The following is a 113,353-nucleotide window of genomic DNA, read 5'->3' as shown; positions in this document are numbered from 1 at the left end:
CCCTCAAGCTTCCCGCCGGCACCCCCAACGGCCGCACGTTCCGGGTCCGCGGCAAGGGCGCACGCCGCAGCGACGGCACCACCGGCGACCTGCTCGCCACGGTCGAGGTCCAGGTCCCCGCGGTGCTCGACGGTCCGGCCCGGGAGGCGGTCGAGGCCTACCGTGCCGCCACCGCCGGCAAGCCGCTGCGCGCCAACCTCTTCGACGAGGCGACCTCGTGAGCGTCTTCGGAGCGCCCAACCCGGAGGCGGCCGTCTACGTGATCTCGGTCGCCGCGGAGCTCTCCGGCCTCCACCCCCAGACCCTGCGCGCCTACGAGCGGATGGGCCTGATCACCCCCGGTCGCACCGGGGGCGGCGGCCGTCGCTACTCCCACCGCGACATCGAGCGGCTGCGGATGATCGCCGACCTCACCTCCTCCGGCGTCGGCGTCGAGGGCGTCCGCCGGCTGCTCGACCTCGAGACCCAGATCGACGCGCTGCGGTCACGCAACGCCGAGCTCCTCGCCGAGCTGGACGCGACCCGCGAGGCGCTGCGCCGGGCCATGTCGTCGCCCGCCGCACCGACCCTGCCCAACCGGCTCCCCGTCCTCCGCGCCGCCGACCCCGGCTCCTCCGTCGTCGTCTGGCGTCGCGGCCGCTGACCCCGCGCCCGGAATTTCTGGGTAACGGGTGATCCGGTGCGCTTCCCACGGGTTAGAGCGCGTGGGTAGTGCACCGGATCACCCGTTACCCATCTGGATCAGCCCCAGTGTCCGGGCCGGGCCAGCTGGTCGGGGATGGTGGTGTGCGCGTCGCCGACGGTCGCGTTGAGCTGTGACTGGCTGAGGAACCAGGCGTCGGCGAGCCGGGCGCCCCGGACGTCCGCGTCGCGCAGGTCGGCGCCGAGCAGGTCGGCGCGGGCGAGGTCGGCCCCGCGCAGGTCGCAGCGGATCAGGAAGGCGCCGCGCAGGTCGGCGCGCACCAGCGACCGGTCACGCAGGTCGGCGCCCGCGAGGTCGGCCGGCATCGGGTTCGCGGGGCCGTGCAGCCGCTCGGTCGCGGCCCGCAGCGCCGGGCTCACCCGGGCGCGCACGGCGTCGAGGTCGGCCGTGAGGAGGGTGGCAGGGTCGGCGTGACCCAGGGCGACGATCTCCCGGCTCATCGCCCGCGCCGCCTCCTCGGGTGAGCGCCGCTCGACCTCCGCGAGGTGGGCCAGCATCTCGTGGAGCTGGCGGACGACGCTGAGCACCGCGCCCATCTCCGCGAGCTCCGATCCGCTGGCCTCGCGCCAGTGGCGTCCGGCGTACGTCGTGCGGGTGAGGTGCTGCCCGGCCCCGAAGCAGTCGAACGAGGCGCAGCCCGACCAGCCGCTGCTGCGCAACGAGTCGTGGATGCCGCAGCGGTCGGCGCCGTCGAGGTGGCCGCACGGTGTCCCGGCCGCCTTGTCGGCTCCGAACTCGGCGCTGCGCCGGAACGGCAGCAGCACGCAGCAGAGCCCGTCGCAGCGGGAGCAGTCTGCGGAGAGCTCCGGCAGCAGCGGCAGTGACGAGTCCCCCGATCCCATCACCCCATCGTCGCACCGTCGTTAACCTCAGCGGTGCCGAACGGTGCGATCGGTGCGGATCGGTCCCTGTGGGGCGGAGGGAGGTGGGGCGTGGACGCCATGACCGATGCGGTCGTCGGCTGGCTGGGCGAGGTCAACTGGTGGGTCTTCTGGTCGATCCCCGTCTTCACCGCGGTCGTCGGCTGGCTGATCAACTGGACCGGCCTCGTCATGCTCTTCAGCCCGGTGCGCTTCCACGGCGTGCGCGTCCCCGGCCTGCGCGAGCTCACCGGGGTCCTGCCCCGGCAGGCGCAGGAGGTCCCGGGGCTGATGCAGGGCGGGATCGGCTGGCAGGGGATCATCCCCGCGCGCGCCGCCAAGATGGGCTCGATCGCCGTCGACAAGGCGATCTCGAAGCTCGGGACGCCCGCGGAGTTCTACCAGAACCTCGAGCCCGACCGGATCGCCGAGCACATCGTCGAGCTCTTCAGCCCCGAGCTGCCCGACCTCATCGACGAGGTGATGAGGTCCGAGCACCCGTCGCTGTGGCGCGACCTGCCCCCGGCCGGTCGCCGAGCGGTCGTCGCACGGGTGCGCGAGCAGCTGCCCGGCGTCGTCCACACGATCACGACCGAGATCGGCAACCACATCGACCAGCTGCTCGACCCGAAGATCATGGTGATCGAGCACTTCCGCGAGAACCCCGCGCTCGTCGTGAGGATCTTCCGTGACTTCGGCCAGCGCGAGCTCAACCTGATGGTCTGGTTCGGCGGCATCTTCGGCTTCCTGCTCGGCATCCCGGTCGCCGTCGTCGACCACACCTTCCACCAGTGGTGGCTGCTGCCGGTCATGGGCGTCGTCGTCGGCTGGGTCACGAACGCCCTCGGGATGTGGCTGATCTTCGAGCCGCCCGAGCCGCGCCGGATCCTGGGCGTCCGGGTCCACGGGCTCTTCCCGCGCCGCCAGCGCGAGGCGGCCGAGGTCTATGCCGGCATCATCGCCGACGACGTGATCACGCTCGAGAACATCGGCGACTTCCTGCTCAACGGGCCGCGCGGCGACCGGACCCGGCAGATGCTGGCCGTCGCCCTCGGCCCGGCCATCGACCAGGCCGCCGGCGTGGTCCGGCCGGCGGTGAAGGTCGCGCTCGGCCGGGGCCGCTACGAGTCGATCCGGCGGGCGATCGCGCGCGAGGGGGTCGAGCACACGCTGACGCCGTTCCGCGACCAGGACTTCAGCCGTGAGCAGGCCGCCAAGATCCGCACCCTGGTCGCCCGTCGCACCCAGGAGCTCCCGCCGCGCGACTTCGTGGAGATGATGCGCGCCGCGATCAAGGAGGACGAGTGGATGCTCTACGCCCACGGCGCCATCATGGGCTTCGGCGGCGGGGTGCTGCACCTGTGGATCTTCGGAGTGGGGGGCGGATGAGCGAGTACGACGACCCGCGGTCCCTCGGTCAGGCGGGTGGCGAGCTGCGGCTGCCGACGCCGGGCGAGGCGGCCGCCGCCCTGCCGGGGCTGGCCCGGATCGCCGGTGCGACCTGGCTCAACGCCGCCCAGTGGAGCGTCCTGACGACCGCGCGCAACACGCGGCGGCTGCTCCGCGCGACTAGTGACCCGGCCGCAGCCGCCGAGCTGGCGCACGAGCTCGGCGTGACCGTGGCGCAGGTCGTCGACGTCGCCCGCGCGGTCGCCGGCGGCGTACCGCTGCACGAGGCGGTGGCCGCGGCGGTCGCCGTCGAGGCATCGCGGGAGACCGAGGACCACGAGGACGACCCGGACGCTTCCCTGCGCCAGCGCGGCGCGGAGCTGCTCGAGCGGTCCCGCGACGTGTGGCACGAGGAGGACGAGCACCCGGCCTACGGCCGGATCCTCGGCGACCTCGCTCCCGACGAGGCACGCGTCCTGGTGCTGCTGATGACCTCGGGGCCCCAGCCGAGCGTCGACGTCCGCACCGGCGGACCGGTCGGCAAGCTCAACAGCCAGCTGATCGCGCCCGGGTTGACGATGATCGGCGCCCGTGCCGGCTGCCGCTACGTCGACCGGGTTCCGGCCTACCTCAACAACCTCCACCGGCTCGGACTGGTGTGGTTCTCGCGTGAGCAGCTGACCGACCCGATGGAGTACCAGGTGCTCGAGGCGCAGCCCGACGTCCTCGCCGCGCTCCACTCCCAGCGGTTCACCCGCGTCGTACGACGCAGCATCCACCTCACCCCGTTCGGCGAGGACTTCTGTCGCGCTGTCCTCGTCGAGCCCGGCGACGACACCAACTACCCCGCCCACCAGGTCCCCGACGACGGGGACGACTGAGGCTGCAGGATTCCCCGGCCATCAGGGGATTCCTGCAGCGGCCGAACTAGGGGTACTCGTGGTTGAGCGGGTAGGGCCGCACGACCTTGACGGCGCCGGCGTGGGCGACCTTCTCGAGGTGGATGTTGATGGTGCGGGGTGAGACACCCTTCTCGATGAAGCCGACGGCGCCGGCCTCCATCGCGGCCTCGACCATCCGGGTCGCGCCGATCGCGGAGACCACCACGAACTTGGTCGGCCAGTGGGCCTCACGCAGCTGCGGCAGCAGCTCGAGCCCGCCGATGTCGGGCATGTGGAGGTCGACGAGCACCAGGTCGGGCTCGCCGTCCTTGACCGCCTGGATCGCCGAGGGGCCGTCCCCGCCCTCGCCGACGACCTCGTAGCCGCCGACCTCGAGCCCCATCCGCATGAAGTCCCGCGCGTCGGGGTCGTCGTCGATGATGACGACCTTGAGCTTGGGGCCCTCCGGCTCGGGGGGCGTCTCGGGCTCAGGGGCGGCGACGGGCGTCTCGTCCCTGCGCTTGCCGAAGAGCTTGCCCAGCGCCATGGCGTGCAGTCCTCCTCCATCGGCCCCCTGGGGGCAGGGCCGTCTGGTGGATAGTAGCCCTCGACGAGCCCCGACGTCCGGACATCCACGCCGTCGGAAATCGTCAGAGTTGAGTGGAACAGACTCAACTCTGTGCGCGTTGACGAGGTGGGAGCACACGAGCAGAGGAGGGGCCCGACCGTGAGCCAGTTCGGAGCCGAGAAGTTCACCACCCGCAGCCGCGAGGCGATCGAGGCCGCGCAGCTGTCCGCGACGACCGCGGGCAACACCACCACCGACCCGCTCCACCTGCTGGCCGCACTGCTGCGCCAGGAGGGGGGTACGGCGCGGACGCTGGTCACCCGCGCCGGCGCCGACGTCGACGCCCTCACCAGCCGCGCGGAGCAGGCGCGCGACGCGCTGCCGCGCGCCAGCGGGGCGACCGTGCAGCAGCCGGCGGCCTCGGCGGCGCTCACCCGGGCGCTCGCCAGCGCCCTCGACCTCGCCTCGTCGATGAAGGACGACTTCGTCGCCACCGAGCACCTGCTCATCGCCCTGGCCACGGTCGAGTCGCCGGCGCAGGGCCTCCTCGTCGACGCCGGGCTGAGCGCCGACGGGCTGCGCGAGGGCCTGACCGCGGTCCGCGGCAACCGCCGCGTCACCAGCCAGGAGGCCGAGTCGACCTACGAGGCGCTCGAGAAGTACTCCGTCGACCTGACCCGTGCCGCGGAGGAGGGCCGCCTCGATCCCGTCATCGGCCGCGACTCCGAGATCCGGCGCGTCGTCCAGGTCCTCTCGCGGCGTACGAAGAACAACCCGGTCCTCATCGGCGAGCCCGGCGTCGGCAAGACGGCCGTCGTCGAGGGGCTCGCCCAGCGCGTCGTCGCGGGCGACGTCCCCGACTCGCTCAAGGGCCGCCGGGTCCTGAGCCTCGACCTCGCCGCGATGGTCGCGGGTGCGAAGTACCGCGGCGAGTTCGAGGAGCGGCTCAAGGCCGTGCTGGAGGAGATCAAGGACGCCGGCGGGCAGGTCATCACCTTCATCGACGAGCTCCACACCGTCGTCGGTGCGGGCGCCGGCGGCGACTCCGCGATGGACGCCGGCAACATGCTCAAGCCGATGCTGGCGCGCGGCGAGCTGCACATGATCGGCGCGACCACACTCGACGAGTACCGCGAGCGGATCGAGAAGGACCCTGCCCTCGAGCGCCGCTTCCAGCAGGTCTTCGTCGGCGAGCCCAGCGTCGAGGACACCATCCAGATCCTGCGCGGCATCCAGGAGAAGTACGAGGCCCACCACGGCGTCCGGATCACCGACGCCGCGCTCGTCGCGGCCGCGACCCTCTCCGACCGCTACATCACCGGCCGCCAGCTGCCGGACAAGGCGATCGACCTGATCGACGAGGCCTCCTCGCGCCTGCGCATGGAGCACGAGTCGAGCCCCGAGGAGATCGACCAGCTCCGCCGCAGCGTCGACCGGCTCAAGATGGAGGAGTTCGCGCTCGCCAAGGAGGCCGACGACGCCTCGAAGGAGCGGCTCGAGGTGCTGCGCCGCGAGCTCGCCGACCAGGAGGAGGAGCTGCGCGGGCTCGAGCTGCGCTGGGAGCGGGAGAAGGACCAGCTCCAGGGCGAGGGCGAGCTCCGACGCCAGCTCGACGCGCTCAAGGTCGAGGCCGACAAGCTGATGCGCGAGGGCGACCTGGCCGGCGCCTCGGAGATCCAGTACGGCAAGATCCCCGAGCTCGAGAAGCAGATCGCCGAGGTCGAGAAGGCCGAGGCCGTCGACATCGAGCCGCTCGTCGGCGAGGAGGTCGGGGCCGAGCAGATCGCCGACGTCGTCGAGGCGTGGACCGGCATCCCGACCGGGAAGATGCTGCAGGGCGAGACCGCGAAGCTGCTCGAGATGGAGCAGGTGATCGGCGAGCGGCTCATCGGCCAGCGCGAGGCCGTCACCGCGGTGAGCGACGCCGTACGCCGCTCGCGAGCCGGCATCTCCGACCCCAACCGGCCGACCGGGTCGTTCCTCTTCCTCGGACCGACGGGCACCGGCAAGACCGAGCTCGCGAAGTTGCTGGCCGACTTCCTCTTCGACGACGAGCGCGCGATCGTCCGGATCGACATGAGCGAGTACTCCGAGAAGCACTCGGTCTCGCGGCTGGTCGGTGCGCCTCCCGGCTACGTCGGCTACGACGAGGGCGGCCAGCTGACCGAGGCGGTGCGGCGGCGCCCCTACTCCGTCGTCCTGCTCGACGAGGTCGAGAAGGCCCACCCGGAGGTCTTCGACATCCTGCTGCAGGTCCTCGACGACGGCCGGCTCACCGACGGCCAGGGCCGGACGGTCGACTTCCGCAACACGCTGCTGATCCTCACCAGCAACCTGGGCTCCGGCTACCTCGTCGACCCGACGCTCGACCCGGACAAGAAGCGCGAGTCGGTGATGGCGGTCGTGCGGGCGTCGTTCAAGCCCGAGTTCCTCAACCGGCTCGACGAGATCGTGCTGTTCGACGCGCTGTCGAAGGACGACCTGGCCCACATCGTCGACCTCCAGCTCGCCCTGCTCGAGAAGCGGCTCGCGGTCCGGCGGATCACGATCGAGGTCACCGACGCGGCGAAGTCGTGGCTCGCCGACACCGGCTACGACCCGGCGTACGGCGCCCGACCGTTGCGGCGGCTGATCCAGTCGGCCATCGGCGACCCGCTCGCGCGGCGGCTGATCGCGGGCGAGGTCACCGACGGCGGTCGGGTGACCGTCGACGTCGGCGCCGCGCCCGACGAGGCCGGGCTGGTGCTCCACTGACCGCGCGGACGTGGTGGCGCCTCCCGGACACCCCGGTGCCGGGAGGCGTGCCCGACCTCGCGAAGGCGCTGCTCTGGACCGAGCTCGCGCTCGTCCTGCTCGTCTCGCTCGGCCGGTCGGCGGTCTACTCGGTGGTCAACCTGGTCGGTGCGCTGACCGCTCCCGGCCCGCTGTCGTCACAGGCCGCCAACCTCAACAACACGCTCGCGCCCGACCGGCCCTGGCTCGACCTCACCTACCAGCTGCTCCGGATCGGCTTCGCGCTCGTCCCGGTCGGGCTGGCGGCCTACCTCCTGGTGCGGTCGGGCAGCCGGCTGCGCGACGTGTGGGCCCGCGAGGGTGGCTGGATGGGACTCCGCGACTGGGGTCGCGGCGCGCTGCTGGCCGCCGGCGTCGGCTCGGTCGGCGTCGTGTTCTACCTCGCGACGTTCGCCCTCGGCACCAACCTCACCGTCGTCGCCCAGTCGCTCCCGGGCGCGTGGTGGCAGGTGCCCGTGTTGGTCCTCGCCGCGGCCGAGAACGCGGTGCTCGAGGAGTTCGTCGTCCTCGGCTTCGTGCAGGTCCGGCTGCGCCAGATCGGCTTCGGCGACTCCGCGGCGATCGGGCTGGCGGCGCTGCTGCGCGGCAGCTATCACCTCTACCAGGGCCTCGGGGGCTTCGTCGGCAACCTCGCGATGGGGCTGCTGTTCGGCTGGCTGTTCCGCCGGTGGGGTCGCGTCATGCCGTTCGTGGTGGCCCACACGCTGCTCGACGTCGGTGCGTTCGTCGGCTACGCGGCCCTCGCGGGCCGGGTCGACTGGCTGCCGACGCTCTAGGGCGCGGGGCCCTACGACGTCGGGAACCGCCCGAGCCGGGCGTGGTACTCCCCGCCGAGACGGGTGGTGTCGCTGCCGACGTAGAGACCCTCGGCCTGGGCCACGAGCTCCTCGGCGCCGACGCCGCGGGTCCGGCCCGGGTTCCACGACCGGATCGCCCGGCCCGTCGCCGGGTCGACCGCGCCGATGCCCTCGGCCGAGAAGGCGCCGGGGGTGGCGCTGTCGCGCCCACCGCAGTTGTCGAGCCACCGCTGGTGGCCCCCGAGGTAGACGGCGGAGGTGGTCACGGCCACGGAGTAGAGGGTGTCGCCGCCGGTGCACTGGAGCCAGGTCTCGGTCGACCCGGGCCCACCCGAGGTCTCCCACCGCGTGGCGGAGTCGCACAGGCTGCTGGCGTTGCGGTCGGGCGAGCCGCCGGTGGTCACCACCACGAAGAAGCTGCCGGTCGGCGAGAACTCCACGTCGCGCATCTGGGTGTCGAACTTCTGGTAGCACGGGAAGGCGTCCGGGCCGCCGCTCGGGCCGTTGCGGAACCGCGAGGTCGACCACGGGGTCAGGCTGCGGGTATCGAGGTCGAGCATCGCGACCTGCTGCCGCAGCTGTCCGGCCACCTGGCGGAAGTTGCCGAGGATCACGAGACGACTGCCCCCCGCGTCGGCGTCCATCTCCACGATGCTGGGCTTGGTCACCGTGCCGTTGCTCTTCGTCCGGCCCACGGTGACCGGGACGTCAGCGGAGTCCAGCGACCCCGACGAGGCGTTGAAGAACGCCAGGTTCTGGCGCGGCGCACCGTTGGCCTTGCCGAACCGGCCGCCCGCGACCAGTGTGTTGCCGCGGACGATCACCTTGTTGACGACGCCCGTCGTCTTGGCCGCGAAGGTGCTGACCCGGGTCCCGTCGGAGCGCAGCATGGCCACGCTGCGCTGGGCCGTGCCGTTCACCGTCTTGAACCGGCCGCCGATGATCAGCGACGAGCCGTCGGGGGCGGGTGCGATGCTCTCGACGACGCCGTCCAGTGACGGCGCGAAGTCGAGCACCGCTCCGGTCTGCCGGTCGAAGGCGAAGAGGTAGCGGCGGGTGTAGCTCGTGGCCTGGTTGGAGCTGGTCACGCCGGTGAACGTGCCCCCGACGTAGACGCGGGAGCCGATCGTCGCGATCGCCTGGACGCTCCCGTTGGTCACGTGGGGCGTGGTGTTGACGGGGTTGTCGGACACGACCTGGGTGAGGGGATACCCGACCGCGGCCACCGGGGCCGCCAGCGGCGCACAGACCAGGGCAAGGCCCGTCACCAACGCCGTCATCCACGGGCGTCGTCGCATCTGGTTGCTCCTCAGGCTCGGTTGACGAGCCCCAGGTCGGCACCCGTCCACTCCGGCCATTGGCACATGGCGCCAGCGGCACGGCGATCCCTCGGGCAGGCTTTCCCCTACTTTGGGGGGCGGCGCCGGAACCAGCCGCCGCCCCACAGGGCCCACGCGACGAGCACCGGCTGGAAGAACAGCCGGACGAGGCGGGCGCGGTCGGTGTCGAGGCCGAACGCGTCGGTGCCCTCGACGTACTGCGCGACGTTGCCGGGGAAGATCGCGACGAAGAAGGCTGCCAGCAGCCCGCCGACGAGGCGGCGGTGGCGCGGCAGGGCCACGAAGGCGGCGCCGAGACCGATCTCGACCACGCCCGAGGCGACGACGGTGAGGTCCTCGTCGACCGGGAACCAGTCCGGGACCTGGGCCTGGAACTCCTGGCGCTGCGTGGTCAGGTGGAGCACCCCGGCCCCCACCATGGCGGTGCCGAGGAGGACCCGGGCGACGGTGCTGGGGAGGCTGCTCATGACCTGAGACTAGGGCCCGGATGGTGGCATAGATCTCGTGCTCGAGGGTTGGGTCGCGGGGGGTCCCGGCTGTCACGCTTCAACCATGACCACGAGCGAGCTCCGACCCCGGCCCAGCCGGGTGCCGTCGATGCCCGTGCTCGACCTCGCGATGCGTATCGGCGACCACTTCCTGGCCTCCGGCATGTCCGCCAACGACGTCGTGGTCCAGATGCTCCGCGTGACCCGGGCCTACGGGCTCACCGGCGTCCACGTCGACCTCACCTACACCTCGATCACGGTCACCCACCACCGCGGCCCGACCCGGACGCCGCTCACGGTCAGCCGCGTCGTCCAGCCGCTCGTCGTCGACTACACCAAGGTGCGCGACCTCGACCGGCTGCTCGGCCTGATCGAGGAGGGTGTCGACATCGCCGAGGCCACCGCGGAGTACGACCGGATCTCGTTCCAGAAGCCTCCCTACCCGCGCTGGCTCTCCGGGGCCGGCGCCGGCGGCATCGCCGCCGGCGTGACGCTCACCTTCTCCACCTCGTGGCTGCTGGTGCTGGTCTCGTTCCTCGCGGCGGTCGGCATGGACCGGCTGCTGATGTGGCTCTACCGCCACCGCGTCCCCCCGTTCTTCAGCCAGGCGCTGGTCGCGGGCGGGATGACCATGGTGGCCGCCGGCGTCGACCAGCTCGGCCGCCGCGGCGTACCCCTCTTCGAGGAGCTCGACCCGACCCTGATCGTCGTGGGCGGCATCGTGATGCTGCTCGCCGGCGTGATGATCGTCGGCGCCGTCCAGGACGCGATCGACCAGTTCTACGTCACCGCCTCCGCGCGCGTCATGGAGGTCGTGATGCGGACCGCCGGCATCGTCGCCGGCATCGTCGTCGCGCTGAACTTCCTCGAGAGCCAGGGCGTCGCCTTCGAGATGATGAGCAGCCCGATCTCGACCGCGCCCGTCCTCGCGCAGTACGCCGGGGCCGGGGTCATCTGCCTGTCGTTCGCGATCTACTGCTACGCGGATGTCGCCACGGCGGCGCTGACGACGGCGATCGGCCTCGTCGGCTGGTCGGTCTACCTGACCCTCGCGGCGACGGAGGCCTCCGAGGTGCTGTCGAACGCGACGGCGGCCTTCGTGGTCGGCGCGCTCGCGACGGTCGCCGTCCGGGGCACCAACGCACCCGGCTTCGGCATGGAGTCCGGTGCGCTGCTGCCGCTCGTGCCGGGCCTGATGCTGCTGCGTGGGCTGCTGACGATGATGGAGAGCGACCCCGCCAACCCCGCGATCGTCGCGGGCGGCCGGACCCTCTTCATCGCGCTGCTCGTCGCGCTCGGCATCGCGGCTGGCGCCACCCTCGGCACCTATCTCTCCCGGCCGGTCGACGACCAGCTGCGCCGCCTGCGCAAGCGGGTCAAGGTCGCCGGCCGCCCCCGCCCGCCCGTCACCTGACGCGCCGGGTTCAGGCCTCGCCGGCGAGGCCGATCAACCGGTCGAGCACGCCCTCGCCCGACACACGCAGGCCGCTGTGGAGCCACTCGTTGGTGATCCAGGGCTCGGCGCGGGGGAGCAGGTCGGCGGTGGCGAGGGAGTACTCGCGGAGCACGAAGGGGTCGTCGTGGTAGACCGCGGCCGCGACGGGGACGTCGGCGCGGCGCAACGCGGCCTCGCTGTAGAGCCGCGGCCACGGGTGCTCGGCGAGCTCGTCGGCCAGCCCGGCGTACTGCTCGAGGCCAGGGACCTGCTCGAAGTGCCAGCGGAAGAGATGCTCGCCGGTGAACAGCCCGTCGTCCTCGTCGTACGCCGCCGGGCGGACCCGCTCGGCGGCCCACCGTGTCGGGTGGCCGTCGGAGCAGGACGACTCGTGGAGGAAGGTGTAGATCGGGTTGCGCGGGGTGAAGGGCACGCCGGACGCGACGTCGTGGGCGAACGCCGGTGAGGTCGGGTCGAGCTCGAGCAGGTGGTGGATCTGCTCGGATCCGCCGTCCATGCCGAGCTTGCTGCCGATCGTGAGGATCCGCTCGGGTGACAGCGTCACGCCCCCGGGGAGCCGCACCCGGCCCGCGCGGGCGGCGTCGAGCGCGCGCCGCAGCCGGTCCCGGTCGTCGGGCCACCGGTGGTGGTGGCGCAGGCTGAGCTCGACCATCCGGTCGAACGTGGCGGCGTAGACCTCGTCGGGGGAGACGCCGACGGGCGGCAGCCCGCCGGTCATGTGCACGCTCAGCAGTGACTCGGGAGCCAGGCAGAGGTAGGACGTCGACGTGAAGCCGCCGAACGACTGGCCGAGCAGGCTCCACCGCTCGACGCCGAGGTGCTCGCGCAGCAGCTCGCAGTCGCGCACGATCGCGTCGGCGCGGAAGTGGGTGAGGTAGGCCGCCTTCGCCGCCACGTCGTCGCCCGGGATCTCGTCGTAGCCGCCCACGGGGGTCGAGCGGCCGGTGCCGCGCTGGTCGAGCAGCAGGACCCGGAAGTCGCGGAGCGCGCGGGTGATCCACGCGTGGCCGGTGTGGGCGTTGGGCCGGGGGCTCTCGGACCCCGGGCCGCCCTGGAGGAAGACCAGGAACGGTCGGTCCTCCCCGCCGGGCTCCACCACCTCGCGGGCATAGAGCGTCAGCGTCGGCCCGGACGGGTGGGCGTGGTCGACGGGGACCTCGAGCAGGTGGTCGATCTGCCTCATGCCGCTCATGCTGGCACGCCGACCGGGCACTGGGGCGCCCCTCGGTGGGCCGGGAGCTGCCCGGTCAGCGCCGACGGTGGGCCAGGAAGTGCCCGGTCAGCGTGGGGGCAGGACCTTCCCGGGGTTCATCAGCCCGTCGGGGTCGAGGGCCTGCTTGATGCTGCGCATCAGGTCGAGCTCGACGGGGTCGGTGCGCGCGGCGTTGGCGTCGCGCTTCGCGGTCCCGAGGCCGTGCTCGGCGGAGATGCTGCCGCCACGCTCGGCGACGGCGTCGTAGATCGCGTCGGCGAGGTCGCCGGCCGCCGCCCGCAGGTCGTCGTCCGAACCGCCGTCGAGCGCGGCGGCGAGGTTGTGGTGGACGTTGCCGTCGCCGACGTGGCCATAGGTCACCAGCCGTACGCCGGGCAGCACCGCCTCGAGCCGACCGGCCGTGTCGGCGAGGAGGTCAGGCAGCAGCGCGACCGGCACGCTGACGTCGTGCTTGAGGCTGGCGCCGTCGTGGTTCTGGGCCTCGGAGATCCCCTCGCGCAGCAGCCACAGCGACTCGCGCTGGGTCGGGCTCCCGGCGACGACGGCGTCCGTGACCAGGGACGCCTCGAACCCGGCCGTCAGCGCCGCCTCCAGCGCGGGCTCCAGCCCCTCGTCGTCCGTCGCGCCCGACAGCTCGACCAGCGCGTACCAGTCGTGGCGTTCGCCGAACGGGTCGCGCGCGCCCGGAACGTGGCGCAGCACGGTGTCGAGCGCCTCCCGCGACACCAGCTCGTACGCCGCCAGCGACTGCCCGGCCCGCGCCCGCACCTGGCCGAGGAGCGACACCGCCGCCTCGACCGACGGCAGGGCCAGCCAGGCTGTCGCGTGCCGTGGGGTGGCGGGGAAGAGCCGGAGGGTGGCGGCCGTGATGATGCCGAGCGTGCCCTCCGAACCGCAGAACAGCTGGGTCAGGTCGTAGCCGGTGTTGTCCTTGCGCAGCGGCCGCAGCCCGTCCCAGACGCGGCCGTCGGCCAGCACGACCTCGAGCCCGAGGACCAGCTCGCGCGCCATGCCGTAGCGGAGGACTGCCGTCCCGCCCGCGTTGGTCGCCAGGTTGCCGCCGATCGTGCAGGAGCCCTCGGAGGCGAGCGACAGCGGGAAGAGGCGGTCGACGGCTTCGGCCGCCGCCTGGACGTCGGCGAGCACCACCCCCGCGTCGACCGTGAGGGTGTCGCCGGCGGCGTCGACCTCGCGCACCCGGCGCATCCGGGCCAGCGACAGTACGACCTGCGTCCCGCTGTCGTCGGGCAGCGCGCCCCCGGACAACCCGGTGCCGCCGCCGTGGGGCACGACCGCCACGCCGGCCTCGTGGCACAGCCGCACGGCGGTCGCGACCTCCGCCGTCGCGGACGGCCGCACCACGCAGTGCGGTCGGCCGGAGCCGGCGCCGCGCCAGTCGGTGGAGTAGGCCGCGAGGTCGTCGGGCTCGGTGAGGACCGCGCCGGGTCCGAGGGCGGAGGTCAGGTCGTCGATCACGGTCACGGGGTCGATTCTGCGTGACCGGCAGGATCAGCGGCCCAGGACCTCGCGATCCCCGGGGTCGCGGGCCGGGTCGTCGGCCGCGAGCGCGTCGTACGCCCAGTCCGACCGCTTCCACTCCGGCACCGGGGTGGGGGCGCCGGCTTGCGGGACGAACCGGGACCGGCGCTTGAGCTCGTAGCGGTGGATGTAGCGCGGGCAGTTGGGGTAGACCGAGCGGACGTGGACGCGGACGACGAGCTGGGCCTCGGGCCACTCGGGGAGGAGCGGGTCGTCGAGGTCGATGCTCGCCTCGCCCTCCAGCCGGAGCCGGTGGCCCTGCTCGAGGTCGATGAAGAGCAGCCCGACGTGGGGATTCGTGGAGACGTTGCCGACGGAGAGGTACATGCCATTGCCGTCATAGTTCGGGAAGGCGATCGTCCTCGGGTCGAGGACGCGGACGAACCCGGGTTCGCCGCCCTTGTGGGAGCAGGTCGGCCGGCCGTCGGCGTCGGCGGTGGCGAGGAAGAACATGTCGCGTGCCTCGATGAACGCCTTCGACCCCTCGTCGACCTCGGCGTGGACCAGGAGCGTGTCGATGCGATCGGCCAGGGCGCGGGTGTCGAAGTGGTCCTGGAACGACCGGCTGCCGTCGTGGAAGCCGCTGGGCATGCCACCAGTGTCCTCGGACGGGTGCGACCCGTCGAGAGGCTCCGGTCGGCGCGTCAGGGCCGTCGGGGAGAATGGCGCGCGTGAGCGAGACGAGACCACGGCCGGGACACACGACGCTGGCGGGCGCGCTGGTGGTCGGCGGTGCGGTCGGGGTGGTGGTCTCGGTCGCCGAGCAGCTCTCCGGCCTCTACTCGCTCGAGACCCGCGAGCAGGTGACCCAGTTCCTCGAGACGCCGCCCGGCTCGGACTTCGGGCTGTCGGTCACCGCGGCCCTCGACGGGCTGCGGGTCGTCCTGATGGTGCTCGCGGGCCTGGCCACGGCAGCCGGCGTGCTCGGCTTCCACGCGCTCCGCGGCAGCACCGGCGCCCGGCTCGGGCTCAGCGTGCTGGCCTTCCCCATCTTCGTCCTCGGCATCGCCGTCGGCGGCGTGCTGACGGCCCTCGTCGCCGCCGGGACCGCCCTGATGTGGAGCGGCCCGTCGGCCTTCTGGTTCCGCGGCGAGCCCGTGCCCGAGCGGCCACGGCGTGAGGGCCCGGCGGGCCAGGCCGGCGCCCCGCCGCTGCCCGTACGCCGCCCCGGGGCCACGCGGCCGCAGGACCCGGCCGGGGCGACCCTCACCGCCGAGCGCCCGACCGCGCCTCCGGCCGGTCCGGCCGTGCCCGGCCCGCCGCCGGTGCGCCGCCGGCCCGACGCGCTCGTCTGGGCCTGCGTGCTGACCTGGGCTTTCTCGGGCCTGGCCGCGGTGATGATGGGCGCCAGCGCGCTGCTGATGGCGACCAGCCCCGACCTCGTGGTCGAGGAGCTCCAGCGCCAGGGCAACGAGCTCGGTGACACCGGGGCCGACGCGATCACCGAGGCCGTCTACCTCAGCGCAGCGGTCATCATCGGCTGGTCGCTGCTGGCCTCCGTCTTCGCGGTGCTCGCCTTCCGCGGCGTGCCGGCGGGACGGAGCGGCCTGCTCGCCTCCGCCCTGGTCGCGGCCTTCGTGTCGCTCCTCGGCGTCCTCGCGACGGCGGTCGTCGTCGTGCCGGCCGTGGCCGCGCTGGCGACCGTGGTGCTCCTCAACCGGGCCGAGGTGCGCGCGTGGTGCTCGGGACCGCGTGGGAAAATCGAGCCATGAGCGACCACGAGCCCGGCCAGCCCTGGGGTCAGACCTCCGGTCAGCAGCCCCCCGCCTACCCGCCGCCGCAGGCCAACCCCTATGGCCAGCCCGCCCCGCAGCAGCCGCCGGCTCCCCAGCAGCCGTCCGGCCCGGCGCAGCCGTTCGGCCAGCCCGGCCACGGCCAGCAGCCGGCCTACGGCGCCCCGGCCCCGGCCTACGGCGGCCCGGTCGGACCGCCGTCGGACAAGCGTCCCGGCACCGTCACCGCGGCAGCGGTGATCACCTTCGTGCTCAGCGCGCTCGCGGTCGTGGGTGGGGTCTTCGCGGTCTTCGGCATCCTCCTCGCGCGCGGCGAGATCGTCGCCGCGGTCGAGCGCGAGATCGCGAACGACCCGACGATGGAGCAGCAGCTCCAGGGGTTCGACCCCTCCTTCGTCGTCACCATCACCGTCGGCGTGGTCATCGGCTTCGCCGTCTGGGCGCTGCTGGCGATCGTGCTCGCCGTCCTCGCGATGCGTCGATCGAGCGCCGGGCGGATCGGGCTCGTGGTCTCCTCCGTGCTCACGGCGCTGCTCTCGCTCGTGCCGACCTTGACGACCTACGTGCCGGTCCTGTGGCTGTTCGGCTCGATCGCCGTCGTGGTGCTGCTCTTCACCGGCGGCGCGAGCCAGTGGTACTCCCGCACCGGCGCGCCCGCCGGCCGTGGCGGCATGGCGCCGCCCGTCGCCTGACCTACTTCTCGAGGATGGCCCCGCCCAGTCGGCGGAGGCCGTCCTCGATCACGTCCGGCTCCTTGCAGAAGGCCCAGCGCACCAAATGGCGCACAGCGGGTGCCTCGCTATTTTCGTGGAAGCCCTGCGCCGGGATCGCGACGACCCCCGCCCGCTCCGGCAGCGCCTCGCAGAACTCCAGGCCGTCGCGCCAGCCGAGGTGCCCGACGTCGGTGAGCGTGAAGTAGGTGCCCTCGGGCACGCGCGGGTCGAGCCCGATCCCCTCCAGCCCAGCGCACAGCAGGTCGCGCCGGGTCTGCAGGCTGGCGGCGAGCTCGGCGGGCCAGCCGTCGAGGTGGTCGAGCGCGTGGGCGACGGCGTGCTGGAAGGGTGTCCCGCTGCAGAACGACAGCCACTGCTTGGCGTCGAGGACGGCCGCGACGAGGTGGGCCGGACCGGTCGCCCAGCCGATCTTCCAGCCCGTGACCGAGTAGGACTTGCCGACGCTCGACAGCGTCAGCGTCCGCTCGGCCATCCCGGGCAGCGTCGAGATCGGGGTGTGGCGGCGGCCGTCGAAGACGAGGTGCTCGTAGACCTCGTCGGTGATCACGGTCAGGTCGTGCTCGACCGCGACGTCGGCGACGGCCGTCAGCTCGTCGTCGGTGAGCACGGTCCCGGTCGGGTTGTGGGGGGTGTTGAGCAGCACGAACCGGGTCCGCGGCGTGACCGCGGCCCGCAGCTCCTCGGGGTCGAGGCGGAAGTCCGGCGCGCGGAGCCGGACGGGGCGGCGTACGGCGCCCGCGACCTGGAGCATCGCGACGTAGCTGTCGTAGTAGGGCTCGAGCACGACGACCTCGTCGCCCGGCTCGACCAGCCCGAGCAGGGCGGCCGCGACCGCCTCGGTGCAGCCGGTCGTCACGCAGACCTCGCGGTCGGGGTCGAGCTCGATCCCGTAGTGGCGCTGCTGGTGGCGCGCGATCGCCGCGCGCAGCGGCGGGATCCCGATGCCGGGGGCGTACTGGTTCGCGCCGTCGGCCATCGCCTGCTGGGCAGCGGCGATCAGGCCCTCAGGTCCGTCGGTGTCGGGGAACCCCTGCCCCAGGTTGATCGCGCCCGTCCGGACCGCCAGCGCCGACATCGTGCTGAAGATCGTCGGCGGGATCCCCGTCAGTCTGCTCACCGGCATGCGTGCCACGGTACCCATCGCCGCTGGCCCCCACCGCGGGGGAGACCACCCGCCCGTCGTCGAGGTGGACGACGGCGTCGGCGAAGTCGGCGACCGACGGGTCGTGGGTGGCGACGACCGCGGTGGTGCCCTCCTGCTCGACGAGCTGGCGGAGCAGTTCCATCACCTGGGCGCCGGTCTCGGAGTCGAGCTGGCCCGTGGGTTCGTCGGCCAGCAGCACGCGAGGACGGTTGACCAACGCCCGGGCGATCGCGACCCGCTGCTGCTGGCCACCCGACATCTCCTCGGGCCGCTGCCGCGCGTGGGCGGTGAGCCCGACCCGGTCGAGCAGCTCGGCGACGGCCTCGTCGCGCTTCCGGGTGTCCTGCCGCCGGATCCGCATCGGGAGCCCCACGTTCTCCTCGGCCGTGAGCAGGGGCAGGAGGGCGAACTCCTGGTAGATCACGCCGACCGTGTCGCGGCGCAGGGCCACCAGCTCGGCGTCGCGCGCCGTCGTCAGCTCCAGGCCGTCCACCTCGACCGATCCCTGCTCCGGACGCAGCAGTCCTGCCACGACGTTGAGCAGGGTCGACTTCCCGGCGCCGGAGCGACCGGTCAGGGCGACCACCTGTCCGGCCCCGACGTCGAGGCCGACGCCGCGCAGGGCGTGGACGTCGGCGCCGCCGTGGCGGTAGGTCTTGTGCAGGTCGCGGACGCTGATCATGGCGGTCATCGTGGGTCCTCCGGCCAGATCTGGATGTGGTCGTCGACGAGCTCGAGCCGGACCCGGTGCTGGAGGCCGAGCGCGGCGACGAAGTCGTGGGGGAGCTGGAGCCGCCCGGCCCGGTCGAGCACGGCGTACTCCTCGGCGACGTGGTGCTCGCCCTCGCCGGCCCGGCGGCGCAGCGTCTCGCTGGAGGTGCGGCCGTCGCGGATGGCGACGGTGCGCCGCACCTCGGCGGTCACCGTCGGGTCGTGGGTCACGATCACCACCGTCGTGCCGTGGGTCTCGTTGACCTGCTGGAGGGCGGCGTAGACCTCCTGCGACTCCGCGGTGTCGAGGTCGCCCGTGGGCTCGTCGCAGAAGAGCACCTGCGGCCCGTTGGCGAGGGCGACCGCGACCGCCAGCCGCTGCTGCTGCCCGCCGGTGAGCGCGTCCGGGCGCTCGTCGGCGACGTCGGCGATGCCGAGCTGGTCGAGCAGCTCGCCGGTCCGCTGGGACCGCTCCGACCTCGACCGTCCGCCGAGCCGCTGGGGGAGCGCGACGTTCTCGGCGGCGGAGAGGTAGGGCACCAGGTTGTCGCCCGAGCGCTGCCAGACGAAACCGCAGGTGCGCAGCCGGTACTGCCGGCGCTCGGCGCGACCCATCGCGAGCAGGTCGTGGCCGGCGACCACCGCCCGCCCCGCGCTCGGGGCGTCGAGCCCGGACAGGATGTTGAGCAGCGTCGACTTGCCGCTGCCGGAGGCGCCCACGATGGCGACCAGCTCGCCCGGCTCGACGCGCAGGTCGAGCCCCTGCAGCGCGACGACCTCGACGCCCTTGCGCTTGTAGATGCGCACGAGCCCGTCGCAGTGGATCTGTGGCTGGGTGTCGGTGGGGCTCATCGGCGCTCCGTTCGTTCGAGGGGCTCGTGGGGCCGCCGGACCGCGACCAGGCCGGCCAGCACGACCAGGCCGACGCAGAGGGCGGCCGCGAGGACGACCGACAGCCCCGACGGCAGCACACGGACTGCGTCCTGGGTCGCGGTCAGCCCGGCGAGGTCGAGGCCGCGGTCGGCGACCAGGACCATCAGCCCGCCGCAGGCGAGCGAGGTCAGGCAGGCGACGGCGACGAGGGGGGCGACGCCGAGCACCGACACCCGCCGAGCCTGTCGGAGGTCGCCGCCGAGGGTGACGAGCAGGGTGCCGGTCCGTCGGCGCAGCGGGCCGCCGAGCGTCACGAGCAGCACCACCGCGAAGCCCGCCACCAGCGCGGACCCGACGGCGACGGCCAGCAGCACGGCCGTCGTCCGGGTCACGACGGGCGAGGACAGCTGGGCCTCCTCGACCTCCGACCGGACCCGCACCTGGCCGAGCGCGGACCGGTCGCGCACGATCCGCTCGACCTCCGTGACGTCGGGCGAGCCCTTGATCAGGATGTCGTCGTACGACGTGAGGTTGCGGCCGGCGGCCTCGGACAGCGCCGCCGCGTCGATCGCGACGAACGACTCGCCCGGTGCGGTGACGCCGGGGATCCGGTCGACGCGCCCGGCGACCTCGACCGGCAGCAGGGAGGTGGCGTAGCGCAGCTCGGTCGCGGGATCGGCGACCTCGAGGTCGGGGGAGACGAGGATCGGCATCGCCTCACCCGTCCGCGCCGGCAGGTCGACCCGGAACGGGCCGTCCGCGCCGACCTCGCGCATCGCGTCGGGGTCGAAGGCGACCAGCCGGACGCCCTCGACGCCGAGGTCGGTGGAGAGGGACACGCTGGGGGCGCTGAAGACCGGCGCCGTCGCCTCGACGCCGGCCAGCCCGGCCAGGGCCTCGGCGGTGTCGTCCTCGAGGCCGGGGGCCTGCGCGACGACGTCGGCGCCGACCTGCTCCCAGCCCGTGCGCTCGGCCGCGGCGCGCAGCGAGTCGCCGAGCGCGACCGAGACGCCGGCCGCGGTGAGCGCGAGGACGACGGCGGAGGTGGCGACCACGACCTGCTGGGAGAGGGCGAGCCCCTGGCTGAGCCCCACGACGGGCGCCAGGCTGCGTCCGCGGGTGGCGATCCGCCGCAGGACGCCGAGCAGGAGCTGCAGCAGCCGCAGTGCGACGACGGAGGCCGCCGCGCCGACCAGGGGTGCGGTCACGAGCGTCACCGGGTCGGAGACGTCGAGGTCGCCGCGGCGCCACACCAGCCACACCGAGGCGACGGCGAGCACCACCAGCACCAGCTGGACCGCGTCGCGTATGACGAGCTGGACGACCGACTGCTCCCGGTCGGAGCTGCCGAGCTGGGCCAGGGCCACCAGGGCCACGCAGAGGCCGGCCGTCACCAGCCCGACGACGAGGTCGCCCGCCTCACCGCCGGCCAGCACGACCACGCCGGCCGCCACCGCGATCCCGGGCAGGGTCAGCAGCAACGCCTCGCCGGCCCGCTGCCCGAGCAACCACCGCACGCCCGCGCCCCGGGCACGCACCACGCGCGTCGTCGTACGCCGCCGGCCGGCCAGCACGACGGCGGCGGCGAGCAGCACCGCGAACCCGCCGGCCGCCAGCGACGTCAGGCCGAGCAACGACATCCCCTCGCTGGTCGCGCGCTGGGAGACGACCTGCTCGGCGAGGTCGCCGAGCCCGGTCACGGCGGTCTCGTCGAGGGAGCGCGCGAGCGGCGGCCATGACTGGAGCTCGACCTCGCGCGCCTGCGCGACGAGCTGGTCGGTGTCCGTGAGGGAGGTCGAGGTCGCCGGGTCGAAGGTGTAGCGCAGGTCAGGCCGAGCCTCCCACGTCGCCCGCAGCACCGTCGTCGGGTCCGCGGCCACGGCGGTCGCCCGCACGGTCCGGGCGTCGGGGGTCGGGTCGATCGCGGGCTCGCGTGCGGTGTCGGCGTCGTCGAGGGGCGTGGGGAACGCGTCGGCCGCCTCGTAGGTCCCGACGACCCGGAGGACGGCCGGCGGCCTGACGCCGCGGCCGAAGCTGAGTCCCGAGAGTGCGACGAGGTCGCCGATCTCGACGTTCATCTCCGAGGCCGCGGTCTCCTCGAGCACCACCTCGACGACCTCGACGTCCGGCAGCGGCAGACCGTCGCCGCGGTCGACGCCGATCTTGGCCAGATAGGCCTCCTGGGCCGGTGCCGGGAGGTCGGCGACGGACACGGTGGTGACGCCGGGGTCGGGGAGCCTGCCGTCGACGACCTCGACCAGCGACTCCAGGCCGGGCAGGCCGGCGACGGTGAGGAACGAGGGTACGGCGGGTCGGGCCGGCAGGACCGTCGGCACCATCTCGGGGCTGGCGACGGACGCCCGCGGCTCGGGGTCCACGGTGGCCCGGACGGCCGGGGGGAGCGCCGCCGCGACGGCCTCCGGCCCGCCGGCGGGCAGCTCCCGGTCGCCGACCTCGACGTAGGTGACCTTCACCTGGGTGGCGGCGTACGTCGCATCGCCGAAGGTCGCGCGGGCGAGGTCGTCGGCGGTGCTGCGCAACCACAGGCTCGCCCCGGTGGCGCCGACGACGAGGCTGGCGCACAACAGCACCAGCAGCGAGGCCAGCCCACGGTCGGCGAGGCTGGGACGGGCGAGGCCGGGGGAGCGGGTCATCGGCGGCTGCCCCCCTCGAGGCGGGCGAGGACCACCATCGCCAGCAGCGGGACCAGGGCCATCGCCAGCAACGGGAGCGCGATCGAGGGCCCGGGGACGTGGAGCTCGGGGGCGGGCACGAGCAGCCGGCCGTCGGGACCGAGGGTCATCGACACCAGCGTGACGCGGGCGACGAGGATGCCGACCCCCACCCCGAGGGCCATGCCGGCGCCCGTCGTGAGGGCGTACTCCACACCGGTGACGCCGAGGAGGTCGCGACGCCGGGCGCCGACCGTGACGAGGGTGCGGTCCTGGGTGGCGCGCTCGCGACGGCGCAGGAGCACGACGGACAGCAGCAGCAGGGTGCCGACGACGAGCCCGCCGCCGCTGGTGAGGACGAGCAGTTCGGCGAGGGCCGTCCCTCCGGTGCTCGGGTCGTCGTCGAGGCGCGCGCTCACGCCGGCGGCGCTGACCACGGACTCGGCGACGTCCGGTCGCTCCCCGATCGCGGCCGTGACGTCCGCCGTGCGGTCGGGTGTCACGTCGAGCCACCACTCGTCGGGCGGGCTGCCGAGCCCGGCGACGAAGAGGGAGGGGAGCGCCGAGCCGGAGTCGAGGAGCATCCCGTCGCCGTCGGACTCGGTCGCCGTCCGCAGGTAGGGCACGACCGCGACGACCTCGAGCTCGGTGGGATAGCCGAGGACGTCGAGGGAGAACGTGCCGCCGACCTCGAGCGAGGCCGCGGACGCCACGGCCGAGGTGAGGACGACCGGCACGGTCGCGGGCAGGCTCGGTGGCGACCCGAAGGTGACGACACCGGGGTCGCCGGGCCGGCGGAGCCACAGGCCGCGCTCGGTCAGCCGCCCACCGTCGGTGCTGACCACGACGCGGACCGGGCCCCGGCGGGCCGGGGTCCCGGTGCGGACCGCGACCAGCCGGCTGTCCGGCGCGAGCAGCCCGGCCAGGTCGACCTCGACGCCGGCCCTCCTCGCCCTCGCGGTCAGCAGGGTGGGCGTCCCGTCCGGATCGGCGAAGAGGAGGCCGACCTGGTCGTCGAGCGCGAGGCCGTTGCCGCTCAGGTCGACGCTGAGCCGCGTGGCGTCGTCGGGGATGGCGACGCCCGTGTCCGGGTCGCGCAGGGGACGGTCGAGGAGGCGTGCGCGCCCGGCCGAGGACAGGGCCCCGGGCGGCAGCGCGTCGGGGTCACCGGCGCCCGGGAGCGGGGCGACCAGGACCCCGGCGGGGACGCCCTCGACGAAGGTCTCGTCGCGGCGGACGGGAGCCACGGCGGTGACGCCGGGCAGCCCCGCGAGGAAGGACTGCTCCTCGGTGGCCCCCGCGCGGAGCGCGCTGGCGGGGGGCAGGATGCGCAGGTCGCTCCCCACCTCGAAACCGGCGCGGGCCTCGCGGGCGTCCGCGCTGCTGAGGCGCTGCGTGGCGGCGAAGGCGAGCGTCCCGGACGCGAGGATCACGACCAGCGCGAGCGGCACGGTGCGTCCGGACGCGCGGGCGGCGAACCGGGTGCCGAGGGCGACCGAGACGCCCCGCGACGGTCCGAGGGCCAGCGCGCGCAGGACGAGCGGCAGCACCAGCAGGGCCACGAGGACGGCCAGCGCGAGCAGCAGCAGGGCCGGGGAGGTGACGAGGAACGGGTCGACGGTCGCGGCTCCGGTCGCGCCGGTGACCACGTCGCCGAAGCCGCGCAGCTGGAGGACGGCGAGCGCACCGAGGACCGAGACCAGCAGGACCGCGGCGACCAGGGCCGTGAGGCGGCGACGTCGCTGCTTCTCGACGCTCAGCTGCTCACCGCGGTCGCCGGTGAGGGCGCGCAGCACCACCGGCAGGACCAGCGCGACCAGGCAGACGGCGCCGGCGATCGCCGCGGCGATCCACGCGGCCGCCGTCAGCGGCGGGCGGAGATCGCCCAGACGGACCACGGCGCGCGCAACGAGCGGTGAGACCGCGACCGCCGCGCCGCACAGCGCCAGGCTCTCCACCAGGGTCGGGGAGAACAGCTGGCGCGGCCCGGCGCCCCGCGAGCGCATCAGGGCGGCCTCGTCGCGGCGGTTCTCCGCCAGCGCCGAGGCGACGAGGAACAGGCACGCGGCTCCGAGCAGCAGGAGGAGGGCAGCCGGGACCAGCAGCAGCGCCCGGAGCACGACGAGCTCGCGGGAACGCTCGGCGAGCTGGGTCGTCAGCGCGGTCGGTTCGGCCCGGATCGTCGCCGAGGCCGCGTCGGCCGCTCGCTCGACGCCGGTGCCGAGGGCCGCGGAGGCCGTACGCCGGAGGTCGTCGAGGCTGGTCGCGTCGAGCCGGTCCAGCGCCGGCACGGCCCGCCACTTCGCCGAGCTCCCGGCCCCCGACACCGCTTCGAAGTCGTCCGCGGGCAGGACCAGGGTCGGTCCGTCGAAGCTGCCGAAGGAGGTCGCGCCCGCGGGGTCGACCGACCAGCTCCCGACCACCACGGCCTCGACCTCCCGGTCGTCGGCCCGGTTGCGAAGCGACAGCGCGTCGCCGACGGCGGCGTCCGCTCCGGTCGGCACGGCGACCTCGAGCGGGTCGCCCCCGGCCTCGGGCGCTCGACCGGCGTCGTAGGCGATCGCGTCGTCGGCGCCGGTGATGGCGGTGAAGGCCCACGTGGCACCGTCGGCGCCCGCCTGGTCGTAGGTGCCGGAGTCGAGGCGCCGCACGACCTCGCCGCCGGCGACCGCGGTGACCGTGTCGAGCTCGTCGCGGACCGCCTCGTCGTGGGCGGCGGAGTCCGCGGCGTCGTACGTCGTGACGTAGGTGACGACGGCGTCGTCGGGCGGGATCTCGGCCAGCCGCGAACGCAGCGAGGCCTGCTGGACCAGCGGCAGGGTGGCGCCGATGCCGGCGACGAGGGTGCAGACGATGAGGACGTTGACCGCGACGGCCAGCAGTGGTGCCGGGTGTGCTCGCGCCCTGCTGAGGACCAGGGCGAGCATGCCCCACCCCCCTCAAGCACAGATCCGACGCCGACGACCGCTCAATCTGTCAGAACTTCGACAGAAGGTCAGCCGGTCGGCGCCGGATCGTCACGGAGTCGTGACCCGGATCAGCCCAGGGACTGGCCGCTCGAGCGCAGGTTCTCGCAGGCCTCGACGACGCGGGCGGCCATGCCGGCCTCGGCGGCCTTGCCCCACGCCCGTGGGTCGTAGGCCTTCTTGTTGCCGACCTCGCCGTCGACCTTGAGGACGCCGTCGTAGTTGTCGAACATGTGCCCGGCGACCGGCCGGGTGAAGGCGTACTGGGTGTCGGTGTCGACGTTCATCTTCACCACGCCGTAGTCGAGGGCCTCGGCGATCTCCTCGGGTGCCGAGCCGGAGCCGCCGTGGAAGACCAGGTGGAAGGGCTTCGAGCCCGGCTCGAGGCCGAACTCGGAGACGACGGCGTCCTGGGCGTCCTTGAGCACCGAGGGGCGGAGCTTGACGTTGCCGGGCTTGTAGACGCCGTGGACGTTGCCGAAGGTCAGCGCGGTCATGTAGTAGCCGCGGTCGCCGTGGCCGAGCGCCCGCGCGGTCGCGATCGCGTCGTCGGGGGTGGAGTAGAGCTTGTCGTTGATGGCGTTCTCGACGCCGTCCTCCTCGCCGCCGACGACACCCACCTCGATCTCGAGGATGATCTTCGCGGCGATGCACTTCTCGAGCAGCTCCTCCGCGATCGAGAGGTTCTCCTCCAGCGGCACGGCCGAGCCGTCCCACATGTGCGACTGGAACAGCGGCGCCTCGCCCCGCGAGACCCGCTCGGCCGAGAGGTCGAGCAGCGGCCGGACGAAGCCGTCGAGCTTGTCCTTCGGGCAGTGGTCGGTGTGGAGGGCGATGTTGACCGGGTAGTTCTTCGCCACCTCGGCGGCGTAGGCCGCGAACGCGACCGAGCCGGTGACCATGTTCTTCACGTTCGGCCCGGAGAGATAGTCGGCACCGCCCGTCGAGACCTGGATGATCCCGTCCGAACCGGCGTCGGCGAAGCCCTGGAGGGCGGCGTTCAGGGTCTGCGACGAGGACACGTTGATGGCCGGGAAGGCGAAGGCGTTCCCCTTCGCCGCGTCGAGCATCTCGGCGTACTTCTCAGGCGTAGCGATCGGCATGCCGCCACCCTAGTGGCTACTCACCGGTCGCCCGACGGCGAAGAATTCTCCGTCTGGATGCTGGACGGGTCCGCGGCGTGACCCTCGCGGCGCTGCCTCGTTGAGCAGGGTGAGCTCGGGGGAGATGCGGGGCTCAGCCCCGCCACAGGCCTGGGCCCGGACCCCCGTCGCGGTCGTGCAGATCCGCGTGGGTCCGGACCCAGGTGTGCATCGCGATCGCCGCCGCCGCACTGGCGTTGATCGACCGGGTCGAGCCGAACTGTGCGATCGACAGCGCGCCGTCGCACGCCTCGCGCGCCGCGTCGCTCAGCCCCGGCCCCTCCTGGCCGAAGAGGAGGCAGACGTCGCGGGGGAGGACGGTCGTCTCCAGCGGCTGCGAGCCCGGCAGGTTGTCGATGCCGAGGAGGGTCAGGCCCTGCTCGTGGGCGTACGCCGCCAGGTCCGTCGCCGTCGGGTGGTGACGCAGGTGCTGGTAGCGGTCGGTCACCATCGCCCCGCGGCGGTTCCAGCGCCGGTTGCCGACGATGTGGACCTCGGCCGCGAGGAACGCGTTGGCGGTGCGCACGACGGTGCCGATGTTGAAGTCGTGCTGCCAGTTCTCGATCGCGACGTGGAAGCCGTGACGGCGGGTGTCGAGGTCGGCCCGGATCGCCTCGACGGTCCAGTAGCGGTAGCGGTCGACCACGTTGCGCCGGTCGCCGTCGCGCAGCAGCGCGGCGTCGTACTGCTCCCCGGTGGGCCACTCGCCCTCCCACGGCCCCACCCCGACCTCGGGCGGGCCGTGCGGCATCGGGTCGTAGGGCGCCCGCTCGTCGTCGGGCTCGTCGTCCATCAGAAGGCGGACACGCTCTCGGGCGCCCGCTGCGGCCGGCTGAGCGCGCGCAGGAGCCCGGTCTGGCCGTGCCGGTCGACGGCCACCTCGGTGAGCAGCGACAGCACCCGGCGGGCCGCCTCCTCGGGGAACTCGGGGGTCTCCAGCCCGACGCTCGCGGCGAGGTCGTCGCCGTGGACGAGCATCTCCATCAGCCGGGTGACGGCGAAGTCCTCCACCGACAGCGACCAGCTCTGCCAGTCGAGCAGGACCGCGTCATCGTCCTCGACCGAGGCGAGCGCCGCGGCGAGGCCCACCAGCTGCTCGGTGGCGTGGCCCGAGAGCTCGGCGGGACCGCTCGACGCGCGCGCGTTGTCGGTGTCGCGGATCGAGGTGTTGACCTCGTCGTCGAGGTCGGTGTTGGCCCACGCCGCCCGCCGGTAGTGCTCGAGCAGGCTGATGGGGGTCTGGTCCGTGCGCGCGTCGGGGAACAGCCGGACCAGCAGCTCGACCTGACGGACGGTGTGGTGGGCGAGGCCCCCGACGGTCATGCCGGCGCACGCGCTCTCGTCGGTCCAGTGCTCGCGCACCTCGGGGGAGAGGGCGAGCCCGGTGACGGTGCGGGCGGTGGCGAGGACGTCGGCGGTCAGCGAGAGCGGCATGTCCAGAACCTAGCCGTGCAGGGCGAGGGCCTCGCGCCGTGCCTCGACGACCACGAGGAGCGCGACCACCGCGCCACCGACGACCGCCAGCAGGACGGGGCCGAGGACCGGGTCGTAGGGGGCGAGCAGCGCACCGGGACCGCTGAGCTCCTCCTCCGAGCCGGACTGCCAGGGCCACAGCGCCCGCAGCGACCCGGCCATCAGGCCGGCCATCGCGAGGAGCGTGCCGCGGCGGTGGTGCTCGAGCAGCCAGTGGAGCACCTGCACAAAGGACGCCAGCCCCGCGATCGCGCCCAGGGCGAAGACGGCGACGTAGCCGAGGTCGCGATCGTGCACGGCGTCGAGGGTCGTGGCGTAGAGCCCGACCGCGAGCAGGAAGAACGACCCGGAGACGCCGGGCACGACGAGGGCGCAGATGGCGACGGCCGCGGCGAGGAACACCACGACCGAGGACGGGTCCGCGGACGTGCCGCCCCCCGCGAGCCCGACCAGCACCCACGCGACCGCGGCGGGGACGAGCAGCAGCAGCCCGTCGACGGCGGCCGGGCGGTGGGCCGGCGGCAGCATCCGCAGCGGCACCACGATGCTGACGGCCACCATGCCGAGGAACAGGCCGCGGGCGTGCTCGGGGTGGTCGGAGACGAACGCGCTCATGACGCCGGCCATGGTCACGACGGCGGTGCCCATGCCGACCAGCACCGGGACCACGAGCCACCAGTCGGTGCGGCGCAGCTCGGACCCGGCGGACCGCAGCCGGTCGGGGCCGGTGACCAGGCGCCGGCCCGCCGAGACGACGTGGGAGGCCGAGCCGATCAGCTGCTCGTAGAGCCCCGTCACCAGGGCGACGGTGCCGCCCGAGACCCCCGGCACGAGCTCGGCCATGCCGATGAGGAACCCGCGGGCGAGGTCGAGGGGCAGCAGGGCGCGGCTGCGTGCGGGGTGCGCCACTGGCGTGGTCGTCTCAGCCACGGACCGCGTCCAGCTCGGCCTTGGTCAGCACCGGGTGGACCGTGAGGTCGACGTCGGCGAGCGGGTTCTCGCCGGCCGGGCTGCGGTCGATGGCGCACACCACGTCGGCCACCGTGGCGCCGTACCCCCGCAGCGCGCGGGTGGCGTCACGCACGGCACCGCCGGTCGTGATGACGTCCTCGACCAGGGTGATCCGCCTGCCGTCGACGTCGGGGCCCTCGGCGAGCTTGCAGGTGCCGTAGGTCTTGGCCTCCTTGCGGACGAACAGCGCCGGCAGCCCGGTGCGGGCGCTGAGCACCGTCGCGATCGGGATGCCGCCCATCTCGAGCCCGCCGAGCAGCTCGGTGTCCGTCGGCAGCAGCGGCTCCATCTCCGCGACGACACGGGCGAGGAGCGCGGGATCGGCCTCGAAGAGGTACTTGTCGAAGTACTCGTGGCTCACCTGTCCGCTGCGGAGGGTGAACTCGCCGGAGAGGCGGCACAGGGCGTCGATGTCGCGCGCCAGCTGGGGGTCGGCCATGGCTGCGAGGGTAGTGGCAGGCTGGTGCCCATGAGTCACGTGGACCTGATGGCCGGCCCCCCACCCACCCACCTCCCTGAGGACCCGGCCGCGGCCGAGCTCGCCCACGGCGACGCCCCCGCTGCCGTCGTACGCCGCCACCCGGCCTCGCCCGTCGCGTGGGCGGCCCTCGCCGCGCTCGCCGCCGAGCAGGGCGCCGACGAGGTCACCGTCTACGCCTTCGCCCGGGTCGGCTACCACCGCTCGCTCGACCTGCTGCGCCGCAACGGCTGGAAGGGCCACGGCCCGGTCCCGTGGAGCCACGAGCCCAACCGCGGCTTCCTCCGGTGCCTGGCCCTCCTCACCCTCGCCGCCCGCGCCATCGGCGAGACCGACGAGGCCGACCGCTGCGCCGCCTTCCTCGCCGACTCCTCCCCCGAGGCGGCCGCCGAGCTCCTCCCCTGATCTTCTGGCTAACGTCGGATCCGATGCGCTTCCCACGGGCTAGAACCCGTGGGAAGCGCGCTGGATCCGGCGTTAGCCGCCACCGCGTCGCGCTTTCCGTCCACAGCCGCACGCCGCCACAGGTTCTCCACACGGCGGTTCGCGATCCGGCATCAGGGCCTCGTCGGGGGATGAGCATGAGGCCGTGGACTCCCGGATACACGCAGTGGTCGCCGGACACGGCGGGCTTGCGACCGCTCCGATGCTGGCGGCCGCCGGCATCGAGGCTCGTGAGGTTGCGCGGCTGGTGCGCAGGCAGTCGTTGGTCGCCGTACGGCGTGGCGTCTACACGACGGGTGAGCTGTGGGAGTCCTGGGACGACTTTCTGCTGCGCCCGCTGGCGAGGGTCCGGGCTGCGGAGCACTCGCTCGTGGTCGAGCACGTCTCCAGCCACGACTCGGCAGCCCTGCTTCACCGGCTGCCCCTGCTGGATGCGCGGTCGGCGGCTGTCCACATCTCACGGCTCGACCTGAGGGGGCATCGCACCCAGCACGGCATCGAGCATCACGGCGCTTCGTACGACGCCGACCAGATCGTGTCCGTGGACGGGCTGCCAACACTCGACATCGCGAGGACGGTGTGCGACCTCGCCCGCGAGCACGGGTACCGGGAGGGTCTCGTCGCCGCCGACGGGGCGATGCAGCTCGGCGTACCGCGAGCGGCACTGCGTGATGCCGCCCGGCGCATGGCGGGCTGGCCCTACAGCCTGACGGTGAGGGCGGTCGTCAAGGACGCCGACCCCGGTGCGGAGTCGGTCGGCGAGACGCTGGCGCGCGAGCTGGTCAGGGAGTGCGGCTGGGGATCGGTCGTGGAGACGCAGTTCCCTGTGGCGGTCTCCACCGGCGTCGCGTGGGCCGACCTGCGGGTCGGCAGGCACCTGGTCGAGTTCAACGGGCGCGTGAAGTACCGGTCGACGGCCGAGGGTGGCCTTCGAGATGGAGACCTCGAGGAGCTGATGTGGCAGGAGCGGCGCAGGGAGGCCGACGAGCGATCGGCCGGATTCGGAGTCACGCCCTTGGTCTATGCCGACTTCTTCGGTGACCGTCGCGCCCACGCCAAGGCCCGCCTGATGCGCGAGGAGGCGCTGACCAGGTCACGCCACGGCACAGCGCTGACCGCAGAGATGACTGCCTTCGCCGACCGCTGGCGTGGCCGGCGCTACAAGTCCGCCGGCTGAGTTGGCGCGTCCCACTTCTGGCTAACGTCAGATCCGCGACGCTTCCCACGGGTTCTAGCGCGTGGGAAGCGCACCGGATCTGACGTTAGCCAGCAAATCACCCGCCGAGGAGGGAGCGGACCCGGTCGGCGCCGAGGGCGACGATGAGGGTCGGCAGCCGCGGACCGCGCTCGGCGTCGACGAGCAGGTGGTAGAGGAGGGTGAAGAACTCCTTCTGGTCCGCCTTCACCTCGTCGGTCGGCTTGTCGTCGAGACCGAGGCCGCGGGCGAGCTTGGGGACGCCGTAGACCACCGAGGTGACCTCGTCGAGGGCCAGGTCGGCCCCGGCGGGGATGGCCTGGAGCAACAGCGACAGCCACTCCGACTCCTGCGGCCCGAGCGCGGCGAGCGCGGTGGCGTCGGGCGTCTCCCGGACGGTCGTGCGGTCGGACTCCGGGACGTACTCCTCGGTCCACTGCATCGCCTTGGACAGTCGCGGCTCGAGGTCGTCGACGGATCCGTGCTCGTAGCCGAGGTCGGAGACGACCGAGCTGATGAGCGACGACGACCCGGCGGTCACGTCGGCGACCGACGACAACACGCGGAAGGGGACGGCGACCGGCGAGGTGGGCAGCGCCGCGGTGGCCGTGGCCGAGGCCCGCTCCCACGCGAGCACGGCGCCGTCGCGCTTGCCCGAGGCGGCCTTGCGACCCAGCGCGTCCCACTCGTCGTAGAGCCGCACGACCTCGGGGCCGAAGTCGATGTCGAAGGTCTGGCGCGGGTTGCGGCGGACGTAGAGCCACCGCAGGATCGGCGCCTCGAGGACGCGGAGCGCGTCGGACGCGGTCGGCGCGCCGCCGGCCGACGACGACATCTTCTGGGTGCCGGCGAAGCCGACGAAGCCGTAGCCGAACCAGGCCGGCCGGTCCATGCCGAAGATCCGCTCGACCAGCTCGTGGCCCACGGTGAAGGACGACCCGGGGGTCGCGTGGTCCATGCCCGCCGGCTCGAAGTCGACGTGGTAGTGCGCCCAGCGCATCGGCCAGTCGACCTTCCACACGAGCTTGCCCTCGGCCTGCGTCGTCAGGTTGGTCGTGCCCTCGAAGCCGCAGGAGGAGCAGGTGTAGGCGAGGTCGGTCGACTCCTCGTCGTACGACGCGGGCGTGGTCGTGTCGCGCCCGCACTGGCGGCAGTAGGGCTTGTAGGGAAAGCGGGCGAGGTCGTCGACGGTCGAGGCGTCCTCGGCGGACTCGTCCGCGGCCTTCGTGCGGTGGCGCGCCAGCACCGCCTCGATGTCGTCGCGGTGGGCGACCGCGCGGAGGACCTGCTCACGGTAGGCGCCGTCGCGGTAGAGCTCGGTCTGGGAGATCTCCTCCATGTCGACGCCGAGCTGGTGGAGCGCGTCGCGCAGCGGCTCCTTGAAGTGGTCGGCCCACGAGTCGTGGCAGTCCCAGGGGTCGGGGACGGCCGAGAGGGGGCGACCGATGTGGTCGGCCCACGAGGGGTCGACGCCCGCCGGGACCTTGCGGAAGCGGTCGAAGTCGTCCCAGACGTGGAGGTGACGCACCGGCAGACCGCGGCGCCGCAGCTCGTCGGCGACGAAGTGGACGGTCAGGAACTCCCGGAGGTTGCCGAGGTGCACCGGACCGGACGGCGACGCGCCGGACGAGCAGGTGATCGTCTCGCCCTCACGGGCGTGGCGGACGGCGTCGTCGGCGGCGCGGGTGACCCAGTCGGTGGGGGGACCCTGCTGACCTCCCTGCTGACTTCTTGGCATGACTGCGTGGCTCCTGTGCTGCGGGAGTGGGGACGGCGGGACCACGCTACCGGCGGCCCGCCGGTCCGCCCGAGTCGAGGCGCGGCGGTGGACGGCGGGGGGACGGGGAGAGGACGAGGGCCCGGGTCGCTACCCCCGTAGGCGACGCCAGGGCCCTCGTCCGGATCGGGGGCGTGGGCCACGGTCACATTCCCCCGCGACGTGACCGGGCGTCAGCCCACCTCTCTGCAGCACAGTGTGGCATCCGACACGCCTGCGATCTGTCCTGAAGGTGACGCTGGCACTAAACTGCCAGCCCGTGAGGCACCTGGGGACCGCGCTGGGCCTGTCGGCCGCGCAGGAGCAGCTCTACCAGCAGGTCCTGCCGGCGTCGGGCCAGCGGCTCGCGGAGGTGTCGTCGGGCCTGCTGCGCACGCCCGACCAGCTGCTCACGGAGCTCGGTCCGCTGGTGCGCGAGGGCATCGTCCGGGTGCACGACGGCACCCTCGAGGTCGCGCCGCCCTCGGAGGTCGTCGTCCTGATGCTCACCCGCTGGGCCGCCTCCCTGGCCGAGGCCGGTGACCAGCTGACCCACCTCGCCCGGGCGGTGCCCCATCTGGCGCCGGACGACGGACCGCCCGGCCGGATGACCGATGGTGAGGCCGTGCCGCTCGACGGCGAGGTCGTGGTGGGCGGTGACGTGCCGTCGACCCTCGTGGGCTGGATCGAGGAGTCGGCCGACGACCTGCTCTTCCTGCGACCCGACCAGTGGCGGATGCCCAGCGAGTCGGCGATGGCGGTGGCCGTCACCCAGGCGATCCTCGAGGGGCGCGAGGCCCGCGCCGTCTACCCCGCCCGGGCGCTGCGCGAGGCGCCGAGCGTGCTGGTCGGACGGGCCACGATCGGCGAGCAGATCCGCGTGGTGCCCGAGGTGCCGACGCGGCTCGCGGTCATCGGCAACCGGGCGATGGTGCCCGAGCCGCCGGGCCTCTCGAGCGAGCGGCGGGTCATCGTCCGTCAGCCGGCGGTGGTGGACATGTTCCGGGCCTACTTCGAGGCGCTGTGGGACCGCGCGGTCGCCGTCCCCGCCCTCGAGCGCGGAGACGCCACCCCCGACCTCGACGAGCTGCTGCTCGCCCAGCTCGCGGAGGGCGCCAAGGACGAGCAGATCGCCCGGATCCTCGGCATCAGTCTCCGGACGGTGCGTCGACGGGTCGCGGCGATGATGACCGAGCTCGGGGTCGACTCGCGCTTCCAGGCCGGGGTCGAGGCCGTACGCCGCGGCTGGCTGTGACCGGCGGCAGGGTCAGGGCAGGACCATTCAGGGCAGGACCATCGAGTACGCCGCCGGGACCACGTGCCACGACCGGCGCCGCTCGGGGCCGGTGATCTCGCCGTCGGCCGAGCAGTAGAACTCCTCGCCCGACACCGTGACCTCCTTCGCCCGCAGGTAGACCACGTCGTCGCGCTCGACGTGGCGCCGACGGGCGACGTCGATGCCGTAGGAGAGCTTGGCCCCGACGCTGACCGCGCGGGAGATCATCACGTCGACGGTGCCGTTCTCGGGATCGGCCTCGGGCGTGAGCTCGGCGCCGCCGCCGACGCTGGTGCCGTTGCCGGCCGAGACCATCAGGACGGGCTCGTCATAGTCGACGACCACGTGCCCGTCGACCTCGACCCGCAGCCGCAGCTGCGGGGGCATGAAGGCGCTTTGGAGTGCTCCGATGGGATAGCCGATCTTGCCGAGGTTGACCTTCCCGACCCCGATCGAGCCCAGACGCTTCTTCCACCGGGCACCGCGGCGGCTGGCCTGGGCGCTGGCACCGACGTGCACGTTGTTGACGACGATGCCGCCGCGCTCGTCCAGCAGCACGGCGACCGGGCGGGCCTCGCCGTGGAGGAGCAGCCGTGCGGCCTCCTCCGGGTCGAGCGGGATGTCCATGCAACGCGCGAAGTCGTTGCCGGTGCCGAGCGGGATCAGCCCGATCTCGCTGCCCTCGAGGTCGTGGCGCCGGTGCAGCGCGGCGACGACGGCGTGCATGCTCCCGTCACCACCCGCGACGACGATGCGGCGGGAGCCGGCGCGGTGGAGGACGCTGTCGAGCTCGCCCGGACCGGAGGTCGCGACGACCTCGACGGAGCACTGGCCGTCGAGCACGTCGAGCGCCCGCTGCAGGCTCTCCTGGTCGGCGGTCCCGGCGCCCTCGTTGGTGATCACGAGGCAGGAGTCCACGGGAGGAGACACTAGTCTCTGCGTGTCCAACCGAACCAAGACGGACCAGAACTGGGAAGGCAGGGCAGCGATGCCGGCCATCATCATCCTCGGCGCGCAGTGGGGCGACGAGGGCAAGGGCAAGGCGACGGACCTCCTCGCCACGACCGAGACCATCGACTACGTCGTCCGCACCAGCGGCGGCCACAACGCCGGCCACACCATCGTCGTGGGCGGTGAGAAGTACGCGACCCACCTGCTGCCCTCGGGCATCCTGACCCCCGGCGCCACCTCGGTGATCGGCAACGGCGTCGTGGTGTCGCCGGAGGCGCTCTTCCGCGAGATCGACGGGCTGGTGGCGCGCGGCGTCGAAGGTGTCGAGGCCCGGCTGGTCGTCTCGGCCAACGCCCACGTCATCGCGCCCTACCACGTCACGGTCGACAAGGTGACCGAGCGATTCCTGGGCAAGAACAAGATCGGCACCACCGGGCGCGGCATCGGCCCGGCGTACGCCGACAAGGTCAACCGGCTCGGCATCCGGATCGCCGACCTCTTCGACGAGAAGATCCTGCACGACAAGGTCGAGGGCGCCCTCGACCTCAAGAACCAGGTCCTCGCGAAGGTCTACAACCGCCGCGCGGTCGAGGTCGACGCGACGGTCGAGGAGCTGCTGTCCTACGCCGAGCGGCTGCGGCCGATGGTCGCCGACACCTCCCTGATGCTCAACCGCGCGCTCGACGACGGGAAGACCGTGCTGTTCGAGGGCGCCCAGGCCACGATGCTCGACGTCGACCACGGCACCTACCCGTTCGTGACGAGCAGCAGCCCGGTCGCCGGCGGCGTCAGCACCGGCTCCGGCGTCGGCCCGACCCGGATCGACCGGGTCATCGGCGTCATCAAGGCCTACACGACCCGCGTGGGCTCGGGCCCGTTCCCGACCGAGCTGTTCGACGCCGACGGCGAGAAGCTCTGGAAGGTCGGTGGCGAGGTCGGCGTCTCGACCGGGCGCGACCGCCGCTGCGGCTGGTACGACGCCGTCATCGCGCGCTACGCCGGCCGTGTCAACGGCCTGACCGACCTGTTCCTCACCAAGCTCGACGTGCTGTCGAGCTGGGAGCGGGTGCCGGTGTGCGTGGCCTACGACGTCGACGGCGTGCGCCACGACGAGATGCCGATGACGCAGACCGAGTTCCACCACGCGAAGCCGATCTACGAATACCTCGACGGCTGGTGGGAGGACATCTCCGGTTGCCGCTCGTTCGCCGACCTCCCCACCAACGCCCAGAAGTACGTCGAGGCGCTCGAGGAGATGTCCGGCACCCGGATCTGGGGCGTCGGCGTCGGCCCGGGCCGCGAGCAGACGCTCGTCGTCCACGACGACTGACGCGCAACCGCTCCGCCACGCCCGGAGGTGTGGCAGGATCCCCGCGCGCCGCGTGGCGCCCTCGTAGAAGGAACGCCATGGGATCTCGGACTCTCCTCGCCGCGTGCGCAGCCGTCGGCCTGCTGCTCGGTGCCCTCGCCACGACCCCCACGGCCGCCGCGGCCGAGGAGTGTGTCCTGGTGGGTCCCACCGACTTCGGCGTCCCCGGTGACGTCGCGCCCGGGAGCCGGTGCCGGACCCTGGTGCCGACCGCGTCGGGGTTGCACGTCGTCGTGGCGGAGGGCGTCTCCGGCGTCGTCGTACCGGCCACCGGTGGACGCCCGGTGTGTGACGTCTATCGGGCCTCGCTCCGCTGCGAGCTGGAGGCCGGGACGCGCTACCGCCTCGAGATCCACGACGACCGCGACACCTCGGTCTCCCTGGTGCCGTGGTCCGCGCCGGGGTGCGAGGAGAGCACGGGACGGCGCACGGACCGGAGCCGGTGGACGAGCACGCGGCCGGCGGGAGGCGCGGTCTGCCGCGAGCTGGGGTACGCCGCCGGCGACCACGTGGTGGTGCTCGAGCCCACTCCGATGGAGGGCTCGACCACCCAGGTGGTCGAGAGGAGGTCGCGGGGCTGCACCCACCACCGCGGTCTCGGGTGCACCCTCGACGCGTCCGGGGCACGGGCGCTGCGGGGCAGCGGCCCGGCGGAGGTGCCGTACGACGTCGCCTTCGCGAGTCCCCAGCGCACCGCCGGTTGTCAGGACCTGCCGCTGGGTGCCTACGGCACCGTCGACGCGGTACAGGTCGGGCTGCCCCCGGGCCAGATCGCCCAGTGCTTCCTCGTCCCCCCGTCGACCCTCGACCAGGCGGCCTTCGTCGCGGTCGAGGGCAGCGATCCCACGGCCTCGGTGAGGGTCCTGATGGGCAACGACCGGGACCGCCGGTGCTCGAACGTGGGGCGTGGGGGAGTCGTCCTGGGCTGCCTGCTCCCGCCCGGCGACGACCAGCTCGCCGCCGGCCGTCCCTCCCAGGTGATCCTCTTCTCGGACACGCCGGGCTCGACCTGGCGGGTCGGGCTGCGCGGCGACCCCGGCTCCGCGCCGGGGTGTGACGATGCCTCGACGACACGCGGTGGTCCCGCCTCCGTCGGTGAGCTCTCCTCCTTCCTCGACCTTGACTGCTGGCGGCTGGGCAGTCGGACCGAGACCGGCCTCCTCGACCTCGTTGCTCCCGACTCCGGGGTCCGTCGCCACGTCCTCGCCTCGGGGCGGGATGCGTGCGCCTACTCGCCGGGCCGTTGCGCCTCCGGGACGGCGGACGGGGTCGTCGTCACCCGCGAGACGGCGGGACCGGACGTCCGCCGCTACTCCCTGCTCTCGTGGAAGTACGCCCTCGACGAGGCCGGTGAGTGCGACACGTTCGCCGACCACGACGGACCCATCGGCCCCGTGTCGGGGACCCTCGACCTCGCTCGACCGATGCGCTGCCTGCTGCTCGAGGACTCAGGGGACAGCGCCTTCGACGTGGTGGCGGAGGGGGACGTCGACCTGGACGGCTTCGCGGTGTGCGTGCCCCGACCCGAGGGCGTCAGTCGCTGCAGCGGGCACGGCGGGAACCTGGACGAGGGGGACGTGGTCCTCGCACTCCGCGACGGCGTGACGGCCAGTGACTACCGGCTGAGCCTCCGGTGCGCGACGCTGCCCGAGGTCTCGTGCGACGTGCCCGACCTCGAGAACGTCGTCGCTCCTGCCCTCGGCGGCACGGCCAGGGTGGGGGGCACGGTCACCGCGGACGGGGGCACCTGGTCGCCGGCCCAGCCCGCCGAGCTGCGCTACCGGCTCCTGCGGGACGGCGTGGCGTGGGGTGCCTGGCAGATCGACCCCGGGGTGGCGCTCACCCCGGACATGGTCGGTCAGCGGGTGGCCTTCCAGGTCCAGGCGAGCAACGCCGGCCAGTGGACGGCCGAGCGGGTCACGAGCTCGTCCGCGCAGGTCCGTCCGGGCCAGGCAGCGCGCAACCTGGTGCGGCCCTCGATCGAAGGGCGGCCGAAGGTGGGCCGCGTGCTGCAGGCGGCGTCCGGTCGATGGTCCCCGGCTCCGGAGCGGTTCCGGTACGTCTGGCGGACGGGTCGCGCCACCGTCGGGCACGGGGCGACGCTGCGCGTCACGCCGGGCATGCGCGGACGACGCGTCACGGTCACCGTCAAGGCCATGTCGACCGGGTACGACGCCGGGCGCGCGACCAGCCGGCCGCTCGCGGTCGGCTGACCGAGCCGCCGGCTGGTCCGCCCGGGTCCGGTGTCCCCGCCGTCGGGGATCACGGTTGGGTCACGGTCACCGGGGTGTCGTCGACCAACCCGATGGTCCCGGGCGAGAGTGTGCGCGGCCGTCACGTCTGTCCTCGGGAGTTCTCGGATGATCCTGCGCCGCACCTGCGCGCTCGGCCTGCTGTCGGTGCTCGCGACCCTCGGGGTGCAGCCGCTGGCGCCGCCCGCCCAGGCGGCCGAAGAGTGCGTCGAGGTGAGCACGTCGTGGGCGGAGGCGCCCGTGCGCTTGCAGCCGACGACGGCCGACGAGACGCGCTGCCTGTCCTTCGATGCTGCACCCGGTGACCGGGTGTGGGCGCAGGTCCCTCCCGAGTACGGCACGGTCCGGACGGGCGTCGTCGTCGACAGCGCCGGCGAGGAGTCCTGCGTCGCTGGGGACGAGGAGGTCGGGTGTGTCCTCAGCGGGACGCCTCCCTACCGCTACGTGACGACCGGCACCGGGACTGACTACACCGCGGCCGTCCGCGACGTCACGGGGCTGGCCGGGTGCGCTCCCTTGGACCCCATCGCCTACGGGAGCCCGGTCGACCAGTCACCGGCCTGGTGCCGCGAGCTGAGGCCGACGGCGGCGGCGCCGTACGTGGTCGGGACCGACGCGGGGAACGAGGCTGCCGTCTACTCGACGGACGGGCAGCGCGTCGCCTGCAGCGACGTCGTGAGCGTCTGCCCGCTCGAGGAGGGGCAGCGCTACTTCGTGACGCGCGGCCCGGCCACCTGGCCGCTCCGGGCGGCGCTGCACCGGTTCTCGGGTCCCGGGTGCGGCACCCGGGTCGACGCGGCGATCTCGGGCCAGGCCGTTGGGGCCGTACGTCCGGGCGAGGTCGACTGCGTCCGGCTCTCGCACCCGACCGGGGCGGAGGTCGGGATCGCGTCCGCTGCAGGGGAGCGCGGCGCGGTCGTCCTGATCCACGACGCCGACGGGCGGCAGGTCTGTGAGACCTTCGCGGGGGCGCGCTACCTCTGCGACCTCCGTGGCCCGGCTCCGTTCCGGGCACTCGTGGTCGACGACCGCAGGTCGAGCTACCGACTGGCCTTTCCACGCTACGACGACCCGCAGGGCTGCCGGGACCTACGGACCGGGCCCTGGGGCACGACCCGCGGCAGCACGGTGCGGATACCCCGAGGGCGCGTCGCGGCGTGCTTCACGGCACCGACCCGGCAGCTGGCCGGCCTCACCTGGGTGGGCGCGCGCCGTACCTCGGGCTCGGCGGACGGCTACGTCACCGCCCGGGTCGGCACCGCGTCGGCCTGCCTGCTGTCCGTCCGCGAGCGCACCGTGACCGACACCTGCCACACGGGGACCGCCGAGTGGCAGCACGGGGTGGTCGTCCTCGAGGCCGGTGCCGGTGGCTCCCGATGGAAGCTGGTAACGCGCAACGCGTCGGTGGGTCGCGGGTGTGAGCCCGCCCGGTCGACGAGCGTCGGTGGCCGCGCGACGACCGGTGACCTGCGCTCGCCGCTGGAGGCAGACTGCGTGCGCTACCCCGCGGATGCCGGCGACGTGCTGCTCCAGCACGTCGGCGGCCAGGGCCTCCGGACGGTCGTGACCTCCCGTTCCGGCGAGGAGGTCTGCTGGTTGTGGGACGAGCCCTGCCAGGTCACGGGCGAGTCCGGCTACCGCGTGATCGTGGCCGAGGACCGTCTCCGGGCGGGGTCGGTCCCCTACAGCGTCGAGCCGTGGCGTGTGCGCACCGGGGACGACTGGGCCGACGACTGCGTCGCGGTGGCCGACGACGCGGGCCTCGCACGGTTCCGCCGCACGCTGTCCAACAGCCGGGCCTCCGACTGCGTCCAGGTCCGCGGCGACGACCTGCCCTACTCGATGCTGCTCACGATCACCGACGACTCCGACCAGCTCGGCGTGGTGCCCCACCTCGTGGACCGGCTTCCCCACCTGAACCTGGAGGGACCCTGCCCCTTCCGCGGTGACTCCCGCTACGAGTGCGACACCTGGGGCGGATCGGACGACGACGCGGCGCCGTCGATGATCGTGCTGCACCGCTCGAAGCCGCGGGGTGCGGTGACCTACCGCGCCTCCGGCACGCCGGCTGAGTGAGGTCCGGTCGGCGCTTGCCGCCGCCCGCTCAGGCGGTCGCCCGCCTGACCAGCGTGGTGGGGATGACGACCCGGTAGGGGCCGCCGCCGTCGCGGCCGTCGATCCGGTCGAGCAGCAGCCGGGTGGCGCGGTCGGCCATCTCGTTGATCGGCTGTCGGACGGTGGTGAGCGGCGGGTCGGTCGTCTCGGCGACGCCGAGGTCGTCGTAGCCGACGACGGCGAGGTCGTCGGGGACCCGGAGCCCCCGTGCTGCGGCGACCGCGAGCGCGCCGCGGGCCATCAGGTCGGAGGCGACGACGAGGCCGTCGAGGTCCGGGTGGCGGTCGAGCAGGTCCTCGGCCGCCCGGCGTCCGCCCTCCTCGGTGAAGTCGCCGTGAGCCCGTCTGTCGGTCGGGAGGCCCGCCGCCTCGAGGGCCTGGCAGAAGCCGGCGAGGCGGTCGATGGCGGCGGTCATGTCCTCGGGGCCGGCGATCGTGCCGATCCGGGTGCACCCGCGCTCGACGAGCAGCTCGGTGGCCATCCGGCCGCCCGCGACGTTGTCGACGTCGACGTAGGGCACCCGGTCGCTGCCGCTCCACGGCCGGCCGCCGAAGACACAGGGGATGCCGAGGTCCGGCAACAGCTCGGCGAGCCGGTCGGCCCGGTGGTGGGAGACCACGAGCGCGCCGTCGACGTGGCCGGCGGAGAGGTAGCGCAGCATCCGCTCCTCCTCCGCGCCCGGCCGCGCGAGCAGCAGCACCAGCTGCACCTCCCGCTCGCCGAGGACCCGGGTCGCCGCGCGCAGCGTGCCGGCGAAGAACGGGTCGGAGAACACTCGGTCGTCCGGTTCGGGCACGACCACCGCGACCGAGCCCGTACGCCGGGTCACGAGCGCGCGGGCGGCGCGGTTGGGCACGTAGCCCAGTCGCCGGACCGCCTCGTCGACCGCGCGCTGGGCGTGCTCGCTGACCTTGGTGCCCCCGTTGACCGCCCGCGAAGCCGTGGCCCGCGAGACGCCGGCGACCCGGGCAACCTCGTCGAGGGTGGGCGATCCGGCCGTGGGGCCGCGGGCGTTGTCCATCGTCCTCACGCTAGCGGCTCGGGGTCGGGCAGGTGGCCGGTGCGGCACACGCCGGCATACCAGCGTGCGCTGCTCTTGGGGGTGCGGACCTGGGTGTCGTAGTCGACGTGGACGAGCCCGAACCGCTTGGCGTAGCCCTCGGCCCACTCGAAGTTGTCGAGGAACGACCACGCGAAGTAGCCCCGCACGTCCGCCCCGCCCTCGATCGCTGCGTGGACGGCCCGCAGGTGCTGGTCGAGGTAGGCCAGGCGCTCCGGGTCGTCGACGCTGCCGTCGGCGCCCACCGTGTCGTCGTACGCCGCTCCGTTCTCGGTCACGACGAGCGGAACGCCGGGGTAGTCGTCGTGCAGCCGCATCAGCAGCCTGGTCAGGCCCTCGGGCTGGACCTCCCAGTCCATCGCCGTCCGCGGCAGCCCCCGGGTCGGCATCGAGAGCCGCGCCTCGACGAACGGGCTCGGCCGGGTGTCGGCCGGGTCGGGCCGGCCCGACACGGCGTCGCCGTGGTAGTAGTTCACGCCCAGCACGTCGATCGGCGCCGAGATGACCTCGAGGTCACCGTCGCGGACGACCTCGGTCCAGCCGAGGTGCTCGGTGTCGGCCAGCAGGTCGGAGGGGTAGGACCCGCGCAGGACCGGGTCGAGGAAGAGCCGGTTGTGCTGGGAGTCGACCCGTCGGGCGGCGTCGACGTCGGCGTCGGAGGCGGGATCGGCCGGGTCGGCCACGGTGAGGTTGAGCGTGATCCCGACGCTCTCGGCACCGCGGGCGCGCAGCTCCGTCGCCGCGGCGCCGTGGGCCAGCATGAGGTGGTGGGCCGCGCGCAGCCCGGCCGCCCCCTCCTGCCGGCCCGGCGCGTGCACGCCCGCGGTGTAGCCGAGGAACGCCGAGCACCAAGGCTCGTTGAGCGTCGTCCACACCGGCACCCGGTCGCCGAGCGCCTCGTGCACGGTGACGGCGTAGTCGACGAAGCGGTCGGCGGTGTCACGCACCGTCCAGCCGCCCGCGTCCTCGAGCACCTGGGGGAGGTCCCAGTGATAGAGCGTCAGCCAGGGCGAGATGCCGTGGCCGAGCAGCTCGTCGACGAGCCGGTCGTAGAACCCGAGCCCGGCGGCCGACGGTGCGCCGGCGTCCGGGCGGACCCGCGGCCAGGCCACGGAGAAGCGGTACCAGCCGACCCCGAGGTCGGCCATGAGGGCGACGTCCTGCGGCATCCGGCGGTAGTGGTCGCAGGCGACGGCGCCGGTGTCGCCCCCGACGACCGCGCCGGGCACGCGCGAGAAGGTGTCCCAGATGGAGGGGCTGCGGCCGTCGGCGGTCTCGCTCCCCTCGATCTGGTAGGACGCCGTCGCCGTCCCCCAGCGGAAGCCCGCCGGGAACTGCAGGCGGTGGGGCGCGGCGGTGCTGGTGCTGGTGGTGGTCATCCCTTGACGGCTCCTTGCATGATGCCGGCCACGAGCTGGCGGCCGGTGAGGACGAAGAGGACCAGCAGCGGGATCGTGGCCAGCGTGGTGCCGGCCAGCACGAGGCTGTAGTCCTTGAAGAACCCGCTCTGCAGCTGGTTCAGGGCGACCTGGATGGTCGGATTCTCGGCGGGGAGGGCGATCAGCGGCCAGAAGAAGTCGGTCCACACCTGCATGAAGGTGAACAGCCACAGGATCGCGGCGGCCGGGCGGGCCGCGGGGACGGCGACGTGCCAGAAGACGCGGATCTGGGAGCAGCCGTCGATGCGGGCCGCCTCGATCAGCTCGTCCGGCACGGCGTCGACGAGGAACTGCCGCATGAAGAAGACGCCGAAGGCCGTCACCAGCCACGGCACGATGACCGCCCACATGGTGCCGGTCCAGCCGAACTTCGACATCAAGATGAACAGCGGCACGACGCCGAGCTGGGTCGGCACGGCCATCGTCGCGACGACGAACACCATCAGCGCGGCCCGACCGCGGAAGCGCAGCTTGGCGAAGGCGTAGCCGGCGAGGGTGCAGAATAAGACCACCGAGACGGCGGTCACCGTCGACACGAGCAGGCTGTTGCCGAGCGCCTTCCAGAAGGGGATGGTGTCGAGCGCCCGCTGGGCGTTGTCGAGGAAGTGGCCCCCCGGCAGCAGCGGCGGGACGCCCTGGGCGGCGACCTCCTTGGTGTGGGAGCCGAGGAGGAAGGACCAGTAGAGGGGTCCGGCCGAGCCGAGCACGAAGGCGATGAGCAGGCCGTAGGTCAGGAAGCCGGGTCGACGGGTCACCGGTCACCCCCTCCGAGTCGTCCGAGGCGGCGGATCGCCAGGTAGTTGAGGACGGCGAAGACGCAGATGAGCAGGAACAGCATCCACGCGGTCGCAGAGGCCCGGCCGAGGTCGCGCAGCTGCCAGCCGAAGTCGTAGACCAGCATCGTGATCGTGCCGAACTGGCGGTCCGCGCCGCCGTTGTGGGCGGCAGTGTCGTCGAAGAGCCGCGGCTCGGCGAAGATCTGGAGCCCACCGATCGTCGAGGTGATGACGACGAAGATCATCGTCGGCCGGATCATGGGCAGCGTGACCGACAGGAACTGGCGCACCTTGCCGGCGCCGTCGAGCTCGGCGGACTCGTAGAGGTCGCGCGGGACGGCCTGCATCGCGGCGAGGAAGATCAGCGCGTTGTAGCCGGTCCAGCGCCAGTTGACCATCGTGGCGATCGCGACGTGGCTCGCGAACCGGTCGGTGTGCCACTGCACGGGCTCGAACCCGACCCACGTGATGATCTCGTTGAGGAGGCCGTAGCGGTCGCCGAAGAGGCTGCCGAAGATGATCGCGACCGCGACGGGGGAGACCACGAACGGCAGCAGGATGCTCATCCGCCACCACGTGCGGCCGCGCAGCTGGGTGTCGAGCAGGGCGGCCAGCACGACCGCGATGACGATCTGCGGTCCCGAGGAGAGCACGAAGATGCTCAGCGTGTTGACCGTCTGCTTGACGAAGTAGGGGTTGTCGAGGACCTCGCGGTAGTTCTCCAGCCCCACGAACTCACCCTTGCCGCCCAGCAGGCTCCAGTCGTGGAGCGAGATCCACGCGGTGTAGCCGAGCGGGAAGAGCCCGATGAGGGCGAAGAGCACGAAGAACGGGGAGATGTAGAGGTAGGGGGACCAGCGGACGTCCCAGTGCGAGAGCCGCTGCCGCCAGGTGAGGCGGTCGGGAGCGGGGGCCGGGGGGGTGGCCGACGGCGGGGACACTCCAGGAGTGGTGTCCCCGCCGCGGACGGTGGCGAGTCGGGTCATCGCTCGGGCGTCAGCCCAGCGCCTCGACGTCGGCGAGGAACTGGTCCCACGACTTCGACGCGTCCATGCTGCCGTCGTCGACGCGCAGGATCGCGGTCTGGAAGGCGGTGAGGATGTCGGAGTACTTCGGGCCCTTGTGGGGCTGGACGGTGACCGCCTCGGCGCGGTTGGCGAGGATCTCGCCGGTCGGGGCGTCGTTGAAGAAGGCGTTGGTCATCCCGGTGACCTCGGGGGAGTCGAGCGCCTCGACCTGGCTCGGGAACGTGCCCTTCGCGGCGAAGGCCTTCACCTGCTGCTCCGGCGCGGTCAGCCAGGCGGCGACCTCCTGCGCCTCCTCGACGTGCTCACCCTGGGAGGGGACGGTCAGGAACGAGCCGCCCCAGTTGCCACCGCCGCCCGGGAAGACGTCGGCGAAGTCCCAGCCCTTGACGCCGTCGGCGTTGCCCTCGACGACGCCGAGCATCCAGCCGGGGCAGGCCATGGTGGCGAAGCCGTCGTTCTGGAACGAGGCGGTCCAGTCGTCGCTCCACTGCGGGAGCCGGGTCGAGAGGCCCTTGCCGACGTTGTCAGTGATGGTGCCGTAGAGCGCCTCGAGCTCGGGGTTCTCGACGTCGACGGTGTTGTCGTCGGTCTCGAAGGGGTTCTCGACCTGGTTGAGCATCGCCTGGGCGACGCCGCCGCTGGAGTCGTACCACGCGGTGTCCGGCACCTTCGCGACGAAGTCCTCGCCGGTGGCGAAGTAGTCGTCCCACGTGCCCATCAGGCCCGCGACCTCCTCGCGGTCGGTGGGCAGACCGGCCTTCTCGAACAGGTCGGAGCGGTAGCAGATGCCCTCGGGGCCGATGTCGGTCGCGTAGCCGATCATCTGGCCGTCGGCGTTGGTGGCCTTCTCGCCGACCCAGTCGAGCCAGCGACCCTCGAGCTCGGGGTCGGTGAGGTCCTCGAACGCGCCGGACTCCGCCAGGATCGCCGGCATCGCGTCGCCCTCGATCGCCTCGATGTCCGAGAGGCCGGATCCGGCCGCGAGCTTGGTGTAGAGGTTGGCCTTGGCGTCGTCCCAGGTGCCGACCTTGACCTGCTCGACCTTGATGTCGTCGTGGGAGTCGTTCCACTCGGTGATGAGGTCCTCGTAGCCGAACTCGTTGAAGGTGGCGACGGTGACCGTCACCGGTCCGTCGCCGTCGGCCGATCCGCTGTCGCCGCCGCAGGCCGTCATCAGGCCGAGCGAGAGCACTGCCACGCCGCTGAGGGCGAGCCGTCGCTGGTGGGTGTGTCGCACTGGGTTTCTCCCTGAGGTGTGGTGAGAGCGCTTCCACTCTGAGTTGCGAAGTACGGTGACAGCCGTCACAGCATGGTGTCAAGGCATGCGTGAAAACTTGTGTAACGCGAGTGGGAGCGCTCCCACTGCGGACGCCGTCGGCAGGCGGTCTCGCGCCGACTAGGCTGGCGGCCCGTGAGGACCCTCGTCATCGGCACCGGCGGCCGTGAGCATGCCCTGGCCCGCGCCCTCTCCCTCGACCCGGGTGTGACGGAGGTGCACGCCGCGCCCGGCAACCCCGGCATCGCTGCAGTCGCGACCGTCCACGACGTCGACCCGATGTCCGGGCCGGCCGTCGCCGCCCTGGCCGCCGGCCTGGGCGTCGACCTCGTGGTGGTCGGGCCGGAGGCGCCGCTGGTCGCGGGCGTCGCCGACGCGGTGCGCGAGCGCGGCATCGCCTGCTTCGGGCCCAGCCGTGAGGCGGCCGAGCTTGAGGGGTCGAAGGCCTTCGCCAAGGACGTGATGGCTGCGGCGGGTGTCCCGACCGCGGCCGCCCGCGTCTGCACGACCGCGGCGGAGAAGGAGGCTGCCCTCGACGAGCTCGGGGCGCCCTACGTCGTGAAGGACGACGGGCTGGCCGCGGGCAAGGGCGTGGTGGTGACCGAGGGCCGGCAGGCCGCGCTCGACCACGCCCTCGCGTGCGACCGGGTCGTGGTCGAGGAGTTCCTCGACGGGCCGGAGGTCTCGCTCTTCGCGATCACGGACGGGACGACGGTCTACCCGCTCCAGCCCGCCCAGGACTTCAAGCGGATCGGTGACGGCGACGCCGGCCCGAACACCGGGGGCATGGGCGCCTACACGCCGCTGTCCTGGGCGCCCGACGACCTCGTCGACGAGGTGCTGCGCGACGTGCTCCAGCCGACGGTCGACGAGCTGGCGCGACGGGGGACCCCGTTCGCGGGCCTGCTCTACGCCGGGCTCGCGCTGACCAGCCGCGGCACCCGGGTCGTCGAGTTCAACGCCCGGTTCGGTGACCCCGAGACCCAGCCCCTGCTGGCCCTGCTCGACTCTCCGCTCTCGCCGCTCCTGCACGCCGCGGCCACCGGCGGGCTCGCCGACGTCGAGCCGCCGCGCTGGAAGGACGGCGCCGCCGTTGCCGTCGTGATGGCGAGCGCCGGCTACCCCGAGTCGTCGTCGACGGGTGACGTCATCACGGGGGTCGGCAGCGCCGACGCGCTGCCGGACGTCCACGTCATCCACGCCGGGACGGCGCTCGCCGGCGACGACCTGGTGACCGCCGGCGGCCGGGTGCTCGCGGTCGTCGCGACCGGGTCGTCGGTCGCCGACGCCCGGGGGGCGGCGTACGGCGGGGTCGAGGCGATCGCCTTCGACGGCGCCCAGCACCGCACCGACATCGCGGCCGGCCGCTGAGCCCGTGGGAGGATGAGGCACGTGACCGTGCCGAACGTCCTCGCCACCCGCTACGCCGCTGACGACCTCGTCGCGATCTGGTCGCCCGAGCACAAGATCGTGCTCGAGCGGCAGCTGTGGATCGCGGTGCTCAAGGCCCAGCGCGACCTCGGCGTCGACGTCCCCGACGGGGTCGTCGAGGCCTACGAGGACGTGGTCGACAAGGTCGACCTCGAGTCCATCGCCGCGCGCGAGCGGGTCACCCGCCACGACGTGAAGGCCCGCATCGAGGAGTTCTCCGCGCTGGCGGGCCACGAGCACATCCACAAGGGGATGACCTCGCGCGACCTGACCGAGAACGTCGAGCAGCTCCAGGTCCGTCAGTCGCTGGCGCTGCTCCGCGACCGGGCCGTCGCGACCCTGGCCCGGCTGGCGCGCCTCGCGGCCGAGCACGAGACCACCGTCATGGCCGGCCGCTCCCACAACGTCGCCGCGCAGGCGACCACGCTCGGCAAGCGGTTCGCGACCGTCGCCGACGAGCTGCTGGTCTCCGTCGAGCGCGTCGAGGACCTGCTCGCGCGCTACCCGCTGCGCGGCATCAAGGGGCCGATGGGCACCGCCCAGGACATGCTCGACCTGCTCGACGGCGACGCCTCCCGCCTCGCCGACCTCGAGCAGCGGGTCGCCGCCCACCTCGGCTTCGAGCGGGTCATGACCAGCGTCGGCCAGGTCTATCCCCGCAGCCTCGACTTCGACGTGCTCTCGGCTGTCGTCCAGCTCGTGGCCGCCCCGTCCAACCTCGCCACGACGATCCGGCTGATGGCCGGCAACGAGCTGGTCACCGAGGGCTTCGTCGAGGGCCAGGTCGGGTCGAGCGCGATGCCCCACAAGATGAACACCCGTTCCTGCGAGCGGGTCAACGGCCTCGCGGTCGTCACCCGCGGCTACCTCTCGATGGTCGGCGAGCTCGCGGGCGACCAGTGGAACGAGGGCGACGTCTCCTGCTCCGTCGTACGCCGCGTGGCGCTGCCCGACGCCTTCTTCGCCGCCGACGGGCTGTTCCAGACGTTCCTCACCGTCCTCGACGAGTTCGGCGCCTTCCCCGCGGTGATCCAGCGCGAGCTCGACCGCTACCTGCCCTTCCTCGCGACGACGAAGGTGCTGATGGCCGCCGTCCGTCGCGGCGTCGGTCGCGAGACCGGCCACGAGGCGATCAAGCAGGCCGCCGTCGGCACCGCCCTCGCGATGCGCCAGGGCCAGGCCGAGAACGACGTCTTCGCCAAGCTCGCCGCCGACGACCGGCTCGGGCTCTCGCGCGCGGACATCGAGGCCCTCGTCGCCGAGCCGATCGCGTTCACCGGTGCCGCGGTCGCCCAGACGCAGGCCGTGGTGCGGGCCGTCGAGGAGCTGTGCGTCCGGCATCCCGCGGCCGCGGCGTACGCGCCCGGCGCGATCCTGTGAGCGGCGGGGCGCCGGGCGAGCTCCGGCTGCACGTGCAGGGCACCATGCTGTTCTCCTTCGTCACCCCGACGGTGATGCTGAACCACGAGTTCCTGCCCGTGAAGTACGGCGAGAACGTCTTCCCGGTGCTTCCCGGCAGCCATCAGCTGCACATCCACACCGACTGGATCTGGACGTACGGCAAGGTCCGCCGTCCGGTCGAGATCCGCACGGGCGAGAGCGTCGAGCTGTGGTACGCCGCGCCGGCGCTCACGTTCCTCCCGGGGCGCCTCGGGGTGGGGAAGCAGCGTCACGCGGGTCTGGTCGGTCTCGTGGTGTTCCTGGTGCTCGTGGTGGCGTTGATGGTGTGGCTCATGACTCTTTGAGGCCGCGGCAGGAATGGCCGCACGGGGGTGTGGGGTTGGGGACGGGGAACCCCCACCAGAGAAGGAGACCCGCATGAGCAAGATCCTCTTCGTCGTGACCGGAGCCCGCGCCTGGACATTGAAGGACGGCAGCGAGCACCCCACGGGCTACTGGGCCGAGGAGCTCGTCGCGCCCTACCAGGTCTTCACCGAGGCTGGTCACCAGGTCGTCGTGGCCACGCCGGGCGGCGTGGAGCCGGTCGTCGACCAGGGCAGCCTCGCTGCCGAGGCCAACGGCGGTCAGGAGAACGCCGACGCGCTGCGCGAGGCGATCGACGGCATCGAGCAGCTTCGCTCGCCCGAGTCCCTGGAGCTGGTCGACCTCGCGGCCTACGACGCCGTGTTCTACCCCGGCGGCCACGGCCCGATGGAGGACCTGTCCGGCGACGCCCACTCCGCCCGGGTCCTCGTGCAGGCGCTGGAGTCCGGGAAGCCGCTGGGGGTCGTGTGCCACGCCCCGGCCGCGCTGCTCGCCACCGAGGTGGACGGCAGCTCGCCGTTCGCCGGCTACCGCCTGACCGGCTTCACCAACGCGGAGGAGGGCCAGGCCGGCCTCGCCGACGTGGCGCCCTGGCTGCTCCAGGACCGCCTCGTCGCGCTCGGCGCCGACTTCCAGGAGGGCGAGCCCTGGGCCGAGCACGTGGTGGTCGACCGGACCCTCTACACCGGTCAGAACCCCGCGTCGTCGGGCCCGCTGGCCCGCCGGATGCTCGACGACATCGCCTGAGTCGCGGACCCGGTCCCGCCCGCTGCCGCGTCCCTACGCGGCGGCGGGTGCGGGCTCAGGGCGGCGGGCCGACCGGATCGCCATGGCCATCGCGAGCGAGAGCACGACCAGCGCGGTGAGCAGCGCCACCCGGGCGGCGACCGGGGGGTCGAAGGGCCTCAGCGCGAACTGATAGCTCGTCATCAGCAGCGCCGCGCCGAGCGCTGACCCGATCCGCTGGCCGGTCTGCAGCGCACCACCGGCCGCGCCCCCCATCGCGGGCGGGACGTCGGCGAGGGTCAGCGTGAAGTTGGGGGAGATGACGCCGCCGCCGCCGACGCCGGCGAGCAGCATGGCCGGTGCGAGCGTCCACCAGAGGCTCTCGGTGGGCTGGGCGACCAGCCAGGCCGACAGGACGGTGCCGGCCATCATGACCCCCAGCGCGAGCAGGGTGATCGAGCGGCCGATCCGACTGACCAGCCGGCCGGCGACGAGGGAGGAGCCGGCGGCGCCCACCGCGAACGGGGTCAGCAGCAGCGCGGTCTGCAGGGCGCTCAGGTCGCGCCCCTCCTGCAGGTGGACCGACAGCACCAGGAAGACCCCGGTGAAGCCGGTGAAGTAGAGCGTGCCGACGGCGAGCCCGTCGGCGTATCCGGGGATCCGGCGCAGCAGGCCGACGTCGAGCAGCGGCGGCCTCCCGCGGTCCGCCGTACGCCGCTCCCAGTGGACGAACCCCCACGCGAGCAGGGGTACGGCGGGCAGCAGCGCCAGCGGCCAGGTCGCGCCGGACTCGACGCTGACGAGGGGGTAGAGCACCGCGAGCACGGTGAGCCCGAGGAGCAGCGCGCCCGTGACGTCGATCCGGGTGTCGGCCTCCGGGTCGGTGGTGTCGGCCGGGATCAGCCTGCGGATCAGCAGCAGCGCGACCAGCCCGATCGGGACGTTGACGAGGAAGAGCCACCGCCAGCCCTGGTCCGGCCCCAGCAGCGCGATGATGCCGCCGCCGATGAGCGGGCCGGTCGCCGAGGCGACCGAGACGGTGAAGCCGAAGAGCCCGAACGCCCGCCCGCGCTCCGGCCCGCGGAAGAACTGCTGGATCAGCCCCGAGTTCTGGGGCGTCAGGAAGCCGGCGCTCGCGCCCTGGACCAGCCGAGCGACCACGATCCAGGTCGCGTTCGTCGCCAGGCCGACGGCCGCGCTGGAGACGACGAACCCGACCAGGCCCCAGGTCATCAGCGCCCGCCGACCGTGGGCGTCGCCCAGTCGGCCGCCGGCGACGAGGGTCAGGCCGAAGGCGAGGGCATAGCCGGACACGACCCACTGCACGGCGCCGGCGCTGGTGTCGAGTCCTGCGCGGATCGAGGGGATCGCGACGTTGACGATCGTGACGTCGAGGAGGGACATGAAGCCGACCAGCAGGCTGACCGACAGGATCCTCCACCGGCGTGGGTCGGGCTGCTCGCTCATCAACCGCCACCTTCTCACTAGGCTCCACACGTGGCAGGCGTGGACGTGCTCGTGGAGACCCGTGTCGAGCGACCGGTCGCGGTCGTGGCGGCGTACGCCGGCGACCCGGGCCACGCGCCGGAGTGGTACGCCAACATCCGCGAGGTGACCTGGCGGACCGCACCCCCGGTCGCGGTCGGCAGCCGGATGGACTTCGTCGCCCACTTCCTCGGCCGCCGGCTCGCCTACACCTACGAGGTCGTCGAGCTGGTCCCCGGAGAGCGGCTGGTGATGCGCACCGCCGACGGGCCGTTCCCGATGGAGACGACCTACACCTGGGAGCCGGAGGGCGACGGCGCGACCCGGATGACCCTGCACAACCGTGGTCGGCCGAGTGGCTTCGCCGGGGTGGCCGCACCGGTGATGGAGAGCGCGATGCGGCGCGCCACGACCAAGGACCTGGCGCGGCTCAAGGCGCTGCTCGAGTCGCACTAGGGTGGGCGTCGTGACCCTCGAGCACCTCCACTCCGGCAAGGTGCGCGACCTCTACGCGATGCCCGACGGTCCGGACGGCCCTCGGCTCCTGGTGGTCGCCAGCGACCGGATCAGCGCCTTCGACTTCGTCCTCGACTCCGAGATCCCCGACAAGGGCGAGATCCTCACCCGGATGTCGCTGTGGTGGTTCGACCAGCTCGCCGACCTGGTGCCCCACCACGTGCTCTCGACCGACGTCCCCGCCGAGTACGCCGGCCGCGCGGTCGTCTGCGAGCGGCTCGACATGTTCCCCGTCGAGTGCGTCGCGCGCGGCTACCTGACCGGCTCCGGCCTGCTCGACTACCGCGCCACCGGCGAGGTCTGCGGCATCGCGCTCCCCGAGGGCCTCGAGGACGGGAGCCGGCTGCCCGAGCCGATCTTCACCCCCGCGACGAAGGCCGACCTGGGCGACCACGACGAGAACGTGTCCTACGACGCCGTCGTGGCGACGGTGGGGGCCGACGTGGCGGCCGAGCTGAGGCGGCTGACGCTCGCCGTCTACGGCCGCGCCGAGGAGATGGCCCGCGAGCGCGGGATCATCCTGGCCGACACCAAGCTCGAGCTCGGCCGTCGCGCCGACGGCACGATCGTGCTGGCCGACGAGGTGCTGACGCCCGACTCCTCCCGCTTCTGGCCCGCCGATGACTGGCAGCCGGGCCGGGCGCAGCCGTCCTACGACAAGCAGATCGTCCGCAACTGGCTGCTGTCCCCCGAGTCGGGGTGGGACAAGGCGTCCGGCGACGCCCCGCCGCCGCTGCCCGAGGAGGTCGTGGCGCGGACCCGCCAGCGCTACGTCGAGGCCTACGAGCTGCTGACCGGGGAGCGGTTCTGACCACGGTCGAGTTCTCCGGCCGCGTCGACCTGCTCCACCCGCCGGAGGCCGTCTTCCGCTACCTCGCCGACCCGCGCAACCGGCCGGAGTGGCAGTCGTCGCTGATGTCGGTGACGCTCGAGGACCGCGACGCCGAGCCGCACGTCGGCCAGGCGTGGCGCGACAACACCATGGCCGGCGTCCGGCCGCGGATGCGCACCACCGAGCTCACGCCGTTCCGGCTCTGGACCGAGGAGGGGACCTGGGGCGGCATCACCGCGACCCTGCGCCTCCGCTTCACCGCCATCACCTCGGGCACCCGGATCGACGCGACCGGTTCGCTCACCGGCAGCGGCGCCTGGTCGGTGCCCGTCCGGGTCGCCGGCCGACTGGCCGGCCCCGCGATCCGGCACGACCTCGCCAGGGCGGGGGACGTCCTGGCGCGTACCCACCGGTAGCTCATGTCGTGAGGACCCTGTTGCGTCCACCACACCTCCCCTAGGGTCAGGTCATGGCGACCCTCAACCTCGCGTCCCTGCTCGAAGACTCCGCCGCGGCGTACGGCGACCGCGAGGCCGTGGTCCTCGTCCGGCCCGACGGCCAGACGACCCGCCTCACCTACGCCCAGGTCAACGGCGCCGCCAACCAGGTCGCCAACCTCCTCGTCAGCCGCGGCATCCAGCCCGGCGACAAGGTGGCGCTGAGCTGCCCGAACCTGCCCTACTTCCCGATCGTCTACTACGGGATCCTCAAGGCCGGCGCGACAGTGGTCCCGCTCAACGTGCTGCTCAAGGGGCGTGAGGTCGCCTACCACCTCGCCGACAGCGACGCGAAGGCCTACTTCTGCTTCCAGGGGACACCGGAGCTGCCGATCGGGCAGGCCGGCCACGACGGCTTCGAGCAGAGCGCGGGCTGCGAGCACTTCTTCATGATCACCGCCGACCCCGCCGCGCCCTCGCCGATCGACGGCACCGAGACCCTCGGCCAGGGGATGTCCGGGCAGGCACCGACGTTCGACACGGTCGCCACCGACGCCGACGACACCGCGGTCATCCTCTACACCTCGGGCACGACCGGCCAGCCCAAGGGCGCCGAGCTGATGCACCGCAACATGCACTCCAACGCGCTGACCGGGGAGGCGCTCTTCGGCGCCGACGCGAGCCGGCCCGACACCTACCTCTGCGTGCTGCCGCTGTTCCACTCCTTCGGCCAGACCGTGATCATGAACGGCGGCTTCGCCTACGGCGGCACCGTCGTGATGCTGCCGCGGTTCGAGGCCGAGCCGGCGCTGCGCACCATGGCCGCCGAGGGAGTGACCTTCTTCGCCGGTGTCCCGACGATGTACTGGGGGCTGCTCGGCGCGCTCGACGACTCCGGGGTCGACGTCAAGGCACTGGCTGCGAACCTCCGCGTGGCGGCCGCCGGCGGCTCGGCGCTGCCGGTCGAGGTCCACAAGGACTTCGAGCGCCGATTCGGTGTCACGATCCTCGAGGGCTACGGGCTGTCGGAGACGTCACCGGTGGCCTCCTTCTCGCCGTTCGGCGGCGAGGTCCGGGTCGGCTCGATCGGCGTCCCCATCCCCGACGTGGCGATGAAGCTGATCAACCCCGACTGGAGCGAGGTCGACGACGACCCGGACGCCGTCGGCGAGATCGCGATCAAGGGCCCCAACATCATGAAGGGCTACCACGGCCGCCCGGAGGCGACGGACGAGGCGATCCGCGACGGCTGGTTCCGCTCCGGCGACCTCGGCAAGCGCGACGCCGACGGCTGGTACTACATCGTCGACCGCTCCAAGGACATGATCATCCGCGGTGGCTACAACGTCTATCCGCGCGAGCTCGAGGAGGTGCTCATGGAGCACCCGGCCGTCTCGCTCGCCGCGGTGATCGGGGTCCCCCACGAGAGCCACGGTGAGGAGATCAAGGCCGTGGTCATCAAGAACAAGGACCACGACGACGTGACCGAGGACGACCTGGTCGCCTGGGGCAAGGAGCAGTTCGCCTCCTACAAGTATCCCCGCATCGTGGAGTTCCGCGACGAGCTGCCGATGACGGCGACCGGCAAGATCCTCAAGCGCGAGCTCTCGTGAACGGACGCGCCCTCGGCCTGGTGGTCGCGGTCGTCCTGGTGCTCGTCGGCGGTCTGTGGACCCTTCAGGGCCTTGGCTACGTCGGCGGCAGCGCGATGACCGGCTCGCAGACCTGGGCGATCATCGGACCCCTCGTCGCCGGCCTCGGCGTCGCCCTCGCCATCACCGTCCTCGGCCGCAAGCCCTCCTGACCGGGTGACGAGGGCCGGACCGGCCGGACCCCCTACCGAAGTCGCTGTCGGAGGGGTCACACCCGTGCCTACGATCCGCGCATGATGCACCGGACGATCTCGGGGTCCCTGCTCACCCTCGCCCTGGCCGGCGGGCTCCTCGCACCGGCGGGTGCTCCGGCGACGGCGGCGGCGCCGCCCGGGGTCGACGTCCCGGTCATCGCCTGGGCCCCGTGCGAGGAGGCTCCGGACTTCGACTGCGCCACCGTCCCCGTGCCGCTGGACTACGACGAGCCCGAGGGGGCCACCGTCGACCTCGACGTCCTGCGCGCGCCGGCGACCGGCGATCCCGAGGACCGGATCGGCAGCCTCTTCGTCAACCCCGGCGGCCCCGGTGGCACGGCCCGCGACTTCGCCGCGTTCTTCGGCGAGCTCGTCCCCGCGTCGGTGTCCGAGCGCTACGACATCGTCGGCATCGACCCGCGCGGCACGGGCCCGAGCGCCCCGATGGTCTGCAGGACCGACGCCCAGCGTCCCGGCTACCCGCGGACCTGGTTCCCGACCAACGGCAAGCAGGCCCGGAAGCAGATCCGCTTCGACAACTGGTTCCGCGGCGCGTGCGATCCCGCGACCGGTGACCCCTCCCCGATCGTCGCCCAGATGTCCACCGCCGACACGGCGCGCGACATGGACCTGGTCCGCGAGGCGGTCGGCGACTCCGAGCTCCACTACTACGGCATCTCCTACGGCACCCAGCTCGGGACGACGTACGCCGCGATGTTCCCCGAGACCGTCGGCCGGATGATCCTCGACGGGGTGCTCGACCCCGAGGAGTGGACCACCGGTCACGGCGACGCCGCGACCCGCCCCTTCTCCGAGCGGCTCGGCAGCGGCTACGGCGCGTGGCAGTCGCTGACGGCGGCGTTCGCCGAGTGCGACCGTGTCGGCAAGCGCCGCTGCGTGCTCGCCGGTCACGCGAGCGAGGCGTGGAACGACGTGATCCGCACGCTGCGCAGGGGCCCGGCCAAGCGCGTCCGCTACGACATGGTCGTCGGCTCCGCGCTCTCCTACCTCTACTCGCCCGACGGCGTGCCGTGGCTGATGAAGGAGATCAAGCGTCTCCACCGCGCGCTGTTCGGCCGCAGCTCGCTGCGCGTCGACGCGTGGCGGCCCGGGGCGGTCCAGCGTCGCGTGAGCGACCGGTTGCCCCTCCCCGGTCCGTACGCCGCCGGCGGCTGGGCCCGCACCGGCAACGCGTTCGCCGGGGTGGCGTGCTCCGACTCCGACAACCCGGAGGCCCCGAGCGCCTGGATCGCCGCGGGCAACCGCGCCGACAAGGCCTCACCGTGGTTCGGCAAGCTCTGGACCTGGGCCTCCAGCCCGTGCGCCCGCTGGCCCGAGGCGCTCCAGGAGGACCGCTTCGCCGGGCCCTTCGACGTCGCTCCGGCCAACCCGGTCCTGGTCGTCGGCAACACCTACGACCCGGCCACGCCGCTCCACGGCGCCCGGGCGGTCAACCGGCTGCTCGACGGCTCGCGGCTGCTCGTCCTCGACGGCTGGGGCCACGGCGCGCTGGCGGGCAGCCCGTGCATCGACGACGCCTACGCGGCCTACCTCGTCGACGGCGCCCTGCCCCGCCCCGGGACGGTCTGCCGGCCCCGCCGCGCCCTCTACCCGCGCTGACCGGTCAGGCGAAGGGGTCGGGGAGGGCACCGGGGAGCCCGGCGAGGAGCTCGCGGGCGCGGCCGGCGACCTTGTGCTCGACGAGCACCTCGTAGCGGGTGGCGACCACCTGGGTGACGGAGGCGAAGTCGCGGCGGCCCCGCGTCGCGGCGTACCCCACCCACGCCCAGGCGGCGCCGAAGAAGGCGCCGGTGACGGCCGCGAACAGGACGACCCCGACCACGCTGCCCTCGGCGAAGAGCGCGAAGACCAGTCCGATGAAGAGGCCGAACCACAGTCCTGACAGGCCGCCGCCGGCCAGGACGCGGCCCGTCGTGAGCCGGCCGGTGATGCGCTCGATCCGCTTGAGGTCGGTGCCGACGATCATGCAGTGCTCGACCGGGAACTCCTCGTCGGCGAGGAAGTCGACGGTGCGCTGGGCGGCCGCGTAGTCGTCGTAGACCGCGAGCGACTGCGGGTACTCCAACCGCAGCGGACGGTCGCCGGGGACCGGGGACTGGGTGCTCATGCCTCGAGTCTGCCCCTTCGCCCTAGGATGGGGGCCGTCCCCGAGAGCCCGTCCCCAGGAGCAGCACCGTGGCCCGTGTCGTCGTCGACGTCATGCCCAAGCCGGAGATCCTCGACCCCCAGGGCAAGGCGGTGCTCGGAGCACTGCCCCGCCTCGGCTTCGAGGGGGTGACCGACGTCCGCCAGGGCAAGCGCTTCGAGCTCGAGGTCGAGGGCGAGGTCACCGACGAGATGCTCGCGTCGGTCGAGAAGATGGCCGAGACGCTGCTCTCGAACCCCGTCATCGAGAACTTCGCGGTCTACGTCGAGACCGAGGCCGCCAGCGAGGTCGCGGAGTGAAGGTCGGGGTCGTCACCTTCCCGGGCTCGCTCGACGACCACGACGCGCGCCGCGCGGTCACGATCGGCGGCCACGAGGCGGTCGCGCTCTGGCACGGCGACCACGACCTGCGCGACGTCGACGCGGTCGTCCTGCCCGGCGGGTTCTCCTACGGTGACTACCTGCGCTGCGGCGCCATCAGCCGCTTCGCGCCGGTCATGACCGAGGTCGTCGAGGCGGCCCACCGGGGCATGCCGGTCCTCGGCATCTGCAACGGCTTCCAGATCCTCTGCGAGTCCCACCTGCTGCCCGGCGCCCTGATCCGCAACGACCACCGGAAGTTCGTCTGCCGCGACCAGCGGCTGCGCATCGAGAACGCCTCGACCGCCTGGACCAACGCCTACGAGCCCGGCGACGAGATCACCGTCGTCCTCAAGAACGGCGAGGGCGGCTTCGTCGCCGACGAGCCGACGCTCGACCGGCTCGAGGGCGAGGGGCGGGTCGTCGCGCGCTACCTCGACGACAACCCCAACGGCTCGCTGCGCGACATCGCCGGCATCACCAACGAGCGCGGCAACGTCGTCGGCCTGATGCCCCACCCCGAGCACTCCGTGGAGGAGCTGACCGGGTCGGGCACCGACGGGCTGGGGTTCTTCACCTCGCTCGCCGCGGCCCTGCTGGGCTGACCGCCCATGAGCCCCCAGCTGTTCCGCCGCGTCGCCGTCGCTGAGGCCTTCACCTGGGCCGGGCTGCTGGCCGGGATGTTCCTGAAGTACGTCACCGGGACCACCGAGCTCGGCGTCCAGGTCTTCGGGATGCTCCACGGGGTGGTCTTCATCGGCTACCTGCTGACCACCCTCGTGGTCGCGGTCGACCAGCAGTGGTCGGCCCGCCGCGCCCTGCTCGGCCTCGCCTGCGCCGTCCCGCCTTTCCTCACCCTCTGGTTCGAGCGGTACGCCGCGAGCCGCGACCTCCTCGCCGACCGGTGGCGGCTGCGGACGGCTGACCCGGCGACCGCGACCGAACGGCTGGTCGCCTGGCTCGTGCGCCACCCGGCACGCGGCGCCGTCGCCGGGCTCGCCGGTGTGGCCGTCCTGACCGGCGCCGCGCTGCTGGTCGGCCCGCCGGTCTGACTCAGGCGCCGACCGGCGCGCCGATCCGGACCAGGTGCCGCTCGGCGGCCCGGGCCGCGGGGTGGGCGACGGCCGCCGCCGTGACGCCGATCGCGGCGATGACGACCCAGCCGGCCACCCCCCACTCGAGGGCCAGGAAGGTGAACAGGGCCGGGAAGATGATCGGCTCCAGCTGGTAGCCGAGGCCCCAGACGCCCTGGTAGTCGCCGAGGCGCCGGTGGTCGCTGAGCTCCGACGTCAGGCCCCAGTCGGCGGCGGACTGCCACAGCTCGGCGCCGGTGATGGTGACGTGGCCGGCCCAGATCAGGACGATCGAGACCCAGCCCACCGTGTCGTGGGTGACGGCGATGACGGCGCAGGAGACGAGGAACGCCCAGCCCGACCACCGCACCGCGCGTAGCGACCCGGTCACCGAGTCGGCCACCCGCGACGCCCGGACCTGGAGCAGCACCGCGAGCACGGTGTTGGTGCCGAACAGCCACGCCAGCAGCACCGGCGGGGCGTCCGTGCGCTCGACCAGCCACAGCGGCACCACGACGTTGAGCAGCACCTGGTTGGACGACAGCACCCCGTTGCAGGCGGCCAGGACGACGAAGCCGGTGTTGCGCCAGGCGGCGGGGGAGGCAGTGACCCCGTCGGCGACCGTCTCGACCGGCACCGACCGGGTCAGCCTCGGCAGCGTCGTCGCGATCATGATCGCGTTGAGGACCAGGAGCCCGCCGGTCAGCAGGGGGATCAGTCGGACCGCATCGGTCCCCAGGCCGAGGGCGACGCCGCTCGCGCCGGCGCCGAGCGTGTAGCCGACGTTGCGGGCCGCTCTCATGTAGGCGAGCGCCCGGACCCGGACCTCGCGGGGGAAGACCGCGATCCGGTAGACGTTGCGGGCGTTGCGCGCCGCGGTCTCGACGACGGCGAGGACCGACAGCATCGTGACGAAGCCGGCCATGCCGCCGATGACGGGCCACGCGAAGTAGAGGCCGGCCTCGAGCGCCGAGGCGAGCACCCACAGCGGCTTGGCGCCGACCCGGTCGGCCAGCCGTCCGAGCGGCAGCTGGAGCACGAGCGCCACGCCCGCGGCGATCGAGAGCCCGAGCCCGACCTCGGCCCCGCTGAGCCCGACGACCCGGGTGAAGAAGAACGCGGTGCCGGTGAGGAACGAGCCGGTGGCGAAGGCCGAGAGCACGCACTGGAGCGCGAGGTCGCGCTCGAGCTTCGTCGGCGGGACCACGGCCCGCCACCACCTCAGGAACATCCGGACCCCCCGCTCGTACTATCTCGACGTCAAGATACTACGACTCGGCCTGCACCCACCCGTCACCGCTTGCCGCGGCGCAACGCCTTCCAGGTCGTCCCGGTCACGATGCCGTTGGCGGTCTGGTCGCGGCGGCCCTGGTAGGCCTTGACCGCCTTCACGGTCGCCTGGTTGAAGACCCCGGTGACCTTGAGGTCGAGCGTCGCGCTGGCCGCCTTCAGGGCCCGCTGCACGCGGCGTACCTCCTCTCCGGCGGAGCCGAGCTTGAGGACCGGGTGGGGTCCGACCGCGTGGAGGCTCATCCAGTGCACCCGCCCCCATGTGCGGGTGGCGCTGAAGCCGTGGGAGGTCTGCCAGGCGTTGGCGGCCTCGATGGTGCGCTCGTTGTAGGTGCCGTGGAGCTTGCCGTCGTAGAGCCCGGCCTCCGTGAGCAGGCACTGGAGCGCCATGACCTGGTTGGTGGCGGTCGTGTCCTCGCCGAGCACTTGGTAGGTGTCGAGGTTGACCTTGGTCCCGCCGCAGTGCTGGACCCGGGGGGCCCACGAGCCCTTGCCGAGGTCGAGCCAGTTGCTGTCGATGTTGATGCTCACGCCGCCCCACGTCTCGGTGTGGCCGCCGCGGTACTGCTTCATCCGGCCGCCGGGGCGCCAGCCGTCCTCGCGGATGTAGGTGGTGGAGGTGTTGGCGTTGCCGTCCCACCGCGCGATCCAGATCCGGCTCGGGAGGTTGAAGGCGTCGGGCCGGTCGACGCGCGCGTCGTCGAGCATCTTGATGCCGGAGCTGGCACTGGAGTAGACGCCGGTGACGTAGCCGAGCGCCTCGATCTTCGTGTTGTAGGCCGACAGGAAGTGCATCGCCGACTCGCGGCAGCGGGTGTTGGTGACGTCGAAGCCCTCGAGGTCGTACCACAACGTGCTCTTCGGGGCGATCCCGAGCGCCTGCGCGGCCTCGACCGTCTTGACCGCCTCACGGCGTGCCTGGCGGCGCGCCTTGGGGTAGGTCCCGCCGCTGCCCGGGCGGGTGCGGATCGTCGGGTCGTTGCCGTAGCGCGGGAAGCTCGGGTGGCAGGCGGCCTGGGGGCCGAGCGTGATGGGGAGCAGCTTCCAGCCCTTGCGGAGCTGGGTGGCGACCCACTTCTTCGTGAGGTTCGGCTGGTCGCGGCAGCCGCGGCTGTCGCCGGAGATGTAGATCCCGACGGCCAGGAACGGTGAGTGCTTCAGCCAGGCGTTCATCGAGCGCTGGGTGGGCGCGAGGCACTGGTCGAAGCCGTGGCCGGTGAAGTTGCCGGGGGTGGCGACGTTGCCGGCACCCGCGGGGGACGGGGTGGCGAGGGGGGCGCTCGCGACGACGGCAGCGGTCAGCAGGCCGGTCAGCCAGCGGCGGACGGGGGTACGCATGGTGGGCTCCAGGGGAAGGGGGCGTGCCGCACCATAACCCCACCAGTCACACCCGTATCAGGTGTTCGAGGGAACTACAGACCTGTAGTTCCCCCGACCCTGATCCTGAGGCAGCCAGGTCGGCCACCGGTGCGGGCTCCGGGTCGCGCTCGACGACGGCCGCGGGCGCCGTACGCCGCAGCAGGCCGGCGACCGTGACGACCAGCGCCGTGCCGGCGAAGGCGGCCGAGGTGAGGAACGCCGCCCGGGCGCCGGGCACGAAGCTCTCCGGGACCGCGCCGGCTGCGTAGACCGACGCGACGACCGCGACGCCGATCGCGGCGCCGAGCTGCTGGGTGGTCTGCAGCAGGCCGGAGGCGGCTCCGGCGTGCTCGGGCTCCACGCCGGCCAGCACGGTCGCGGTGACCGGCATGAAGACCAGCGCCCCGCCCGTGCCGGCGAGCAGCATCGGCAGCAGCACGCCCCCGACGTACGTCGAGGTCTCGCCGACCCCGCTGAGCAGCACGAAGGAGAGGGTGAGCAGGGCGGTGCCGACCGCGATCAGCCGGGGTGCGCCGACCCGGCCCAGCAGCTGCGGCGTCACGCGGGACATCCCGAAGATCGCCAGGCTGAAGGGCAGGAACGCGAAGCCGGTCGCGAGTGGCCCGAGCCCGAGGACCCGCTGGTCGTACTGGACGGTGAGGAAGAACATCGAGAGCTGCCCGCCGACCACCAGCGCCATGACCACGAGGGCGAGCACGCGCTGCCGGTCGCGGAGCAGGGCCGGGCGCACCATCGGGTGCGGGTGACGCCGCTCGGTGCGGACCAGCAGGGCCAGCGAGAGCAGGCCGAGGACGACGCCGCCGACCGTGCGGGCGGAGAGCCAGCCGTGCTCGGGCGCCTGCACGAGCGCCCACACCAGCGAGGTCGCGCCGAGGGTGGCGGTGACGGCGCCGACCACGTCGAAGCGGCCATCGCGACGCGGGGTCTCGTCGACGAAGCGGGGCACGAGCATCAGCACGGCGAGGCCGATCGGGACGTTGATGAAGAGGGTCCAGCGCCACGAGCCGACGTCGGTCAGCAGCCCGCCGAGGACGAGCCCGATCGAGGCGCCGCCGGAGGAGACGGCGCCGAAGAGGGCGAGCGCGCGGTTGCGGGCAGCGGTGTCCGGCGCGTTGGTCGTGAGCAGGGCCAGGACGCTGGGCGCGGCCATCGCGGCGCCGACGCCCTGGAGCGTGCGGGCGGCGACCAGCTGGCCGGGCGTCTGGGCCAGCCCGCCGAGCAGCGAGGAGACCGTGAAGAGGGCGAGGCCGCCCTGGAAGAGCAGCCGCCGGCCGCGGACGTCGCCGAGGCGACCCCCGAGCAGCAGCAGTCCGCCGAAGGCGAGCGTGTAGGCGTTGAGGACCCAGGAGAGGGCGGCCGGACCGAAGCCGAGGTCGGCGTCGATGCGGGGGAGGGCGACGTTCACGACGGTCGCGTCGAGCACCAGCATCAGCTGGGCCACGAGCACGATCGCGATCCCCGTCGCCGCGCGGGTAGCGTCCGGCGGCAGCTCGGTGGGGAGCTCGCTCGGGGCGCCGGTGGGGCGGGAGAGGAGTGTCACGGGAGAGTCCTGTTCTGGCCGGAGCGGCCGGTGTACTCTTAGCGGAGAAGTTCTCCGCTTCCCTGAACAGTAGCGGAGACTATCTCCACTTAGTAAGGGGTGAGTGATGCGCGCCGATGCGCAGCGCAACCGCGACCGGATCGTCGAGGTCGCGCGCGAGGTGTTCCGCGACCACGGCTACGACGCCTCCCTCGACCTCGTCGCCAAGACCGCCGGGGTCGGCGCCGGGACGCTCTACCGCCACTTCCCGACGCGCGAGAACCTGCTCGACGCGATCATGCAGAGCTGGGTCGACCGGGTGCAGGAGACGACCGAGAAGGTGCTCGCCTTCGAGGGCGAGCCGCGCGACCTGCTCGTCCGCTGGCTCGAGGCCTACGCCGAGCTGATCAGCCTCCACAAGGGCGGGCCTGCCAAGCTCACCGCCGCGATGGGCAACCCGCAGAGCCCGATCGCCCACAAGTGCGGCGTGCTCGCCGGCGCCACCCAGCAGGTCGTCGACCGGCTGCGTGCCGAGGACGCGCTGCGCGAAGACGTCGACGCCGTCCGGGTCTGCCAGCTCGTGGGCGGCGTCGCCACCGTCGCCGACAACGCCGACCAGCCGGTCGCGCAGGTGCGGCCACTGCTCGAGGTCGTCGCCGACGGACTGCTGCGCTGACCCGCGACGTACGCCGGTAGATTGACCGCGTGCTCGACACCGTCGCCACCGCCGCCGAGGACCCCCACCACGACCAGCCCTGGTCCGAGCTCGGGCTGAAGCCCGACGAATACCAGCGGATCCGCGAGATCCTGGGCCGTCGCCCCACCAGCAGCGAGCTGGCGATGTACTCGGTCATGTGGAGCGAGCACTGCTCCTACAAGTCGAGCAAGGTCCACCTCAAGCAGTTCGGCGAGATCCCCCAGGAGACGCCGGTCGGCAAGATGCTCGCCGGCATCGGCGAGAACGCCGGCGTGCTCGACATCGGCCAGGGCTACGCCGTCACCTTCAAGGTCGAGTCGCACAACCACCCGTCCTACGTCGAGCCCTACCAGGGGGCCGCGACCGGCGTCGGCGGCATCGTCCGCGACATCCTCGCGATGGGCGCCCGCCCGGTCGCCGTGATGGACCCGCTCCGATTCGGACCGCTCGACGCGGCCGACACCCAGCGAGTCCTGCCGGGGATCGTCGCGGGCGTCGGCGGCTACGGCAACTGCCTCGGCCTGCCCAACATCGGCGGCGAGGCGGTCTTCGACCCGACCTACCTCGGCAACCCGCTCGTCAACGCGCTGTGCGTCGGCGTGCTGCGCCACGAGGACCTCCACCTCGCCAAGGCGTCGGGCACCGGCAACCGCGTGGTGCTCTACGGCGCGCGGACCGGAGGCGACGGCATCGGCGGGGTCTCCGTCCTCGCGTCCGAGACCTTCGACGAGGGCGGTCCCGCCAAGCGGCCCAGCGTCCAGGTCGGCGACCCCTTCATGGAGAAGCTGCTCATCGAGTGCACCCTCGAGCTCTTCGCCGCCGGCGTGGTCGCGGGCATCCAGGACCTCGGCGGTGCCGGTCTCTCCTGTGCCACGTCCGAGCTCGCCAGCGCCGGCGACGGCGGCATGCACGTCGAGCTCGACCTGGTCCCGCTGCGCGACTCCACGCTCGCGCCTGAGGAGATCCTCATGAGCGAGAGCCAGGAGCGGATGATGGCGGTCGTCGAGCCGGGCGACCTCGAGGCCTTCCTGGAGATCTGCGCGAAGTGGGACGTCGAGGCGGTCGACATCGGCGAGGTGACCGACACCGGGCGGCTGGTCATCGACTGGCACGGCGAGCGCGTCGTCGACGTACCCCCGCGGTCCGTCGCCCACGACGGCCCGACCTACCACCGGCCCTTCGCCCGCCCCGACGAGCAGGACGCGCTCCAGGCCGACCGGGCCGAGCGGCTGCCGCGGCCGGCGACCGGGGAGGAGCTGCGCGAGACGCTGCTGCGCCTCGCCGGCAGCCCCAACCTCTGCGACAAGTCGTGGATCACCGACCAGTACGACCGCTACGTCCGCGGCAACACCGTGCTCTCCCAGCCCAGCGACTCCGGCATGGTCCGCGTCGACGAGCAGACCAACCTCGGGGTCTCGGTGTCGACCGACTGCAACGGCCGCTTCGCGCGCCTCGACCCCTACGCCGGCGCCCAGCTCGCCCTCGCCGAGAGCTATCGCAACGTGGCGACCGGTGGCGCCCGACCGCTCGCGGTCAGCGACTGCCTCAACTTCGGCTCGCCCGAGGATCCTGCGGTCATGTGGCAGTTCGCCGAGGCCTGCCGCGGCCTCAAGGACGCCTGCCTCGAGCTCGGCATCCCGGTGACCGGCGGCAACGTCAGCCTCTACAACCAGACCGGGGAGACCGCGATCCTGCCGACCCCCGTCGTCGCCGTCCTCGGCGTCGTCGACGACGTCACCAAGCGCACCCCGACCGGCTTCCGGGCGGAGGGCGAGGAGGTGTGGCTGCTCGGCGAGACCCGCGAGGAGCTCTCGGGCTCGGAGTGGGCCCACGTCGTCCACGGCCACCTCGGCGGGATGCCGCCCCAGGTCGACCTCGCCGCCGAGCAGCGGCTTGCGGCGTTCTTCGCCGAGGGTGTCGGGCTGCTGACCAGCGCCCACGACCTCTCCGACGGCGGCCTCGGCCACGCGCTCGTGGAGTCGGTGCTCCGCGACGGCGTCGGGGCGACGGTGTCCCTCGACGGCGACGCCTTCGTCGCGCTGTTCTCCGAGTCCGCGGCCCGCGCCGTCGTGACCGTGTCGCCCGAGGACGCGGAGCGGCTCGCGTCCCTGGCGCAGTCCCACGGCGTGCCCCTCACCCGGATCGGCGCGACCGGCGGCGACGCGCTGGTGGTCGAGGGCCAGTTCGAGGTCGGTCTCGAGGAGCTGCGGCAGGTGTGGACCGTCACGCTGCCGGCCGTGCTGGGCTGACTGGTCTAACACCCCGTGGCCGCCGGGTGCGGCCGCTGCTTGACTCCCCGCAGGGCTTGGCGCCCGGCCGGGCCAGGGGAGGTTCCATGGACACCACTGCACGCCGCCGCGCCTTCGCGGTCGGCGTCATCACCACCGCGCTCGTCGGCCCGACGCTCGTCGTCACCTCGCCGGCCCACGCTGACCCGATCAGCGAGACCCGTGCCATCCGCAAGGCCGTCACCCTGACCGGCGTCCGTGAGCACCAGCAGGCGTTCCAGCAGATCGCGAACGCCAACGGGGGCACCCGTGCCTCGGGGACGCCGGGCTACGACGCCTCGGCCGACTACGTCGAGGACAAGCTCACCGCCGCCGGCTACACCGTGACCCGGCAGCCCTTCGACTTCGCCTACTACCAGCTCCTCGCCACGCCGGAGTTCCAGCAGATCAGCCCGAGCGCGGTGACCTACGCCGAGGGCATCGACTTCGCGGACATGGCGTACTCGGGCTCCGGCAACGTGACGGCCGCCGTGCAGGGCGTCGACCTGTTGCTCCCCCCGGGCCCCACGGCCAACACCAGCACCAGTGGCTGCGAGGCCGGCGACTTCGCCGGCTTCATCCCCGGCAACATCGCCTTGATGCAGCGGGGCAGCTGCGCGTTCGGGCTGAAGGCGGCCAACGCGGAGGCTGCGGGCGCGGTGGGGGTGATCATCTTCAACGAGGGCCAGCCCGGCCGCACTGACACGCTCTTCGGCACTCTGGGGGCCCCGGCCGGCATCCCCGCGATCGGCACGTCGTTCGCCCTCGGGCAGGAGCTGGCGAACACGCCCGGCCTGACCGTCCGGATCGAGGTCGAGGCGATCTCGGAGATCCGCTCCACGGTGAACCTCTCTGCGCAGACCAGCGGTGACGCCAACAACGTCGTGGTCGTCGGGGCGCACCTCGACAGCGTGGCCGGTGGCCCGGGCATCAACGACAACGGGTCGGGATCGGCGGCGATCCTGGAGATCGCGGAGCAGTTCAAGCGGCTCAACATCAGTCCGCGCAACCAGGTCCGGTTCATGTGGTTCGGTGCCGAGGAGAACAACCTGATCGGGTCCTCCTTCTACGTCAGCAGCCTGTCCGAGGCGGAGCTCGGCCGGATCCGCGCCAACCTCAACTTCGACATGATCGGCTCGCCCAACTTCGTCCGTTTCGTCTACGACGGCGACAACTCGGCGTTCCCGGTGAGTGGCGGTGCGACCGACGGGCCCCAGGGCTCGGGCGAGATCGAGCGGATCTTCCGCGACTACTTCGTCTCCCAGAACCTGCCGTCGTCGGAGACGCCGTTCAACGGGCGCAGCGACTACGGGCCCTTCATCGCCCAGGGGATCCCCGCGGGTGGGCTGTTCACGGGTGCCGAGGGCGTCAAGACCGCGGCCGAGGCGGCGGTCTACGGCGGTACGGCGGGTGTGGCCTACGACCCGTGCTACCACCAGGCCTGCGACACCTTCGCCAACAACAGCAACACCGCGCTCGATCAGATGTCCGACGCCGCGGCCCAGGCGACGTTGCTGCTCGCCAAGCGCAACCTCACCCGGAAGCCGCTCGTCGACCCGGCGCAGCCGGTCAGTGCCACGGCCGGCGCCAGCGTCGGTGGCGGCGGGCTCCACCCCGACCACGGCGAGGAGGTCGCCCGCTGAGGACCTAGGTTGGGGCGGTGACGTCCCCGCTGCGACCTCTTTCCCGTCGAGGCCTTCTCGGGGCCTCGGCGGCGACGCTGCTCGCGGCCTGCTCCGAGGAGGCTCCGGTGTCGACCAGCCCCGGCGACCGCACGATCCGCTACGGCGACCACCCCGACCAGTTCGGCGAGCTGAGCCTTCCCGAGGACGATGCCCGTGGCCTGGTCGTGGTCGTCCACGGCGGTTTCTGGAAGCCGCAGTACGGCATCGAGTACGCCCGCCCGCTGGTGCCGAGCCTGGTCGAGGACGGCTGGGCGACCTGGGCCGTCGAGTACCGCCGTTCCGGGGCTCGCGCCACCCTCCCCGACGTGAGGGCCGCGGTCGACCATGTCGCCGAGCTCCCGGTCGACGTCGACACGATCGTCGGGCTCGGCCACTCCGCAGGCGGTCATCTCGTGACCTGGGCCGCGGCCGGGGGCGGGCTGACCCACGTCGTCTCCCAGGCCGGGGTGCTCGACCTCGTCGCGGCGTACGACGCGGGGCTGGGTGGCGGCGCCGTCGAGTCGTTCCTCGGTCATCCGCCGGGGCCGGCGGACCGGGAGACCGACCCGGTCCGGATGGTCCCCCTCGACGTGCCGGTGTGGTGCGTGCACGGCACCGACGACGACGTCGTCCCGATCGCCCAGTCCCGCTCCTACGTCGCCGCGGCCACCGACGCCGGGGCGACCGCCGAGCTGGTCGAGGTCGACGGCGACCACTTCGCGGTCATCGACCCGGCGACCGACGCCTGGACGACCCAGCTCGAGCTGCTGCGCTCGTTCTGAGGGCTCGTCCGAGCGGTAGTCCGGTGGATTTGTGTCGGTCCGAGGCCGAATCGCGACACATATCAACCGGACTACCGAGTCACGCCGCCCGCGCGACCAGCTCGCCGGTCTCGTCGAGCACCGGCCAGTCCCGCGGGCGCGGCACCGTCCGGACCTCGCGGGTCAGGGTCGGGATCAGCGCGCTGAGCGCCGCCGCGACCAGGAGCGCCAGCGTCGCGGCCTGCCCGCCCCACGCCTCGAGCAGCCAGCCGCCGAGCAACGGAGCGAGCGGGATCGTGGTGAAGCCGAGGAACTGCTGGGCGCTGGCGAGCCGCCCCTGCAGGGCGTCGGGCGTGATCGCGACCCGGTAGGACTGGCCACCGGCGTTGCCGGCGGGGTTGAGCAGCAGCCCGACGAAGAGCATCGCCCCGACGACCCAGGCCGAGGGCCAGAACGCCAGCGGGACCAGCAGCGGCACCCACACCCACGCGACGCTGATGGTGAGGTGGCCGGTCCGCATCCGGTCGATGATCCACGGGGCGGCGAGGGCGCCCAGGACGCCACCGGCGCCGGCCAGGGCCTCGACGAGTCCGATCGTCGTCGACGGGACGCCCTCCTGCACCAGTCGCAGCACCGCGACGTAGAAGACCGCGTTGACCACGAGGTTGACGCTCGCCGAGAAGGCCGCGGTCGCCCGGAAGTAGGGCCGCGCGAGGAGGTAGCGGAGGCCCTCCGCGAGCTCGGCCACCGGCCGTTGGCGGGTACGCCGGGTCGGGGCGAGGTCGGTCCGGACCCGGGCGACGGTGACCAGGGAGACGACATAGCTGACGGCGTCGACGAGGAACGGGAGCGGCCGTGCGACGGCGTAGAGGATGCCGCCGAGCGGTCCGCCGAGGAGCGATGCGACGTGGTGACGGGCCTGGTTCTGGCTGATCGCGGTCGGCAGCTCCTCGCGGGTCACGACCTGGCGGACCGCCGACATCTCCGTCGGCATGTAGAAGCCCGCGGCGACGCCGGTGCCGAACGCGACGACCACCAGGTGCGCCAGCGTGAGGGCCCCGAGGAAGCCGGCGACGGCCGCGGAGCCGGCGAGCGCGGCGCCGAGTGCGCTCGACGCGAGCAGCAGCCGGCGCTTGTCGACGGCGTCGGCCACGACCCCGGCCGGGAGCAGCGCCAGCGCGATGCCGAGCGTGTGGGCGCCGACCGGCAGCGCCGCCATCAGTGCCGAGCCGGTCAGTGCGTAGCCGACGAGCGGGAGCACGAAGAGGGACGCGCCCGTGCCGAGCTGGCTGACGGCCTCGCCGACCCAGAGGCGGGTGAAGTCGCGGTTGCGGGCGAGGGAGCGGTAGCCGGTCATAAGCGCAAGAGTAAGTGCGCAACAGTCATTGCGCAAGTAGTCTTGCGCAATGACGCGTGCGGATAGGGTGGCGACATGAAGCGGCACGTCCACGACCCCACCGTCCTGCGCGCCATCGCCCACCCGGTGCGGAACCGGATCCTCGGCGAGCTGTCCGCCCAGGGCCCGCTGCGCGCCGCCGACCTCTCCGCCGAGCTCGGAGTCCCGGCCAACCAGGCCTCCTTCCACCTGCGTCAGCTCGCGAAGTACGGCCTGGTCGAGGAGGCCGTCGGTGAGGGGAGGGACCGCCGTGACCGGGTCTGGCGGCTCGCCGACGAGACCGGTCTCGACCTCGACATCACCGAGATGGAGAAGCAGCCGGGCGGGGCCGCCGCGGCGGCCGTCTTCCGGTCCCAGGCGGCCGGCTGGGCGCACGAGCTGGTCGACACGGCCTACTCCGAGTCGCGTCGCGACGGCGTCCACCGATCGATCACCGACCAGACGTTGCGGCTGACGCCGGAGGAGGCGCGCGCGCTCACCGAGGAGCTCAGCGACGTGCTCAACGCGTGGGTTCGACGGACGCGGGGCCGCGACCCGGAGCGGCTCACCTACTCCTACCTCGCGATGCTCCAGCCGCTGCCCGATCAGCGCGCGAAGACCGACGACGCCTAGGCTCGGGGACATGCCAGCCCGGTTGCGCGTCGCCGACCCCGCCGCGGTCGCCGCTGCTCTCGAGAGCCGCGAGCCGGCCGACCTCCGGCTCCTCGTCAAGCACTTCCTCGCGGTCCTCGCCGAGCGCGCGCCCGGCCGCTCGGTCGAGGTCCGGGTGCCGCCGTACGCCGCGGTGCAGGCCGTCCCCGGGGTCCGCCACACCCGCGGCACGCCGCCGGCCGTGGTCGAGACCGACGCCGAGACCTGGATCGCCCTCGCCACCGGCGCGCTGTCGTGGGCCGAGGCGGTCGACGGCGGCCGCATCCAGGCCTCCGGCGAGCGGGCCGAGCTCGCGCCCTACCTGCCGCTGAGCTGAGGCCGCGGCCCAGCCGGATGGTGCGCACCCGGCACGCGGACGTCTAGCGTGGTGCCTCCCGCCGTCGAAGGGACCGTCATGGCCGACTCGATCCTCAGCATCGTTCCCCCGGTGGTCGCGATCATCCTCGTGGTCGCGACCCGGAAGGTGGTGCTGAGCCTGGGGCTCGGCGTCCTGAGCGCCGCCTTCCTCGTCAGCGACTACCGGCCGTGGGACACCGTCGTGCTGGTCTGGGAGTCCTTCGCGGGTCTCTTCTGGGCCGACGGGGCGGTCAACACCGGCAAGGTCTACATCCTGGTCTTCACCCTGGCGCTCGGCGTCATCACCGCGGTGGTGCTGATGAGCGGCGGCAGTGCCGCGTTCTCCGAGTGGGCGTCGCGCCGGGTGTCGACCCGCCGCGGGGCCCAGGGTGTCGCCGGCGGTCTCGGCATCGCGATCTTCATCGACGACTACTTCAACGCACTGGCGGTCGGCCAGGTCGCCCGACCGCTCACCGACCGGCTCCACGTGGCGCGCGCCAAGCTCGCCTACCTCATCGACTCCACGTCGGCCCCGGTCGCGGTCCTGGCGCCCTTCTCGAGCTGGGGCGCCTACATCATCGGCCTGATGGCGCCGATCGTCGCGGAGTCGACGCTCCAGCGCAGCGACGTCGAGGTCTTCGTGCTCTCGGCCGGCCACAACTACTACGCGCTCGCGGCCCTCATCACGGTCGGTCTCGTGATCGCGCTCCAGCTCGACGTCGGCCCGATGCGTCGCGAGGAGCGCCGTGCCATCGCCGAGGGAGAGACCTTCGACAGCGGGGAGGACGTCCCCGGTGAGCTCGCCGAGGACCTGCCGGTCCACGAGCCCGGCCACAAGCGGGCGCTCGTGGTGCCCTTCGTGCTGCTCGTCGTCGGCGTCGTGGGCGGCATGGTGTGGACCGGCGGCACCGCCGCCGGGTCCTGGTCGGTGCTCGACGTGATGTCCAACGCCGACGTCACCGAGGCGCTGATCTACGGCGCCGCGCTCGGGCTGGCGTCCTCGCTCTACTACTACTTCCGCTACACCGGTCCCAACGACGAGTTCCACGGCGGCGTGCTGCGCCAGGGGCTGGTCAGCGGCCTCCGCTCGATGCTGCCGGCCGTGTGGATCCTGCTGCTCGCCTGGATGCTGGGGGCGCTGATCGAGTCGCTCGGCACGGGGGAGTACCTCGCGGGCATCATCGACGACTCGGGCATCGCGGCCGCCTGGCTGGTGCCGGCGATGTTCGTGATCGCCGGGGCGATGGCGTTCTCGACCGGAACCTCCTGGGGCAGCTTCGGCATCCTGCTGCCGATCGCCGGCACGCTCATCACCTCGGTCGGTGAGGCGGAGCTGCTGGTGCCGGCCTTCGGTGCGGTCCTGGCCGGTGCGGTCTTCGGCGACCACTGCTCGCCGATCTCCGACACGACGATCCTCTCCTCGACCGGGGCGGGCTGCAACGTGATCACGCACGTCACCACCCAGCTGCCCTACGCGCTCGTCGGCGCGGTCGCCGCGGGCCTCGGCTACGTCGTCCTGGCCGCCACCGGCAGCGGGCTCGCGGGCTTCGGCGTCATGGTGGTCGTGCTCCTCGCCGTGGCGGCCGTCGCCGCGGTGGTCGGTCGACGGCTCCAGGACGAGATCACCGACCCGGCACCGCTTGCGGCGAGCGCCTCGTGACGGTCGTCGCGTCCGTCCCGACCGAGGACCTGCTCGCCGCAGTGGGGGAGGTCGAGGGGGTCGAGCTGGTGCTGTGGGAGCCGGGAGGCGACCCCGACCCGCGGATCGAGGTCTGCGTCCCGGACTACCGCGACTCCGGGCACTTCCGCCGGCTGGCCGAGCTGCCGGAGCTGCGCCTCGTCCAGACCCAGCTCGCCGGCTTCGACGGCCAGGTCGAGCTGCTGCCCGCCGGGGTGACCCTCTGCAACGCGGCCGGGGTCCACGACGCCGCGACGGCCGAGCACGCCGTCGGCCTCGCCCTCGCGGTGCTCCGAGAGATCCCGGCCGCCGTGCGCGGCCACGGCTCGTGGCAGCAGCTGCGGACGGACATGCGCTCGCTCGCGGACTCCCGGGTGATGGTGCTCGGCTACGGCTCCATCGGCCGCGCCCTCGTCCGCCGGTTGCTCGCCCACGAGGCCGAGGTCACCGCCGTGGCCTCCCGGCCGCGCGAGGACGACCTCGTCGGCCACGTCCACGGCGTCGACGAGCTCGAGCGGCTGCTGCCCGACCAGCACGTGGTCGTCGTCCTCCTGCCGCTCTCCGACCGGACCCGCGGGTTCCTCGGGGCCGAGCGGCTCGCGCTGCTCCCCGACGGTGCGGTCGTCGTCAACGTCGCCCGCGGGGGCGTGCTCGACTCCGACGCGGTCGTCACCGAGGCCGGCCGGCTCCGCTTCGCGCTCGACGTCACCGACCCCGAGCCGCTCCCCGACGGTCACCCCCTCTGGTCGGCTCCCGACGTCCTCGTCACGCCCCACGTCGCCGGCGGCACCACCGCGATGCTGCCCCGGATGGCGGCCCTCGTGCGCGACCAGCTCGCGGCGTACGCCGCGGGGCGGCCGCCCCGCAACGTCGTGCACGTTGGGTGACGGTTTCCCCGGATGTCCGGGGAAGTGGTCACTTCCCGAGGGATCCAGTCACCCGATATGACTGGTTCGCCGGATATCCGGGGAAACCGACCACCCCACCCCCCACTAGGGTCGCCCGCATGACCGATCTCCGCGCCCGTGTGTCCGACGTCCTCCCCGGCATCCGCCGCGACCTCGAGGACCTCGTCAGGATCGAGTCGGTCAGTGCCGACCCGGCCCGGGCTGCGGAGGTGCAGCGCAGCGCCGAGGCGGTCAAGGCGCTCCTCGACGCCGAGGGCTGCGAGACCCGGATCGTCAGCCACGAGGGTGGCGCGCCGGCGGTCATCGCCCACAAGGCCGGCCCCGAGGGTGCGCCGACCGTGCTGCTCTACGCCCACCACGACGTCCAGCCCGAGAACGACCACGCCGACTGGGACTCCCCGCCCTTCGAGCCCACTGCTCGAGAGGATGGGCGGGGAGACCTCAGGCTGTTCGCGCGCGGCGCGGCCGACGACAAGGCCGGCATCGCCGCCCACCTCGCGGCGCTCCGGATCTTCGGCGACGACCTGCCGGTCAGCGTCACCCTCTTCATCGAGGGCGAGGAGGAGGTCGGGTCCGAGACCCTGCCCGACCTGCTGAAGGCCCACCAGGCCGAGCTCGCCGCCGACGTCATCGTCATCGCCGACTCCGGCAACTGGGACATCGGCGAGCCCGCGCTCACCACCAGCCTGCGCGGCCTGGTCCGCGCCGACGTCGAGGTCAGGACCCTGACCCACGCGGTCCACTCGGGCATGTGGGGCGGCCTCGTCCCCGACTCCCTGATGGCGCTGAGCCGCCTGATCACCTCGCTGCACGACGACGAGGGCAACGTCGCGGTCGCCGGCCTCCACGCCGGCCCGGCTGCCGACGTCGTCTACCCCGAGGAGCGGCTGCGCGCCGAGTCGGGTGCGACCGCCGACGTCGAGTGGATCGGCAGCGGCTCGGTCGTCGAGCGGCTCTGGACGAAGCCGTCGCTCAGCATCACCGGCCTCGACGCGCCCAAGGTCGACGGCGCCAGCAACACCCTCGTCCCGGCCGCCCGCTGCCGGATCTCGATGCGCATCGCCCCCGGCGACACCACCGCCAACGCCGTCGAGTGCCTCCGGCGCCACGTCGAGGCCCACGTCCCGTGGGGCGCGAGCGTGGACTTCACGGTCGTCGACACCGGGGAGGCCACCGCGATCGACGCGACCGGTCCGGCGTACGACGCCGCACGGGCCGCCTTCACGGAGGCGTGGGACGGGACGGCGCCGGTCGACATGGGGGTGGGCGGGTCGATCCCCTTCATCGCCGAGTTCCTCGAGGCGTTCCCGCAGGCCAGCGTGCTGGTCACGGGGGTCGAGGACCCCGACACCCGCGCCCACGGCGCGAACGAGGGCCTGCACCTCGCCGAGTTCGAGAAGGTCCTGCTCGCCGAGGCGCTGCTGCTGCAGCACCTGGGCTGAGCGCCTGCCGACCGCTCAGTACGCGGACAGGACGTCGCATTCACTGGTGATGGCTGTCACCGTGGGGGCGGGGAGGGAGCACACGCGAGACGAAAGGCCCGCAGATGCTCCCGTTGGAGAGGACGACCAGCCGTCGCCGGTTCCTCGGCTACGTGCTGGGAGGTACGACGCTCGTCGCGGCCGCCGACCTGGTGGTCGCGAGCCCGGCGTCCGCCGCCGGCGTACCCACGCCGCCTCAGGTCGCCGAGGTCTACGACCTCAACGACTTCATCACCGACGCCGCCCGTCCGACGGCCAACCTGGTCACGGTCGAGGTGCGTGAGGACGGCACCGCCCACTTCGCGCTGCCGCGCTCGGAGAACGGCCAGGGCATCGTCACCTCGACGGCCATGCTCATCGCCGAGGAGCTCGACCTCCCGCTCGACCGGGTCGAGGTCACCCTCGCCCCGGCCCGCCCGGAGCTCCTGTTCAACCAGCTGACCGGCGGCTCGACGACCACGACGTCGACCTACACCCCCGTCCGCGTCGCCGCGGCCGTCGCCCGGATGGCGCTGCTCGAGGCCGCCGCGATCGTGCTCGGCGACACCGTCGAGCTCCTGAAGTCCAAGGACGGCGTCATCACCGCCCCCGACGGCAGCAGCGTGACCTACGCCGAGGTCGCGGCGCGGGCCGCCGGCGGCGGCACCCGCGCGGTCGAGGTGGAGCTCAAGGACCGCTCCGAGTTCCGGATGATCGGTACGGCGCGCAACCGCACCGACGCCCGCGAGGCCGTGACCGGCCGCAAGCAGTACGTCACCGACCTCGACGTCAAGGGCGCGCTGCCGACGATGGTCTGCCGCGCCCCCACGCTCAACGGCACCCCCGTCCGGCTGCGCAACCGCCGGCAGGTGCTGCGGATGGACGGTGTCACCCACGTCGCGAAGGTCGCGACCGGGATCGCGGTCCGGGCCCGCACCTTCGGCCAGTGCATCGACGCCATCCGCGCGATGGACGTCGAGTGGGCCGACGGCCCGGTGGCCGGCCAGTCCGACGGCGACATCGTCGAGGAGCTGAAGGCCCTCGACCCCGACCTGCCCCCGCTCCCGACCAACCCGCTGGCCGAGGTGGTCGAGGAGGAGTTCCTCTTCTACTTCCGCAGCAACTCCCCGATGGACACCAACGCCGCGATCGCCGACGTCCGTGAGGACTCCGCGGAGATCTGGAACGCCTGCAAGGTCCCGATCACCGCGCAGGAGACGATCGCCGCCGAGCTCGGCCTGACCCCGGACAAGGTCGTCTTCCACGTCGTGCAGGGAGGCGGCTCGTTCGGCCGGCGGCTCTTCTTCGACGCCGCCCTCGAGGCGGCCCGCATCAGCAAGGCCATGGGCAAGCCCGTGAAGCTGATGTGGCACCGGGCCGACGACGCCCGCGCCGGCCGCACGCATCCGATGTCCACCAGCCGGGTCCGGGCCGTGGTCGCCGGCGGACAGGTCCTGGCCTTCCAGCAGGGCCACACCAGCGTCGAGACCGACTACCGCCACGGCCTGGGCGAGATCCTCAGCGCCACGGCCGCCGACCTGCCGGCAGGCCTGGGCAACATGGGCTTCGCCCAGTCGATCTTCGCGATGACCCAGGAGCTGCCCTACGACTTCGGCGCCGTGGCGCAGACGCTGCTCGAGACCGACGAGCGCTTCAACACCGGCAGCATGAGGAACATCTACTCGCCCGACGTCCGGACGGCGAACGAGCTCGTCGTCGACAAGATCGCCCGCAGGCTCGACCTCGACCCGCTCGAGATGCGGCTGAGGTTCTGCCGCAGCGACCGCGTGCGCGGCGTGCTGGAGCGCGCCGCCGAGGTCGGCGACTGGGGTCGGTCGATGCCGGCCGGCACGGCCCAGGGGATCGCGATCCACAAGGAGTACAAGGGCGCCAGTGCGTGCGTCGCCGAGATCGACTGCCGGCCGGCCACGGTCGGACGCGACGTCCCCCGGGCGGTGACCGGACCGCGGGTCACCCGGGTGACGTTCGTGATCGACGCCGGCCTCGTGGTCAACCCGCGAGGTCTCGAGGCCCAGATGCAGGGCGGGATCAACGACGGGATCGCCCAAGCGCTGACCTCCAGCCTCCACCTGCGCGACGGCCACTTCCTCGAGGCGAGCTGGGACAACTACTTCTACACGCGCCAGTGGAACACCCCGCCCGAGGTGAGGGTCGTGGTCATGCCGAGCGACTCGGGCCAGCCGGGCGGTGCGGGCGAGGCGGGTGTCGCCGCCACGATGGCCGCGGTCGCCTGCGCCTACGCCCGCGCGACGGGACGCGTGCCGACCTACTTCCCGATCAACCACCGCGATCCGCTCGCCTTCAAGCCCAAACCGGTGGTGCCGCCGGTCCCGCAGTCGCCGACCAACGGCCTCAAGCTCACCTACTGAGGAGACCCCCCGTGCCACGACAGACCTTCGTCCTCAACGGGAAGCCCGTCACCGTCGACGTCGCCGACGACGTCCGCGTGCTGTGGGTGCTGCGCGACCTGCTCGGCGTCACCGGCCCGAAGTACGGCTGCGGCATCAACGTCTGCAAGGCGTGCACCTCCCACGTCAACGGGCGTGCCTTCAACCCCTGCTCGGTGCGCGTCGGTGATCTCGCGGCCGGCGACGAGGTGACCACGATCGAGGGGCTGCCCGGCCAGGCCGGGCTCGACGGTGACGACCTCCATCCGATGCAGCAGGCGTGGATCGACCGCGACGTCGCGCAGTGCGGCTACTGCCAGCCGGGGCAGATCATGGCGGCGGTCGCGCTCGTGCGGAAGGTACGCCGCGAGGGCCGGTCGATCAGCGAGGCGGACCTCGACACGATCCGCAACATCTGCCGGTGCGGCACCTACACCCGTATCCGGGAGGCGATCGTGCAGGGTGCCGCCCGCATGTGAGGTCACCCCTCCGCGAGCACGTACGCCGCCACGGCCGCCAGCCGGAGCGGAGCCCGGTCGGCGGGCCGGTCCGCGTGGAACGCGGCCGTGGCGGCCTCCTGCACCTCCCGTGACTGGGCGAGGAACGTCCGCCCGGGACCGGCCACCCCGCCGGTGACGCCCGCCCAGAGGTCGGCGGCGGGCACCTCCCAGGTCCACCGCAGCTCGGTGACCGTCAGGGGTTGGAGACCGGCGCCGGCCGCGAGGCCGGCCAGGCCCTCGGGCGACCGCTCGAAGTCGAGCTCGGGTGCCAGCCGTTGCGCCGGCGGGGCGACCGCACCGGCGGACGCGAAGGCGTCGCCGACCAGTCCGGCCCAGGCTGCCGGCGCGGAGGTCCACGACGTCATGGCGACCCGGCCGCCGCGGCGGGTGACCCGGGCGAGCTCGGCCACGGCGGCCCGCGGGTCGGGGACGTGGTTGACCACGAAGTTGGCGGTGGTGGTGGCGAAGGCGTCGTCGGGAAAGGGCAGCCGCGGGAGCGCGGCGCCGACGACCCGGCCGGGCAGGGACGCGGCGGCCACCACGGTCATGTCCGGGTCGGCGTCGACCGCGACGACGGGGTGGCCGGCCGAGGCCGCAGACGCCGCGAGCCCGCCGGTGCCGCACCCGACGTCGAGCAGCGGCCCGTCGAGGGCGTCGGCCAGCAGCCGGTCGACGGGGCCGGCGCACAGCGTGCCGAAGGAGACCCGGTAGGCCTCCGCGACGCCCGACCAGGCGCTCACCCGGCGACGGGCAGCCGCACGGTGAAGGTGCTGCCCTTCCCGAGCGTCGAGCGGACGTCGATGGCGCCGTCGTGGCGCTCGACGATGCGCTTCACGATCGCCAGGCCGAGGCCGGTGCCGGGGAGGGAGGTCGCCGCCGGGTTGGTGGAGCGGAAGAACTCCTCGAAGAGGTGCTCCTGGTCGGCCTCGGAGATGCCGAGCCCCTGGTCGGACACCTCGAGGACGACGTGGTCGCCGTCGCGGTCGACCTTCACCGCGACCGCCCGGCCGACGGGCGTGTACTTGACCGCGTTGCTGACCAGGTTGGCCACGAGGCGGTCGATCTCGGTCTCGTCACCGAGGGCCGCGACCGGCGCGTCGGGCAGGTCGGTGGAGACCGCGAGCTGCTTGGTGCTCACCGTGACCGACAGCAGGTCCAGGACCTCGCCGACCACGCGGGCGAGGTCGACGGCGACGGGGATGATCCGGTGGTGGGGGTCGCCGACCTTCGACATCAGGAGCAGGTCGTCGACCACGCGGCCGAGCCGGTCGGTGCCCCGACCCATCGCCTGCACCGCCCGCTGCTCCTCCGCGCCGAGCGTCGTGCTCCCCTCGAGGAGCTCGAGGTAGCCGCGCACGGACGTCAGCGGGTTCTTCAGCTCGTGGGAGATGGTGGAGATCAGCTGGCTCTTGTAGGTGTCGAGCGCCTGCAGCTCCACGACCAGCTCGTGCTCGCGCTGGAAGGTGCGGGCGTTGAGGATGACGCGGCCCAGGTCGTGGCCGATGTCGAGGGCTGCCTGCTGGTCGAGCTCGGTCCAGTCGCTGGTGCCGGTCCGGGTGAGGACGAGGTTGCCGAGGCACTCCTCGCCCGCCCCGAGCGGGACGAAGAGCAGCGAGCTGATGCCGATCGTGTCGAGGAAGCCGACGATGGTGGCCTGCTCGTCCCGGGTCAGCACCTCGGGGACCGGCCGGTCGCCGGCGACGACCACGGCGACCTGCTCGGCCCAGCTGCGCCGTGCCGACCGCTCGGCCAGGTCGACGAGGGTCGACGGCAGCTCGACCGCGTCGCCGTTGGAGGCGTAGACCGCGCCGGAGCCGCGGCCGTCCTCGTCGAAGGTCTGGATCCACGAGCCCTGCGACCGGAAGCCCTCCACGAGCCCGGCCTGGCAGTCGCTGAGGACCTGGGAGAGGTCCTGCTGGGCGCTGGCGCCGCGCACGATCCGGCGCGCGGTCTCGGCCAGCCGGACCTGCTCGGAGAGCTCCTCCCGCTCGAGGGTGGTGACGACGGTGCGCGCGGCCTGCACGGCGTACTTCTCCAGCAGCCGCCGCTGCTCGGGGCCGGGCCGCCGCCCGTTGTCGGGCAGGTCGATCGCGAGCGTCCCGCGCAGCACGCCGCTGGCGTCGTGGAGCAGCGCGACCAGCAGGTCGAGCGGGTGCCAGGCGTCGGGAGCGTCGATCGGCTCGAAGTCGGGGACGACCCAGCCGTAGGCGTTCTGGACGTCCCGCTCCGTCAGCTTCTCGTGGGGCAGGAAGCGGAACTGGCCCCAGACCTCGGCCTGCTTGATCTCCTCGAGCAGGCTCGCGAGCGGGGTGCGCCGGCCGATGATGATCTCGCCCGTGGCGTCGTCGCCGGCGTCGGCGACGACCTCCAGCTCCTGCGACCCGTCGGGCGCCGTCCGGACGACGCTGATGGTCGCGAGCTGGAAGCCCACGGTCTCGGTGACGCCCTCGGCGACGAGCTGGAGCGCGCCGCGGTCGACCTCCTCCGGCACGCGCGCCTGCGTCGCCGGAGTCATCCCCTCATGACCCATGTGTTCCCCGATTCCCCAATCCCCGGACGCATGCTACGGCGGAATGAGACCCGTGTCCCGGATGTGGCACGCGACTGCAGGGTCCTGCAACATCCGGGCACCGCCCGGCCGCGCCCGGCGCGCGGTTAGACTGCCCGTGTGCTCCGAGCCAGCTGGAACCGACCGGGCGACGGTCGCCTCAGCGCAGCACTCGACCCCGAGGACCAGGGACCCCAGGACCACTGCGGTGTGTTCGGCGTCTGGGCCCCCGGCGAGGACGTCGCCAAGCTGACCTACTTCGGCCTCTACGCCCTCCAGCACCGCGGCCAGGAGTCCGCGGGCATCGCGGTGAGCAACGGCCGCCAGATCCTGGTCTACAAGGACATGGGCCTGGTCTCCCAGGTCTTCGACGAGACCACGCTCGCCTCGCTCAAGGGCCACCTCGCGATCGGCCACTGCCGCTACTCCACGACCGGGTCGAGCGTCTGGAAGAACGCCCAGCCGACCTTCCGCCCGACCGCCGACGGCTCGATCGCGCTCGGCCACAACGGCAACCTGATCAACACCCACGAGCTGCGCGCCCAGGTTGCGACGCTGCCGAGCGCCGGCGACGAGCTCGACATCCACGCGCGCAACCTCGAGACGTCGACCAACGACACCGGCCTGGTCACCGCGCTGATGGCCCACCACCCCGACACCTCGCTGGAGCAGCGGGCGCTGGAGGTGCTGCCGACCCTGCGCGGCGCCTTCTGCTTCGTCTGGATGAACGAGAACACGCTCTACGCCGCCCGCGACCCGCAGGGCATCCGGCCGCTCGTCCTCGGCCGGCTCGACCGGGGCTGGGTCGTCGCCTCGGAGGACTCGGCGCTGGCCACGATCGGCGCGAGCGTCGTGCGCGAGGTCGAGCCCGGTGAGCTGCTCGCCATCGACGAGAACGGGCTGCGCAGTCACAAGTTCGCCGAGTCCGAGCGGAAGGGCTGCGTGTTCGAGTACGTCTACCTCGCCCGACCCGACGCGACGATCAGCGGCCGCAGCGTCCACGAGTCGCGGGTCGAGATGGGTCGCCGGCTGGCCCGTGAATACCCCGTCGACGCCGACCTGGTGATCCCGGTGCCCGAGTCGGGCACGCCGGCCGCCGCCGGCTATGCCGAGGAGTCCGGCATCCCCTTCGGCCAGGGCTTCGTCAAGAACGCCTACGTCGGCCGCACCTTCATCCAGCCCAGCCAGTCGCTGCGCCAGCTCGGCATCCGGCTCAAGCTCAACGCGCTCGAGCACATGATCCGCGGCAAGCGGATCGTCGTGGTCGACGACTCGATCGTGCGCGGCAACACCCAGCGCGCCCAGGTGCGGATGCTGCGGGAGGCGGGCGCGCTCGAGGTGCACGTCCGGATCTCCAGCCCGCCGGTGAAGTGGCCTTGCTTCTACGGCATCGACTTCGCGACCCGGGCCGAGCTGATCGCCAACGGCCTCACGCCCGAGGAGATCGCCGCGAGCGTGGGGGCCGACAGCCTCGGCTACATCTCGCTCGAGGGCATGGTCGAGGCGACCGGGCAGCCCGAGGAGCGGCTGTGCCGCGCCTGCTTCACCGGCGACTACCCGATCCCGTTGCCTGACGAGAACCTGCTCGGCAAGCACCTCCTCGAGGCGTCCATGACGTCGGAGTCGCTGCCCGTGCTCAACAACCCCTGATCGACCAGCCCTGGACAGGACGCACTCGTGACCCACCACGCCCAGACCGATGCCTACGCCGCCGCCGGCGTCTCGATCGAGGCCGGTGACAAGGCCGTCGAGCTGATGAAGGGGTGGGTCGAGAAGGCCCGCCGCCCCGAGATGGTGGGTGGCATCGGCGGGTTCGCCGGCCTGTTCGACGCCTCCGCGCTCAAGTCCTACACGCGACCGCTGCTCGCGAGCTCCGCCGACGGTGTCGGCACCAAGGTCGCGATCGCCCAGGCGCTCGACAAGCACGACACCATCGGGTTCGACCTCGTCGGCATGCTCGTCGACGACCTGGTGGTCTGCGGCGCCGAGCCGCTGTTCCTCACCGACTACATCGCCACCGGGCGGGTCGTCCCCGAGCGGATCGCGGCCATCGTCAAGGGCATCGCCGAGGCCTGCGTCGCCGCCGGCTGCGCCCTCATCGGCGGCGAGACCGCCGAGCACCCCGGCCTGCTCGAGCCCGACGAGTACGACGTCGCCGGCTCCACCACCGGGGTCGTGGAGGCCGACCGGCTCCTCGGCCCGGGCCGCGTCCGCCCGGGGGACGCCGTGATCGCGATGCGGTCCAGCGGCCTGCACTCCAACGGCTACTCCCTCGTGCGCCACGTCCTGCTCCAGCAGGCGGGCTGGTCGCTCGACCGTCACGTCGACGACCTCGGCCGCAGCCTCGGCGAGGAGCTCCTCGAGCCGACGATGATCTACGCCAAGGCCTGCCTCGCCCTCGCGGCGCTCCCCGGCGCCCACGCGATGTCCCACGTCACCGGTGGCGGCCTCGCCGCCAACCTCGAGCGGGTCATGCCGGTGGAGCTCGACGCGACCCTCGCCCGCGAGACGTGGACCCCCGGTCCGGTCTTCGACCTGGTCCGCCGCGTCGGCGACGTACCCCAGCCCGACCTGGAGCGCACCCTCAACTGCGGTGTCGGCATGGTCGCCCTCGTCTCGCCCGACGACACCGAGGCGGCGCTGTCGCTCCTCGCGGGGCACGACGTGGACGCGTGGGTCGCCGGAGAGGTCCACGCGGACGGGTCCGGACGGGTCTCGCTGACCGGTCAGCACCCCGGGTGGTGAGCCCCACAGCCTGAACCGGAGGCGAAATGCCGGAGTGGGTGTGCGGGAACAGCCGCCCAGCAGGTAGCGTTGGGGCCACGACGAAACAGACCGATCCGACCGGGAGTCACAGTGCGCGTTCCAGCAGCCCTGATGACCCGGTCCAGTGTGCGAGGGGGTCGACCCCATGGGACGCGGCCGAGCTAAGGCCAAGCAGACGAAGGTCGCACGCGAGCTGAAGTACCGCTCTCACGAGACGGACTTCGGCGCGCTGGCGCGCGAGCTGCACGGCGACGAGACCACTGCGAGCGGAGTCGAGGAGCAGCAGCTCGACCCCGACGAGTACGACAAGTGGGCCGACTTCGCAGAACGAGATCGGGACTGACCTGATCCGCTGACCGGGGCCGGGTCCCTCACGGGATCCCCGGCCCCGTCACGGGACTTGGCGCGCCCTCAGCCGAGCCAGAGGCCGCGCAGGCGGCCGACGTTGCGCATCCGCTTCTCCGCGAGGCGGTCGGCGGCGACGGCCGGCGGTACGCCGTCACGCCGGGCGGTCTCGAAGACCGACCGGGTGGTGGCGAAGATGCCGGTGGCTCGCTGCTGGGCACGCTCGAAGCTGAAGCCCTCGAGCTCGTCGGCGACCTGGATCAGCCCGCCGGAGTTCACGCAGTAGTCCGGCGCGTAGAGGATGCCCCGCTCCTCGAGCGCCTTCTCGACCCCCGGGTGGGCGAGCTGGTTGTTCGCAGCTCCGCAGACGATGACCGCCGACAGGGTCTCGACGACCTCGTCGGTGAGCGCTCCGCCCAGCGCGCAGGGCGCATAGACGTCGAGGGCGGAGCCGACGAGCGCCTCGGTGTCGGCGACGACGGTGACCTGCGGGAACTCCTCGCGCACCCGGTCGACCGAGGGTTGGTGGGGGTCGGTCACGACGACCGTCGCGCCGTCCTCGACGAGGTGGCGGACCAGGTGGTGGCCGACCTTGCCGACGCCGGCGACCCCGACGGTGCGACCGCCCAGCGTCGGCTCCCCCCACGTGGCCTCGGCTGCGGCGCGCATGCCCTGGAACACGCCGTACGCCGTCAGCACCGAGCTGTCGCCGGCACCGCCGTGGGCGGTGGTGCGCCCGGTGACGAAGTCGCACTCGCGGGCGATGTGGTCCATGTCCTCGGAGTAGGTGCCGACGTCGCAGGCGGTGTAGTAGCGGCCGTTCAGCGACTGGACGAACCGGCCGTAGGCCCGCAGCAGCGCCTCGCTCTTGAGCGTGGCGGGGTCGCCGATGATGACGGCCTTGCCGCCGCCGAGGTCGAGTCCTGCGAGCGCAGCCTTGTAGGACATGCCCCGCGAGAGGTTGAGGACGTCGCGAACCGCGTCGTCGGTCGTCGCGTAGGGGTAGAACCGGGTGCCGCCGAGGGCGGGCCCGAGCGCGGTGGAGTGGATCGCGACGATGGCGCGGAGCCCGGTGGGCCGGTCGTGGCAGAAGACGACCTGCTCGTGCTCGTCGCCGAGCTCGAAGACGTCGACGGGGGGCTGGCTGCTGCTGGCGTCGGTGCTGGAGGACATGCTGGAGGACATGGTGGTGGCCTGTCTGGTCGGAGCCACGCGGGTGGGTGGCTGCCTCAACGGGGTCGCGGCCGCAGGGGTGGCGCGGTCGCTCGTCCCAGGATCAGGTCCAGCGTAGGCCCGGCGCGGCCTACCCAGAAGTAGCCGTCAGGCGCGCGCGGCGCGCTCCCGCTCGAGTGCGGCCACGGCGAGGCCCATCTCCCGCGTCAGCGTGGCGTACGCCGCCTCGGCGCCGTCGAGCCGCGCGGAGCGGCCTCGCTCCTCGAGCTCGAACGCGGCGGCCCCGACCCGGGGCAGCCCGAGGTTGAGGGCGCTGCCCTTCAGCTTGTGGGCGGTGGCCATGAGCTGCTCGGCGTCGCCCTCGGCGACGGCGGCGCCGATGGCGGTGAGGTGGTCGGGGGCGTGGGCGATGAAGTTGCCCGACGACCGCTGGAAGAGGCTGATGCCGTCCTTGACCATCTCGTGGAGCATCTCGATCCGCTCGACGTCGACGAGGTCGCCGACGGGCGGCGGGGAGGCGGGCTCGGCGGCGAGCGTCTCGCGGACCGTCGGCGCCGGCGGCACGACCGGCTTGGGGGTCTCGTCGTCGCCGACCCAGTGGCGCAGCGTGCGGTGGAGCCGGTCGGAGTCGACCGGCTTGGTCAGGAAGTCGTCCATGCCGCAGGCCAGGCAGCGCTCGCGCTCGCCCTCGAGCGCCGAGGCGGTCATCGCGATGATGGGGACCCGTCGGCCCGCGGGCTCGTTCTCCCGGATCGTCCGGGTCGCGGTGTAGCCGTCCATGCGCGGCATCCGGCAGTCCATCAGCACCGCAGAGAAGCCGTGGTCGCCGGCGAGCGCCTCGACGGCCTCGACGCCGTCGACGGCGACCTCGGTCGCGAAGCCGACGCTCTCGAGCAGCCCGACGGCGACCATCTGGTTGACCTGGTTGTCCTCGACGACGAGGACCCGGTGGGTCGCTGCCGGCGGGGCGACGCCGGTACGGGTGCCGGGCAGCCCCTGCTCGTCGCGGGCATCGCCCACCGCGGTGCCGAAGTCGGCCGTGAACCGGAAGCGGCTGCCGCGACCGAGCTCGCTGGTCACCTGGATCTCGCCGCCGAGCGCGTCGACGAGCTGGCGCACGATGGTGAGCCCCAGGCCGGTGCCGCCGTGGCGACGCGTGGTGGAGGGGTCGACCTGCGTGAAGGCGTCGAAGAGCCGGCGCTGGGCCGCGTCGGGGATCCCGGGCCCGGTGTCGGAGACGACCACCTCGAGCAGGTGGCCGTCCGGCCGGCGCTCGGCGACGTCGACCGAGATGTGCACCGAGCCGAGGTCGGTGAACTTCACCGCGTTGGACCCGAGGTTGGTGAGGACCTGCTCGAAGCGGACCGCGTCGCCGCGCACGTACGTCGGGACGCGTGGCGCGACGCTGAGCCGCAGGTCGAGCCCCTTCTCGTCGGCGAGCCCGCGCAGCAGCCCGACGGTCTGCTCCACGACGGAGCGCACCTCGAAGTCGACGAGCTCGAGCTCGAGCTTGCCGGCCTCGATCTTGGACAGGTCGAGGATGTCGTTGATGATGCCGCGCAGGGTGAGCCCGGCCCCGTGCAGCGCGTCGGCGAGCCGGCGCTGCTGGGCGTCGAGCGGCGTGCGCATCAGCAGGTCGGTGAGCCCGATGACCCCGTTCATGGGGGTCCGGATCTCGTGGCTCATGGTCGCGAGGAACTCGGACTTCAGGCGCGAGGCGTGCATCGCCTCGTCGCGTGCCTCGGCGAGCTCGTGGGCGGACCGCTCGCGCTCGGCCACGCGGCCGAGCATCGCCGCGATCTGCTCGATCAGGTCGCGGGAGTGGTCGTCGGGCGGCACCTCGTTGCCGACGGCGAGCACGACGGTGACGACGTCCTCGGAGTGGCGGATCGGGATGCCGACCAGGGTGTGGGTCTGCTCGAGGCCCGGCAGCGGGGCCGTGGTGATCTCCCCGGTCCGGAACGCCTTCTCGACCAGCTCCTCGTCGGTCGGGACGTGCCCGATCTCCGGGTCGTGGCTGAGGGGGAAGGCGGAGGTGGCGCCGTGCTCGTCCTGGGCCACCGCCCAGGCCATGTGCCAGCCGGGCGTCGTCTCGACGACGCGGGCGCTGAGGATCAGCGCCTCGGTGAGCACGGTCGACTTGTTGGCGACCTCGGCGACGTCGCGCAGCAGCGACAGCCGCCGCGAGGCCTCCGCCAGCTCGAAGTCGGCCATGACCTGGTCGGTGACGTCCTGGTCGGTGCCCATCATCCGCACCGGCTCGCCCCGGGCGTCGCGCACGACCCGGCCGAGGCCGCGGCACCACCGCACGACTCCGTCGCCGCGCACGATCCGGGCGTGCCACGCGAACTCGTCGGCCCCGTCGTACGTCGTGGCGACGGCCCGGCGCACGTCCTCGCGGTCGTCGGGATGGATGAAGTCGAGGAAGGCCTGGTAGTCGCCGCGGAAGCTGTCGCGGTCGATGCCGTAGATGTTGAAGAGCTCGTCGGACCACTCGGTGCGGTCGGCGACGACGTCCCAGTCCCAGCTGCCGATGCGGGCGATCCGCTGGGCCGTCGCGAGCTGCTGCTCACGGTCGGCGAGGGTGTTGATGAGCCGGCGCAGGTCGGTGTAGTCGGAGTACTGGTGGAGGTAGCCGAGGGTGTTGCCCTCGTCGTCGTGCACCGGGCGCCAGCTCGCCATCAGCCAGACGGAGCTGCCGTCGGGCCTGAGGTACATCGTCTCCATGTCGTCGTGGCCCGGGTCGCCGGCGCGCGCCTTCTCGAGGTGGGTGGCGAACTCGCGCCTGCCCTGCTCGTCGTGGACGTCGAACGCGCTCAGCCCGACCATCTCCTCCGGCGTCCGTCCCAGCAGCTCGGCCATCCGCGGGTTGAAGAGCAGCGTGGTGCCCTCGCCGTCGAGCAGCCAGACACCACCGGTGCTGGCGTCGACCAGCTTCCGGTAGAGCTCGGGGTCTGCGGGCATGGGGGGATGGTCCTTCCGGGGGGAGGTGTCTCCATCATCCCCAAATCAGCCCGTTTTCACTCCTGAATCAGAGGTAAACCTCGTCGACTGGACGGCGACCGTGGTCCGCCGTACGACGAAGGGCCGCACCCGAGTGGGTGCGGCCCTCCGTCTTCACCGTGGCCAGGGGCGGGGTCGAACCGCCGACCTATCGATTTTCAGTCGATCGCTCGTACCAACTGAGCTACCTGGCCGCAGGCAGGGGAACCATACCGGAGGCCGGTCGGAGCGACGAAAACGGGCGTGCTCGATTGCCGCGCCGGAGCGCGGCGCCCCTAGGATGGTCGCCAGTCCGGCCCCCATCGTCTAGCGGCCCAGGACCCCGCCCTTTCACGGCGGTAGCACGGGTTCGAATCCCGTTGGGGGTGCTGCTCGAGCCCGGTGCGGCCTCGATTGTGAGGCCGCGAGGACCATGGGTTAGAGTCACACCGCTCCGCTGGCCGGAGCACGCAGCACCACCATTGGCCCCGTAGCGCAGTTGGTTAGCGCGCCGCCCTGTCACGGCGGAGGCCGCGGGTTCGAGTCCCGTCGGGGTCGCCAGGAGACACCCCGGACCGATCAGGTCCGGGGTGTCCTGCATTTCCGCCCCCGTAGGCTCGCGGTGTGCCGGTGGAGATGGAGCGCGAGCCGTTCGAGCGGCTGGTCGAGGAGGCGCTGGAGTCGATCCCCGACGAGATCGCGGCCCTGGTCACGAACGTGGTGGTGATCGTCGAGGACGACGCCCCCGAGGACGACCCGGAGCTGCTCGGCCTCTACGACGGCATCGCCCTCACCGAGCGGTGGGGCGAGCCGGCGATGGAGCTCCCCGACCGGATCACGATCTTCCGCCGCCCACTGCTGGCGTTCTGCGACGACCTCGACCAGCTGGCCGACGAGGTGCGGATCACCGTCGTGCACGAGGTCGCCCACCACTTCGGGATCGACGACGACCGGCTCCACGACCTGGGCTACGCGTGAGCGCGCAACCCTGACGCCGGCGGCTCCTGCCACGGCGACGGCTCGCGGCCGGCGCGCTGGTGGGTGAACTCGGTGAGGAACCAGGTCTGGAAGGCCCGCTGCTCCGGCGTGCGCGCGAGCGACAGCATCCGCTCGCGCCGGCAGAACTCGTCGGCGAAGTCGAGCAGCTCCACGAAGCGGCCCATGGCGTCGGCGGTGTCGGGGGTCGTGCGGACGGTGAGGTCGACGGTGCCGTCGGAGCGTGCGCGGAGCCGGTCGCTGCCGCCGAGGTGGAGACCGGCGCGCAGCTCGCGCTGCATCGAGCCGAAGAGGTCGGAGAGGGTCTTGGCGAGGGGGTAGTCCGCCTCGTGGGCCAGCGCCAGCAGCCGGACCTCGCGCTGCAGCTCCTGGTAGTGACGCTGGAAGGTGCGCAGCGCGTCGACCGGCACGCACCGGAGCCGGAACTCGCGGGTCCCGGCCAGCGGGGGGCGGGTGACCCGGTCGAGCATGCCGGTGACCGCGCCGGTGACACCGATCTCGGCCATGCGGGTCGCCGGGGCGAACCAGACGACCTTGCCGGCGTCCTCGATCTCCGCACCCCACGCGTCGGCGCAGCGGGCGACGATGTCGAGACCGCGGCCGACGGTCACGAGGAGGTCGTCCTCCGTCAGGTCGGCCGGGTCCGCCGTGGAGCGGCCGGGGGTCGGCAGCTCGGGCGGCTCCGGCGACCCGTCGCGCACCTCCACGCGGGGGTGGAGCCGGGTGCCGCGCACGCGGACCTCGATCGGTGCGGCGGCGTGGAGCATCGCGTTGGTGACCAGCTCGGAGACCCCGAGCTCGGTCGTGTCGGCGAGGTCGGGCCGACCGATGCCGGTGACCTGGTCGACCACCCAGCGCCGGGCCTCGTGCACGCTGTGGGGACCGGACCCCACAGGCAGTGCGGACCTCATCGGCACGAGCGGACCCCATTCCGGCTGACGGACCTGACGGGGGTGGCATTCCCCGTCGCGACGGACCTCAAACCTTGCCATGTCCATCTTTTCCCGTCCGGCTATTCCCGCAACGGCGTGTGACGGACCGAACGTGGCCGATCGGTGGGCGCAGTTTCGGGTACGGGCGCTGTCGGGAGGACAATGGAGCCATGGCGAACCCCCAGGAGACGAGCCAGCACACCAGCGACGCGACGGCCGGCACCAGCGGTCGCCACCGGGTCGTGGTCATCGGGTCCGGGTTCGGCGGCCTCTTCGGCACCAAGGCGCTGCGCCGGTCCGACGTCGAGGTCACGATGATCGCCAAGACGACCCACCACCTCTTCCAGCCGCTGCTCTACCAGGTGGCGACCGGCATCCTCTCCGAGGGCGAGATCGCGCCCCCGACCCGCGAGGTCCTCAGCGGCCAGGAGAACGCGCAGGTCCTGCTCGGCGAGGTCACCGCCATCGACCTCGAGAAGCGCCAGGTCACCAGCCAGGTCCTCGGTCGCCCGACCGTCACGCCCTACGACTCGCTGCTGGTCGCGGCCGGTGCCGCCCAGTCCTACTTCGGCAACGACCACTTCTCCGAGCACGCGCCCGGCATGAAGTCGATCGACGACGCCCTCGAGCTGCGCGGCCGGATCTTCGGCGCGTTCGAGATGGCCGAGCTCGGCGCCAACCGTGGCGACAACGTCGACCACCACCTGACCTTCGTCGTCGTCGGCGCCGGCCCCACCGGGGTCGAGATGGCGGGCCAGATCGCCGAGCTCGCCCACCGCACCCTCAAGCGCGACTTCCGGGCCATCAACACCCGCGAGGCGCGGGTCATCCTGCTCGACGCGGCGCCCCAGGTCCTGCCGCCCTTCGGCCAGAAGCTGGGCGAGCGCACCAAGGCCGAGCTCGAGAAGCTCGGCGTCGAGGTGATCCTCGGTGCGATGGTGACCGACGTCGACGAGCGCGGCATCGAGATGAAGTTCAAGGACGGCCGCACCGAGCGCATCGACACCGTCACCAAGATCTGGGCCGCGGGCGTGCAGGCCTCGTCGCTGACCCAGACCCTCGCCGACCAGACCGGCGCCCCGCTCGACCGCGCCGGCCGGATCGGCGTCAACCCCGACCTCACCCTCCCCGGCCACCCCGAGGTCTTCGTCGTCGGCGACATGATCAGCCTCGACAACCTCCCCGGCGTCGCCCAGGTCGCGATCCAGGGCGCGAAGTACGCCGCCAAGGAGATCGACGGCCGGATCCGGGGCAAGGCCCCGCAGGAGCCGTTCCACTACTTCGACAAGGGCTCGATGGCGATCATCAGCCGCTTCCGTGCGGTCGCGATGGTCGGCAAGCTGCGCCTCACCGGCGTCATCGCCTGGCTGATGTGGCTCGCCGTCCACCTCGTCTACATCACCGGCTTCAAGAGCCGCGTGACGGCGCTGCTCCACTGGTTCGTCTCGTTCCTCGGCCGCGGCCGCTCCGAGCGGACCACCACCGAGCAGCAGATCTTCGCGCGCGCCGCGCTCGCGCGGCTCCGGGGCGGCGCCGCCGACCTGGTCTCCGACCCGGGTGCCTACGACGCCGCGCGCGAGATGATCGAGGCGACCCGCCGCGCCGAGCTCGAGGCCCAGGCCGCCGAGGAGGCACGCCTGACGGACGCCGGCGTCCGCGGCGTACCCGCCGAGCAGCGCTAGCTAGTCCGCCGCCTCCTCGACCGGCGCGAAGGTGCCCGCGCGCCAGGTGAGGTATTCCTCGAGCAGCTCGGCCCCGCTCAGGGGTCGCTGCTCGTGCATGGCTGCCATGCCGTGACAACGCTGCCCCCGAGCGCGGGTTACGTGCGGGGGCCTACCGTGGAGGCGTGGCGCCGGACGCGTTCGACAAGCAGCTCGAGGCGGCGCTGGTCCCGATGGTCGCCTCCCTCGGGGGCAGCGGGGTCGAGAGCGCCCACTGGCTGCCCGACCGCGACGGCCACCCGGTGGTCTGGTTGCGCACGCGCACCCGCGCCGAGCGCGAGCAGCTGGAACGGCAGTCGTGGGTGCTTCCCCAGGTCCAGATCATCATGACCCGACTCGGTGTCCCGCACGACTCGGTCTGGGGGCTGCGGCTCGAGGTCACCTCGACCGAGGACGAGGAGCGCCTCCTCACGGAGTGACGTCCGTGCGTGATCGGTAGGCCCTGTGGGACTCGAACCCACAACCAACGGATTAAAAGTCCGGAGCTCTGCCAATTGAGCTAAGGGCCCGGGGCTTCCATCCTCCCAGAGCGCGCGCACGGCACGCTCCGCCGGGGCCTCGCCCACTCCGGGTGAGACCGTCGTCAGGGCCCCGGACGGGGCCGGCGCGGGTGGACAATGCCGGACATGCCCCACCCGATCCGTGGCGTGCTGCTCCCCGAGGCGCAGCGCCGGACGCTCGACGAGCTGACCGCCGACCTCGACCTCCGCGAGGGGGACCGGCGGTCGAACTACTCGGCGTTCTGGACGATGCTGACGCTGTCGGCCGTCATCGCCTCCACCGGAATCCTGCGCGACTCCACGGCGACCGTGATCGGCGCGATGATCATCGCGCCCCTCTCCACGCCGATCATGGGCACGGCGCTGTCACTGGCCAAGCGCGAGCGCAGCCGGTCGCTGCTGTTCGTGATCGGCGGGATGGTGCTCGTCATCGCGATCGGCCTGCTGTTCTCCCGGGTCGTCATCAGCGGCACCCAGCTGCTCGACAACCCGCAGGTCGCGGGCCGTACGTCGCCGAGCATCCTCGACATGGTGGCGGCCCTGGCCACCGGACTCGCCGGTGCGATCGCCCTGGCGCGTCGCGACGTGGCCGCGGTGCTGCCGGGCGTCGCGATCGCGATCTCGCTGGTGCCACCGCTGGCCGTGGTGGGCATCTGCCTCGGTGCGGGCGAGCAGTCGCTCGCCTTCGGTGCGCTGCTGCTGTTCCTGTCGAACCTGCTCGCCCTGGTGCTCGCCGGGACGGCCGTCTACGCGGTCCTGGGGTATGCGCAGGAGGCCACGGATCGGCGTGAGGTGTCCCGACGCCGGACCTACCTCGTGCTCACCGGCCTGATCCTGGTCGTCAGCGTGCCGCTGGCGGCGAACACCGCCGCGACGTACGCCCTGACCTACTGGGCGAGCGAGGCCGAGGAGGTCACCCAGGACTGGGCGTCCGAGGTGCCCGGCGCCCAGGTGACGGGATCGGAGTACAACGGGCTCGAGCTGACCATCACCGTCGAGTCACCCACCGAGCTGCCTCCCACCGACCTGCTGCTGGAGGAGCTGGACGCGCGCGTCCCCGACGTCCTCGGCGTCACCCTCCACACGCTGACGGGCCAGTCGCAGCGGATCCGTCTGCCGGACGCCGAGCGCGACGGGTGACCCGGACGGGCGAGGGGCGACACCCGTGGGGGCCGGTGGCGCGGTGAGGGGGCCCGTCGTGGGACAGTCGTCATGCGGCGCCGTGCCGCCGTGACAGCAGGGGGAGAGGGAGACGATGGCCGAGGCCGCGGTCCTGCGCGAGACGCCGTCCGCGGCGCGCGTCGCCAACATCGCTGCGAAGAGCGCGCTCGTGCTGCTGCTCGTCCTCGCGCTGCTGCTGCCCGACGCCGCCCACCTGCGCGGCAAGGGCGCCGGTGCCCGGGCCGTGGTCTACCCGCTGCTCGCCTTCGGCATCCCACTGGTCTGGTGGGTGTGGTGGCGCGACCGCGTGTCCTTCCCCTGGCTGCCCGACCTGATGGTCACGCTGACCTGCTTCAGCGACATCCTCGGCAACCGGATGGACCTCTACGACACCATCGTCTGGTTCGACGACTGGATGCACTTCATGAACACCGGTCTGCTGGCCGCCGCGTTCGTGCTGCTGACGCTGCCACGCACGGCCCCGATGTCCCGGGTGCTCGAGCGCTCGCTGGCGCTCGGTGCGACCGGGGCGATCGTCTGGGAGGTCGGCGAGTACTTCGCCTTCCTGGCCGAGTCCTCCGAGCGGCGCTTCGCCTACGGCGACACGCTCGGCGACCTGGGCCTCGGCGTGCTCGGATCGGTGGTCGCGGCGGTGGTCGTGCGTGCGCTCTGGGGCGGTGGGCTCCTGGCGCAGGTGGAGCCGCTGCCCGCGCGCCGCTGACCTTCGCGGACGCTGCTCAGCGGAGAGCGAGCACCCACTCCACCGTGTGGCGCGCGTCCCGGCGCCGCTGCTCGTAGCGGGCGCCGAGCAGGAGCAGGACCAGCCCGACCGTGCCGAGGCTGAGGTAGCGCGGCATCCCGATCGCGTACGGCGCGAGCTGGGAGAACGCCACGACCAGCAGCGCCGCCGTCCCGGTGACCAACGGCGCCTGCCAGCGCGCCAGCACCCCGAGGATCACGACCGCCGTGCCCGCCGCCAGCACGAGCAGCGGCCGCAGCAGGGACGGATCGTCCACGGTGGCCAGGGCAGAGGGGAGCAGGGCGGCGCCGAGGGCAGGACCGGCGGTCGCCCACGACGGCGCGCCGGGCTCGCGGGCCAGCCGGACGGCGCCGACGACGGCGGCCAGCGCCGCCAGCGGCAGCGAGTAGGCCTCCACGACGCTGATGCCCGCGTCGGCGGAGAGCACCCACGTGGCGCACGAGCAGCCGAGCACCCCGGCCACGGAGGCGAGTCCTCGACCCGGGAGCAGGGCGTAGGCAAGTGCCGCCAGCCCGGCCGCGGCCAGCACACCCGCGAGCGGGAGCACGCCGTCGAGCGTGGTCGCCGCGAGCGCCGCCACGGCCAGACCGAGGACGGCGGCCACGCCGAGGCTGACCTCCTCGAGGTGCTCCGTACGGCGGCCGGCCGCCGCAGCGGCGGCGAGTGCGACCGCGGTGGTGAACACGACCGTGACCGTGGTCGCGGTGCCGAGGGCTCCGGTGGTGGAGACGAGGGCGCCGGCCAGCGCGGCCGCGACGGCGTACCCGGCGGTCGCGGCACGGACGAGCGGCCGCTCCGTGCGGACGGCGGTGAGCGTCGCAGCGATGCCCAGCAGGACCAGCAGCCCGGCGAGGAGACTCGTCCCGGTGAACGGCGGCTGCTCGTAGACGACGGCGCCCGACACGGCGACGCCGAGGGCGGCGGTGAGATGGCCGGTCGTGGTGGCGGCCAGCCGCCAACCGGTGCGCCCGGCGGTGGTGACCGACGCGACCGTCACGACGGCCACCGCAGCCAGGACGAGCGTCGCCCGACCCGGCTGGTCGGCGTGACCGGCCAGCAGCACGAGGGTGACCGCGGCGATCGCCGCGCCCGCGGCCACGCCGAGCGCCCGGTCGCGGGGCGGGAGGGTCGAGGAGAGCCTCCAGATGGCGCCGACGACGGCGGCCAGCAGCAGAGCGGCCAGCGTCGCCTGGCCGAGCACGTCCTCACCGCCGACGGTCGCGAACGAGATCAGGACTCCTGCCACCAGGTGGAGGACCGCAGCGCCGTGGGGCACGACCGCCGCCCGCCGCCAGGGCGCAGGAGCCATGCGCGCGAGGACCTCGAGCCCGGCGCTGGCTGCCAGCAGCCACGCCGCCCAGACCACAGGTGCCGCCGGGTCGAGGGCGAGGAGGGTGGCGCCCGGCACGACGCCGACGGCGACGAGGCCCGCGAGCGTGGGGCTCCACAGATGGGTGCGGTGCCGGGCGAGGAAGGCGGACGAGGCCGCGACGAGCGCCGCGCTCCCGGCGAGGTAGCCGGCCGGATCGACCGTGTCGAGACCGGCCAGGCCGAGGCTCCGGGCGGCTGCGGCGTCGAGGACGGTGAGGCCGACGGTGAGCACGCCCACCGCCTCGGCCGTCGACCGCAGCCCGCGCGACGCCAGCGCCAGCGACGCGGCTGCTGCGCCCGCGGTGAGCGCGGCCATCACGGCGACCTGGCCGCCGACGCCGATCAGCGACCAGGCGACGGCGATGAAGACCGCGCCGGCGACGAGGACGAGGGCGACGCCCCCACCGAGCAGCACCTGCTGGCCGGTCCAGCCCGACCGGACGGCGGTCGGTGCGGTGACAGGGGCGGCGACCGGAGCCGCGGTGCCCGCACGGAGCCGAGTGAGGAGATCGACGCGCTCACGCTGCAGCACAGCCAGCTGCTGGTCCACCTCCCACAGGCGGGCGGCGTCGGGACCGGCGAGGCTCAGGCCGCAGTGCGGGCAGCGCGCGGGGCTCCCGGTCAGGGGGGCCGAGCAGGACGGGCACGGGACGACGGACATGGCTTCCTCCGCGGGCAGGACGCGCGGCGATGCGCCGCGCTCCTGATCCTCGGCGGAGGGCACCCGCGCCGGCATCGGCACGGGTACTCAGCAGGGGTCGTCAGCTGCGGTGGCGGCCCTCGTCGGTGGTCGAGGTGCCGGTGGTCGAGGTCTCGGGGTTCGCGGTCTCGGTGGTCGAGGTCTGGTGGGCGTCGGGGTCGACGCGGTCGGCCTCGCGGAGGTGGTCCTCGACGCGGGCCGACTCGTGCTGCTCCCCGCGCCGCAGCTCGGCGGCCCGGGCCTCGGCCTGCTCGGCCTTCACCCGCGCCTGCTCGGCCTCCGCCTCGGCCTCGCGGGCGGCGAGGTCGCTCTCGGCCACGGCGCCGCGCCGGTCGTGGGCCTCCGAGCGCAGCTCCTCGGCCTGGTGGCGGGCCTGCTCGGTGCGGCGGGTGCGCTGCGTGCGCACGGCCAGGGCGACGGCGACGACGATCACGATGACGACGATCGCGGCGATGATCCAGACGGTGGCGTTGCTCATCCCGCCACGCTAGGGGTGCGGCCGTGCCCGGGCCTCACCTGCAGGGGTGCGTCAGGCCGCCGCGCCGATCCGCAGCTGCGGGACCAGGTGGGCCTTGCCCTCCCGCTCCGCGACCAGGCGCAGCGCGTCGTCGTCGTACGCCGCCCCGAGGCGCTCGGCGCGCTCGAGGTCGTCGTCGGCCACGGCCGCGTTGATGGCGCGCACGTAGGAGTCGTACAGCTCGTCCAGCTCGTCGATCAGGCGCATGACTCCAGTCTCCCGGAGTCGATTGGATCGTTCAAATGCTGGCTAACGTGATTTCCGCGACGCTTCCCACGCGTTCTGACGCGTGGGTAGCGCCACCGACGACCCGTTACCCACGGACAACAGGGCACCGCCCGGTCCCAGGGGGGGGCGGGACCGGGCGGTGCGATCAGGTGGAGCTGGAGCTGCGGTGGTGCGTCACCAGCCGGTGACGTCGAGCAGCGGCTCCTTCGTGTCGTCCGGGTCGTCGGAGGCGTCCCAGTCGCTGCTGCCGGCCGACTCCAGCGCCGCCTGGACCTGGGCCGGCGTGGCCGAGGGGTGGGTGGCGGCATAGAGCGCGGCGCCGCCGGCGACGTGGGGAGCGGCCATCGAGGTGCCGGAGATGGTGTCGTAGCCACCGTTCATCCACGTCGAGGTGATGCAGACGCCCGGCGCGATGATGTCGACGTCGTCGCCGTAGTTGCTGAACGAGGCGAAGGTGTCGTCCTCGTCGGCGCGGCAGGTCGACGCCGCGCCGCCGCCGGGCTGGCCGTCGAAGTCCGCGAGCGCGCTGACGGTCACGACCTCGTCGTACGCCGCGGGCGTGGACTCGGCTGCGTCGGCCGAGTCGTTGCCGGCCGCGACGACGAAGGTGACGCCGTTCGCCACGGCCTCGCAGATCGCCGCGTGCATCGCGTCGCCGTTGGTCGCACCGCAGTCGCCGTCGTCCTCGCCGCCACCGCCGAGGCTCATATTGGCGACCTCGATCTCGTCGGCGTGGGCCGCGACGTAGTCGATGCCGCAGATGACGTCGGAGTTGAGGCCGGTGCCGGCCGCGCCGAGCACCTTGACCGGCCAGATCCGGGCCCCCGGGGCCATGCCGACCACGCCGTTGGCGTCGTCCTTCGCGCCGATGGTGCCGGAGACGTGGGTGCCGTGGCCGTTCTGGTCGTCGGCGCTGCCGATGCCGAACAGCGTGCAGTTCTTCGCACCGGCGGTGTTGACGTTGAGGTCGGGGTGGTCGAGGTCCACGCCGGTGTCGATGACGGCGACGTCGACGTCGACCCGCTGGTCGGTGCCGTCGATCGCGGCGGTCGGCGAGGCGTCGGCGTTGGCGCGGTCGATGCCGGTCGGGGTCGACTGGGCCGTCGCGGCCACGGGGGTGTCGGCGGTCACCGAGGCGACGCCGGGGAGGGAGGCGACGAGCGCGGCGGTCGTGGGGCTCATCGACGCGGAGTAGCCCTGGATCGCCGAGGAGTAGACGTGGCCGAGCTCGAGGCCGAGCCGGTCGGCGTGGAGGGCCGAGACCGTGCGCGCGGCGACGTCGTCGTCGAGCAGCACGACGTAGGAACCGGTGGCGGAGGCGATACCGGGTGCGGGAGCCGCCGAGGAGCTGGCTGCGCCCGTCGTGGAGACGGAGAGGGCGAGTGCCGCGGCTGCGGCGGCCACGAGGGCCGGGGAGCGGAGACGCATGGATGTCCTTGCTGGTCGGGGTGCCGCCCGAGTGGCGACCTGACACGACCTCCCAACGAACCCGGGCCCACGGGGTCACGGCCGGGACCCGTCCCCTCCCGTGAGAATCGTCCGAACAGGTCCTTCCGTCGGCGTCCGTGATTGGTAATGTCGGCGCTGCAACAGGTGCAAGTTCCAGCAGGTCTGACGCCCGCGGAGTTTGTGATCCAACGGCGTTCTTTCGGGTGTGTCGGCCAGTCACGCAAGTCGGAGCGACGTGTCACCGCATCTGGTGCGGGCCGCCGAAGTGGCGGCTCTCGCCCCGACACAAGGAGTAACGAGCAGATGGCTCAGGGCACCGTGAAGTGGTTCAACGCCGAGAAGGGCTTCGGCTTCATCGCGCAGGAGGACGGCGGCGACGACGTCTTCGTGCACTACTCGGCGATCCAGTCGCAGGGCTACAAGTCCCTCGACGAGAACCAGAAGGTGGAGTTCGACGTCACGCAGTCCCCGAAGGGGCCGCAGGCGGAGAACGTCCGTCCCCTCTGATCAGCACCTGATCGGACTTCGACGAGGTCCCACCCGGCTCGGGTGGGGCCTCGTCCCGTCCCCGGGACCCGGGGACCATCTGGGGTATCTGTGCGTTTGACTGTTTGGACCACGGTCCGATGGGGCATCGTGGACACTGGGATCCGCACATCGGCACGACGGGGGCAGGAGGGGCAGGAGCAGTGCACGACCAGTTCGACGTGTCGCTCGAGGACGCCGACCTGCTCGGCGAGGTGGAGCTCACCACCAACCTGATCATCGCGGCGAGCGAGTCAGACGAGCACCTCTCCGACGAGGAGATCGACCAGATCCTCGGCGTCCTCAAGGACGACGGAGACCTCTAGCAGGTCGCGAACAGCACCGGCCCGCTGCTGAGGTCGGACAGCAGGTACTCGCCCTCGCGGGGCTCGAGCGCCATCGTCACGACGTCCCCGTCGGCCACGACCCGGCCGAGTGCGAACCGGTCGGCGAAGTCGCCGCCCTGGCCCGGTGCGGGCCCCGAGGCGAGGACCGAGCGCGAGTCGGCGTTGGCGCGCGCCTCGTCGGCGTCCTCGAACGACATCGCCACCCGTACGCCGCCGCCCGGCTGGGCCGCCATCGCGAACCCCGTCAGCGGGTCGACCCGCCCGGCCTCGGCGACGAGCTCGTCGGCCGTGGCCTGGTCGCCCTCGTCGGCGCTCCCCATCGCCAGCGAGCTGCAGGCCACGTCAGCGTCGTAGACCGCGGCCGCCAGCGGCTCGCCGGCCGCCGCGACGACGTCGTCGAGGCTCCCCTCCTGGCCGAGGGTGTCGCCGTCGCCGGTGACCGCGGCGATCGCGGTGGCGGCGTACCTCTCGGTGTCGGAGGCCACGACGATCCCCGCGTCGGCGTCGACGGCGAGGTGCTGGAGCTCGGGCGTGAGGGTGCCGCCGATGGTGGGGAGCAGGTCGATGCCGCCGCGCCAGACCCCGGTGTCGTCGTCCGGCCGCCGGTAGCCGAGCTCGGCCAGCCCGTCCTGGACGGCGTCGAGGTCCGCGTCGTCCGGCAGCTGCATGAGGACGGCCGCGCCCTCGTCGCTCTGGGTCAGCAGCTCCCACTCGAGGGTCGCGGGCGAGAAGCCGTACTTCACCTGCATCGTGGTCGCCGACTCCAGCAGCGCCGACATGGGGGAGAGGTCGGTCTCGAAGGCCGTGTCGAGGAAGTCCTCGAGGTCGCCGGTCGACGACGCGGCGTCGAGGTCGGCGCCGAGCTCGCGGCGTACGCCCGCCCAGTCGGTGAAGGTGAGCCGTTGCGCGTCGGCCGGCGCCATCGCGACGGCCCGCTGGAGGGAGGTGTCGTCGCGGTGCTGCCACCAGCGGACGACCGTGACGACCGCCACGAGGACCAGCAGCAGGACGAGCGACGTCACGACCCACCTGCGCACCGTGTGAGACTACTGCCATGCCCCAGCGCAGGGACGTGGTCGCCGCCGGCGCCGTGGTCTTCAAGTCAGGTCCTGAGGTGCTGCTCGTCCACCGCCCCCGCTACGACGACTGGTCCTTCCCCAAGGGCAAGCTCGACCCCGGCGAGCACGCCACCGTCGCGGGGGTCCGCGAGGTCTGGGAGGAGACCGGCCTCCACGTTCGGCTCGGCCCGCCGCTGTCCGACCAGCGCTACCCCGTCTCCGGCGGGCGTCACAAGCTCGTCCACTACTGGGTCGGCTGGGCGGTCTCCGACGAGGACGTGTCGGGCTACGAGCCGAACGAGGAGATCGACCAGGTCCGCTGGGTGCCCTACGAGAAGGCGCTGGCGAAGCTGACCTACCCCCACGACCGCGAGACGCTCGTGGAGGCGCGGAAGCTGCGGAAGAAGACCCGCTCGCTCGTCGTGCTCCGCCACGCGAAGGCGCGCTCGCGCAAGAGCTGGGGCTCGAAGAAGCCCGACACCGAGCGGCCGCTGCTCGAGCTCGGGCACGACCAGGCGCAGCGCCTGGTCGGCCTGCTCGCGGCGTACGACGTCACGCGCGTCGTCAGCTCCAGCAGCGCCCGCTGCGTCCAGACCGTCCAGCCGTTCGCCGAGACGACCGAGTGGGAGCTCGAGGCCCGCGGCAAGCTCTCGGAGGAGGGCGCGACCCCGGAGAAGGTCGCGAAGGTCGTCGGCGAGCTGCTCGACGACCCGGCCGGGGTCGTCCTGTGCACCCACCGGCCGGTGCTGCCGGCGATCTGGGCGGCCGTCGGGATCCCCGACGAGAAGCTCGAGCCGGCCGGGATGCTCGTCGTCCACCACCGCAAGGGCAAGGTCGTCGCGACCGAGGTCCACCAGCGTCCCTGAGGCCGGTTCCGGGGGCCGTTCACGTGACCGCCGTCTCACGTCCGGCCGGATGTGGGGAAGTCGCCGGACCTCGTTCACCTCGCGTTCACCGACGGCCGCGGGTCCGGTCACCTCGGCTCCCTACGTTCCTCGTGTCAGATGGACTGTCAGACCGACACAGCACTCATCAGGAGAACTGAAGTGACTCGCACTTCCATGCGCCGGGCGATCGTCCCCGGCATCGCGGCCCTCACGCTGGCCCTCGCCGGCTGCTCCGCCTCGAACGAGGGCGGCGGCTCCGGCTCGGAGGGCTCCGAGAGCGGCCTCAGCGGCACTCTCAGCGGCGGTGGCGCCAGCTCGCAGGAGGCCGCCCAGAACGCCTGGCGTGCCGGCTTCCAGGGCGAGAACCCCGACGTGGTCGTCAACTACGACCCGATCGGCTCCGGCGGTGGCCGCGAGCAGTTCATCGGCGGCGGCTACCCCTTCACCGGCACCGACTCCCACCTCTCGGAGGAGGACGGCGAGATCGACGGTGCGACCGAGCGCTGCGGTGGCGACTACATCGAGGTCCCCAACTACGTCAGCCCGATCGCCGTGATCTTCAACGTCGAGGGCGTCGACGAGCTCAACCTCTCGCCCGAGACCCTCGCCAGCATCTTCAACAACGAGATCACCTCGTGGGACGACCCGGCCATCGCCGAGGACAACCCGGACGCCGACCTGCCGAGCGAGAACATCACGGCGGTCCACCGCTCCGACGAGTCCGGCACCACCGGCAACTTCACCAACTACCTCGGCACGGTCGCCGAGGACGAGTGGCCCCACGGCTCGATCGAGGAGTGGCCGATCGACGCCGGTGAGGGCGCCAACGGCACCTCGGGCGTGGTCTCCGCCGTCACCAACGGCACCAACACCATCGGCTACGCCGACGCCAGCCAGGCCGGCGACCTGGGTAAGGCCAACGTGGGCGTGGGCGACGAGTTCGTCGGCCCCACTGCCGAGGCCGCCGCGAAGATCCTCGAGGTCTCGCCGCGGACCGAGGGTCGTATCGACACCGACATGGCCTTCGACCTCGACTACAACACCGAGGAGTCCGGCACCTACCCGATCGTGCTGACCTCCTACCTCGTCGCGTGCACGACCTACGACGACGCCGAGGAGGGTGAGCTGGTCAAGGGCTACCTCGCCTACATCGTCAGCGACGAGGGCCAGCAGGCCGCCGCGGAGAACGCCGGTTCCGCGCCGCTGTCGCCGGACCTCGCCTCGCAGGCGCAGGAGATCGTGGACGGCATCAGCGTCGGCTGATCCCACCGGTGGCCCCGCCCGGTGGATCACCGGGCGGGGCCGCCGCCATGATGTAGCAACAAGGGGCCGCCAGGCCCCAGGGAAGGAAGCACAGGGTGTCAGTCCAGGCCCCCACAGCCCCCGCACCGGTACGCCGGCGCGGTGACGTCGTCTTCGCCAGCCTCGCCCGCGGCGCCGGGATCACGATCCTCGTCGCCCTGGCCGGTGTCGCGATCTTCCTGACGCTGGAGAGCGTCCCCGCGATCACCGCCTCCCCCGAGGAGATCGGCGGCGACAACATCCTCGTCTACGTCTGGCCGCTGCTGTTCGGCACGCTGCTGGCCGCGGCGCTGGCGCTGCTGATCGCGACGCCGCTGAGCATCGGCCTCGCGCTCGTGATCTCGCACTACGCGCCCCGCCGGCTCGCGAAGCCGATCGGCTACCTGATCGACCTGCTGGCCGCCGTACCGTCCGTGGTCTACGGCCTCTGGGGCATCGGCTTCCTCGGCCCCCGCGTCTACGACGCCTACGGCTGGCTCGCCGACAACCTCGGCTGGCTCCCCTTCTTCGAGGGGCCGCCCAACGGGCGCTCGATCCTGACCGCGTCGATCGTGCTGGCGATCATGGCGCTCCCGATCATCACCGCGATCTGCCGCGAGATCTTCGCCCAGACCCCGACCCTCCACCAGGAGGCGGCGCTGGCGCTCGGCGCGACCCGCTGGGAGATGATCCGGATGACGGTCTTCCCCTACGGCCGCAGCGGCATGGTCAGCGCCGTGATGCTCGGCCTGGGCCGCGCGCTCGGCGAGACGATGGCCGTCGCGATGGTGCTCTCGGCCACCGGCGTGGTCACCTTCAACCTGATCTCCAGCGTCAACCCCTCGACGATCGCCGCCAACATCGCCCTGAAGTTCCCCGAGGCGACGGGCGTCGACGTCAACGTGCTGATCTTCAGCGGCCTGGTGCTGTTCGTCGTCACCTTCGGCGTCAACTTCCTCGGCCGTGCGATCGCGGCCCGCGGCGCCGTGAAGGAGGAGCGCTGATGACCACGACCGAGACCGAGATGGCCGACTACCGCGCCACGCTCCCGATCGTCCGGCCCCAGCTGCCCCGCTGGGCGCCGTGGCTGGTCCTGGGCGCCTCGCTCGCCGTCGGCGCCCTGCTCATGCTGCTGGTCGGCTTCGGGCCCTTCGGTGCCGCCGTCGTGGCCGGGCTGGTCTACTTCTTCGCGCTGCCGGCCTGGTCGCGCGTCGTCGAGGGTCCCCGCAAGTCCACCGACCGGTTGATGTCGGCGATGATCTGGTCGGCGTTCATCATCGCGATGATCCCGCTGGTGACGCTGGTGTGGACCGTGCTCAAGAACGGGCTGCCGGCGATCTCGGTGGAGTTCTTCACCGCCTCGATGTTCAGCGTCGTGGGCGAGGGCGGCGGGATCTACCACGCGATCATGGGTACCTTCATCGTCACCCTCTGGGCGACCGTGATCTCGGTGCCGGTCGGCGTGATGGCCGCGATCTACCTCGTCGAGTACGGCCGGAAGAAGCCGCTGGCGAAGGTCATCACCTTCCTGGTGGACGTCATGACCGGCATCCCGTCGATCGTTGCGGGCCTCTTCGCCTTCGCGCTGTTCGTGATCATCTTCGGGCCCGGCATCCGGATGGGCTTCGGCGGGTCGCTCGCGCTGTCGGTCCTGATGATCCCGATCGTCGTGCGCTCGACCGAGGAGATGCTCAAGCTGGTGCCCGACGAGCTCCGCGAGGCGTCGTACGCGCTCGGGGTGCCGAAGTGGCGCACCATCACCAAGGTGGTGCTGCCGACGGCGATGGCCGGCATCCTCACCGGCGTGATGCTGGCGGTCGCCCGCGTGGCCGGTGAGACCGCGCCGCTGCTGATCATCGCCGGCGACACCGACGGCACGAACTTCAACGCCTTCGCCGACCGGATGGCGACGCTGCCGGTCTTCATCTACTACTCGTACACCCAGCCGGGCATCCCGCCGGAGTTCGGGCGCGAACGCGCCTGGGGCGCCGCGCTCGTGCTGATCGCGATCGTCATGGGCCTCAACCTGCTGGCCCGGGCGGTCGGCCGCTACTTCGCCCCCAAGACCGGGCGCTGACGGAGGAGAATCACAGACATGGCCAAGAGCATCGACGTCTCCGACCTCGACATCTACTACGGCGACTTCAAGGCCGTCGAGGGCGTCTCGATGACGATCCGCGCCCGCGCGGTCACCGCGTTCATCGGTCCCTCCGGCTGCGGCAAGTCGACCTTCCTGCGCTCCCTCAACCGGATGCACGAGGTCATCCCCGGCGCCCGGGTCGAGGGCAAGGTCGTCGTCGACGGCCAGGAGCTCTACGGGCCCGACGTCGACCCGGTGGAGGTGCGCCGCCAGATCGGCATGGTCTTCCAGCGCCCCAACCCGTTCCCGACGATGTCGATCTACGACAACGTCCTCGCCGGCAACAAGCTCAACGCGAAGCGGATGAAGAAGTCCGAGTCCGACGACATCGTCGAGCGGTCGCTCAAGGGCGCCAACCTGTGGACCGAGGTCAAGGACCGGCTCGGCAAGCCCGGCATGGGACTCTCGGGCGGTCAGCAGCAGCGGCTCTGCATCGCCCGCGCGATCGCCGTACGCCCGCAGGTGCTGCTGATGGACGAGCCCTGCTCCGCGCTCGACCCGATCTCGACCTCGGCGATCGAGGACCTCATCCACGAGCTGAAGTCCGAGTACACGATCGTCATCGTCACCCACAACATGCAGCAGGCCGCGCGCGTCAGCGACTACACCGGCTTCTTCAACCTCAAGGCCGCCGGCGAGCCCGGCCACCTCGTCGAGTACAACCCCACGGCGAAGATGTTCGCCAACCCCGACGAGCCCTCCACCGAGGCCTACATCTCCGGCCGCTTCGGCTGAACCTGCGGCTTCGCCGCTTGCGGACGTCATACGGTCCGGTCGCCATGGCGACCGGACCGTATGACGTTTCGGGGCTTCTCCACAGATCGTCGCGAGCCCGGTTTCGGACGGGGCGGCGCGGTGAGGCTTCGGGCATGGACGAACGACCGGCAGCCGCCCACCGTGCCGCTCGGCGTCGCCGTGCCGAGGCGCTCGCCCGGCGCCAGGACGGCGTCGTGTCGAGGCTCCAGCTCTATGCCACGGGAGTGACGCGGGCGGAGGTGCGCGCCAACATCCGCGCGGGCCGCTGGCAGCGGTGGGGTAGCCAGTCGGTATTGGTCTTCACCGGAGACCCGCACCGGGCCGCGCGCCACTGGGCCGCGGTCTTCGAGGCCGGCCCGCGCGCGTTCCTCGACGGCGCCTCCGCGCTGGAGGCCGCCGGGCTCACGAAGTTCGCCGTCGACCGGATCCGCGTGTCCGTGCCGCGGGGTGCGCGCGTACGCCGAGGCCGCGGCCTCGACATCCGTCAGACCCGCCGCTGGCACCCTGACGACCTGTCGCCCGGCGGCGGCGTACCCCGGGCCAGGCCGGCGGTCGCCGCCGTGCGCGCCGGTCTCTGGGCGCGGTCGGACGCCCAGGCTGCGCTCGTGATGACGATGGCCGTCCAACAGGGCATTGCCGAGGTGGGCGCGGTGGGTCGCGAGATGCTGCGGGTCAAGAGGGACAAGCGACGCCGGCTCCTGCAGGCGCTGGTCCTCGACCTGCTGGCCGGCGTCCGGTCGCTCGGGGAGCTCGACGTCGCCCGGCAGTGCCGGCGCCGAGGCCTGCCGGAGCCATCACGGCAAGTCGTCAGACGTGGACCGCGCGGAACCATCTATCTCGACGTGCGCTGGGAGGAGTGGGGCGTCGTGCTGGAGGTCGACGGCATCCACCACAGCTGGGCGCAGAACCTGGTCGACGACGCGTTGCGTCACAACAGCGTCGCGCTGGGCGGCGACGTGGTCCTGCGGTTGCCACTGCTGGGTCTCCGGATCGCTGCTGACGACTTCTTCTCCCAGGTCGAGCAGGCCCTCACGGCGGCCGGCTGGCCCGGACGTCATACGGACCGGGCGTCATAGCGACCAATTCGTATGACGTCCCGCGCGAGGCCACTCCGTCAGAGGACCTCGATGAAGAAGTGGGCCACCCAGTAGCAGAGGGCTGCGGCGAGGCCGGCGGCCGGGAAGGTGAGGACCCAGGCGGTGAGGATCGAGCGGGCGACGCCCCAGCGGACGGCCGAGAGGCGCTTGGTGGCGCCGACGCCCATCACGGCCGAGGTGATGGTGTGGGTCGTGGAGATCGGGGCCTCCCAGACGTACGCCGTCGTGTAGAGCACCGACGCGGCGACCGACTCGGCGGCGAACCCGCGGGGCGGGTCGAGGTGGATGATCCGGCGGCCGAGGGTCCGCATGATCCGCCAGCCGCCGGAGTAGGTGCCGAGTGAGATCGCGGTCGCGGCGGCGATGATCACCCACAGCGGGAGCTGGCCACCGTTGTCCTCCGAGGCGACGTAGCCGCCGGTGACCAGGGCCAGGAAGATCACGCCCATCGTCTTCTGGGCGTCCTGGAGGCCGTGGCCGAGGGCCATGGCGGCGGCGGAGACCGTCTGGGCGACCTTGAAGCCGCGGTTGGCCTTGCCGGGGTTGGCGTTGCGGAAGATCCACATGATCGCGACCATCACCGCGAAGCCGAGGCCGAAGGCGACCAGCGGCGACAGGATCATCGGGATCACGACCTTCTCCAGCACGACCGACCACGCGACACCGACGCTCGCCGCGACCGCGGCGCCGACCAGGCCGCCGATGAGGGCGTGGGAGGAGGACGAGGGGAGCCCGAAGTACCAGGTGATGAGGTTCCAGGTGATGGCGCCGAGCAGGCCGGCCATCACGATCACGAGCCCGTGGACGCCGGACGGCGGCGAGATCGTGTCGGACACGGTGTGGGCGACCTTCTGCCCGAGGAAGGCACCGACGAAGTTCATGACGGCCGCCATGGCGAGCGCCACGCGGGGGGTCAGCGCGCCGGTCGAGACGGAGGTCGCGATGGCGTTGGCCGCGTCGTGGAAGCCGTTGGTGTAGTCGAACACCAGGGCGACGACGACCACCGCGATGATGATCGCGAGCAACATCGGGTCAGGACTCCTTGACCGCGATCTGCTCGACGATGTTCGCGACCCGCTCGAAGCAGTCGATGGCCGCCTCGAGCGACTCGACGATGTCCTTCAGCTTCAGCACCTCGAGGGCCTCGTAGCGGCCGTCGAAGAGGCTGGCGAGCGTGCGCCGGTAGGTCTTGTCGCCGGCGTTCTCGAGCCGGTTGACCTCGATCCAGTACTCGTCGAGGTCCTTCATCGACTGCAGCCGCGGCATCGCCTCGGCGGTGATGCGGGCGCACTCCTGGATCACCTCGACGAGCTTGTCGAAGCCCGCCGGCAGCTCCTGCACCCCGTAGAGCAGGACGAGGTCGACGACCTCGTCCATCATGTCCATGATGTCGTCGAGCCCCGAGGCGAGGGAGTAGATGTCCTCGCGGTCGAACGGCGTGACGAACGTGCTGTTCACCCGCCGCACGATGGCGTGGGTGGTCTCGTCGGCCTCGTGCTCGGCCTCGCGCATGCGGCGCGCGACGTCGTCGCGGTCACTGCCCTCGGCCAGCATCTCGGCCAGCAGCGAGGCGCCGGTGGTGAGGTGGGAGGCGGACTGGGCGAAGAGGTCGTAGAACGACGCGTCTACGGGGCGGAACTTCAGTCCCACGGTGAACTCCTAGCGGGGCGGAGCAGAACGCACACAGACTAGGGGGTGAACTTCCGGCCGGCGCAAACGGCCGCCGTTCAGAGTCCGGTACGCCGCCGCCGCTGCCGTTCGATGAGCGCCTCGTGGAGGTGGGTCCCACCCTCGTTGCGGTGCCAGCGCCCGTCGGCGTCGAGCAGCCAGGCGGAGGTGTCGTCGGCGAAGGCGAGGTCGAGCAGCCGCCGCATCTCGGCGACGTTCGATTCGCCGGGCAACTTCACGAGGACCTCGACGCGGCGGTCGAGGTTGCGGTGCATCATGTCGGCCGACCCGATCCAGGCCCGCGGCTCACCGCCGTTCTCGAACCAGAAGACGCGGCTGTGCTCGAGGAACCGGCCGAGCACCGAGCGGACCTCGATGTTCTCCGACAGACCGGGGACGCCGGGGCGCAGCGCGCAGATGCCGCGGATCAGCAGCTGGACCGGGACGCCCTCCTGCGACGCGACGTACAACGCGTCGATGACCTGCTCGTCGACGATCGAGTTCGCCTTGATCCGGATCCGGGCCGGGCGGCCGGCGCGGAGGTGCTCGACCTCGCCGTAGATCTGCTCGACCAGGCCGCTGCGGACGGAGTCGGGGGCGACCAGCAGCTGCTCGTAGGAGGCCTTGCGGCTGTAGCCGGAGAGGTTGTTGAAGAGGTGGGCGACGTCCTCGCCGATCGCCTCGTCGACGGTGATGATGCCGATGTCCTCGTAGAGGCGGGCGGTCTTGGAGTTGTAGTTGCCGGTGCCGATGTGGACGTAGCGGCGGATGCCGTCGGGCTCGTCGCGCACGACCATCGCCAGCTTGCAGTGGGTCTTGAGGCCGACCAGGCCGTAGACGACGTGGCAGCCGGCCTGCTCGAGCTTGCGCGCCCAGCGGATGTTGGCCTGCTCGTCGAAGCGGGCCTTGATCTCGACGATGACCAGCACCTGCTTGCCGGCCTCGGCGGCGTCGATGAGGGCGTCGATGATCGGGGAGTCGCCGGAGGTGCGATAGAGGGTCTGCTTGATCGCGAGGACGTGCGGGTCGGCCGCGGCCTGCTCGATGAAGCGCTGGACGCTCGTCGCGAACGAGTCGTAGGGGTGGTGGAGGAGCACGTCGCGACGCGCGGCGGCCTTGAAGACGTCGACCGGCGCCGCCGACTCGACCTCGGCGAGGTGGGAGTGGGCGCTCGGGATGAACGCCTGGAACTTCAGCTCCTCGCGGTTGAGGTCGGCGATGTCGTGGAGGCCGGTGAGGTCGAGCGGGCCGGGGAGCTGGAAGACCTCGTCGCTGGAGATGTCGAGCTCGCTCATGAGGAGCTCGAGCACGGCGGGGCTGATCGTCTCCTCGACCTCGAGCCGCACCGGCGGGCCGAACCGGCGCCGCAGCAGCTCCTTCTCGAGCGCGGCGAGGAGGTTCTCGGCGTCGTCCTCCTCGACCTCGACGTCCTCGTTGCGGGTGACGCGGAAGCTGTGGACCTCGAGCACCTCCATGCCGGGGAAGAGCCGGCGCAGGTGCTCGCCGATCACGTCCTCCATCGGCACGAACCGCTGGTTGCCGACGTTGACGAACCGGGAGAACGTCGGCGGCACCTTCACGCGGGCGAAGTGCTCCTTGCCCGACTTGGGGTTGCGGACGAGCACCGCGAGGTTGAGAGAGAGCCCCGAGATGTAGGGGAACGGGTGGGCGGGGTCGACCGCGAGCGGCGTCAGGACCGGAAAGATCCGCTCCTTGAACAGCTTCTTGCAGGCCTTCTGCTCGTCCTTGTCGAGGTCGTCCCAGCGGACCAGCTGGATGCCGTGGTCGAGCAGCGCCGGCACGATCTCGTCGCGGAAGAGGGCCGCGTGGCGGGCGGTCAGCTCGCCGGTCTCGGCCCAGATCGCCTCGAGCACCTCCCGCGGCATCAGGCCGGACGCCGCGCGTACGGCGACGCCCGCGGCGATGCGTCGCTTGAGGCCGGCGACGCGGACCATGAAGAACTCGTCGAGGTTGCTGGCGAAGATCGCGAGGAACCTCGCCCTCTCGAGCAGCGGGACCCGCGGGTCCTCGGCGAGCTCGAGCACCCGCTGGTTGAAGTGGAGCCAGGAGATCTCGCGGTCGAGGAACCGGTCGTCGTGCTTGGCGACCGCCTCGAGCATCGCCTCGTCCGGGGCGTACGCCGCCCCGTCGGTCTGCCCCTCGACCACCAGCAGCTCGTCGGTGTCGTCGGCGTCGAGGGTGCTCATGCGTCTCATGATGTCACCGACAGGTGAACGGAGGGTGACCCTTCTCCCGGCTCGGGCTAGCGTGCGGCCCATGAAGCTGCCCGCTCGGATCGAGGCCCCGTTGTTCCGCGCAGTGCTGGGCCTGCCGGGCCCGTTGCTGCGGGCGATCGGTGGCCGCCCGCTGCGCTGCGAGGGCCAGACCCTGGCCCCCGACCTCCAGGCGATGCTGCGACTGATCCGGTTCGCCGGCGAGCCCGAGCTCGGGGCGCTTCCGGTCCCCGGGTCGCGTGAGCTCTACCGGCGCCAGACCGCCCTGGCCGGCGGCGACCAGCCGGTCGGGTCGGTCCGCGAGCTCGCCGTCGGCGACCGCCGCGGCCGGCTCTACACCCCGACCGGCGCGAGCGGGGTCGGACCGCTGCTGGTCTGGTACCACGGCGGCGGCTTCCTCTACGGCGACCTCGACACCCACGACCCCGCCTGCCGCTTCATCGCCGAGCGGTCCGGGGTGCGCGTGCTGTCGGTCGACTACCGGCTCGGTCCCGAAGACCCCTTCCCGGCTGCTTTCGACGACGGCGCGGCTGTCTTCCGCTGGGTCGTCGCCAATGCGGCGTCCCTCGACGCCGACCCCGGTCGGTTGGCGGTCGGCGGGGACTCTGCCGGTGGGACGCTGGCGGCGTACGTCGCGCTGGTGGCGGCGCGCGAGCGGCTGCCGCTCGCCTTCCAGGCGCTGATCTATCCCGCGGCGGACTCGCGCGGTGGGACCGAGTCGCGGCGGCGCTACAACCACGGGCTGGTCCTGACCCAGCACATGTTCGACGAGGTGTCGGCCCACTTCCTCGTGGGTGACGGCGACGCCGAGGACCCGCGGGCCTCGCCGGTGCTGGCCGAGATCCCGGCCGGGGTCGCGCCGGCGTACGTCGCCACGGCGGGGTTCGACCCGCTGCGCGACGAGGGCGAGACCTACGCCCGCCGGCTGGCCGACGCGGGGGTGGGGCTCGAGCTGCAGCGGTTCCCCGACCAGCTCCACGGCTTCGTCCACCTCGTCGGGGTGAGCCGCACGGGGCGCGCCGCGACCCAGGCCGTGGCTGACCGGGTCGCCGACGCGCTGCGCGGCGCCGCCGTCACGGACTCTCGACGATCAGCGTGACCGGGCCGTCGCCGACGCTGGTGACGCGCATGTCGGCGCCGAACGCGCCGGTCTCGACGTGGAGCCCGTCGGCGCGCAGGGCGGCGCAGACCGCGTCGTACGCCGGCTCGCTCACCGGCCCCGGGGCGGCGGCCGCCCAGGTCGGCCGACGTCCCTTGCGGCCGTCGCCGTAGAGCGTGAACTGGCTGACGACCAGGACCGGCGCGCCCGAGTCCGCGACCGACTGCTCGTCGCGGAGCAGGCGCAGGTCGCGGATCTTGCCGGCCGTCCACCTGACCTCGCGGTCGCCGTCGTCGTGGGTGACGCCGAGATAGACCAGGAGGCCCGGTTCGTCGATCGCGCCGACGACCTCGCCGTCGACGGTCACGGAGGCGGAGAGCACCCGCTGGATCACCGCACGCATGGGTCTAGTCTGCCGGGCGTGAACGTTGACGTGCCCGCCGACCGGCTCCTGATCACCGTCGCCCCGACGGGTGCGGAGACGGCCAAGGAGGACTGCCCCCAGCTGCCGACGACGCCCGAGGAGATCGCCGAGACGGCGGCGGCGTGCGAGGCGGCCGGTGCGGCGATGATCCACATCCACGTGCGCGACGGCGAGCACAAGCCGACCCTCGACCTCGGCCTGCTGCGCGAGTGGGTCGCGGCGGTCCGCGACGCGTCGTCGCTCGTGGTCCAGCTCTCGACCGGTGGCTCCGTCCACGACCCGCTCGACAACCGGCTCCGGGTCCTCGACGCGGAGCCCGACTCGTGCTCGCTGACGATGGGGACGACGAACTTCGGCGACGACGTCTTCTCGAACCCGTGGCCGTTCGTCTGCGAGCTCTACCAGCTCAGCCAGGAGCGCGAGGTCGTGCCGGAGTTCGAGCTGTTCGACCTCGGCCAGGTCCACGCGCTGTCGCGGCTGCTGACGAAGTACGGCCTGCCCTACGGCGGCCGCGTCCACTGCGACCTCGTCATGGGTGTGCCCGGCGGCATGAACGGGACGACCGACGCGCTCGTCGCCGCCGTCCGGGACCTGCCGGCCGACGTCACCTCGTGGTCGGCGACCGGCATCGGCCGCTCGACCCTCTCGGTCGCCCTCGCCTCGCTGTCGAAGGGCGGCCACCTGCGGGTCGGCATGGAGGACGTCCTCACGCTCGCTCGCGGTGTGCCCGTGGAGCACAACAGCCAGCTCGTCTCCCGCGTCGCCGACCTCGGCCGGATCGCCCAGCGGACCCCGATGACCCCGGCTGAGGCCCGGGTCTTCCTGGGGATCAAGGGTCAGTAGCTGGCGGTCCCGACCAGCCGCGGGCTTGCGCTGCGCACCCGCAGCGCCTCCGGCTCACCCGGGAGCGTGAGCGTGCCCGGGATCTGCTGCCAACCGCCGCCGTTGATCCGGTAGCGCCCCTGGTAGGTCGTCGCCACGCTCGGGCTGACCCTGCCCTCGCTGGCGTACTCGTGGGTGACGTCGAGGTCCGGGTAGGCCGCGCCGGGGCTGCTGGTGGTCCGGCTCGCGCCGTCCCCGAAGTCCCACGTGTAGCCGCTCGGCGTCGCCTCGATCTCGACCTGCTGGCCGAGCAGGGTGACGCTACGGGTCGTCGGGGCGGTGTTGTCGGTGAAGAAGTTGGTGTCGAAGTTGATCAGCGTCTGCCCGTCCGGTGGCTGGAGCTGGAGCTCGGACGTCGGCCAGCTGAGCCGCTCGAATGCGCGCCTGACCATGTCGGGAGTGATCTGTCGACGAGGAGGCGGGGCATCCTCTCGGCTCAAGCACCGAATGCCGATGTGGTCCGTTTCGCCAGTGTCGAGATTGGTCTCGACGACCAGATACCAAGTGCCGACCCCACCGTCTGCGGTCGGGCAGATGCGTTCTGCGCGGGTGCAGGTGTCGCCTACCTTGCACCTGCTCTCGAGGCTATAGACGACGTTGCTGGAGGCGCCAGTCGTGGGTGAGATCGCGCTCGACGAGCCGTCCTGCTCGTCAACGACCTCAATGCCATGCAAGTCGCCTTGAACGTCGGGGTCGGCGCTGGCGCCGTTGGCGATCATGACAGTGAGGAGAATCGAGGCGAGAAGTGAGATCGTGATGGCCCTCATAGCTGGACCTCGTCGGCCACGATCCAGTCTCCTTGGCGCTTGCGTAGCACCAAGCGGAAAGTTAGATCGCCCCCTGGAAGTGACTTGATCTTTCCTCCGGCGCGCTCTCGGTACTTAGTTGGCGACGAATCGACCTTAAGTTCGTAGGCGCCACGTAATTCGGCCTTCTTAACGCTCATTACCTGGCGACCATCTGTGTTGACGAAGCCTCCAGATGCGTAGATGTCTTCAATGCGGTCGGCGTAGGAGTTGCACGGATCGCACCCCACCGAGGCTGCGCGGAAGGCGGCGGTGTCGCCTGACTTGGTCATCTCATTGTCGAGAGCCACCCACTCACGGATGAATTCCTCTGGGCTCTGCGCCTCGGGTGCAGCAGACGACGAGGACTCGGTCGGCGCCGGCGACTCGGTGGGCTCGAACTGGGGCTCGGGGTCGTCGCTGCACCCAGCAAGCAGCAGGCCGGCGGCGAGAACCGCAGCGGCGGTGCGTCGTACGGACATCAGGAGCCCTCCCGAGAGACTGCCTCGAACCTAGCGAGCGAGCTGACCGCAGGACACCCCCGGGAAAGCGGCCTGTGGACAACCGAC

The 113,353-nt window shown here is 72.6% G+C and carries 103 protein-coding genes and 4 tRNA genes (1 of these 107 only partly in view); 59 read left to right on the top strand and 48 right to left on the bottom strand.

Annotation, left to right across the window (positions count from 1 at the left end):
• A protein-coding gene (dnaJ, locus tag ABD091_RS07260) for a molecular chaperone DnaJ (protein WP_343916876.1) crosses the window boundary here: on the top strand, nt 1-221 show its end. Its footprint begins 964 nt before the window's first position; 221 of the gene's 1,185 nt are visible here — the last part of the coding sequence; its start codon lies off the left edge, out of view; it ends in the stop codon at nt 219-221.
• Nucleotides 218-643: a heat shock protein transcriptional repressor HspR gene (locus tag ABD091_RS07255; protein WP_343916874.1), complete on the top strand. Its 426-nt coding sequence runs from the start codon at nt 218-220 to the stop codon at nt 641-643. Before dnaJ ends, ABD091_RS07255 begins: the two co-directional genes overlap by 4 nt.
• A gap of 98 nt (nt 644-741) precedes the next feature.
• Here ABD091_RS07255 and ABD091_RS07250 read toward each other — a convergent pair whose 3' ends face one another.
• Nucleotides 742-1,545 carry a pentapeptide repeat-containing protein gene (locus ABD091_RS07250; protein ID WP_343916872.1) on the bottom strand — a complete coding sequence of 268 codons (804 nt, stop codon included), beginning with the start codon at nt 1,543-1,545 and terminating at the stop codon, nt 742-744.
• 99 nt (nt 1,546-1,644) lie between these two features.
• On the opposite strand from ABD091_RS07250, the gene ABD091_RS07245 reads away from it, so the two are divergent.
• Both ABD091_RS07245 and ABD091_RS07240 read left to right on the top strand, forming a co-directional pair.
• Nucleotides 1,645-2,952 carry a DUF445 domain-containing protein gene (locus ABD091_RS07245; protein WP_343920906.1) on the top strand — a complete coding sequence of 436 codons (1,308 nt, stop codon included), beginning with the start codon at nt 1,645-1,647 and terminating at the stop codon, nt 2,950-2,952.
• The gene (locus ABD091_RS07240; protein ID WP_343916870.1) at nt 2,949-3,833 is read left to right on the top strand and encodes an Abi-alpha family protein; all 885 of its coding nucleotides are present in this window, start codon (nt 2,949-2,951) and stop codon (nt 3,831-3,833) included. The genes ABD091_RS07245 and ABD091_RS07240 overlap by 4 nt, the downstream gene beginning before the upstream one ends.
• A 46-nt stretch (nt 3,834-3,879) precedes the next feature.
• On the opposite strand, the gene ABD091_RS07235 is transcribed toward ABD091_RS07240, so the two are convergent.
• A complete protein-coding gene (locus tag ABD091_RS07235; RefSeq protein ID WP_343916868.1) occupies nt 3,880-4,380 on the bottom strand; it encodes a response regulator in 501 nt (166 codons plus the stop codon).
• A 180-nt stretch (nt 4,381-4,560) separates the two neighbouring features.
• Here ABD091_RS07235 and clpB point away from each other — a divergent pair, with 180 nt between their 5' ends.
• The gene (gene clpB / locus ABD091_RS07230; protein ID WP_343916866.1) at nt 4,561-7,155 is read left to right on the top strand and encodes an ATP-dependent chaperone ClpB; all 2,595 of its coding nucleotides are present in this window, start codon (nt 4,561-4,563) and stop codon (nt 7,153-7,155) included.
• Between the two features lie 47 nt (nt 7,156-7,202).
• Nucleotides 7,203-7,970, top strand: a complete 768-nt coding sequence (locus ABD091_RS07225) for a CPBP family intramembrane glutamic endopeptidase (RefSeq protein ID WP_343916864.1) — start codon at nt 7,203-7,205, stop codon at nt 7,968-7,970.
• A gap of 11 nt (nt 7,971-7,981) precedes the next feature.
• On the opposite strand, the gene ABD091_RS07220 is transcribed toward ABD091_RS07225, so the two are convergent.
• Both ABD091_RS07220 and ABD091_RS07215 read right to left on the bottom strand, forming a co-directional pair.
• Entirely contained in the window at nt 7,982-9,289 is a 1,308-nt protein-coding gene (locus ABD091_RS07220; protein ID WP_343916862.1) for a hypothetical protein, read from the bottom strand.
• 107 nt (nt 9,290-9,396) lie between these two features.
• Complete coding sequence (locus tag ABD091_RS07215; protein ID WP_343916860.1) at nt 9,397-9,798, bottom strand: DoxX family protein; 402 nt, start codon at nt 9,796-9,798, stop codon at nt 9,397-9,399.
• An 85-nt stretch (nt 9,799-9,883) separates the two neighbouring features.
• On the opposite strand from ABD091_RS07215, the gene ABD091_RS07210 reads away from it, so the two are divergent.
• Nucleotides 9,884-11,233 carry a threonine/serine exporter family protein gene (locus ABD091_RS07210; protein ID WP_343916858.1) on the top strand — a complete coding sequence of 450 codons (1,350 nt, stop codon included), beginning with the start codon at nt 9,884-9,886 and terminating at the stop codon, nt 11,231-11,233.
• Nucleotides 11,234-11,243: 10 nt separating this feature from the next.
• Here the strand turns inward: ABD091_RS07210 and ABD091_RS07205 are convergent, their stop codons facing one another.
• From ABD091_RS07205 to ABD091_RS07195, 3 genes are all read right to left on the bottom strand, one after another.
• A complete protein-coding gene (locus ABD091_RS07205; protein WP_343916856.1) occupies nt 11,244-12,458 on the bottom strand; it encodes an alpha/beta fold hydrolase in 1,215 nt (404 codons plus the stop codon).
• 96 nt (nt 12,459-12,554) lie between these two features.
• Nucleotides 12,555-13,970: an FAD-binding oxidoreductase gene (locus tag ABD091_RS07200; protein ID WP_343916854.1), complete on the bottom strand. Its 1,416-nt coding sequence runs from the start codon at nt 13,968-13,970 to the stop codon at nt 12,555-12,557.
• Between the two features lie 27 nt (nt 13,971-13,997).
• Nucleotides 13,998-14,618 (bottom strand): pyridoxamine 5'-phosphate oxidase family protein, encoded by a 621-nt coding sequence (locus tag ABD091_RS07195; RefSeq protein WP_343916852.1) that lies wholly within the window; start codon nt 14,616-14,618, stop codon nt 13,998-14,000.
• An 80-nt stretch (nt 14,619-14,698) separates the two neighbouring features.
• On the opposite strand from ABD091_RS07195, the gene ABD091_RS07190 reads away from it, so the two are divergent.
• Nucleotides 14,699-15,739, top strand: a complete 1,041-nt coding sequence (locus ABD091_RS07190; RefSeq protein WP_343916849.1) for a hypothetical protein — start codon at nt 14,699-14,701, stop codon at nt 15,737-15,739.
• Nucleotides 15,736-16,452: a hypothetical protein gene (locus ABD091_RS07185; RefSeq protein WP_343916847.1), complete on the top strand. Its 717-nt coding sequence runs from the start codon at nt 15,736-15,738 to the stop codon at nt 16,450-16,452. Before ABD091_RS07190 ends, ABD091_RS07185 begins: the two co-directional genes overlap by 4 nt.
• Nucleotide 16,453: 1 nt before the next feature.
• Here ABD091_RS07185 and ABD091_RS07180 read toward each other — a convergent pair whose 3' ends face one another.
• The 10 genes from ABD091_RS07180 to pyrE all read right to left on the bottom strand — a co-directional run bounded on the left by ABD091_RS07180 (nt 16,454) and on the right by pyrE (nt 28,925).
• Entirely contained in the window at nt 16,454-17,617 is a 1,164-nt protein-coding gene (locus ABD091_RS07180) for a pyridoxal phosphate-dependent aminotransferase (RefSeq protein WP_343916845.1), read from the bottom strand.
• Nucleotides 17,499-18,320 (bottom strand): ABC transporter ATP-binding protein, encoded by an 822-nt coding sequence (locus ABD091_RS07175; RefSeq protein WP_343916843.1) that lies wholly within the window; start codon nt 18,318-18,320, stop codon nt 17,499-17,501. Before ABD091_RS07175 ends, ABD091_RS07180 begins: the two co-directional genes overlap by 119 nt.
• A gap of 5 nt (nt 18,321-18,325) precedes the next feature.
• Complete coding sequence (locus ABD091_RS07170) at nt 18,326-19,201, bottom strand: ABC transporter ATP-binding protein (RefSeq protein WP_343916841.1); 876 nt, start codon at nt 19,199-19,201, stop codon at nt 18,326-18,328.
• Nucleotides 19,198-21,876, bottom strand: a complete 2,679-nt coding sequence (locus ABD091_RS07165) for a hypothetical protein (protein ID WP_343916839.1) — start codon at nt 21,874-21,876, stop codon at nt 19,198-19,200. Before ABD091_RS07165 ends, ABD091_RS07170 begins: the two co-directional genes overlap by 4 nt.
• Entirely contained in the window at nt 21,873-24,821 is a 2,949-nt protein-coding gene (locus ABD091_RS07160; protein ID WP_343916837.1) for an FtsX-like permease family protein, read from the bottom strand. Before ABD091_RS07160 ends, ABD091_RS07165 begins: the two co-directional genes overlap by 4 nt.
• A gap of 110 nt (nt 24,822-24,931) precedes the next feature.
• Nucleotides 24,932-25,963, bottom strand: coding sequence for a class II fructose-bisphosphate aldolase (gene fbaA, locus ABD091_RS07155; RefSeq protein WP_343916835.1), 1,032 nt, complete (start codon nt 25,961-25,963; stop codon nt 24,932-24,934).
• A 133-nt stretch (nt 25,964-26,096) separates the two neighbouring features.
• Nucleotides 26,097-26,795, bottom strand: coding sequence for a TrmH family RNA methyltransferase (locus ABD091_RS07150; RefSeq protein ID WP_343916833.1), 699 nt, complete (start codon nt 26,793-26,795; stop codon nt 26,097-26,099).
• Nucleotides 26,795-27,436: a maleylpyruvate isomerase N-terminal domain-containing protein gene (locus ABD091_RS07145; protein WP_343916831.1), complete on the bottom strand. Its 642-nt coding sequence runs from the start codon at nt 27,434-27,436 to the stop codon at nt 26,795-26,797. The genes ABD091_RS07150 and ABD091_RS07145 overlap by 1 nt, the downstream gene beginning before the upstream one ends.
• Nucleotides 27,437-27,445: 9 nt before the next feature.
• A complete protein-coding gene (locus ABD091_RS07140) occupies nt 27,446-28,405 on the bottom strand; it encodes a DUF368 domain-containing protein (RefSeq protein WP_343916829.1) in 960 nt (319 codons plus the stop codon).
• On the bottom strand, nt 28,398-28,925 hold the full coding sequence (pyrE, locus tag ABD091_RS07135; RefSeq protein WP_343916827.1) for an orotate phosphoribosyltransferase: 528 nt from the start codon (nt 28,923-28,925) through the stop codon (nt 28,398-28,400). The genes ABD091_RS07140 and pyrE overlap by 8 nt, the downstream gene beginning before the upstream one ends.
• Nucleotides 28,926-28,955: 30 nt before the next feature.
• Between pyrE and ABD091_RS07130 the strand changes: the two genes are divergently transcribed.
• Nucleotides 28,956-29,369 (top strand): DUF3151 domain-containing protein, encoded by a 414-nt coding sequence (locus ABD091_RS07130; protein ID WP_343916825.1) that lies wholly within the window; start codon nt 28,956-28,958, stop codon nt 29,367-29,369.
• 184 nt (nt 29,370-29,553) lie between these two features.
• Complete coding sequence (locus ABD091_RS07125) at nt 29,554-30,585, top strand: type IV toxin-antitoxin system AbiEi family antitoxin domain-containing protein (protein WP_343916823.1); 1,032 nt, start codon at nt 29,554-29,556, stop codon at nt 30,583-30,585.
• Between the two features lie 97 nt (nt 30,586-30,682).
• Here the strand turns inward: ABD091_RS07125 and lysS are convergent, their stop codons facing one another.
• Nucleotides 30,683-32,341: a lysine--tRNA ligase gene (gene lysS, locus ABD091_RS07120; protein WP_343916821.1), complete on the bottom strand. Its 1,659-nt coding sequence runs from the start codon at nt 32,339-32,341 to the stop codon at nt 30,683-30,685.
• A 298-nt stretch (nt 32,342-32,639) separates the two neighbouring features.
• On the opposite strand from lysS, the gene ABD091_RS07115 reads away from it, so the two are divergent.
• Nucleotides 32,640-33,614: a LuxR C-terminal-related transcriptional regulator gene (locus ABD091_RS07115; RefSeq protein ID WP_343916819.1), complete on the top strand. Its 975-nt coding sequence runs from the start codon at nt 32,640-32,642 to the stop codon at nt 33,612-33,614.
• Between the two features lie 27 nt (nt 33,615-33,641).
• On the opposite strand, the gene ABD091_RS07110 is transcribed toward ABD091_RS07115, so the two are convergent.
• Entirely contained in the window at nt 33,642-34,553 is a 912-nt protein-coding gene (locus ABD091_RS07110; RefSeq protein ID WP_343916817.1) for a diacylglycerol/lipid kinase family protein, read from the bottom strand.
• A gap of 70 nt (nt 34,554-34,623) precedes the next feature.
• On the opposite strand from ABD091_RS07110, the gene ABD091_RS07105 reads away from it, so the two are divergent.
• The 3 genes from ABD091_RS07105 (at nt 34,624) to ABD091_RS07095 (ending at nt 40,283) form a co-directional block, all read left to right on the top strand.
• The gene (locus ABD091_RS07105; RefSeq protein ID WP_343916815.1) at nt 34,624-35,916 is read left to right on the top strand and encodes an adenylosuccinate synthase; all 1,293 of its coding nucleotides are present in this window, start codon (nt 34,624-34,626) and stop codon (nt 35,914-35,916) included.
• Between the two features lie 77 nt (nt 35,917-35,993).
• Nucleotides 35,994-38,168 (top strand): hypothetical protein, encoded by a 2,175-nt coding sequence (locus ABD091_RS07100; protein ID WP_343916813.1) that lies wholly within the window; start codon nt 35,994-35,996, stop codon nt 38,166-38,168.
• Between the two features lie 147 nt (nt 38,169-38,315).
• Nucleotides 38,316-40,283: a hypothetical protein gene (locus ABD091_RS07095; RefSeq protein ID WP_343916811.1), complete on the top strand. Its 1,968-nt coding sequence runs from the start codon at nt 38,316-38,318 to the stop codon at nt 40,281-40,283.
• Nucleotides 40,284-40,311: 28 nt separating this feature from the next.
• Here the strand turns inward: ABD091_RS07095 and ABD091_RS07090 are convergent, their stop codons facing one another.
• From ABD091_RS07090 to ABD091_RS07070, 5 genes are read right to left on the bottom strand one after another with little or no spacing between them, the layout of a single operon-like run.
• The gene (locus ABD091_RS07090) at nt 40,312-41,343 is read right to left on the bottom strand and encodes a LacI family DNA-binding transcriptional regulator (RefSeq protein ID WP_343916809.1); all 1,032 of its coding nucleotides are present in this window, start codon (nt 41,341-41,343) and stop codon (nt 40,312-40,314) included.
• Nucleotides 41,344-41,348: 5 nt separating this feature from the next.
• Entirely contained in the window at nt 41,349-42,761 is a 1,413-nt protein-coding gene (locus ABD091_RS07085) for a GH1 family beta-glucosidase (RefSeq protein WP_343916807.1), read from the bottom strand.
• Nucleotides 42,758-43,576, bottom strand: a complete 819-nt coding sequence (locus ABD091_RS07080) for a carbohydrate ABC transporter permease (protein WP_343916805.1) — start codon at nt 43,574-43,576, stop codon at nt 42,758-42,760. Before ABD091_RS07080 ends, ABD091_RS07085 begins: the two co-directional genes overlap by 4 nt.
• Entirely contained in the window at nt 43,573-44,583 is a 1,011-nt protein-coding gene (locus tag ABD091_RS07075; RefSeq protein WP_343916803.1) for a carbohydrate ABC transporter permease, read from the bottom strand. The genes ABD091_RS07080 and ABD091_RS07075 overlap by 4 nt, the downstream gene beginning before the upstream one ends.
• A gap of 10 nt (nt 44,584-44,593) precedes the next feature.
• Complete coding sequence (locus tag ABD091_RS07070) at nt 44,594-45,862, bottom strand: ABC transporter substrate-binding protein (RefSeq protein WP_343916801.1); 1,269 nt, start codon at nt 45,860-45,862, stop codon at nt 44,594-44,596.
• A gap of 174 nt (nt 45,863-46,036) precedes the next feature.
• On the opposite strand from ABD091_RS07070, the gene purD reads away from it, so the two are divergent.
• The 4 genes from purD (at nt 46,037) to ABD091_RS07050 (ending at nt 49,843) form a co-directional block, all read left to right on the top strand.
• Complete coding sequence (purD, locus tag ABD091_RS07065) at nt 46,037-47,272, top strand: phosphoribosylamine--glycine ligase (RefSeq protein ID WP_343916799.1); 1,236 nt, start codon at nt 46,037-46,039, stop codon at nt 47,270-47,272.
• Nucleotides 47,273-47,293: 21 nt separating this feature from the next.
• Nucleotides 47,294-48,712, top strand: coding sequence for an adenylosuccinate lyase (gene purB, locus ABD091_RS07060; protein ID WP_379189378.1), 1,419 nt, complete (start codon nt 47,294-47,296; stop codon nt 48,710-48,712).
• Nucleotides 48,709-49,077, top strand: a complete 369-nt coding sequence (locus ABD091_RS07055; RefSeq protein ID WP_343916795.1) for a hypothetical protein — start codon at nt 48,709-48,711, stop codon at nt 49,075-49,077. Before purB ends, ABD091_RS07055 begins: the two co-directional genes overlap by 4 nt.
• A 73-nt stretch (nt 49,078-49,150) precedes the next feature.
• Nucleotides 49,151-49,843 (top strand): type 1 glutamine amidotransferase domain-containing protein, encoded by a 693-nt coding sequence (locus tag ABD091_RS07050; protein WP_343916793.1) that lies wholly within the window; start codon nt 49,151-49,153, stop codon nt 49,841-49,843.
• Nucleotides 49,844-49,876: 33 nt separating this feature from the next.
• Here ABD091_RS07050 and ABD091_RS07045 read toward each other — a convergent pair whose 3' ends face one another.
• Nucleotides 49,877-51,289, bottom strand: a complete 1,413-nt coding sequence (locus ABD091_RS07045; protein WP_343916791.1) for an MFS transporter — start codon at nt 51,287-51,289, stop codon at nt 49,877-49,879.
• A 30-nt stretch (nt 51,290-51,319) separates the two neighbouring features.
• Between ABD091_RS07045 and ABD091_RS07040 the strand changes: the two genes are divergently transcribed.
• The 6 genes from ABD091_RS07040 to ABD091_RS07015 all read left to right on the top strand — a co-directional run bounded on the left by ABD091_RS07040 (nt 51,320) and on the right by ABD091_RS07015 (nt 56,558).
• A complete protein-coding gene (locus tag ABD091_RS07040; protein ID WP_343916789.1) occupies nt 51,320-51,763 on the top strand; it encodes an SRPBCC family protein in 444 nt (147 codons plus the stop codon).
• 10 nt (nt 51,764-51,773) lie between these two features.
• On the top strand, nt 51,774-52,634 hold the full coding sequence (locus tag ABD091_RS07035; RefSeq protein WP_343916787.1) for a phosphoribosylaminoimidazolesuccinocarboxamide synthase: 861 nt from the start codon (nt 51,774-51,776) through the stop codon (nt 52,632-52,634).
• Nucleotides 52,523-53,071, top strand: a complete 549-nt coding sequence (locus ABD091_RS07030) for an SRPBCC family protein (protein ID WP_343916785.1) — start codon at nt 52,523-52,525, stop codon at nt 53,069-53,071. Before ABD091_RS07035 ends, ABD091_RS07030 begins: the two co-directional genes overlap by 112 nt.
• A 53-nt stretch (nt 53,072-53,124) precedes the next feature.
• Nucleotides 53,125-54,705 (top strand): long-chain-fatty-acid--CoA ligase, encoded by a 1,581-nt coding sequence (locus ABD091_RS07025; protein ID WP_343916783.1) that lies wholly within the window; start codon nt 53,125-53,127, stop codon nt 54,703-54,705.
• The gene (locus ABD091_RS07020) at nt 54,702-54,896 is read left to right on the top strand and encodes a hypothetical protein (protein ID WP_343916781.1); all 195 of its coding nucleotides are present in this window, start codon (nt 54,702-54,704) and stop codon (nt 54,894-54,896) included. Before ABD091_RS07025 ends, ABD091_RS07020 begins: the two co-directional genes overlap by 4 nt.
• 81 nt (nt 54,897-54,977) lie before the next feature.
• Nucleotides 54,978-56,558 carry an alpha/beta hydrolase gene (locus ABD091_RS07015; protein WP_343916779.1) on the top strand — a complete coding sequence of 527 codons (1,581 nt, stop codon included), beginning with the start codon at nt 54,978-54,980 and terminating at the stop codon, nt 56,556-56,558.
• Nucleotides 56,559-56,562: 4 nt separating this feature from the next.
• Here the strand turns inward: ABD091_RS07015 and ABD091_RS07010 are convergent, their stop codons facing one another.
• Nucleotides 56,563-57,066, bottom strand: a complete 504-nt coding sequence (locus ABD091_RS07010; protein ID WP_343916777.1) for a YflT domain-containing protein — start codon at nt 57,064-57,066, stop codon at nt 56,563-56,565.
• Between the two features lie 68 nt (nt 57,067-57,134).
• On the opposite strand from ABD091_RS07010, the gene purS reads away from it, so the two are divergent.
• From purS to ABD091_RS06995, 3 genes are read left to right on the top strand one after another with little or no spacing between them, the layout of a single operon-like run.
• Nucleotides 57,135-57,404, top strand: a complete 270-nt coding sequence (purS, locus tag ABD091_RS07005) for a phosphoribosylformylglycinamidine synthase subunit PurS (RefSeq protein WP_343916775.1) — start codon at nt 57,135-57,137, stop codon at nt 57,402-57,404.
• On the top strand, nt 57,401-58,069 hold the full coding sequence (gene purQ / locus ABD091_RS07000; protein WP_343916774.1) for a phosphoribosylformylglycinamidine synthase subunit PurQ: 669 nt from the start codon (nt 57,401-57,403) through the stop codon (nt 58,067-58,069). Before purS ends, purQ begins: the two co-directional genes overlap by 4 nt.
• 6 nt (nt 58,070-58,075) lie before the next feature.
• Nucleotides 58,076-58,516, top strand: a complete 441-nt coding sequence (locus ABD091_RS06995; RefSeq protein WP_343916772.1) for a DUF3817 domain-containing protein — start codon at nt 58,076-58,078, stop codon at nt 58,514-58,516.
• A gap of 1 nt (nt 58,517) precedes the next feature.
• Here ABD091_RS06995 and ABD091_RS06990 read toward each other — a convergent pair whose 3' ends face one another.
• The 3 genes from ABD091_RS06990 to ABD091_RS06980 all read right to left on the bottom strand — a co-directional run bounded on the left by ABD091_RS06990 (nt 58,518) and on the right by ABD091_RS06980 (nt 62,747).
• A complete protein-coding gene (locus ABD091_RS06990) occupies nt 58,518-59,768 on the bottom strand; it encodes an MFS transporter (RefSeq protein WP_343916770.1) in 1,251 nt (416 codons plus the stop codon).
• A 62-nt stretch (nt 59,769-59,830) separates the two neighbouring features.
• Complete coding sequence (locus ABD091_RS06985) at nt 59,831-61,165, bottom strand: glycoside hydrolase domain-containing protein (protein WP_343916768.1); 1,335 nt, start codon at nt 61,163-61,165, stop codon at nt 59,831-59,833.
• Between the two features lie 46 nt (nt 61,166-61,211).
• Complete coding sequence (locus ABD091_RS06980) at nt 61,212-62,747, bottom strand: MFS transporter (RefSeq protein ID WP_343916766.1); 1,536 nt, start codon at nt 62,745-62,747, stop codon at nt 61,212-61,214.
• Between the two features lie 106 nt (nt 62,748-62,853).
• Here ABD091_RS06980 and ABD091_RS06975 point away from each other — a divergent pair, with 106 nt between their 5' ends.
• The 4 genes from ABD091_RS06975 to ABD091_RS06960 all read left to right on the top strand — a co-directional run bounded on the left by ABD091_RS06975 (nt 62,854) and on the right by ABD091_RS06960 (nt 68,136).
• Nucleotides 62,854-63,402, top strand: a complete 549-nt coding sequence (locus ABD091_RS06975; RefSeq protein ID WP_343916764.1) for a TetR/AcrR family transcriptional regulator — start codon at nt 62,854-62,856, stop codon at nt 63,400-63,402.
• A 29-nt stretch (nt 63,403-63,431) separates the two neighbouring features.
• Nucleotides 63,432-65,672 (top strand): phosphoribosylformylglycinamidine synthase subunit PurL, encoded by a 2,241-nt coding sequence (gene purL / locus ABD091_RS06970; RefSeq protein WP_343916762.1) that lies wholly within the window; start codon nt 63,432-63,434, stop codon nt 65,670-65,672.
• A gap of 86 nt (nt 65,673-65,758) precedes the next feature.
• The gene (locus ABD091_RS06965; protein ID WP_343916760.1) at nt 65,759-67,333 is read left to right on the top strand and encodes a M28 family peptidase; all 1,575 of its coding nucleotides are present in this window, start codon (nt 65,759-65,761) and stop codon (nt 67,331-67,333) included.
• A 107-nt stretch (nt 67,334-67,440) separates the two neighbouring features.
• Nucleotides 67,441-68,136: an alpha/beta hydrolase family protein gene (locus tag ABD091_RS06960; RefSeq protein ID WP_343916758.1), complete on the top strand. Its 696-nt coding sequence runs from the start codon at nt 67,441-67,443 to the stop codon at nt 68,134-68,136.
• Nucleotides 68,137-68,215: 79 nt separating this feature from the next.
• Here ABD091_RS06960 and ABD091_RS06955 read toward each other — a convergent pair whose 3' ends face one another.
• Nucleotides 68,216-69,472, bottom strand: a complete 1,257-nt coding sequence (locus ABD091_RS06955) for an MFS transporter (protein WP_343916756.1) — start codon at nt 69,470-69,472, stop codon at nt 68,216-68,218.
• A 75-nt stretch (nt 69,473-69,547) separates the two neighbouring features.
• On the opposite strand from ABD091_RS06955, the gene ABD091_RS06950 reads away from it, so the two are divergent.
• The 7 genes from ABD091_RS06950 to ABD091_RS06920 all read left to right on the top strand — a co-directional run bounded on the left by ABD091_RS06950 (nt 69,548) and on the right by ABD091_RS06920 (nt 77,431).
• Nucleotides 69,548-70,123 carry an ArsR/SmtB family transcription factor gene (locus tag ABD091_RS06950; RefSeq protein ID WP_343916754.1) on the top strand — a complete coding sequence of 192 codons (576 nt, stop codon included), beginning with the start codon at nt 69,548-69,550 and terminating at the stop codon, nt 70,121-70,123.
• 10 nt (nt 70,124-70,133) lie between these two features.
• A complete protein-coding gene (locus ABD091_RS06945; protein WP_343916752.1) occupies nt 70,134-70,478 on the top strand; it encodes a sterol carrier family protein in 345 nt (114 codons plus the stop codon).
• A gap of 78 nt (nt 70,479-70,556) precedes the next feature.
• Nucleotides 70,557-72,158, top strand: a complete 1,602-nt coding sequence (locus tag ABD091_RS06940; RefSeq protein ID WP_343916750.1) for a Na+/H+ antiporter NhaC family protein — start codon at nt 70,557-70,559, stop codon at nt 72,156-72,158.
• On the top strand, nt 72,155-73,063 hold the full coding sequence (locus ABD091_RS06935; protein ID WP_343916748.1) for a 2-hydroxyacid dehydrogenase: 909 nt from the start codon (nt 72,155-72,157) through the stop codon (nt 73,061-73,063). The genes ABD091_RS06940 and ABD091_RS06935 overlap by 4 nt, the downstream gene beginning before the upstream one ends.
• A gap of 119 nt (nt 73,064-73,182) precedes the next feature.
• Entirely contained in the window at nt 73,183-74,526 is a 1,344-nt protein-coding gene (locus tag ABD091_RS06930) for a dipeptidase (RefSeq protein ID WP_343916746.1), read from the top strand.
• A gap of 113 nt (nt 74,527-74,639) precedes the next feature.
• Nucleotides 74,640-76,934: a molybdopterin cofactor-binding domain-containing protein gene (locus tag ABD091_RS06925; protein ID WP_343916744.1), complete on the top strand. Its 2,295-nt coding sequence runs from the start codon at nt 74,640-74,642 to the stop codon at nt 76,932-76,934.
• An 11-nt stretch (nt 76,935-76,945) separates the two neighbouring features.
• Nucleotides 76,946-77,431 (top strand): (2Fe-2S)-binding protein, encoded by a 486-nt coding sequence (locus ABD091_RS06920; RefSeq protein ID WP_343916742.1) that lies wholly within the window; start codon nt 76,946-76,948, stop codon nt 77,429-77,431.
• 2 nt (nt 77,432-77,433) lie between these two features.
• On the opposite strand, the gene ABD091_RS06915 is transcribed toward ABD091_RS06920, so the two are convergent.
• On the bottom strand, nt 77,434-78,192 hold the full coding sequence (locus ABD091_RS06915; protein WP_343916740.1) for a class I SAM-dependent methyltransferase: 759 nt from the start codon (nt 78,190-78,192) through the stop codon (nt 77,434-77,436).
• Entirely contained in the window at nt 78,189-79,967 is a 1,779-nt protein-coding gene (locus ABD091_RS06910) for a sensor histidine kinase (RefSeq protein ID WP_343916738.1), read from the bottom strand. The genes ABD091_RS06915 and ABD091_RS06910 overlap by 4 nt, the downstream gene beginning before the upstream one ends.
• Nucleotides 79,968-80,120: 153 nt before the next feature.
• Between ABD091_RS06910 and purF the strand changes: the two genes are divergently transcribed.
• The 3 genes from purF to ABD091_RS06895 all read left to right on the top strand — a co-directional run bounded on the left by purF (nt 80,121) and on the right by ABD091_RS06895 (nt 83,109).
• Nucleotides 80,121-81,650: an amidophosphoribosyltransferase gene (purF, locus tag ABD091_RS06905; protein ID WP_343916736.1), complete on the top strand. Its 1,530-nt coding sequence runs from the start codon at nt 80,121-80,123 to the stop codon at nt 81,648-81,650.
• Nucleotides 81,651-81,677: 27 nt separating this feature from the next.
• Nucleotides 81,678-82,745, top strand: a complete 1,068-nt coding sequence (gene purM, locus ABD091_RS06900) for a phosphoribosylformylglycinamidine cyclo-ligase (RefSeq protein ID WP_343916734.1) — start codon at nt 81,678-81,680, stop codon at nt 82,743-82,745.
• A gap of 166 nt (nt 82,746-82,911) precedes the next feature.
• Nucleotides 82,912-83,109 carry a DUF3073 domain-containing protein gene (locus tag ABD091_RS06895; RefSeq protein ID WP_343916732.1) on the top strand — a complete coding sequence of 66 codons (198 nt, stop codon included), beginning with the start codon at nt 82,912-82,914 and terminating at the stop codon, nt 83,107-83,109.
• A 68-nt stretch (nt 83,110-83,177) separates the two neighbouring features.
• Here the strand turns inward: ABD091_RS06895 and ABD091_RS06890 are convergent, their stop codons facing one another.
• The 3 genes from ABD091_RS06890 to ABD091_RS06880 all read right to left on the bottom strand — a co-directional run bounded on the left by ABD091_RS06890 (nt 83,178) and on the right by ABD091_RS06880 (nt 87,481).
• Complete coding sequence (locus ABD091_RS06890) at nt 83,178-84,284, bottom strand: Glu/Leu/Phe/Val dehydrogenase dimerization domain-containing protein (protein ID WP_343916730.1); 1,107 nt, start codon at nt 84,282-84,284, stop codon at nt 83,178-83,180.
• A gap of 147 nt (nt 84,285-84,431) precedes the next feature.
• Nucleotides 84,432-87,248 carry a PAS domain-containing hybrid sensor histidine kinase/response regulator gene (locus ABD091_RS06885; RefSeq protein WP_343916728.1) on the bottom strand — a complete coding sequence of 939 codons (2,817 nt, stop codon included), beginning with the start codon at nt 87,246-87,248 and terminating at the stop codon, nt 84,432-84,434.
• 159 nt (nt 87,249-87,407) lie between these two features.
• Nucleotides 87,408-87,481, bottom strand: a tRNA-Phe gene (locus ABD091_RS06880).
• 101 nt (nt 87,482-87,582) lie between these two features.
• Here ABD091_RS06880 and ABD091_RS06875 point away from each other — a divergent pair.
• The 3 genes from ABD091_RS06875 (at nt 87,583) to ABD091_RS06865 (ending at nt 88,244) form a co-directional block, all read left to right on the top strand.
• Nucleotides 87,583-87,655: transfer RNA gene (locus tag ABD091_RS06875), tRNA-Glu, on the top strand.
• Between the two features lie 95 nt (nt 87,656-87,750).
• Nucleotides 87,751-87,827, top strand: a tRNA-Asp gene (locus ABD091_RS06870).
• A 63-nt stretch (nt 87,828-87,890) separates the two neighbouring features.
• Nucleotides 87,891-88,244 carry a metallopeptidase family protein gene (locus ABD091_RS06865; RefSeq protein WP_343916726.1) on the top strand — a complete coding sequence of 118 codons (354 nt, stop codon included), beginning with the start codon at nt 87,891-87,893 and terminating at the stop codon, nt 88,242-88,244.
• Here the strand turns inward: ABD091_RS06865 and ABD091_RS06860 are convergent.
• Nucleotides 88,235-89,173: an ATP-binding protein gene (locus ABD091_RS06860; protein WP_343916724.1), complete on the bottom strand. Its 939-nt coding sequence runs from the start codon at nt 89,171-89,173 to the stop codon at nt 88,235-88,237. The genes ABD091_RS06865 and ABD091_RS06860 overlap by 10 nt on opposite strands.
• Nucleotides 89,174-89,364: 191 nt before the next feature.
• Between ABD091_RS06860 and ABD091_RS06855 the strand changes: the two genes are divergently transcribed.
• Both ABD091_RS06855 and ABD091_RS06850 read left to right on the top strand, forming a co-directional pair.
• The gene (locus ABD091_RS06855; protein WP_343916722.1) at nt 89,365-90,876 is read left to right on the top strand and encodes an NAD(P)/FAD-dependent oxidoreductase; all 1,512 of its coding nucleotides are present in this window, start codon (nt 89,365-89,367) and stop codon (nt 90,874-90,876) included.
• Between the two features lie 164 nt (nt 90,877-91,040).
• Entirely contained in the window at nt 91,041-91,334 is a 294-nt protein-coding gene (locus ABD091_RS06850) for a hypothetical protein (RefSeq protein ID WP_343916720.1), read from the top strand.
• A gap of 17 nt (nt 91,335-91,351) precedes the next feature.
• On the opposite strand, the gene ABD091_RS06845 is transcribed toward ABD091_RS06850, so the two are convergent.
• Nucleotides 91,352-91,424, bottom strand: a tRNA-Lys gene (locus ABD091_RS06845).
• Nucleotides 91,425-91,541: 117 nt separating this feature from the next.
• Here ABD091_RS06845 and ABD091_RS06840 point away from each other — a divergent pair.
• Nucleotides 91,542-92,555, top strand: coding sequence for a TIGR00341 family protein (locus tag ABD091_RS06840; protein ID WP_343916718.1), 1,014 nt, complete (start codon nt 91,542-91,544; stop codon nt 92,553-92,555).
• 115 nt (nt 92,556-92,670) lie between these two features.
• Nucleotides 92,671-93,297 carry a DUF2238 domain-containing protein gene (locus ABD091_RS06835; protein WP_343916716.1) on the top strand — a complete coding sequence of 209 codons (627 nt, stop codon included), beginning with the start codon at nt 92,671-92,673 and terminating at the stop codon, nt 93,295-93,297.
• A gap of 16 nt (nt 93,298-93,313) precedes the next feature.
• Here the strand turns inward: ABD091_RS06835 and ABD091_RS06830 are convergent, their stop codons facing one another.
• The 4 genes from ABD091_RS06830 to ABD091_RS06815 form a co-directional block, all read right to left on the bottom strand.
• Nucleotides 93,314-95,368 (bottom strand): SCO7613 C-terminal domain-containing membrane protein, encoded by a 2,055-nt coding sequence (locus tag ABD091_RS06830; protein WP_343916714.1) that lies wholly within the window; start codon nt 95,366-95,368, stop codon nt 93,314-93,316.
• A 100-nt stretch (nt 95,369-95,468) separates the two neighbouring features.
• Nucleotides 95,469-95,885: a hypothetical protein gene (locus ABD091_RS06825; RefSeq protein WP_343916712.1), complete on the bottom strand. Its 417-nt coding sequence runs from the start codon at nt 95,883-95,885 to the stop codon at nt 95,469-95,471.
• A gap of 51 nt (nt 95,886-95,936) precedes the next feature.
• On the bottom strand, nt 95,937-96,131 hold the full coding sequence (locus ABD091_RS06820) for a hypothetical protein (protein ID WP_343916710.1): 195 nt from the start codon (nt 96,129-96,131) through the stop codon (nt 95,937-95,939).
• 195 nt (nt 96,132-96,326) lie between these two features.
• Nucleotides 96,327-97,580: a S8 family serine peptidase gene (locus ABD091_RS06815; protein WP_343916709.1), complete on the bottom strand. Its 1,254-nt coding sequence runs from the start codon at nt 97,578-97,580 to the stop codon at nt 96,327-96,329.
• A 324-nt stretch (nt 97,581-97,904) separates the two neighbouring features.
• On the opposite strand from ABD091_RS06815, the gene ABD091_RS06810 reads away from it, so the two are divergent.
• Nucleotides 97,905-98,108, top strand: a complete 204-nt coding sequence (locus tag ABD091_RS06810; protein ID WP_330864408.1) for a cold-shock protein — start codon at nt 97,905-97,907, stop codon at nt 98,106-98,108.
• Nucleotides 98,109-98,290: 182 nt separating this feature from the next.
• Nucleotides 98,291-98,452 (top strand): hypothetical protein, encoded by a 162-nt coding sequence (locus tag ABD091_RS06805; RefSeq protein ID WP_343916704.1) that lies wholly within the window; start codon nt 98,291-98,293, stop codon nt 98,450-98,452.
• Here ABD091_RS06805 and ABD091_RS06800 read toward each other — a convergent pair.
• Nucleotides 98,449-99,510 (bottom strand): hypothetical protein, encoded by a 1,062-nt coding sequence (locus tag ABD091_RS06800; RefSeq protein WP_343916702.1) that lies wholly within the window; start codon nt 99,508-99,510, stop codon nt 98,449-98,451. The two genes, ABD091_RS06805 and ABD091_RS06800, sit on opposite strands and share 4 nt — an antisense overlap.
• A gap of 17 nt (nt 99,511-99,527) precedes the next feature.
• Between ABD091_RS06800 and ABD091_RS06795 the strand changes: the two genes are divergently transcribed.
• The 6 genes from ABD091_RS06795 (at nt 99,528) to ABD091_RS06770 (ending at nt 105,671) form a co-directional block, all read left to right on the top strand.
• Nucleotides 99,528-100,397: an NUDIX hydrolase gene (locus ABD091_RS06795; protein ID WP_343916700.1), complete on the top strand. Its 870-nt coding sequence runs from the start codon at nt 99,528-99,530 to the stop codon at nt 100,395-100,397.
• Between the two features lie 180 nt (nt 100,398-100,577).
• Nucleotides 100,578-101,681 (top strand): phosphate ABC transporter substrate-binding protein PstS, encoded by a 1,104-nt coding sequence (locus ABD091_RS06790; protein ID WP_343916698.1) that lies wholly within the window; start codon nt 100,578-100,580, stop codon nt 101,679-101,681.
• 95 nt (nt 101,682-101,776) lie between these two features.
• Nucleotides 101,777-102,703 (top strand): phosphate ABC transporter permease subunit PstC, encoded by a 927-nt coding sequence (pstC, locus tag ABD091_RS06785; protein WP_343916696.1) that lies wholly within the window; start codon nt 101,777-101,779, stop codon nt 102,701-102,703.
• Entirely contained in the window at nt 102,703-103,776 is a 1,074-nt protein-coding gene (gene pstA / locus ABD091_RS06780) for a phosphate ABC transporter permease PstA (RefSeq protein WP_343916694.1), read from the top strand. The genes pstC and pstA overlap by 1 nt, the downstream gene beginning before the upstream one ends.
• Before the next feature lie 18 nt (nt 103,777-103,794).
• On the top strand, nt 103,795-104,574 hold the full coding sequence (gene pstB, locus ABD091_RS06775) for a phosphate ABC transporter ATP-binding protein PstB (protein WP_343916692.1): 780 nt from the start codon (nt 103,795-103,797) through the stop codon (nt 104,572-104,574).
• A gap of 134 nt (nt 104,575-104,708) precedes the next feature.
• Nucleotides 104,709-105,671, top strand: coding sequence for a hypothetical protein (locus ABD091_RS06770; protein WP_343916690.1), 963 nt, complete (start codon nt 104,709-104,711; stop codon nt 105,669-105,671).
• Between the two features lie 38 nt (nt 105,672-105,709).
• Here the strand turns inward: ABD091_RS06770 and ABD091_RS06765 are convergent, their stop codons facing one another.
• The 3 genes from ABD091_RS06765 to ABD091_RS06755 form a co-directional block, all read right to left on the bottom strand.
• Nucleotides 105,710-106,720 carry an inorganic phosphate transporter gene (locus tag ABD091_RS06765; protein ID WP_343916688.1) on the bottom strand — a complete coding sequence of 337 codons (1,011 nt, stop codon included), beginning with the start codon at nt 106,718-106,720 and terminating at the stop codon, nt 105,710-105,712.
• Between the two features lie 4 nt (nt 106,721-106,724).
• On the bottom strand, nt 106,725-107,342 hold the full coding sequence (locus tag ABD091_RS06760; protein WP_343916686.1) for a DUF47 domain-containing protein: 618 nt from the start codon (nt 107,340-107,342) through the stop codon (nt 106,725-106,727).
• A gap of 77 nt (nt 107,343-107,419) precedes the next feature.
• Nucleotides 107,420-109,480 carry an RNA degradosome polyphosphate kinase gene (locus ABD091_RS06755; protein ID WP_343920904.1) on the bottom strand — a complete coding sequence of 687 codons (2,061 nt, stop codon included), beginning with the start codon at nt 109,478-109,480 and terminating at the stop codon, nt 107,420-107,422.
• A gap of 157 nt (nt 109,481-109,637) precedes the next feature.
• Between ABD091_RS06755 and ABD091_RS06750 the strand changes: the two genes are divergently transcribed.
• Nucleotides 109,638-110,693 (top strand): alpha/beta hydrolase, encoded by a 1,056-nt coding sequence (locus ABD091_RS06750; protein WP_343916684.1) that lies wholly within the window; start codon nt 109,638-109,640, stop codon nt 110,691-110,693.
• On the opposite strand, the gene dtd is transcribed toward ABD091_RS06750, so the two are convergent.
• The gene (dtd, locus tag ABD091_RS06745; protein ID WP_343916683.1) at nt 110,668-111,096 is read right to left on the bottom strand and encodes a D-aminoacyl-tRNA deacylase; all 429 of its coding nucleotides are present in this window, start codon (nt 111,094-111,096) and stop codon (nt 110,668-110,670) included. The two genes, ABD091_RS06750 and dtd, sit on opposite strands and share 26 nt — an antisense overlap.
• 18 nt (nt 111,097-111,114) lie before the next feature.
• On the opposite strand from dtd, the gene ABD091_RS06740 reads away from it, so the two are divergent.
• Complete coding sequence (locus ABD091_RS06740) at nt 111,115-111,960, top strand: beta-keto acid cleavage family enzyme (RefSeq protein WP_343916681.1); 846 nt, start codon at nt 111,115-111,117, stop codon at nt 111,958-111,960.
• Here the strand turns inward: ABD091_RS06740 and ABD091_RS06735 are convergent.
• Together ABD091_RS06735 and ABD091_RS06730 are read right to left on the bottom strand one after the other, a co-directional pair.
• On the bottom strand, nt 111,954-112,391 hold the full coding sequence (locus tag ABD091_RS06735) for a PKD domain-containing protein (protein ID WP_343916680.1): 438 nt from the start codon (nt 112,389-112,391) through the stop codon (nt 111,954-111,956). The two genes, ABD091_RS06740 and ABD091_RS06735, sit on opposite strands and share 7 nt — an antisense overlap.
• A gap of 371 nt (nt 112,392-112,762) precedes the next feature.
• Entirely contained in the window at nt 112,763-113,266 is a 504-nt protein-coding gene (locus tag ABD091_RS06730) for a hypothetical protein (RefSeq protein WP_343916678.1), read from the bottom strand.
• Nucleotides 113,267-113,353 lie beyond the last annotated feature (87 nt).

The sequence above is a fragment of the Nocardioides aestuarii genome (genome assembly GCF_039527245.1).
Classification (GTDB): Bacteria; Actinomycetota; Actinomycetes; order Propionibacteriales; family Nocardioidaceae; genus Nocardioides; species Nocardioides aestuarii.
The sequence above is the reverse complement of the archived record's forward strand: the minus strand, read 5'-3'. Positions and strand labels throughout refer to the sequence as shown.

Bases quoted from the DNA above. Each gene is read 5' to 3' on its own strand.
- ABD091_RS07015 (WP_343916779.1), top strand. From the start codon at position 54,978: ATGATGCACCGGACGATCTCGGGGTCCCTGCTCACCCTCGCCCTGGCC.
- ABD091_RS06835 (WP_343916716.1), top strand. From the start codon at position 92,671: ATGGCCGAGGCCGCGGTCCTGCGCGAGACGCCGTCCGCGGCGCGCGTC.
- ABD091_RS07025 (WP_343916783.1), top strand. From the start codon at position 53,125: ATGGCGACCCTCAACCTCGCGTCCCTGCTCGAAGACTCCGCCGCGGCG.
- pstA (WP_343916694.1), top strand. From the start codon at position 102,703: ATGACCACGACCGAGACCGAGATGGCCGACTACCGCGCCACGCTCCCG.
- ABD091_RS06985 (WP_343916768.1), bottom strand. From the start codon at position 61,165: ATGCGTACCCCCGTCCGCCGCTGGCTGACCGGCCTGCTGACCGCTGCC.
- ABD091_RS07195 (WP_343916852.1), bottom strand. From the start codon at position 14,618: ATGCCCAGCGGCTTCCACGACGGCAGCCGGTCGTTCCAGGACCACTTC.
- ABD091_RS07145 (WP_343916831.1), bottom strand. From the start codon at position 27,436: ATGCCGCTCTCGCTGACCGCCGACGTCCTCGCCACCGCCCGCACCGTC.
- lysS (WP_343916821.1), bottom strand. From the start codon at position 32,341: ATGCCAAGAAGTCAGCAGGGAGGTCAGCAGGGTCCCCCCACCGACTGG.
- ABD091_RS07050 (WP_343916793.1), top strand. From the start codon at position 49,151: ATGAGCAAGATCCTCTTCGTCGTGACCGGAGCCCGCGCCTGGACATTG.
- ABD091_RS07160 (WP_343916837.1), bottom strand. From the start codon at position 24,821: ATGCTCGCCCTGGTCCTCAGCAGGGCGCGAGCACACCCGGCACCACTG.
- ABD091_RS06840 (WP_343916718.1), top strand. From the start codon at position 91,542: ATGCCCCACCCGATCCGTGGCGTGCTGCTCCCCGAGGCGCAGCGCCGG.
- ABD091_RS07010 (WP_343916777.1), bottom strand. From the start codon at position 57,066: ATGAGCACCCAGTCCCCGGTCCCCGGCGACCGTCCGCTGCGGTTGGAG.
- ABD091_RS07240 (WP_343916870.1), top strand. From the start codon at position 2,949: ATGAGCGAGTACGACGACCCGCGGTCCCTCGGTCAGGCGGGTGGCGAG.
- ABD091_RS06755 (WP_343920904.1), bottom strand. From the start codon at position 109,480: ATGCTCGAGGCGGTCGCCAAGCACGACGACCGGTTCCTCGACCGCGAG.
- ABD091_RS07130 (WP_343916825.1), top strand. From the start codon at position 28,956: ATGAGTCACGTGGACCTGATGGCCGGCCCCCCACCCACCCACCTCCCT.
- ABD091_RS07085 (WP_343916807.1), bottom strand. From the start codon at position 42,761: ATGACCACCACCAGCACCAGCACCGCCGCGCCCCACCGCCTGCAGTTC.
- ABD091_RS06795 (WP_343916700.1), top strand. From the start codon at position 99,528: ATGCCCCAGCGCAGGGACGTGGTCGCCGCCGGCGCCGTGGTCTTCAAG.
- ABD091_RS07165 (WP_343916839.1), bottom strand. From the start codon at position 21,876: ATGACCCGCTCCCCCGGCCTCGCCCGTCCCAGCCTCGCCGACCGTGGG.
- ABD091_RS07180 (WP_343916845.1), bottom strand. From the start codon at position 17,617: ATGCCGGTGAGCAGACTGACGGGGATCCCGCCGACGATCTTCAGCACG.
- ABD091_RS06955 (WP_343916756.1), bottom strand. From the start codon at position 69,472: ATGACCGGCTACCGCTCCCTCGCCCGCAACCGCGACTTCACCCGCCTC.
- ABD091_RS06930 (WP_343916746.1), top strand. From the start codon at position 73,183: ATGACCGATCTCCGCGCCCGTGTGTCCGACGTCCTCCCCGGCATCCGC.
- ABD091_RS06860 (WP_343916724.1), bottom strand. From the start codon at position 89,173: ATGAGGTCCGCACTGCCTGTGGGGTCCGGTCCCCACAGCGTGCACGAG.
- ABD091_RS06770 (WP_343916690.1), top strand. From the start codon at position 104,709: ATGGACGAACGACCGGCAGCCGCCCACCGTGCCGCTCGGCGTCGCCGT.
- ABD091_RS06730 (WP_343916678.1), bottom strand. From the start codon at position 113,266: ATGTCCGTACGACGCACCGCCGCTGCGGTTCTCGCCGCCGGCCTGCTG.
- ABD091_RS06820 (WP_343916710.1), bottom strand. From the start codon at position 96,131: ATGCGCCTGATCGACGAGCTGGACGAGCTGTACGACTCCTACGTGCGC.
- ABD091_RS07075 (WP_343916803.1), bottom strand. From the start codon at position 44,583: ATGACCCGACTCGCCACCGTCCGCGGCGGGGACACCACTCCTGGAGTG.
- ABD091_RS06895 (WP_343916732.1), top strand. From the start codon at position 82,912: ATGGGACGCGGCCGAGCTAAGGCCAAGCAGACGAAGGTCGCACGCGAG.
- fbaA (WP_343916835.1), bottom strand. From the start codon at position 25,963: ATGCCGATCGCTACGCCTGAGAAGTACGCCGAGATGCTCGACGCGGCG.
- ABD091_RS07100 (WP_343916813.1), top strand. From the start codon at position 35,994: ATGGGATCTCGGACTCTCCTCGCCGCGTGCGCAGCCGTCGGCCTGCTG.
- ABD091_RS06825 (WP_343916712.1), bottom strand. From the start codon at position 95,885: ATGAGCAACGCCACCGTCTGGATCATCGCCGCGATCGTCGTCATCGTG.
- ABD091_RS06910 (WP_343916738.1), bottom strand. From the start codon at position 79,967: ATGACTCCGGCGACGCAGGCGCGCGTGCCGGAGGAGGTCGACCGCGGC.
- ABD091_RS06810 (WP_330864408.1), top strand. From the start codon at position 97,905: ATGGCTCAGGGCACCGTGAAGTGGTTCAACGCCGAGAAGGGCTTCGGC.
- ABD091_RS07215 (WP_343916860.1), bottom strand. From the start codon at position 9,798: ATGAGCAGCCTCCCCAGCACCGTCGCCCGGGTCCTCCTCGGCACCGCC.
- ABD091_RS07220 (WP_343916862.1), bottom strand. From the start codon at position 9,289: ATGCGACGACGCCCGTGGATGACGGCGTTGGTGACGGGCCTTGCCCTG.
- ABD091_RS07250 (WP_343916872.1), bottom strand. From the start codon at position 1,545: ATGGGATCGGGGGACTCGTCACTGCCGCTGCTGCCGGAGCTCTCCGCA.
- dtd (WP_343916683.1), bottom strand. From the start codon at position 111,096: ATGCGTGCGGTGATCCAGCGGGTGCTCTCCGCCTCCGTGACCGTCGAC.
- ABD091_RS06950 (WP_343916754.1), top strand. From the start codon at position 69,548: ATGAAGCGGCACGTCCACGACCCCACCGTCCTGCGCGCCATCGCCCAC.
- ABD091_RS06975 (WP_343916764.1), top strand. From the start codon at position 62,854: ATGCGCGCCGATGCGCAGCGCAACCGCGACCGGATCGTCGAGGTCGCG.
- ABD091_RS07150 (WP_343916833.1), bottom strand. From the start codon at position 26,795: ATGGACGACGAGCCCGACGACGAGCGGGCGCCCTACGACCCGATGCCG.
- ABD091_RS07245 (WP_343920906.1), top strand. From the start codon at position 1,645: ATGACCGATGCGGTCGTCGGCTGGCTGGGCGAGGTCAACTGGTGGGTC.
- ABD091_RS06830 (WP_343916714.1), bottom strand. From the start codon at position 95,368: ATGTCCGTCGTCCCGTGCCCGTCCTGCTCGGCCCCCCTGACCGGGAGC.
- ABD091_RS06965 (WP_343916760.1), top strand. From the start codon at position 65,759: ATGGACACCACTGCACGCCGCCGCGCCTTCGCGGTCGGCGTCATCACC.
- pyrE (WP_343916827.1), bottom strand. From the start codon at position 28,925: ATGGCCGACCCCCAGCTGGCGCGCGACATCGACGCCCTGTGCCGCCTC.
- ABD091_RS07095 (WP_343916811.1), top strand. From the start codon at position 38,316: ATGATCCTGCGCCGCACCTGCGCGCTCGGCCTGCTGTCGGTGCTCGCG.
- ABD091_RS07185 (WP_343916847.1), top strand. From the start codon at position 15,736: ATGAGCGACCACGAGCCCGGCCAGCCCTGGGGTCAGACCTCCGGTCAG.
- ABD091_RS06945 (WP_343916752.1), top strand. From the start codon at position 70,134: ATGCCAGCCCGGTTGCGCGTCGCCGACCCCGCCGCGGTCGCCGCTGCT.
- ABD091_RS06735 (WP_343916680.1), bottom strand. From the start codon at position 112,391: ATGGTCAGGCGCGCATTCGAGCGGCTCAGCTGGCCGACGTCCGAGCTC.
- ABD091_RS06990 (WP_343916770.1), bottom strand. From the start codon at position 59,768: ATGTTCCTGAGGTGGTGGCGGGCCGTGGTCCCGCCGACGAAGCTCGAG.
- pstB (WP_343916692.1), top strand. From the start codon at position 103,795: ATGGCCAAGAGCATCGACGTCTCCGACCTCGACATCTACTACGGCGAC.
- ABD091_RS07210 (WP_343916858.1), top strand. From the start codon at position 9,884: ATGACCACGAGCGAGCTCCGACCCCGGCCCAGCCGGGTGCCGTCGATG.
- ABD091_RS07175 (WP_343916843.1), bottom strand. From the start codon at position 18,320: ATGATCAGCGTCCGCGACCTGCACAAGACCTACCGCCACGGCGGCGCC.
- ABD091_RS07105 (WP_343916815.1), top strand. From the start codon at position 34,624: ATGCCGGCCATCATCATCCTCGGCGCGCAGTGGGGCGACGAGGGCAAG.
- ABD091_RS06750 (WP_343916684.1), top strand. From the start codon at position 109,638: ATGAAGCTGCCCGCTCGGATCGAGGCCCCGTTGTTCCGCGCAGTGCTG.
- ABD091_RS06940 (WP_343916750.1), top strand. From the start codon at position 70,557: ATGGCCGACTCGATCCTCAGCATCGTTCCCCCGGTGGTCGCGATCATC.
- ABD091_RS07205 (WP_343916856.1), bottom strand. From the start codon at position 12,458: ATGAGGCAGATCGACCACCTGCTCGAGGTCCCCGTCGACCACGCCCAC.
- ABD091_RS06815 (WP_343916709.1), bottom strand. From the start codon at position 97,580: ATGCGTCTCCGCTCCCCGGCCCTCGTGGCCGCCGCAGCCGCGGCACTC.
- ABD091_RS06890 (WP_343916730.1), bottom strand. From the start codon at position 84,284: ATGTCCTCCAGCACCGACGCCAGCAGCAGCCAGCCCCCCGTCGACGTC.
- ABD091_RS06885 (WP_343916728.1), bottom strand. From the start codon at position 87,248: ATGCCCGCAGACCCCGAGCTCTACCGGAAGCTGGTCGACGCCAGCACC.
- ABD091_RS07170 (WP_343916841.1), bottom strand. From the start codon at position 19,201: ATGAGCCCCACCGACACCCAGCCACAGATCCACTGCGACGGGCTCGTG.
- ABD091_RS06995 (WP_343916772.1), top strand. From the start codon at position 58,076: ATGAGCCCCCAGCTGTTCCGCCGCGTCGCCGTCGCTGAGGCCTTCACC.
- ABD091_RS07235 (WP_343916868.1), bottom strand. From the start codon at position 4,380: ATGGCGCTGGGCAAGCTCTTCGGCAAGCGCAGGGACGAGACGCCCGTC.
- ABD091_RS07090 (WP_343916809.1), bottom strand. From the start codon at position 41,343: ATGGACAACGCCCGCGGCCCCACGGCCGGATCGCCCACCCTCGACGAG.
- ABD091_RS06765 (WP_343916688.1), bottom strand. From the start codon at position 106,720: ATGTTGCTCGCGATCATCATCGCGGTGGTCGTCGTCGCCCTGGTGTTC.
- ABD091_RS06855 (WP_343916722.1), top strand. From the start codon at position 89,365: ATGGCGAACCCCCAGGAGACGAGCCAGCACACCAGCGACGCGACGGCC.
- ABD091_RS07045 (WP_343916791.1), bottom strand. From the start codon at position 51,289: ATGAGCGAGCAGCCCGACCCACGCCGGTGGAGGATCCTGTCGGTCAGC.